The organism is Ruegeria sp. S263 (assembly GCF_056780525.1).
This window is the reverse complement of record NZ_CM165558.1, coordinates 1,987,027-2,099,606: the sequence shown is the minus strand read 5'-3', so window position 1 is coordinate 2,099,606 and position 112,580 is coordinate 1,987,027. Positions and strand designations below refer to the sequence as shown.

Below are 112,580 nucleotides of genomic sequence, written 5' to 3'. Positions count from 1 at the left end.
CTGCAATCGCGTCGCGGCTCGGGTACCATTGCTTCGTTGCTGATGTCGGATCACGAAGAAATGCAACCGGTGATGACGACCGAAGGCAAACCCCTGAAAGAGTATGTTGAGGCGTTCGAACGCATGTTGATCGACAATACGATGCGCCGCCACAAGGGCTCCATCGCGTCGGTGATGGAGGAACTGTGCCTTCCACGCCGCACGCTGAATGAGAAAATGGCCAAGTACGGGCTTCAGCGTTCCGACTATCTGTAAAGGCGAGGAGGGGGCCAGCCCCCTCTTGAGCCTTTGGCTCAATTCACCCCCGAAGTATTTTTGAACAGAAGAAGGTGCAGATGCCTGCTTGGAGGCGCTGTCATGCAGTTTGCCCATTGTCTTTTCCACAGGACTGCTTTTATTGTAACCGAACGGGCCGGGCCTTTTTGCGCCCTCAAGTCCCGAATCTTTGAGTTTCGCTGCAATGCCGCAGGTGGTGACAATCTCCCACACAGGCTGCGCAGACCGATTGTGCCCCGTATCGGGGCAAGTGAACGCCTGAACCCGTCGATACGGGTGATAGGAATAAATGGGCAGGCAGCGTAGGACCGCGCCTGTCGGAGAAGAACCGCGATGACGCGCGCGCAACGATTGACCATACGGGCAGGGGGCCACAGCGCCGGACCCTGCTGCGCGCCGTCCGAAATCGCCCTGACAAGACACCACCCCAAAAGCGCCTGTCCACCCGGACGGGCCAGGACAACGCGTTTGGCGCGGTGCACCAAGGACACATGGCTAAGAAAATGCTTATCGATGCCACCCACGCGGAGGAAACCCGCGTTGTGGTGGTCGACGGAAACAAGGTCGAGGAGTTCGATTTTGAATCCGAGAACAAACGCCAGCTTGCTGGCAACATTTATCTTGCAAAAGTAACGCGGGTCGAACCATCCCTGCAGGCTGCGTTCGTTGACTACGGTGGCAATCGCCACGGGTTTCTTGCGTTTTCAGAGATCCATCCGGATTATTACCAGATTCCTGTCGCTGACCGTGAAGCGTTGATGGAAGAAGAACGGGCTTATGCGGAAGCGTTGAAAGCACGTGATGAGGCGGAGGAATCCAAGCCGAAAAAACGCCGCTCGCGCTCTCGGACCAAAGCTGCTGACGTAAAAACCGAGGACGCGGTCGAAACGCTTGATGTTTCGAACGAGCCTACTGGTATGGAGACAATTGACCTCGGCGATGGGGAAGAAAATCCCGATCTAGAGGTGCCGGAGGGGACGTCCCCAGCTGATCGCGTTGCCGAAACACCTGTTGAGGAGCCTGTTGACGACGCACCGGAGGCATCCGAAGACGCGGCGGGCGAAGGCGTTGAAAGCGCGGCTGATGAGGCACCAGAAACCCAAGAAGCGGATGCAGCTGTCGAAACGCCGGCTGCTGAAGGCACCGCCGAGGACAGTTCGGACGGTGACTCCGGTGGGGAAGATGCGGGCGACGCTGCCCCCACCGCCGAAGCTGCTGAGCAGACGTCAGACGAAGGCGAAACCAAGGAAGATAGTGACGAGGCAGAGGCCCGTGCGGATGCGGCCGCCAAAGACGATTCAATCGAATCCGTTGCGGATGAGGATGACAGTGAGGACATTCGGCCTCCGCGTAAACCACGGCCGCGTCGTTACAAAATCCAAGAGGTTATCAAGGTTCGACAGGTCCTTTTGGTGCAGGTTGTCAAGGAAGAGCGTGGAAACAAGGGCGCTGCTCTGACGACGTACCTGTCTTTGGCCGGTCGTTATTGCGTTCTGATGCCCAACACAGCGCGCGGCGGCGGGATCAGCCGAAAAATCACGAATGCGCCTGACCGAAAGAAGCTGAAGGAAATCGCAGCCGAGATTGATGTGCCAACTGGCGCAGGACTGATTATTCGAACGGCTGGAGCCAAACGCACCAAGTCTGAAATCAAGCGCGACTATGAATATCTTCAGCGGATGTGGGAACAGATCCGCGAGCTGACATTGAAGTCTATCGCGCCGGCGAAAATTTATGAAGAAGGCGATCTGATCAAGCGGTCGATCCGCGATCTTTATAACCGCGACATCGACGAAGTTCTGGTTGAAGGTGAAACCGGTTACCGGATCGCCAAGGACTTCATGAAAATGATCATGCCGTCGCACGCGAAAAACGTGAAACGGTACGAGGACGCGCTGCCTCTGTTCGCGCGCTATCAGGTTGAAAGCTATTTGGCGGGGATGTTCAACCCGACCGTTCAGTTGAAGTCCGGTGGCTATATCGTGATCGGCGTGACCGAGGCACTGGTTGCGATTGACGTGAACTCGGGCCGGGCGACCAAGGAAGGCTCGATAGAGGACACCGCACTTAAGACCAACCTTGAAGCGGCCGAAGAAGTGGCCCGGCAATTGCGCCTGCGTGACCTGGCCGGTCTGATCGTCATCGACTTTATCGACATGGACGAGCGCAAGAACAACACGGCCGTTGAAAAGCGCCTGAAAGACAAGCTGAAAACCGACCGAGCGCGCATTCAGGTTGGCCGGATTTCCGGCTTTGGCTTGCTTGAGATGAGCCGTCAGCGTTTACGCCCCGGAATGCTGGAGGCAACGACGCAGCCTTGCCCGTCCTGCCATGGCACCGGCCTGATCCGCTCGGACGACAATATGGCGCTCACCATTTTACGCCAAATCGAAGAAGAGGGCACACGCCGCCGGTCGCGTGAGGTTCTTGTTCGCTGCCCGGTGAGTATCGCCAACTTCTTGATGAACCAAAAGCGCGAGCACATTGCCCAAATCGAAGCCCGGTATGGTCTGTCCGTCCGGATCGAAGGGGACGTGCATCTGGTCAGCCCTGATTTCTCGTTGGAGAAGTTCAAGACAGCGAGCCGTATTGTACCCGAGGCGAGTACCCCGGTTGTTTCCGTCGATGCCTCATTGATGGACCTTGTGGATGCTTCTGACGAAGAGCAGGTTGAGGACGAAGATTCTCAGGCGGAAGATGAGACAAAGCCCAAGCGCAAGCGTCGTCGTCGCCGTCGCAAGAAGAGCAGAAATTCGGGTGACGCGCCTGAGGTAAATGGAGAAGAGGGCGAAGAAGCACCGGCTGAACCTTCGGATGAGGCGGAAGCAGAAGCTGTTGCAGATGACGCGGCCGAAGAAGAAAAACCGGCTAAACCAAAACGCAGCCGTTCACCCCGCCGCAAGAAAAAAGATCCCGAAACGGCTGAAGCTTCTGAGGAAAGTCAGGCGTCGGACAGCAGCAATGAAAAGCCTGAAGAAACGGTGGACACCGAAATGACCGAACCTTTGGTCGCTGAGAGTGAACCCGTGACCGAGGCCGAAACCGCTGTTGAACCGGAACCAGAATCAGAATCGGTTTCCGAAGAGATTGCCGAGCCAGTAGCGGAAGCACCGGAAGAGCCTGCTCAGGACCCAGAACCGGAAGAACCCGCCGCAGAGCCGGTGTTGGAAGTGGTTGCAGAAGAGCCTGAGGCACCAAGCGATCCTGCCAAACCCAAGCGACGGGGTTGGTGGTCTTTGGGACAATAACAAGATCAGGCGGGTTTCAAGACCCGCCTTTTTTCTTTGAAAGCTGTGGTTTTTTGTCAGCCCGTCTTTTGAATGACGTAGATCTGGTGCCCGTCTGAATCCTCTTGCGAGATAAGCACGTGTCCACTTTCGGCGCAGAAATGTGGAACGTCAACAACAGCAGCGGGGTCGTCGGCCAGAATGCGCAACAAGGACCCTTTCGGCATAGATTTCAACCGTTTGCGCGCTTTGAGCACGGGCAGGGGGCACAACAGCCCCAATGCGTCGAGTGTTTCCGGCGTGTCAGACATGAATATCAAATATTTCCAGTTTTATCGGGTGTCCAGCATGCAACCACGAGGATGTGACCGAATTGCCCCGTGACGTCGGCGGAGTCATAACTTATGTGCTGAGTCATGTTCGGAATTGACATCATAGACGCGGGCCTTTTGCCTGCCATGTTCATCGCGATGCTGGGCGGCCTGATTAGCTTTTTGTCACCCTGCGTTTTACCAATTGTACCACCATATTTGGCGTATATGAGCGGCGTGTCCATCAACGACATGCAGGATCAGGCGCAGGCACGTCGAAAGGCGACCCTGACGGCCTTGTTCTTTGTTCTGGGTCTTTCAACGGTATTCCTGCTGTTGGGTTTTACAGCGTCTGCCTTTGGCGCGTTTGTACTGCAGAATCAGGTTCTTTTCGCCAAACTGTCTGGCGCGGTTGTGATTGTCTTTGGTTTGCATTTCCTGAACGTGTTTCGAATTCCGTTTCTTGACCGAGAGGCCCGTATCGAAACCGGTGATTCAGGTGGCTCGGTCTTTGGTGCTTACATTCTGGGTCTTGCGTTTGCCTTTGGATGGACGCCCTGCATTGGTCCCCAATTGGGCGCGATTCTGTCTCTTGCTGCATCCGAAGCGTCCGTGGCGCGTGGAACGCTGCTATTGGGGGTCTATGCGGCGGGGCTGGGAATACCCTTCCTTCTGGCGGCTATGTTCCTAAACCGCTCGATGACTGTGATGAACAAGATCAAACCGCACATGGCGACGATTGAAAAAGTCATGGGTGGCTTGCTGTTGTTTGTCGGCATCATGCTGATCACCGGCTTGTTTACCGAATTCAGTTGGTGGTTGCTGGAAACCTTCCCGGCACTGGCGAATTTCGGTTAATGACCTGATCTGTCTTACCTTGTCGGTAATGCTGCGGTAACTTGCGTGGCAGAAGGTAAGATCATGAGCAGTCAGGCCAAACAATCACGGGTTCGCAAACGCCGGGTGTTCTACATTCCCGGATACGACCCGATCCATCCACGCAGGTATCGTGAGCTGTACCGCAAGGAAAGCACTGTTCAGGCCAAACTCTCGGGTTTCGAGATATCCGTATCCGCCAAGTCGGGCGAAGGGCCATATGGCTGGCATGTGCGCTCGGAACAGGATGGTGCACAAGTCCAAAGCGATGTCGAGGTTCTGGTCTGGTCCGACATCGTTCGGGAAAGCATGTCCAATTCGATCCTCGCGACCTACTTGCAACTGGCACAAACAGCGTGGGTTTACATCTCTACCGGAACGCTTTGGCGGCTGATGCGTTTGCGAAAAGGCCCCGTGATTGCCGCGCTGTATCCCGTAGCGATGCTGCTGTTTCAACTGTTTCTGGCGTTCGGTGCAGCATGGGCTCTGACGGCTATTCTCATGCCAGTTGCATCTTGGTTCGCGATCCTGCCGGCGGCTCTGACCGGCTACGGTCTGTTGAGGTGGTTTCGAAAGGCAGACAACAAGTTGTTTGCCTACTACTTGATGCACGACTACGCCTATTCGGCATCTGAAAAAGGAGTGACGCCGGATGCCCTCGAAACTCGTCTGTCAGAATTTAGTGCGCTGATAGCGGAAGCCCTGAAAACAGATGCCGACGAAATTCTGGTCGTAGGACACAGTTCAGGGGCACATCTCGGAGTTAGTGTGCTGGCGCAGGTCTTACGGTCAACAGATCGTCCGGCAAAAGGGCCAGAGCTTTCGTTTCTTACGTTGGGACAGGTCGTTCCCATGGTGTCGTTTTTACCGGGCGCGCATAATTTGCGTAGTGACCTTCGCTATCTGTCTCAGCGGGACGATCTGACATGGCTGGACGTTTCAGCGCCCGGAGATGGGTGTTCATTTGCACTTTGCGATCCGGTTGCGGTTTCGGGTGTTGGAACGGACAGGTCGAAATGGCCACTTGTTCTGTCGGCGGCCTTCACGCAAACGCTGTCCGCCGAGCGTTGGAAAGAGCTCCGCTGGCGTTTCTTTCGCTTGCACTTTCAGTACCTTTGCGCGTTCGACCGGGTGGGGACATATGACTATTTTCGGATTACCGCCGGTCCAATGACATTGGCGCAAAGATATGAAGGGCGTGCGCCTTCAAAGTCCCGGATAGACGCACCAGTGTCAAAATTCAGGTCGGTGCAAGCATGACCCCGCCAAAGCCAGCCTCGCGCCCCGACAAGGTCTCGCTTTGGCGCTACTTCAAACTCTTTCGAAAAGATATCCTGTCAGCACAACCGCATCGTCTGTACCGGGCGTGGATGGCAGAGTTTCGAACCCCGTTCTTCAGGTCATACCTGATCAACCAACCTGAACTTGTTGATAAAGTTTTGAAAAAGCAACCTGATCAGTTTCCGAAATCGGAACGGATCAGCGAAGGGCTTCGCCCATTGTTAGGAAATTCGGTGTTCCTGACCAATGGCAAAACTTGGAAACGCCAGAGGCGCATTATCGACCCGGCATTTGACGGAGGCCGGTTGAAAGACACGTATCCAGCAATGCTGGACGCGGCGAATGCTGCGGTCGAGCGGTTGCGGCCTCTTGCGGGCACTGAATTGGAATGTGAACAGTTCACCAGCTACGCGGCGGCGGATGTCATCTTTAGGACGCTGTTCTCAGTCCCGATTGACCACAAGATCGCAGCCGAAGTGTTTGATAAATTTCACAGGTATCAGCGCGCGCAACCTCTGCTGAACCTTGCAGCCCTTTTTCCACTGCCAAAGTGGGCCCCGCGATTTCATTCGTCCGAAACCAAACGAAATGCCAAGGAGATCAGGTTTCTGATCAAACAGCTTACGGCTGACCGCGCGAAACAAATCGCCGCTGGTTGCGCCCCGAACGACCTGGCCACCAAGATCATGACCACGCCCGACCCGGCAACGGGGCAATGCTTTGGGCAAGATGAAATGGTGGATCAGGTCGCCATCTTTTTCCTCGCCGGTCATGAAACCAGTGCTTCTGCATTGGCCTGGACCCTCTATCTGATGGCGTTGTACCCAGATTGGCAGGACAATGTCGCCAACGAAGCGCAAAGCCTTTTCGACCAAGGTTTCACGACCATTCCCCGGTTGAAACTCAGTCGGGACGTGTTTCGCGAAGCATTGCGATTGTATCCGCCGGTTCCGATGATGGTCCGCGAGAATACCTGCCCGGTAACGTTTCGGGACCGGGTGGTTTCAGAAGGATCGCAAATAGTTATCAGTCCTTGGCATCTTCACCGGCACGAGCGATTGTGGGAAAACCCGGACGCATTTGATCCGGCCCGATGGGAAACCGAAAACGGACGCTCATGTCAAAGGGATGCCTTTATTCCCTTCTCGGCGGGCGCGCGCGTCTGCCCGGGTGCCGGATTTGCGATGATCGAGGGGCCTTTGTTGTTGTCGATGCTTCTGAAATCCTTCCGCTTTGAGCTGATTGAGGGGCGCGAACCCGTACCCGTTGCCCATCTTACGGTCAGATCGAAAGATGGGATTTGGTTGCGCGTGCGTGAGCGCTAAACGCCTATCAACATCCGACGCCTTGCTGTATGCGGTTGAAAACAGCGGAATCATTTCGAACGGGAAAGTCTTATGTCCAAATCAGAACAGCGCGAACAAATGTCTAACGGAGCGGGCTTTATTGCCGCTTTGGATCAAAGTGGCGGTTCAACCCCCAAGGCACTGGCGCTTTATGGGGTCGAGGCATCGGACTATTCTTCGGATGAAGAGATGTTTGGTGAAATCCAGAAGATGCGCGCTCGGATTATTCTGGGTAATGATTTCACCAAGGATAAGGTGATTGGCGCAATCCTGTTTGAACGCACTCTGTCCGAACAGATCGACGGGCGCCCCGTCGCCGACTACCTATGGTCGGTCAAGGGAATCGTTCCTTTTCTTAAGATCGACAAAGGGTTAGAGGACGAAGCGAACGGCGTTCAGATGATGAAGCCTATCCCGGGGCTGGCCGAAACGCTGGCCAAAGCAGAGGGTGTGTTTGGCACCAAAGAACGCTCGGTCATTCACGAAGCAAACGCCGAAGGCATTGCGGCCGTTGTCGCCCAACAGTTCGACGTCGCCCGTGAGGTTGTCGCCGGCGGTATGGTTCCGATTGTTGAGCCAGAAGTAAATATTAACTCTGCGACCAAAGCTGAAGCCGAGGACATCCTGAAAGCCGAAATCCTGAAGAATCTGGATCAGTTGCAGGATGGGCAGGATGTGATGCTTAAACTGACTATCCCCAGCCAAGCCAACTTGTACGATGAAGTGGCCGATCATCCACGCGTCGTCCGTGTAGTGGCCTTGTCAGGTGGGTACTCAACCGAGCAAGCCTGTGATCTGCTGGATCAAAATGAAAAGATGATCGCGTCTTTCTCACGCGCCTTGACCGAAGGCCTTTCAAAGCAACAGTCCGATGCAGAGTTCAACACCGCTTTGGGTGGGAACATCGACAAGATTTTCAAAGCCTCCGTCTAAAATCGGTTAGCTTACTGGTTTCGTGAAATCGCGGCGCAACTGCGCCGCTTTTTCGCGCATGATGCAACCAACAGCATGGTCGTTCACCAGACCCATCGCCTGCATAAAGGCGAATACCGTTGTTGGCCCTACAAATTTCCACCCCCGTTTCTTAAGGTCTTTCGACATCGCAATAGATTCTGGCGATGTTGAAGCTGTTTGCGGGTTTTCTGGCGTATCAGCCTCAAACCTCCAGACGTAGGCGGCAAGGGATCCTTCGGCTGCAACCAGTTCCTGGGCACGCCGGGGATTGTTGATAACAGCTTCGATCTTTCCACGATGGCGAACGATCCCTTCGTCCTGAAGCAGACGGTTAACATCAGCCTCATCAAACTCAGCCACCTGTGTGAAATCAAAGTGTTTAAACGCTTTTCTAAAGTTCTCGCGTTTAGACAAGATCGTGCGCCAACTTAGGCCAGACTGAAAACTCTCGAGGCACAGTTTTTCGAATAGCCGCTGGTCGTCCGCAACCGGATAACCCCATTCCTGATCGTGGTAGTCAAAAAACTCAGGCGCGGAGTTACACCATGCACAGCGTGGTTTGCCATCTGGCCCGGCTACGGTCTTGCTCATTAAATGTACCCCCTTTGTTCCCATATGACACTAAATAGTAATGTTCGAAAAACTCAACCGCTTTCCGTCAGGCCCGGTACCAATTCAGAATGAAAACGCGGATGGCCGATGCAAGCCCCACATCTGGGTCCCGCTGCACATCAATTTCCGCAGCTAACGCATTGATTGGAGTATTCTTTGACTTGGCGATATCCCGAAACGCCAGCCAAAACTCATCCTCCAACGACACGGATGTCCTGTGCCCTTTGAGCGTCAAAGATCGTTTGACAGGGCGGCCGCTCATTTATCCAACTCGTGCTTGTCGAGGTCTGAGCGTTGCTTTTCCTGTTGTTTTTGCAGGACTTCTTTTTCAGCCTTGCTGCGCCCGAATGCGACAGAGTTCTGATCCGCGCGGGCTTTTTTCTCAGCCCGCGCTTTTTCTTTTCGATACCGGTTGAGGTTAACCGGCTTTCCCATCAGCTTTTGGGTCCGATCATGTGTTCCGGACGGACCACTGCGTCAAAGGTTTCTTCGTCAACAAACCCAAGGGCGATCGCCTCTTCCTTGAGGGTTGTCCCATTCTTGTGGGCCGTTTTTGCGACGGTCGTAGCATTATCATACCCGATCGTGGGGGCCAGAGCGGTCACCAGCATCAGAGATTCTTTCATCAACTTTTCGATCCGAGGCTCGTTAGCCTGAATGCCCATCAACATGCGCTCGGTAAAGCTGTCGGCAGCGTCGCCCAACAACTGAATGGACTGCAGCAGGTTGTAGGACATCATTGGGTTATAGACGTTCAGTTCAAAATGTCCCTGGCTGCCCGCGAATTTGATTGCGGCGTCATTGCCCATAACATGCGCGGCGACTTGGGTAATCGCCTCGGCCTGCGTTGGATTTACCTTGCCCGGCATGATAGACGATCCGGGCTCATTTTCAGGCAAGATCAGTTCACCTAGACCCGAGCGCGGACCAGAGCCCAACAGGCGGATGTCATTCGCAATTTTGTAGCAGCTTCCTGCAATGGTCGCCAAAGCACCAGACAGGAAGACCATCGCATCGTGCGACGCCAAAGCCTCGAACTTGTTTGGGGCGGTGACGAAGGGCAGATCAGTAATCTCGGCCATATTGGCAGCGACGGCTTCGCTCCAGCCGTCATGCGTGTTCAGGCCGGTTCCGACGGCCGTACCGCCTTGTGCCAATTCATAAATTCCGGGCATCGCGGCCTTTACCCGTTCGATACCCTGACGAATTTGATGCGCATATCCACTGAATTCCTGACCCAGTGTCAGAGGCGTGGCATCCTGTGTATGCGTGCGCCCGATCTTGATGATCTCGCTGAATTCCTCGGATTTCTTCTCGAGCCCCGACGCCAGTTTTTCCAGTCCAGGCAGCAGAACATCGCGCACGCTCATGGCGGTGGCGATGTGCATCGCGGTTGGGAAGGTGTCGTTAGACGATTGCCCCATATTGCAGTGATCATTGGGATGAACCGGATCCTTCGAGCCGATCACGCCGCCCAAAATCTCGATCGCGCGGTTCGCAATCACCTCGTTCGAGTTCATGTTGGACTGCGTACCCGATCCGGTTTGCCAAACGACAAGCGGGAAGTTGTCGTCAAACTTGCCCTCGATCACCTCGCCAGCGGCCTGAATAACTGCGTCCGCGATCTTGGCGTCAAGCTTGCCGATCGCCTTGTTCTCCATCGCACAGGCTTTTTTGATCACACCAAGCGCGCGAACGATGGCGACGGGCTGCTTTTCCCATCCAATCGGGAAGTTCATGATTGAACGCTGAGTTTGCGCGCCCCAATATTTGTCAGAAGGAACTTCCAGCGGGCCAAAGCTATCGGATTCGGTGCGGGTCTGAGACATCGGTCACTCCGTCGTGTATACAGTCGTATGCCGTTTACCTGCAGCAGAGCCACCATGCAATCGGCCAGTTTCGCGCACCTTAAACTTAGGGAATGGAAAGGTATAGATAAGCGCGTGCCTGATTTTTCTTGAACCAATGACAATTCGCGCCATTGTCTGTGCCACCGGGTAGGCTAAGATAAACAGATCATAAATTTGGAGGCTAAGGTGGCCCAACTAACACGGCTTCACCCCCTGAAATTCTTCGCCTTTTTCACGGGCATCACTCTTTTCGTTTTCTTATTCAGCCTTCAGGCCCGCGCCGCAGACATTGAAGATTTTGTTGGCGATTACGTCGGTTCGGCGAATGTTGTGGATCAGGACGGCAGCGAAACACCGCGTGATATGAGCGTGTCAATCCAAGCCACCAAGGACGGCTTCAATGTCAGTTGGAAAACCACGACGTACAAAGCGGATGGCCGTGTGAAAGAGCAATCTTTTTCGATTGATTTCAAAGAATCCGAACGGTCGGACGTTTATTCTGCCGCAATGAGACGGAATGTCTTCGGTCACGAAGTCCCATTGGACCCGATGCAGGGCGAGCCCTTTGTTTGGGGCCGGATCGAAGGGGACACTATGACTGTGTTTTCGTTGTTTATTGACGAAAACGGCGGATACGAACTTCAGCAATTTGACCGGACGCTTGCCGACGGCGGATTAAACCTTTCATTTTCAAGGTTCCGAAATGGGATCAAATCCCGGTCGGTGGAGACCTTTCTAAAACGTCAGTAGAACAAGCCCGGGAATAATTACTTCCGAAAGCTGTCTAGTGACACTACATCCGCATCATGTTGATCCTGAGGTTCTTCTACCTCGATCGTTTCCTCGGCGACGTGCGGCATTTCTTCGTCATCTTCCGGGCTTTCAAAGCGAAGGCCGAATTCGACTGACGGGTCCACAAATGTCTTAATCGACGCGTAGGGAATATAAAGGGGTTCTGGCGCATCCCCGAAGTTCAGCGTAATTGCGAATCCGTTGTCACCCACCTCGAGGTTTTCGAACCAATGCTGCATGACGATAGTCATTTCATCGGGGTAACGCTCGCGCAGCCAATCCGCCAGCTCGACGCCGTCGTGGCCTGTGTCAAAAGTGATAAAGAAATGATGCGCACCGGGTAGGCCGCGCTCGGAAACTTCTGTCAAAACAGTCTTGATAAGGCCGCGCATGGCGGTGTGCATCAAGTTGCCATAATCAATGTCCTGCGACATGTGCCATCCTCAAAAGTAATTACCCCAAGCATAAGGGATTCCAACGGAAACGAAAGGCCGCGTATTCACAGGTTGTTCAAAGAAAATGAAATCCGATACCAGCCGCAGCCATGACCGCCAGCGTCAGCCCCATGCCAAATTTTAGTTTGAATATCAACACCCCAGCCAACATTGTCAGCACTACCGCCGACGGATTTAGACTGGCTGGATCAGGCCACGGAACCGAGGCAATGCCCAGCTGTTTCTGCGAAATATCGCCAAACAGAACATTAAGGCCAAACCAAACGGACAGATTGAGAATCACACCCACTACGGCCGCCGTTATCCCATGCAACGCAGCGGACAGTCGTGGGCGCGCGGCCAAGTGTTCCAGATACGGCGCGGCAAGAAATATCCAGAGGAAACACGGTGCGAACGTCGCCCAAAGCGCGACTGCACCTGCTGCGATCGCCAAAGACACACCGCCTTCGATCTGGCCCGTCAGCATGGCGACAAACTGTGTTACCAGAATTAGAGGTCCCGGAGTTGTCTCGGCAAGCCCAAGGGCGTCAATCATCTGGTCTGTGTTGATCCACTGATACTTGTCCACAACTGTCTGTGTCATATACGCAAGGACTGCGTAAGCGCCACCAAAGGTGACAACTGCAAGGCGGGCAAAGAACCAACCCAGATCACTCAGCAGTTTTTGTCCTGCTAGTCCCAACAGAAACAAAGGGGTCAGCCATAGACTCAACCAAATTACGCAGGTTCGAACCGGATGCGTCGCCGATACGGGCGGTGAGGAGCTCACCTGAGCACCTGTATTTTTGTACCGTGCGTATCCCCAAACGGCGGCCGCCAGGATGATCAGAGGAAAGGGCAGGTTCAACGCAAAAATTGCCAAAAACCCCAACCCGGCGATAATGCGATGTTCGGTGTCCGACAAAGCCTTGCGTGACAGTTTATGCAAAGCCTGCAGCACGATCACAATCACAGTCGCCTTAATGCCAAGAAAGCCGGCCTGAACCAAAGGCAGAGTGCCAAACGCAGCGTAGAGCCCAACCAGAACCGATATGACAAGGGCCCCGGGCAGAACGAAAAGACCACCTGCGATCAGACCGCCTGATACCCCACGAAGACGCCATCCAGCGAATGTGGCCAACTGCATAGCTTCTGGCCCGGGCAGCAACATGCACAGGGACAACGCCCTAAGATACGTCTGCTCATCCAGCCACGGACGCTTTTCCACCAATTCCTGATGCATCAACGAAATCTGCGCGGCGGGCCCGCCGAAAGACAACAGCCCAATCCGTCCGAAAACCCTGATCAAGTCGGCAATAGTCGGCGTCATGATTTCTTGTCCGTTGGCCAGTCGTGACGTTCTTCGAAACCGTCGCGTGCCCAGCGATACAGCGCATCATATAGCTGCAGTCCGGCCACAAGATTCTGGTGATCATCGCGGTATTGCCGGGACAGGCCTACAGAGATCGCCAGCAATCCCGCGGCTTCGGGGGATAGGTCATGACTGTTTGTATCCGCCGCGCGAATAACGGTTGCCATCCGATCCAATGCTGGGGTGCGCAGGGCAAATTCATCCAGCATCGTATCAAAGGTGCACTGGTCGTTACGGTGGCTCCAGAACACGTTTTCGACGTCAAAGGGGGTGGCTTCGAAAGCGTCTGCAACACTCTGAAACTCATTCGGGGCTACGAACAGAAACCGCGCTTTGGGGTCCACAAACCGTCGGATCAACCAGGGGCAGGCTATACGGTCAATCTTTGGCCGATGGCGCGTGACCCAAAGAGTATTCTCACCCCCCAATCCAGAGAGAGTTGATGCGGGGATCCGTGGCGCATCTGGTGTTTTCCGCCACGCATGCATCCCGCCGTCCAGATACTCGGCATCTACCCCCTCACTTCGCAACCAGGAAACAACTCCTTGGCTTAGTTTCTTGCCCTTTTGGCAGATGATCACAGCAGGGCGGTCGCCAACGGTCTCTTTCAAGCTGTCAAAATCAAGGGCGGAACGGCGGAACGATCCCGGTATCAGGAAAGGGTCCTTTTGAAAGTCTTCATCGACGCAAATGTCGACCAACACCGGGGCTTGAGGTGTTCCGATCAATCGTAACAGCTGCTTGGGGGTCATCGAATTGGGCGCGGGCATAGCATGTTTCCTGTGTTAGTCGGATACATGCGAAACTTGGGCAGGCGCCTCACGGGGCGTTCGCAATCTTACCCCATGCCCCTTGCTACAGTGCTTGGGACAGGGGGGTCAAGATTTCTTGCCGGGACTCTCAGGCCCAATCCAGCCTTTGACCTGTCATGCAGACGGGCAGGGTGTCTTGTGGAAATTGGCCGAGCTGCTCGAACAGTGAAATAAAGTCAAACTGGTTGTACGCCTCAACGACGCGCCCGTTTTTGATACGCCCGATCATGCTTCCGGTTGCCTGCAGCGGGGCACCGTTGTCGGCCCGGGTTGTGCTGACATGCAGAATCGCCGAAACCCAATCCCCATCCTCGATAATCTTGGGAATGTTGACCTGTATGTCGCCCAGAATATGCCGAAATGCCATGACCAAATCGCGAAATTCGTCCGCGCCGACCTGCATTTCCGGGATCAGCCCCTCAGCCATGGCTTCCGGGGCAAAGTATTGGTCGATTGCGTCGGTATTGCCGTTTTCCCAAACCTCAGAATACCACTCTCTGAGCACTTCTGCATGCGACATCTCAGTTCTCCTGTCTTTATGAACAGAGCATCACCGCAATCAGTGAATAAACTCTGAACATAAGAACAGAAGACTTCCGGAGCGACTTTGGGAAAATGCAGGTTTCTGTTGCCAGGTACCTGCGAACCCCGCCTTACGCGGCTAGGCGCAAGGGCTTAAGTTTCGGTCTTGTTACTGCTTACGCAGCAACTGCAACCGGAGCACGATTGTCGTTTGCAATTGTACTATTTTCGCCGGTAACGGTGGCAGACAGCCGAGACAAAGCTAACCCCTTTAGACGTTCGTCGATCCTATTTCGGCCCCATGATCCCCAAACGAGAGATATTGGTGGAGCCGCCGGGTACCGCCCCCGGGTCCGATCCGCTTATTACGAGCGCGTTTATGTCCATAGTCCCGAAGGACTCTCTCTATATAAGTGAGCATACGCCCGGATGCAAACGCGGAAACATCTGCAGTCTTTCTTATAAATTTTAGATAATTAGGTGGTCTTGTTGAAGTTCGCGAGGATCAGCCACAACGCCAGGACCAATTCGATTCCACCGAAGGTCAGTGCCTTGACCAGTGGTGGATTGTCCAGCACGACCGATACGAACCGCCCCAGTGCGGCACCCGCATAGACGACACCCAGCATCACATAGCCCATTGGATTATTCAGCAGCAAAACCACTGCACCGGTCACGACAAACAGCCCTCCGACCGACGCGCGCATTTCGCTCAACCCCATATTGCTGTCGGTTGGAGCCAAGTCCAGCGAGGCTGCGGTGAAGGCCGGGGCAAGGAATCCAAACAAGCCGAAACCGATGGTCAGGATCGCGGCAATTACATTAAGTCCTGTGGTCATCATGCCCTCATTAAACAGTTTTTTTGCGCCGATCAGCGACATCCTGCGCCAGCTTTCGGGTATAGTTTTCCAGCTTTACGAGTGTTTCATCAACAATGTCGGGTTCTCTTTCTTGCAGAGCATCCACGATCCGGCTGTGCAGCGAGATGATCTCTTCGCGTGATCTTTCCGTAAAGGTAATCATGTTCATCAAGGGCTGCATCGCCTCAACCGCGCCCGCCAATTGGTAGGACAGAACCGGATTTCCTGCACCGTCGACCAACGCGCGATGAAAGGCCACGTCTGAGGCACAAAATGCCTCATCCGTAAGGCCGGGTTGTTCTTGTCTGAAAATTTCAGCCCGCATCGTTGCCAATTGATCCGCTGTTCGACGCTGTGCCGACAAAGGCGCACAGGCGCGTTCCAGCGCATAGCGGGCTTCACACGCGGTATCGAAGTCCACGGCGTTCATAGACAGCAAAAGGGTCGATGTCGTGATTTGCTGCGAATACGCGTCTTCAAAGCTTAGACGATTGACAAAGGCCCCACCGGTCGCGCCCCGCTGCGTACGGATCAGAGACTGTGCAGCAAGCCGTTTCAGGGCTTCGCGGACGGTCGGGCGCGAAACCTGAAATTGATCGGCAAGTTCCGCTTCGGACGGCAACCGCTCATCAACGATCAACTGCCCTGAGATGATCGCGTCGCGGATAGCCTGAGCGATCTGCGCGGAGAGATCTACAGGTTTTTGAGGGTCGATTTTCACAATCTTAGACATTTTTCTAATTATTATTTGTCTGACATTTAAAAGTCTGACATTTGAAAAGCAAGGATTGAGTCGGGAGGCACAAGTGAGTCGCGCAGTTCTACGTAACGGCTTTTGGCTGGGCTTCTATGCTTTGATCCTTTGGGCGTGGTGGATGATGTTTGCCATGAGCCGTGACATGGACCTTGACTGGATTGGCCGCCCGGGCCCGATGGGTCAGGCGATGGCAGCCATGGACCCGCGCATGGATATGTACATGCCCATGGCCGAGTTCGGCCCTTTGTTCTGGATGTGGGCGATTATGATGGCGGCCATGATGCTGCCCACGCTGGTTCCAACCTTGCGCAGTTATGATGACCTGATCCGCAGTGCTGATGGTACGCGTGCTGGATGGCTTGGCGTTCTTAGCGGCTATTTTCTGGTTTGGGTCGGCTTTGCCGCGCTCATCACCGGCGTGCAGCTTGTTCTTCTGTATGGCGGCGTGGTGGATATGCTGGGCGTTTCCAAGTCCAACATACTTGCTGCCGGGCTACTTATCGCCGTTGGAGCGTTCCAATTCACCCGCGCAAAAGAAGTCTGCCATGGTGTGTGCCACGCCCCGATGACCTATTTTCTGGGCCATTGGAAAACAGGGTTTTCCGGCGGGCTGCGCATGGGGCTAGGCCTGGGCGCGTTTTGCGTGGGATGTTGTTGGGGCTTCATGGCGCTTGGGTTTGTCGGCGGCGTGATGAGCCTGTTGTGGATGGGTCTGGCGACCCTGTTCATGGTTTTCGAAAAACTACCTCAGATCGGGCACGCCGTGACGCGGCCGCTGGGGTTTGCTCTGATAGCGGGCGGACTTGTTCTGCTCGTTTACCCTTTTGCTTACGGAGGATAAGTATATGGCTAAAAACAGAAAACAAGACGCTGACCGTTTACCGATCAGCCAGCGCATCGACAGCCGTATGCCCAATCCAAAGCGGCGCGAAATGAGCCCGACAGATTGGGCGATCAAGGGTGAGCTGATACTTAACTGTTCCTGCGATGTGTTCTGCCCATGCGTCGTATCCCTGGGGGCGCACCCTCCGACGGAAGGGCATTGCCATGCATGGATGGGCGTGATCATCGACGAAGGTCACTATGAAGGCGAAGACCTCTCGGGGCTGAATGTCGGGCTGTTGGTCGATATTCCGGGTCGAATGGGCGAGGGCCAATGGAAAGTCGCCGCCTACGTGGACGAACGTTCCAGCGGAAAAGCTTATAACGGCTTGCTGCAAATCTTCAGCGGTCAGGCGGGCGGTACAACCGGTCTGTTCACCATGTTGGTAAGCGAAATAATTGGCGCCGAACGCGCCCCGGTGCAGATTGAGCGTGACGGGAACAAACGCCGCATCTCGATTGGCCGCAAAATTCAGGGCGAGATCGAAATGATGGCAGGCAAAGATGCCGACCATCCGGTCATGGTATCCAACTCCAAATACTGGATGGGGCCAGATATCATTGTCGCCCGTGGAACAAAGTCCAAGGTGCGCGATTATGGCAGGGTCTGGGACTTTGGTGGAAAGTCTGCGGAAATCTGCCCGATCGACTGGCACGGCCCCAAGTAGCGAGGATTTGCAATGGCACAGATTTCGCTTTCCCGTCGTTTGCGCCGTACCCCTTTTTCCGAAGGCGTTGAGGCTGCGGGTGTCAAGGCATACACGGTTTACAACCGCATGCTTTTGCCAACGGTTTTCGAATCCGTCGAAGACGATTACCGACATCTGAAAACCCATGTTCAGGTATGGGATGTCTCATGCGAGCGGCAGGTGGAATTGCGCGGGCCAGAAGCGACGCGCTTGATGCAGATGCTGACTCCGCGTGATCTGCGGGGCATGCTTCCGGGGCAGTGTTTCTATGTTCCCATCGTAGATGAAACCGGCGGGATGTTGAATGATCCCGTCGCAGTGAAACTGTCTGAAGACCGTTGGTGGATCTCGATTGCAGACAGCGATTTGCTGCTGTGGGTCAAGGGCATTGCGAACGGATACCGTCTAGACGTGCTCGTTGATGAGCCAGACGTGTCACCGCTTGCAGTGCAAGGCCCCAAGGCGGACGAATTGATGTCACGGGTCTTTGGTGATCGCGTTCGGGACGTCCGCTTTTTCAAGTTCGACATGTTCGACTTTCAAGGGCGCGATCTGGCCGTGGCCCGGTCAGGGTATTCCAAACAGGGCGGGTTCGAGATTTATGTCGAAGGGTCCGACATCGGGATGCCGCTGTGGAACGCCTTGTTCGAGGCAGGAAAGGACCTGAACGTTCGTGCGGGATGTCCGAACCTAATTGAACGCATCGAAGGCGGTTTACTGTCATACGGCAATGATATGACCGACGACAACACGCCGCATGAATGTGGCTTGGGCAAGTTCTGCAACACGCATACGGCCATCGGTTGCATCGGGCGGGACGCTTTGTTGCGCGTGGCCAAGGAGGGCCCGGTTCAGCAAATTCGGCCCCTGGCAATCGACGGAGACCCGGTACCTGCCTGTCATGGCACGTGGCCGATTTTGGCCGGCGGTAAACGGGTAGGGCAGGTGACCTCGGCCGCATGGTCCCCTGACTTCAAGACAAACGTGTCGATTGGGATGCTCCGGCTGAGCCATTGGGACGCGGGAACTGAAGTCATGGTTGAAACACCGCAAGGAACACGCCGCGCCGTCGTTCAGGAAAAATTCTGGATTTGATCACGTCGCCAGACGTGCAGCACACAAGAAATGAAAGGAAATCATATGTTTAACGCGCTGGTTATGGATAAGGATGAAGAAAGCGGGCTTGCAAGCGCCTCGATAAAGCCGCTTTCGACTGATGACCTGCCTCACGGTGAAGTCACCGTGGCTGTCGAATATTCTACCGTGAACTACAAGGACGGCCTGTGCTTGTCTGCAAAGGGCGGCGGACTGGTCAGAAACTATCCTCACGTGCCCGGCGTCGATTACAGCGGTACAGTCGAATCTTCGACCGACGATCGCTACAAACCCGGTGACAAAGTGGTTTCAACCGGCTGGCGCGTCGGCGAAGCTCATTGGGGTGGATATGCGCAAAGAGCCAGCGCTTTGGCCGATTGGCTGGTGCCTTTGCCCGACGGACTGAACACACGGCAGGCGATGGCAGTTGGTACTGCGGGATTCACGGCCATGCTGGCCGTAATGGCGCTGGAAGACCACGGTCTGACACCTGGTAACGGACCTGTTTTGGTAACTGGCGCCGCTGGTGGTGTCGGATCTGTAGCGACCGCAATTCTTGCCAATCTCGGCTATGAGGTCGCAGCCGTCACCGGCCGCCCAGAAGCGGGCGAATACCTCAAATCACTGGGTGCGACCACCATCGTTCCGCGTGAGGACCTGAACGAGACTGTCAAACGCCCGTTGGAGAGCGAAACGTGGGCGGGATGCGTCGACGCGGTAGGCGGCGAGATGCTGGCGCGCGTTCTGGGTCAGATGAAGTATGGGGCATCCGTTGCAGCGGTTGGTCTGGCCGGAGGGGCAGGGCTTCCGGCCTCGGTCATTCCGTTCTTGTTGCGTGGCGTGAATCTTTTGGGCATCGACAGCGTGATGCAGCCTTATGAAAACCGCGTGCGTGCGTGGCAAAGGGTGGCAACCGACCTGCCGATGGACAAGCTTGATGCGATGATTCAACCCGCCACGCTGAATGATCTGCCACAATTGGGGGGCGATATCCTTAAAGGGCAGGTTAAAGGGCGTGTTGTTGTAGACGTAAACGCCTGATCCCGAAGTCTTCCTGGGGACCGACCGGTCAGTGGACCGGTCGGTCTTTTTGCCTTCTGAAGAACTCGAAAATACCGGAAACAACTCTGGTCATTGACGCATTTCCCCATCATCATTGCTATACATCCCAACCGTGATGTCTTATGAGCCTAGCAAATAGCACCTGAAGACGGGGAGTGAGCAGCATGTCTGACGATTTCGAACTGGACACTGACGATCTAAAGCGCCGCATGGATGGCGCCATGTCCAACCTCAGAACCGAGTTTGCGTCACTGCGGACTGGTCGCGCGTCAGCGTCGATGCTGGAACCAGTAATGGTTGACGCGTATGGCTCCATGACCCCAATCAATCAGGTTGGCACGGTAAACGTTCCCGAACCCCGTATGGTTACGGTCAACGTGTGGGACAAAGGTCTTGTCGGCAAAGTCGAAAAGGCCATTCGTGAAAGCGGGTTGGGAATTAACCCTCAACTGAACGGCACGATCATTATGCTGCCGATCCCCGAATTGAACGAAGAACGCCGCCGCGAGCTTGGCAAGGTCGCGGGACAGTATGCAGAACATGCACGGGTCTCGATCCGCAATGTACGCCGTGACGGTATGGACCAGATCAAGAAAGCCAAGGCTGACGGAATGTCCGAAGACGACCAGAAGTTCTGGGAAAGCGAAGTTCAGGACCTGACCGACGAGATGATCAAGTCCGTCGACGCCGCGCTTGAAACGAAACAGTCTGAAATCATGCAGGTTTGACGCCACTATGCCCGACACCGCACATACTGCACCAGTGGATGGTCCTCGTCACGTTGCCATAATCATGGATGGCAACGGTCGCTGGGCTCAGGCACGGGGCAGGCCGCGCCTGTTCGGGCATCAGGCAGGCGCGCGCCGCGTGCGTGACGTGGTCGAGGCGTGCCCGGGCCTGGGAGTAAAATATCTGACCGTCTTTGCGTTCTCGACCGAAAACTGGAAACGCACACAGGCAGAAGTTGCCGGTCTGATGAGTTTGTTCCGGCGCTATATCATCAAGGAAACACGAAACCTGACCAACAATGGGGTGCGGGTTCGGTTCATCGGTGATCGCGTTCGTCTGGATCGAAAGCTTATCGACCTGATGGATACTCTGGAAGACGCTACCAAGAACAATGATCTGGTACACTTGACCATTGCCATCAACTATGGCGGTCGGGATGAGGTCGCACGGGCCACCAAACGTCTGGCAAAGGATGTCGCGGAAGGGCGTCTGAAACCAGAAGATGTGGATGAGGAAACCCTGCCCAAGTATCTGGACACACATGTTCTTCCGGATCCTGACCTTGTTATACGCACAAGCGGTGAAGCAAGGATTTCCAATTTCCTTCTGTGGCAATCCGCCTACTCGGAATATGAGTTTATCGACACGCTGTGGCCTGATTTCACCGCAGAGGAACTCGAACGTTTGTGCCGCAATTTCGGGACGCGAGAGCGTCGGTTCGGAGCAATTTCAGCATGAGCGAAGGCCGATGGTCTGACCTGACGGCGCGCGTCCTGTCGGCGGCAGTTCTTGTCGCGATTGGCTCGATCGAGGTTTGGCTGGGCGGTCTTTGGTTTGAAGCCTTCATCGCAATTGCTTGTGGCCTGATGACATGGGAACTGGTCCGGATGATCGACCCGGATCGAACTGCGGTGGCTGTGCAATTGTCTATCCTGACGGGTGTGGCCGTTGTTCTAAGCTACCACGTGCCGCCGCTTTGTAAGTTGCCGTTCCTGCTGGCACCAGCCCTTGTCGGGGCGGGGCAGATCAGTCGCGCCAAGGGGACATATGCACTGTTTGCCGTGTGGATTGCCGCTGCGGGCCTTGGGTTCATCTCAATCCGCGAAAATATGGGCTTTGGCTGGATGGTCTGGTTGATTGCCGTCGTGGTCGCCACAGATGTTGCGGGTTATTTCGTCGGCAAGGCATTTGGCGGCCCGAAATTCTGGCCGAAAGTCAGCCCTAAGAAAACGTGGTCGGGCACCGCCGGCGGGTGGGTCGCCGCTGCGGTGGTCGGGACTATTTTTGCCGTCTATGCCGGATTTGGCGTCTTGTTCGTTCTGGTTTCGGTACTGGCTTCGATGGCAAGTCAGGCCGGAGACATCATAGAAAGCGCCACCAAACGTAAGTTCGGAGTAAAGGACAGCTCGAACCTTATCCCTGGCCATGGTGGCTTTCTGGATCGCTTCGATGGGATGATGGGGGCCGCGTTGTTCGTGTTGATTGCCGGTCTGATTTACACTCCGGGTGCAATGTAATGCGCAAAGTTTCAATTTTTGGCGCGACGGGTTCCATCGGTCAAAACACGATAGACTTGATTGGCAGGGACCCGTCTGCATATGACGTCGTTGCACTTACTGGGGGCGCCAAGATTGAACAGCTTGCCAAGGACGCGCGTCGTTTGAACGCCGACTTGGCTGTGACAGCCCACGAGGACAGGCTGGGCGATCTTCGCGACGCATTGGCGGGCAGCGGTATTGAAGCGGCCGCCGGACAGCAAGCCCTGACCGAAGCAGCCGCGCGTCCGGCAGACTGGGTTATGTCGGCCATTGTCGGCTCGGCAGGCCTTCCGCCTGGCCTTGAGGCGCTGAAGCAAGGCGCAACCCTTGCACTGGCCAACAAGGAAACGCTGGTCTGCGCAGGCGCTCTAGTGCTTGAGACAGCGCGCAAGCATGACGCAAAGCTTCTGCCTGTCGACAGCGAACACTCTGCCGTGTTTCAAGCACTGGTTGGCGAGGATATGCAGGCCGTCGAACGTATCATCATAACGGCAAGCGGCGGAGCATTTCGCGACTGGCCCCTTAGCGATTTGGCAAGCGCCACGGTCGAACAGGCGTCAAGCCACCCAAATTGGAATATGGGCCAGAGGATTACTATCGACAGCGCGTCGATGTTCAACAAAGCCCTGGAATTGATTGAGACAAAAGAGTTCTTCGGCGTCGCACCAAGTCAGATCGAAGTATTGGTTCATCCCGAATCCATCGTTCATTCCTTGGTGGGATTTACTGATGGCGCGGTCATGGCCCATATGGGTGCGCCCGACATGCGTCACGCCATAGGATACGCCCTGAATTGGCCGGACCGACGCGACCTGCCGGTTGACCGGTTGAACCTTGCAAAATTGGGTCAACTTCGGTTCCACGACCCGGACGAGGCACGATACCCGGCCCTAAGGCTGGCGCGTCATGTGATGGAGCGGGGCGGGTTGTCAGGCGCAATCTTCAACGCGGCCAAGGAACGGGCGCTGGATCATTTTATCGACCGCAAGATCGGCTTTTTGGAAATGGCTGACATCGTCGAAACCGCTCTGGACAGAGCAGAGGCCGAAAGCAGCCTTATTGATGCCCCTTTGACACTTGATAACGTGCTGCAAACGGACCATCTGGCACGTAAGTGGGTAGATGAAACCGTAGCCCAACGCGCAGGATAGAATTTTGGACGTACTTTCACTGATCCCCCAATTCGGTAATCTGGTTTACACCATTGTTGCGTTTGTCATTGCGTTGTCGGTGATCGTGGCGGTGCATGAATACGGCCACTATATCGTGGGTCGGTGGTCTGGGATCCACGCCGAGGTATTCTCGATCGGGTTTGGCCCAGTCCTTTGGAGCCGAGTCGACAAGCGTGGAACACGGTGGCAGATCGCGGCGCTACCCTTTGGCGGATATGTGAAATTTCTGGGCGACGCCAATGCGGCATCGGGCAAGGACGAAGCCGCCATGTCCGAGATCACGCAGCAAAGCCCGGAAGAGTTGCGCAGAACGATGCATGGCGCGCCGCTTTGGGCACGTGCGGCTACGGTCGCTGCCGGGCCGGTTTTCAATTTCGCCATGTCCATCTTGGTTTTTGGGATGATCTTCCTGTCTCAGGGCGTAACGAAAGAGCCGTTGACGGTTGGCGCACTCGCCCCCTTGCCGGGTACGGTTCAGGAGCTTCGTGACGGGGATGAGATCATCGCCATCGCAGGCGTTCCACTACCCGAATTTGGAGAAGAGGGGGTGTGGTCCGAATTCTTGGAAGCGCTACCAGTTGAACCTGTGCTGGACTACACGGTCGTCAGAGATGGTCAGACATTGGACGTTTCCGCCCCCTGGCTGATGCCTCCGTTAATCCAGCAGGTGGCCCCGCGCAGCGCCGCAATGGATATCGACCTGAAGCAGGGTGACGTCATCACTGCGGTTGACGGTGAGCCGATCTTTGCGTTCGAACAGTTGAAGGACCATGTGGAAGCGTCTGACGGCAAGGTTCTTTTGCTGGATGTATGGCGCGACGGAGCGGAGCTGGAGTTTGCGCTGGCACCACGCCGCACCGATGAACCTCAGCCGGACGGCGGTTTTGTCACCCATTGGCGGATCGGGATTGTCGGCGGCATGATGCTGGAACCAGCTACGGAACCGGCGGGTATCGGCGATTCCCTTTCCGGTGGCGTAAGGCAGACAATTCGGATCGTTGAAGGATCCCTTTCGGGGATTTGGCATATGGTTACAGGTGCTATCAGTACATGTAACATGTCAGGGCCTATCGGTATCGCCGAAACCTCAGGGGCGATGGCAAGCCAAGGCGCGCAGAACTTCATCTTTTTCATAGCGGTACTGTCGACGGCGGTTGGTCTTTTGAACCTGTTTCCCATCCCGGCTTTGGATGGCGGGCATCTGGTTTTCTACGCTTACGAGGCGGTTGCAGGTAAACCACCCAGCGATGGTGTACTGCGCGTGCTGATGGGTGTCGGTGTATCGTTGATCTTGGGCTTGATGCTTTTCTCGGTATCCAACGATTTGTTCTGCTGATTGTGGCGCGTTCGGCGCGGAAAGGCCGCAATTCCGCCCCAATTTATGAGTAATCTCTATGGCAATCGGATGATTGTTTCAGAGGATGCCATGACACGGGCCCTGCAAAAGTCGTATAAAAGCTTCAGCTTCCTATTCCTGTTGAACTGGGACTCGATCCTGTTCTTCGGCGCGACCGCTTTGGCGATGTTTGGATGCGCTTATCTGATCACGATGTGATTCTCGCATTCCACTGAAAAACAACAGTTGGCGACCTTCTGGGTCGCTTTACTTTTTGGGCTTTTGACAAGATTTCTGAATACCGCTACTCAAACCTAAAGTCCTGAAAATTTGGGTAGAGAAAAATATGACTGATAGGCGAGGCGCAGGCACATCCTGCGGGGGGCAGAAGCTAACAAACAATATTTTGTGGCGAACGCTATCCGTTTTTTCCCTTATTGTTTTAGTGAGTTTAGTGTCGGCGCCGCAGGTCGCACAGGCGCAGAGTTACACCATCAATTCCTTCGACGTTGACGGGAACCGTAGGATCGAAACATCCACGATTATTGCCCGTACTGGCATCCAGCCCGGTCAGACCGTGACCGCCGGAGAATTGAACGACGCGTTTCAGCGTTTGCTTGACAGTGGTGTTTTTGAGACAGTCGAACTGACCCCGCGCGGCAATACTCTGCTGATCGAGGTTCAGGAATACCCGACGATCAACCAGATCAGCATCGAAGGAAACCGCCGCGTAAAAGATGACGTTCTGATCGAAGCAATCTCGTCTCAGCCACGCCGCGTGTTCACGCCACAGGTCGCCGAAGCCGACGCAGATCTGATCGCAGAGATTTACTCGGCGCAGGGCAGGGTGTCGGCCACCGTTATTCCGCGCATCATACGCCGCAGCGACAACCGCGTTGATCTTGTCTTTGAAATTGCTGAAGGCACGACAATCGAGGTTGAGCGCGTCAGCTTTGTCGGCAACCGCGCGTTTTCCGACCGCCGCTTGCGTCGGGTGCTTGAGACCAAGCAAGCCAATTTCCTGCGGACTTTCCTGCGGGGCGACACGTTTATCGCGGACCGGATCGAATTCGACAAACAGGTCATCCGCGATTTCTATCTGTCTCGCGGCTATGTCGACTTTCGCGTCAACAGCGCGAATGTGGAATTCACCCGCGAACGTGATGCGTTCTTCCTAGTGATGAATATCACCGAAGGGCAAAAGTTCTCGTTCGGTAAGATCTCGACTGTCAGCGAAATTCCCGGCGTCGATGCGGCTCCGTATCAGCAGGCGTTAAAAATCAAGCCCGGTGTGACTTATTCACCGTCGTTGGTTGAGAACTCGATCGCTCGTCAGGAGCGTTTGGGTATCAAGCAGGGCGTTGATTTCCTGCGCGTCGAACCGCGTGTCACTCGTAACCCACGCGACCTGACGTTGGATGTTCAGTTCGTCCTGACCAAAGGACCGCGTATCTTTGTTGAACGCATCGACATTGAAGGCAACACCACAACGCTGGACCGTGTCATTCGCCGTCAGTTCGACACCGTTGAAGGCGATCCTTTCAATCCGCGCGAAATCCGGCAGGCAGCCGAACGTATCCGTGCACTGGGCTTCTTTGCGGTGGCAGACGTTGAACCGCGCGAAGGCTCGACGGCCAGCCAGGTCATCGTCGACGTGGACGTGGAAGAGCAGCCGACCGGCTCGCTGAGCCTTGGTGGTAGCTACTCGGTTTCCGACGGTTTCGGGATTGCAATCGGCCTGAATGAATTGAACTTCCTTGGCCGAGGTCAGAATCTGGGTGTGACCCTGTCGACCGCGCAGGATGCCGAGCAATATACGCTGAACTTCACCGAACCCTACCTGTTGGGACGTAGGTTGCGTTTTGATCTTGGTCTGGGCCTTGCGTCCACGAACTCGAGCTTTGCAAGCTACGACACAGAACGGGTTTTCTTCAACCCACAGCTTAGCTACTCGATTGGTGAACTTTCCGCCTTGCGCGTGCGCTATGGCTGGGACCGCAGCGAGATGACGCAACAGGATGACGAAGTAAACGGCGCTGTGATTTCGTCAGAGATTGATCAGGGTAAGCGTACAACCAGTTCCTTGGGCGTTTCCTATGTGTACGACAGCCGGATTGGCGGTCTGAACCCGAATGCTGGTGTGTTGTTCGAAGTTGGTCTTGATGCCGCCGGACTGGGCGGAGACAACGAGTACTACAAATCAACCGCCAGAGCGATCGCTCAAACCCGTGTGCTCAGCGAAGAAGTCGTCTTGCGTGCCACGCTTGAAGCGGGTGCACTGCATTGGAGAGGCGACGACTTTAGCCGGACGATCGACCGGTTTGTGCTTGGTCCGAACACGTTCCGCGGCTTTGAACCCGCGGGTCTTGGTCCGCGCGATCTGTCCAACGGTCAGGACGACGCGATTGGCGGCAACTACTACTGGGTTGCCAGATTTGAATTGGACTTCCCGCTGGGCCTGCCCGAGGAACTGGGACTACGCGGTGGCGTGTTCTATGACGTGGGTAACCTGTATAACATCGACGATGTGAATACGGCCGGTGCTGATATCGTTGGTGCAAATGGCTCAATTCGCCACGTCATAGGGGTGTCGGTGCTTTGGGAAACACCGTTTGGACCTTTGCGGTTCAACTTCTCGAAGGCACTAAAGAAAGAAGACTTCGACCAGGAGCAGAATTTCGACCTGACCATTCAGGCGCAATTCTGACCAGAGGATGATGAACACATTATCTCTTAAACTGCAGGGCCCCTTTCGGGCCCTGTGTGTTTTTTTGCTCATTTTCCTTGCCGGTCCTGCTCAGGCTCAGCAACTGGGGGTTCCGCAAACGGCGGTTCTGACGATTTCCAGTGAGCGTCTGTTCGCAGATTCCGAATTTGGCCAACGTGTCCTGCGTGAGATCGAGGCTGAGGGCACATTGCTGGCCGAAGAGAATGAACGGATCGTTGCTGAGCTTAGTCGTGAAGAAAAAGACTTAACAGAGCAACGGGCCGAGCTTCCGCCGGAAGAGTTTCGACCGCTGGCTGAAGCATTCGATGAAAAGGTGCAATCCCATCGGGACGGGCAGCGGGCAAAGCTGGACGCACTTGCTCGGCGAAGTGAAGAAGCCCAGCAGATGTTTTTTGAGTTGATTCAGCCCGTGCTGATAGACCTGCTTCGTGAATCCGGAGCAACTGTCATTATAGAACGTTCAAGTGTCTTTTTAAGCTCGGACCGCACAGATGTGACCGAATCCGCGATTGCCCGGATTAACGTGGTAATCGGGGACGGAAGCACAATAGAAAACCAGGCGAACGAATAGGTTTGCTTGCCCTTGGGTCGCGGTGTTGCTAACCACGCCGGAAAGAGAAATCCAGAACGGGACACCTTCATCATGAGTACGGAAACCAAGAGCGCAGACATTCAGCTGATCCAGCGGATATTGCCGCACCGCTATCCGTTTCTGCTGGTGGACAAGGTCATCAACATCTCGGGCTATCAGTCTGCGGTTGGCATCAAGAACGTCACCATGAATGAACCGCATTTTCAGGGGCATTTTCCAGGTACTCCGATCATGCCGGGCGTCACCATCGTCGAGGCGATGGCGCAGACCGCCGGTGTGATGTTGGGCGTGGGCATGGATGTGATTGACAGCGAACTTCTGATCTATTTCATGAATATCGACAAATGCAAATTCCGCCGCAAAGTCGTACCGGGCGACGTGCTTGAGATGCATGTGGAAACTGTGCGTGGTAAAAAAGGCGGTAAGATTTTCAAGTTCAGCGGCCGCGCGACTGTTGAAGGCGAGGTAGCCGCCGAAGCTGAATTCTCGGCCTATGTTGATTGGGGCATGGAAAAAACGACATGAGCGGCATTCACCCCAGCGCAATCATCGAAGACGGTGCGCAGATCGGTGAAGACTGCATCATCGGGCCGTTCTGCTATGTCGGGCCTCAGGTCAAACTGAGCGACCGGGTCGAGCTGAAATCGCATGTGGTCGTGACCGGCGATACCTCGGTCGGGGATGACACGGTCATCTTCAATTTCTCGGTGATCGGTGAGATTCCGCAGGACCTGAAATTCGGCGGCGAAAATACCCGACTTGAGATCGGTAAGCGCAATCGAATCCGCGAGCATGTGACAGTAAATACGGGCACGGATGGCGGTGGCGGCGTGACCCGGATCGGGGATGATTGTCTGTTGATGGCAGGCGTTCACGTGGCGCACGACGTTCAGATCGGCAACCGGGTGATCATGGTGAACCACGCCGGTGCGGCTGGGCACTGCATCATTGAAGATGACGTGATCGTAGGTGGTATTTCTGGTTTGCATCAGTGGGTCCGGGTCGGACGCGGCGCGATCATCGGTGCGCTGACGATGGTGCCGAACGACGTCATTCCCTATGGGCTGGTTCAGGCACCGCGCGGCGAGTTGGACGGGCTGAACCTGGTTGGTCTGAAACGCAAAGGTGTTTCTCGCGAGGATATCTCGGCCCTGCGCGCGGCCTTCCGTGAGCTATCGACGGGCGATGGCACATTTATGGAACGTGCGCAGCGTGTCGGCGCAGAAAACGAAAGCGAATACGTGCAACGGATCGTCGATTTTGTCACCGGACAGACAGACCGTTCTTTCCTGACCCCGAGGAAGTAACCCATGCTGGCGCTGATTGCGGGAACGGGCGCATTGCCGGATGAGGTGGTTGGCCACCTCGAAACCAAACCGATCATTTGCGCAATGGAAGGGTTCACTCCGGATAAGCTCACCGCCGATATCGTCTTTCCGCTGGAGCATCTGGGCAGTTTCATTGCCGATCTGAAAGGGCGTGGTGTCACCGAAATCTGTATGGCGGGCGCTGTAAAGCGGCCTCAGATAAACGCCTCGCGCATTGATGCCGCCACGATGCCTCTTGTGCCCGTGATTCAGCAGGCGCTGATGTCCGGGGATGATAGTGCGCTGCGCGCTGTGATCGGCATTCTTGAAGAATCCGGTCTGACGGTACGCGCAGCACATGAAATCGCACCGGCCTTGTTGCCGCAACTTGGTTGTTTGACTAACACGCAGCCGTCGGATGGCGATCTGGCCGATGTAGACAGGGCGGCTGGTATTCTGCGCGCAATGGGAACGGCCGACATCGGTCAGGCCTGTGCGGTCTCAAAAGGGCAAGCGCTTGCTATTGAAAGCATCTTTGGAACTGACTGGATGCTGCAATCGCTGACCCAACGCCCCGATGCGGGCGGAGGAGTTTTGTTCAAAGCCCCTAAACCAGATCAGGACCGTCGTGCCGATCTTCCAACAATCGGCCCCGGCACAGTCTCGGGCGCCGTGGCTGCGGGTCTGACCGGAATCGTTATCGAAAAGGGCGGTGTCATTGTGTTGGATCAGGCGCGTGTCATTGAAGAATGCGACCGCCTCGGCCTGTTCCTATATGTCCGCGAGCGGGCCAACTGATGCGAGTTTTTCTGGTTGCCGGCGAACCTTCGGGCGACCGTCTTGGCGGATCGTTGATGGAAGGGTTGCGCAGCCTTGTTCCGGATGTTGAGTTCGACGGTGTTGGCGGCCCCTTGATGCAGGCGCAGGGTCTAAACAGCCGCTTTCCAATGTCGGAACTCTCGGTAATGGGTTTGGTCGAGGTTCTGCCAAAGTTCTTTCACCTCAAACGTCGCATTGCCGAAACTGCTCAGGCGGTTTTGGATATAAAGCCGGATGTTCTGATTACAATCGACAGCCCGGATTTTTCCTTGCGTGTCGCCAAGATTGTCAAAGCTCAAAGCAATATCAGAACCGTACACTATGTCGCCCCAACCGTATGGGCGTGGCGACCGGGGCGTGCGGATAAAATGGCCAAAGTCATTGATCACGTTCTGGCGCTGCTGCCCTTTGAACCCGCCTACATGGAACGGGCGGGGATGGAGTGTGATTTTGTCGGCCACCCTGTCGCCACTGAGCCAGTCGCCTCGGATCAGGAAATCACCAATTTTCGTACGGCCCATGAATTGGGTGATGCTCCGCTTTTGCTTGCTCTACCGGGTTCGCGCCGGGGTGAGGTTGATCGTTTGGCTCCAGTATTTGGACAGGCGCTTACGCTTTTTCTTCGTGATCACCCGGACATGCGGGTGGTTGTTCCGACGGTTTCGCATATGGTCGATGCGGTCCGTGAACATCTCAAAGACTGGCCGGGCAATCCGGTGGTTGTGGATCCGCGCGACCTGCCCACAGATCAAGCCGTAGCCGAGAAACGGGCCGCGTTTGCATCGGCGGATTTGGCGCTTGCAGCCTCGGGCACTGTTTCACTGGAATTGGCCGCACAAAACACACCGATGGTCATCGCCTACAAGCTCAGCTGGCTGACCCAGAAAATTGCAGAGCGCTTGGTAAAGCTGAAAACGGTCACCCTCGTAAATCTGGTCTCTGATACCCATGCGGTCCCGGAACGTCTGCTGGATGACTGCACTCCGGAACTCATATTTGAGGCTTTGGCCGAAGTTTATTCCAACCCCAAGGCGCAGCAGACAGCGATGGACGTGACAATGAATCGTTTGGGACGCGGCGGCGAGGCTCCGGGCCTTCGTGCGGCACGAGCGGTGTTGGACAGGCTGCCCGCGCGCCATGGTTGAACATATTCTATTTGCCATTTCTGCCGGGATTGTGACGATTTCGACCAACTTGGACAACCTTGTCATGTTGTTTGGTCTGGTAATGGTGATGAAGACGGCACGCGCCGTTATCGGTTTTGCGGTTGCGCAAGTTCTGATCCTGTCCTTGTCGCTCGCTATTGCCAGCGGGTTGGATCAAACGAGCTTTCTGCACTGGGTCGGGTATCTTGGGATTGTTCCTCTTGCGCTTGGCCTGCGCGGTATTTGGCACCAGATGTCCGGGAAAGATGATCACAAGATACCTGAGCGTGGCGCGGTCACATCGGTCGTTGTCCTGTTTCTGAGCCTGTCAATCGACACACTTGCGGCGATGACGCCTTTGTTGGCGGATTCAACACCTGCGTTCCGGGCAACCGCACTGATCGGTGCGGCCTTCGCGCTTACCGGGTTGATTGCCTTGGCGAGCTGGGGTGCCCCTCGTGCGCAAAACCTTGGTCCACGCATCGCACGACTGGACAGAATAGCCCCTTACATCATGGTTTCCGTCGGTCTTTATATCCTGATCAACAGCCCAACCGACACCATGTGATTTTAGCGGATCAGTAGCCGCGCCAAATCCAGCCGCCGCCAAAGATTCGGCTGCCTTCAGACGCGTAGAAGACACAGGCCTGACCCGGAGAAATGCCCTCCTCGGGCGTCAGCAGCTCGACTTCGGCGGTGGTGTCTGACAGGGGGCGAACGATCGCCTCGCGCGGTGGGCGAGTGGACCGGACCTTGACCTTCAGATGCCATTCCTCGCGCGACGTGAACGGCTCATCCCCAAGCCAGTTGATTTCGCGCACGGGTACTGTACGGGTTGCCAGCATTTCCTTGGGGCCGACAACCACCTGCTTCTTGTCCACGTCCAGCTTGACGACATAAAGCGGTTCGCTCAGGCCGCCAATGCCAAGCCCGCGCCGTTGGCCAATCGTATAGTGGATTACGCCGTTATGCTGTGCCAGCACACGACCGTCGGCATGGACGATCTCGCCGGGTTCAGCCGCACCGGGGCGCAGTTTTTCGATCACGCTGGCATAGTTGCCATCGGGCACGAAACAGATGTCCTGACTATCGGGTTTGTCGGCCACGGCCAGCCCGTATTGCGCCGCCATCTCGCGCGTCGCGTCTTTCGAGGGCAGGTGGCCCAGCGGAAACCGGAGGAAATCCAACTGTTCAGACGTCGTCGAGAACAGGAAATAGGACTGATCGCGGTTCGCATCCTCGGCGCTGTGCAATTCCGGGCCGTTCGGGCCCATCTTGCGCTGAATATAGTGACCGGTGGCCATGCAGTCAGCCTCAAGGTCCTTGGCGGTTTCCAGCAGGTCCTTGAACTTTACCCGCTCATTGCAGCGGATGCAGGGCACCGGGGTGGCGCCCGCCAGATAGCTGTCGGCAAACTCGTCGATCACCGCGTCCTTAAAGATGTTCTCATAGTCCAGAACGTAGTGCGGAAAGCCGCGTTCTTCCGCTACGCGCCGCGCATCGTGAATGTCGATCCCTGCACAGCACGCGCCTTTCTTAGCCAGCGCCGCACCATGGTCATACAACTGCAGCGTCACACCCACGACGTCATAGCCCTGATCGGCCAGATGTGCCGCCACAACAGAACTGTCCACACCGCCGGACATGGCCACAACCACCCGCGTTTCCGACGGGGGTTTAGCAATGCCAAGCGAGTTCAACGGTGTCTCGGTATCGAGGGCCATGACGATTCCAGTGCGGATTAAGAAAGACCGGCAGAATATAGGAAAATTCTACACACTCTCAAGGGGTGGTTTCACCCAGCGTTAAGTACGCTGGCTTCAGCGTTGTCGCAGCAGAAAAGGTTATGAAGATGTATTTGCACAAAGTTGAAGGACCACGATCCGTAACCCTACCGGATGGAACGGTTTTGTCGCGCGCAGACCTTCCTCCTGCGGACACGACACGATGGGTGGCGTCGCGAAAAATCGTTGTTGTTCGCGGCGTACTTTACGGCCTGATCACGCTGTCTGACGCAAAGTCACGGTATGGGTTGAGCGATGAGGAGTTCAATTCCTGGGTCTCGGCCGTTGCGGAGCATGGAAAAGACGCCCTGAAAGTGACGGCTTTAAAAAAATGTCGACAACCTAAAGATGAAAGTGAATAAGTGATTCAACGGTAACGTCAGGTTAACCATTTTTGAGCAGGCTTAACCTAATTGGTACGTTGAACCGAATTGGAGCAGTAAATGCGTATACTTCTTGTCGAGGATGATCCCACTACGTCGAAAAGCATCGAATTGATGTTGACCCACGCCAACCTCAATGTCTATGCGACCGACCTCGGCGAGGAGGGTATCGATCTAGCAAAACTTTATGATTACGACCTGATCCTTCTGGACCTGAACCTGCCTGATATGAATGGGCACGAAGTATTACGTCAATTGCGCATTGCGCGGGTTGAATCCCCGATCCTGATCCTGTCTGGCGCTGACGACACCGAAAGCAAAATCAAAGGTTTCGGTTTTGGTGCTGACGACTACATGACCAAACCTTTCCACCGTGAAGAACTGGTTGCACGTATTCACGCAATCATTCGCCGATCAAAGGGCCATTCCCAATCCGTGATCCACACGGGCCGCGACGCGGTGAACCTGGATGCCAAAACGGTTGAAGTCGAAGGCAAAGCCGTGCACCAGACCGGCAAGGAACACCAGATGCTAGAACTGTTGAGTTTGCGCAAAGGCACGACGTTGACCAAGGAGATGTTCCTGAATCACCTCTATGGCGGCATGGACGAACCCGAACTCAAGATCATCGACGTCTTTATCTGCAAGCTCCGCAAGAAACTCAGCAACGCGACGGGCGGCGAAAACTATATCGAGACAGTCTGGGGCAGGGGATACGTCCTGCGAGACCCACAAAGTAACAGAATGGTCGACAGGCGGGTGGCGGTCGGTGCGTAACCCGGATTTTGAAATCTGGCCGTTGGTTCAGAGCGGTACCTTCAGTCTGTGAACGGCACGTCTGGACGTGAGAATAACCTCGCCCTATCACTGAGTTCCAAGATTACGTGACAGGGCGAGGGCATGAGCGATTCAACACCAGTATCCGAGCTGACAGAAGCACAGGCCCGATCCGAGCTTGTACGGCTGGCCCCGCTGATTTTACAGGCCAACACACTGTACCACTCGGAAGACGCACCCGAGATTTCGGACGCCGTGTACGACAGCCTCAAACAGCGAAACGCTGAGATTGAACGCCGCTTTCCGCACCTGAAAAGAACGGACAGCCCATCCGACCAGGTAGGTGCCCGACCTTCTGACGGGTTTTCTAAGGTCTCCCACGCCGTCCGAATGATGTCTCTTGGAAATGCGTTCAGCGAAGAAGATGTCGTCGATTTTGACCGCTCAGTTCGCAAGTATTTGGGTTTGTCGGATACGCAGCCGCTGTCCTTTACGGCGGAGCCAAAAATAGATGGTTTGTCTCTATCGCTCAGATACGAAAAGGGAATTTTGGTTCAGGCAGCGACCCGAGGGGATGGAGAGGTCGGCGAAAACGTGACAGCAAATGCGCGTACGATTTCCGATATTCCCCAGATCGTATCAGATGCTCCCGATATTCTTGAGGTCCGGGGCGAAGTTTACATGTCTCACAAGGATTTTGAGGACCTGAATGCACGTCAGGAGGCTTTGGGTGACAAACTTTTTGCCAACCCACGCAACGCGGCTGCCGGATCTCTCAGGCAACTGGATTCGGCAATCACGCGATCGCGACCGCTCAGGTTTTTTGCCTATGCATGGGGCGAATTGTCCGAACCTTTGGCCGACACGCAAATGGGCGCAATTGAGCGATTGGCCGGTTTTGGGTTTTCGACCAATCCACTGACCGCCGTTTGTGACACCAAGGACCAAATCCTGAACCACTACCGAAGTATCGAAGCGCAGCGCGCAACGCTTGGGTATGATATTGATGGCGTCGTTTACAAAGTAAATGACCTGTCTTTGCAATCTCGGCTTGGATTCAGGTCCACGACACCCAGATGGGCAATTGCTCATAAGTTCCCAGCAGAACTCGCATGGACCCGGCTTGAGGCGATCGACATTCAGGTTGGCCGAACAGGGGCGCTTAGCCCGGTCGCGCGCCTGCATCCGGTGACAGTCGGCGGTGTTGTCGTATCTAATGCGACGCTCCACAACGAGGACTACATCGTCGGGCGCGACGCCAAAGGTGGGATTATTCGGGAGGGTAAGGATTTTCGCATCGGCGACTGGGTTCAGGTTTACCGAGCAGGTGATGTCATTCCCAAACTTGCGGATGTCGACATTTCGAAACGCCCGGCTGACGCAAAACCTTATGTGTTCCCAACGACTTGCCCAGAATGCCAAAGCGACGCGGTTCGCGAGGAAGGCGACGCCGTAAGGCGCTGTACAGGAGGCATAATCTGCCCAGCCCAAGCCGTTGAGAAGCTGAAGCACTTTGTCTCGCGTAAGGCATTCGACATCGAAGGTCTGGGTGCCAAACAAATTGAGATGTTCTATGACGACTCTGATCTTCCGGTCAGAACCCCAGTTGATATCTTCACCCTGCAATCCCGCGACGCCGCAAACCTGAACAAGCTGGCGAACCGCAAGGGCTGGGGCGCGCAAAGCGCTGGTAACCTGTGGGCTGCGATTGATGAAAAGCGGGACATACCGTTCGGACGTCTTTTGTTTGCGCTGGGAATCCGCCACATGGGCGAAGCCGCGTCAAACCTGATCGCCAACCATTATGGGTCCTGGGAAGAGTTCGAAGAAGCCATCACCGCCGCCGCGGATTTTGTCGGTCCTGAGTGGGAAGATTTGCTGGCCATTGACGGGATCGGAGAGATCATGGCCCGCGCATTAGTTTCAGCATTTGCCCAAAATGCCGAGCGGTCCAGCATCGACGCTCTGGTGGCTCAGTTGGACGTACAGAAAGCGACTAGACCCGACACCTCTGGTAGTCCTGTGGCTGGTAAAACAGTTGTCTTCACCGGCACACTGGAAAAAATGACCCGCGCCGAAGCCAAGGCACGGGCCGAATCCCTGGGTGCGAAAGTATCCGGCTCGGTCAGTAAGAAAACCGATTTGCTCGTGGCTGGACCGGGCGCTGGATCAAAGGCAAAAAAGGCGGCGGAATTGGGTATCCAAACGCTGGACGAAGACGGCTGGCTGACCTTGATCGGCGCGTCATGAGCGGAAGGCCCGAAGTCCTGTTCCCACTGTTTGCCGGGCTAGAAACACTGGAAGGAGTGGGTCCCAAGACCGCGCAAACCATGGTGCAGGCCGGGGTTGAAACACCCCGAGATGTGCTTTTCGGTTTGCCTTATGCAGTGATAGATCGACGTAAAAGGGATACGATCCAGGGCGCTGATCTCCCGACAACCTTGACGGTTGAGGTGACGGTGGGACCGCATAGACCGCCGCGCAATAAGGGTGGTGCCTATCGTGTTTACGTCGAGGATTCGCAGGCAGAGTTCCAATTGGTTTTCTTCCATGCACGCGGAGATTACTTGAAAAAGGTTCTGCCCGAAGGATCGCGACGGGTGATATCGGGCAAACTAGAGCTGTTCGACGGCATGGCCCAGATGGTTCACCCCGATCATATGCTTCCGTTGGAAAACGCCTGCGACATACCGGAGTTTGAACCGGTCTATCACCTGACTCAGGGGATAACGCAAAAGACGGCTTACAAAGCAGCTCGTAGCGCATTGTCCCATGCGCCTGAACTGGCTGAATGGATTGATCCGGCGCAAGTCACCAAACAAGAGTGGCCTGACTGGGCAACTGCAGTCAAAGCAGCCCACAACCCACAAGGCGCGGATGATATCGCAAGCCATGCCCCTGCAAGACAACGCTTGGCTTATGATGAGTTGTTCGCTCATCAGATGACCCTCGCTTTGGCCCGGCAAAGGGAGCGAAAGGCGAGGGGCGTTGTCAGTGTTGGAACAGGCGCGCTTCAATCCAAGGTTCTGGCGAGCCTTCCGTACAAGCCAACCGGCGCGCAGATGCGGGCAATTGATCAGATCGCGGCGGATTTGGCCTCGGACGCGCGGATGAATCGTCTGTTGCAGGGGGATGTCGGTGCCGGCAAGACGCTGGTGGCATTCATGGCGCTGCTGGTCGCGGTCGAGGCCGGAGGGCAGGGCGTGATGATGGCTCCGACCGAGATACTTGCCCGTCAACATCTTGAAGGGCTGCGCCCCCTTGCCGAAGAGGCCGGAATTGTTCTGGAGATACTGACAGGACGCGATAAAGGGGGCGAACGGCGCAACAAATTGGATGCATTAAAAAAGGGTGACATTCAAATTCTGGTCGGAACCCATGCGGTCTTCCAAAATGACGTGGAATTTCGCGACTTGCGACTGGCGATCGTGGATGAGCAGCACCGATTTGGTGTTCGGCAAAGGATGGAACTGTCCGAAAAAGGGCGTGGTGCCGATGTATTGGTGATGACGGCAACGCCAATCCCGCGCAGTCTGGCTTTGGCCCAATATGGCGACATGGACGTGTCTGTTCTGGATGAAAAGCCTCCGGGCCGCAAACCCATCAAGACGGCTGTTGTCAGCACAGACCGTATGGAAGAAGTGATCACTCACTTGCGGCGGGCCATGGACGAGGGGCGGCAATGTTATTGGGTGTGCCCGCTGGTTGACGAGTCCGAAGTATCGGACCTCACAGCCGCTGAAGAGCGCTTCAAGCGGTTGCGAGCAATTCTCGGGGATAACGTGGTGGGTTTGGTGCATGGCCAAATGCCACCGGCAGACAAAGACGCCGCCATGAAAGCGTTTCAGGAAGGTCAGACCAAGGTTCTGGTCGCGACCACTGTTATCGAAGTCGGCGTAAACGTTCCCAACGCCACCATCATGGTCATTGAGCGCGCCGAGATCTTCGGTTTGGCGCAATTACACCAACTGCGAGGCCGTGTCGGTCGTGGAGTAGCGGATTCGACCTGCTTGTTGATGTACCAACCCCCGCTGAGTGAGGGCGGGCGCAAACGTCTGGAAGTATTGCGTGAAACCGAGGATGGATTTCGGATATCCGAAACAGATCTGCAGATGCGCGGCGCCGGAGACCTTATTGGGACGGCCCAATCCGGGTTGCCCAAATTTCGGATCGCTGATCTTGAGCGGCAAGCCGGTCTGATGGCCATCGCGCAAACGGATGCCAGAGCTTTCCTAGCGAAAGACCCAAAACTAAGCTCGGACAGGGGGCAAGCGGTGCGTGTTCTTCTGTGGCTGATGAAGCAGGATCAGGCGATCCGTTTGATTTCAGTTGGTTAGAGAAAAATTTGCCGTTAGTTCACAAATGTTCTCAAAAAGTTCTTTACCGACTCAATGAAATGTGAGAACAAAAGGTCAACAAAGGATTAAAGCTCTGACCGGAGGTGACCCATGTTGACCCAGATAAAGACCGCCATCACCCGCTCGCAATCTACGCTTTTGCAGGATGCAGCCGGTGCCGTTTCTTTGGTGGTTATTCTGATGGTTGCCCTCCACCTGCCCGGAGCGTTCTAACCTTTTCTGCCTGCGATCTCGTGCCGACCAAACCCGCGCTGTCATCCCCATATCAGTCAAGGGTGACCTGCCTGTCCCAATTCCCTTGAAGGGGCCTTGCCTCGGCCCCGTGCGGACCTCCGGACCCACACGAGAAACGCACATCCTGCCGCCGCCCTTTCCGCCCGGAAGGTGCGGCGGTTTTTTTACAATTGCCCGGTTTTCATAATTTCCAGCATCGCCGACAGAACAGAGTTCACGGCGACAGAGGCCAATATCATCCCCATGACACGGCTTATGATCGCGGCACCGGAATGGCCAATCAGCCGAATGATAGGCTCGGCCAGCAGCATAAGCACAAATGCAATGGCCACGACCGAAATCATGACAAGTGCCGTAATTCCCTGGTCAGCAACGCTGTATCTGTTGTTGTCCGTCAGAATTACGATGGCCAACATAGCACCGGGCGAGGCCAAAGATGGAACCGCCAGCGGAAAAATGGCCGGGTTGTGCTGGTGCATCTGGTCTTTGATATCTTCCTCGGCGGCGCGTTGTTCAGTGTCCTGCTTGCTTTCGCCAAAAATCATGGTCAGCGCGAACAGGAACAGAATAATGCCGCCTGCAACCTGAAATGAGTTCAGCCCGATATCCAGCGCCTCGATCAGCAATTGCCCGAAGACTAGAAAGAACAGAAGAATTCCAGCGCTGATAATTGATGCAACCAACGCCATCTTGCGCCTTGCTGCAGCCTCCAGCCCGGCGGTAACGGCAATGAAAACGGGGATCGTGCCGATGGGATCAATCACAACCCAAAGCGTGACGAAATGTTCCAGCAAGTTGTTCAAGTCACAAACTCCCCCTGATTTCGCAGGAGGTTAGACTGAATTGCCAGAAAAAACTATGGTTACGCGCAGTTTGCTTGTTCAGCCTGCTCCATCGCTTCGGCCGTTGCGTCCAAAGCAAGTAGAATCGAAGCATGGCGGTTCTTATATTCGCGGGCAGGCATCAAAACCTCCAACCCGTCAAACGGGGCGTCAGGGGCAGGGCCATCCTTTTTGAGCATATCGGCCAGTTGATCGCGCGCCGTTTCTATCTGCGCTCTGGTTGCCCCGATAACAGCGCCCCCAACAACGGCGGCCGATGCCTGACCCAAGGCACAGGCTTTCACATCCTGCCCAAATTCCGCAACATGCCCATCCTGAACCTTCACATCAACGGTCACGGTCGATCCGCAAAGAGGCGAGCGTTTCTTCACCGTCGCGTCCGGATTCTCAAGCCGGTCCAAATGGGGAATATCCGAAGCCAGCGCCAGAATTCGGCCAGAGTATAACTTAATCAGGTCATTATCGCCGGACATGGCTTTTCCTCGTTGATTGTTCCTCATACATAGTGAGCATCCACCCGGATGCAAAAGGTTTTTATGATGCAAGCAAGCGCCACATTCGACCCGACCACTTTGAAATATAACGATGCGGGTCTTATCCCTGCCATTGCTCAGGACGAAACTTCGGGCGAAGTTCTGATGATGGCGTGGATGAATGCGGAAGCCATTAAAAAAACGCTGGAAACGGGCCGCATCACCTATTGGTCGCGTTCACGTCAGTCCTTTTGGATCAAAGGAGAAAGCTCTGGCCACACGCAGGAGTTGGTGGATTTCCGTGTGGATTGTGACCGCGATTGCTTGCTTGTTCTCGTTCATCAGACCGGCCCGGCCTGCCACACAAATCGGCGGAGCTGTTTTTATACTGCCGTTCGGGAAGGTGACGAGATCGAACTAATGTCACCTATGACATAAACCCACCATCGCCCTTATATCCGCCGGGCTTTGGCCCTCGGCGCGGTACTTTGCGATCGCGCGCGCATCGTCACGTTTTGCTAGTCGTTTGCCGGTGTCATCACGGATCAATTTGTGATGATGGTAAACCGGAGAGGTCAAGCCAAGCAGAGACTGCAACAGAATGTGGATCCGTGTTGCCTCAAACAGATCCTGCCCGCGTACCACGTGGCTAACGCCCTGTTCCGCGTCATCCAATACAACGGACAGGTGGTATGAAGTGCCCATATCCCGCCGGGACAAAACGACGTCACCGATCGTTTCGATCATTTCTTGCCCGCTGAAAGTAATCCACCCGGTTTCACCTTCAGGCCCCACTCCATCTTCTTGAAACCCTGCCGATTTTCCAAACAAATCAACTGTGCGATCCACCGCCGCAACCATGTCCAATCTCAGCGGTACTGTTCGTGGCATCGGTCCGGTTCTATCCGATTTTTTCCGGCATGTACCCGGGTAGATTATGCCATCAGGCCCAAGCAAAGGGGCACCTTCCTGCGGTGCCCCAACGGCTGCAGCAATATCGCGGCGATTGCACGTACAAGGATAAAGCAAACCATTGTTCCAGAGCGTTTCAAGGGCGTGCTCATACACATCCAGCCGCAAAGATTGTCTCATAACCGGCGTGGGCCAAGTAATTCCAAGCCAGTGTAAATCGTCGAAAATCCGGGTTTCCCATTGCGGACGCGAACGTGCGCGGTCGATGTCTTCTATCCTGAGAAGAAATGAACCCTCATGCGACGTGGCCATATCGCAGGCCAAAAGCGCCGAATACGCATGTCCAAGATGCAGGGGGCCCGTCGGAGAGGGCGCAAACCTAGTTACGAATGTCACGACTTTTCAACAATATAGACATCTGATTTGAGGTCCATCCCCGGCAGATGAGGGCCATGCTCACGAAACAGCAGGCGCGTCGCCCCCATGTCCAGCCAATCGTTCAGCCGACAGGTATAAGTGTGATCTGCAAGTGTGTGATCATTGAATGAAAATGCCAGAAGACCCCCATTGGGCAAAGCATTCATCAACAGATCAAATGTCTCGGGCGGGGCGGCGCCGACGCTGATGACACCAATGGCGGCAATCGCCTTGTACGCACCTTGCTGCAAAGGGTTTGGGTCGGACAGATCGAACGTCGACAACCGTCTGTAAACCCCCTTGGCCTCGGCGCCTTCTAACATCTTTGGTGAAGGGTCTACGCCGTCGATGACCCTGAATCCAACCGCGTGCAGCGCCTCGCCGGACAAACCAGTGCCACAGCCATAGTCCAGAACAGGCGTCTGAGCTTCGGGCATATGCGACCAAAGCGCCTCGGCAACGCGACCGGGAGTGACATAGCCATGGGCAGCCACTTCGGAATCGTATGACGACGCCCATTTCTGATAGTGCGCGCGCGTGGCTTCGGGTGTGTCCAGCCCATACGCGTCTTTTAGGTAATCGTCGTTCATGCCCGTATGTTAGGCCGCTGACACGGGCTGCGTCCAGTCAGCAATGTGACAGCCACTTGGACCACTCGGCCTTGGCACGGTCTGTGTAGGCCTTGTAACGGTCTTTCCGCCCTCGGCGGCCCCCTTTGAGGCCATCAACAGGACGAAACAGGCCGAAATTTACGTTCATGGGCTGAAACGTCTTTGCTTCGGCCCCGCCTGTAATGTGGTGAATCAAGGCACCCGTGGCGCTGTCCTGCGGGACCGTCGGCATATCCTGCCCAAGGATTTCCGCGGCGGCCAGACGCCCCGCCAGCAATCCCATGGCCGCGCTTTCCACATAACCCTCAACACCAGTGATTTGCCCGGCAAATCGAATGTTGGGCTTGGACTTCAACCGCATTTGCGAATCCAAAAGCGTGGGCGAATTGATGAAAGTGTTCCGGTGGATACCGCCCAGACGCGCGAAGCTTGCATTTTCCAGACCAGGGATCATCCGGAACACCTCAGTCTGAGCGCCGTATTTCATCTTGGTCTGAAAGCCCACGATGTTGAACAGCGTGCCAAGCGCGTTGTCGCGCCTAAGCTGAACAACCGCATGGGGTTTCACATCAGGCTGATGCGGGTTGGTAAGGCCGACTGGTTTCATAGGGCCATGTCGGAGAGTCTCGCGCCCGCGTTCAGACATAACCTCAATCGGCAGGCAGCCGTCGAAATAGCCAGCAGTTTCGCCTTCGTGAAACTCGGTCTTTTCGGCGGCCAACAGCGCATCAATGAACGCCTCATACTGTTCCCGATCCATTGGACAATTCAAATAGGCGGTCCGCTCTTCCTCGGTCTCGCCTTTGTCGTATCGCGATTGCATCCACGCTTTGCTCATGTCGATGCTGTCTGCATAGACGATTGGTGCAATCGCGTCGAAAAACGCCAACGAGTCCGCTCCGGTTTCCGCGCGGATCGAATCTCCGAGCGCTGTCGAAGTCAAAGGCCCCGTCGCAAAGATCCATTTGCCATCATCGGGCAGGGCGGTCACTTCCTCTTCCGAGATCTGCACACGGTCATGCGACTTGAGCTTTGCGGTCACGGCCTCGGCAAACGGGTCGCGATCCACGGCAAGCGCACCACCGGCTGGCAAGCGGTGTGCATCAGCCGTGGTCATGATCAAACCGTTTGCCGCGCGCATTTCCCAATGCAGCAGCCCAACCGCATTCTGCTCGTCATCGTCCGATCGGAACGAGTTCGAGCACACCATCTCGGCCAGGTTACCGGTTTGATGCGCAAAGGTGCCAACTTTGGGCCGCATTTCGTGGATGACCACGTCAACGCCCATTTCCGCTGCTTGCCAAGCTGCTTCGGACCCGGCCATGCCGCCGCCCACGATATGCAATGTCTGTGTCATGTGCTGCCACATAGGGCAGAGCGCACGCCAACGCAAACGACTGTTGATCAGGGGAAAGAAAAAGGGGAGGTTTTTTGGGATCGCCGCTGCGGGAATGTCAACGCCAGTGAGAGAAACCAGCTCGGAGGGACCTTCCGCCCACGGCGACCCAAAAGTTTAAGCAAGGCCTTAGCCTTGTCTCAGCATTGCCACAGTGTCGCCCTTTTGAAAAGTCCAAAAATACGAACAGTGGCGAAAAAGGTTTAATATCGTCGCCTTATTGATCCCAATTTGGCGGCCTTTTTTCGATAAATGCAGATATTCCTTCTTCGGTATCCCGATGCAGCATATTTTGTGCCATTACCTCACCCGTATACGCGTAGGCTTGTTCAATGGGCATTTCCAGTTGCTGATAGAAGGCCTGTTTCCCGATTTTCACCGCTGATCCAAGCTTGGTCGCCAGTTGATCTGCCAGCGCCTGTGTCTCGTGTTCCAGCAGCATTTCTGGTGCCACGCGATTGACCAGACCCAGTTCAGACGCCCGTTCCGCCGAGATGAAGTCGCCTGTTGTCAGCATTTCGAAAGCACGCTTTCGCGGGATATTGCGGCTGAGGGCCACCATCGGCGTTGAACAAAACAAGCCGATATTCACACCGTTGACACCAAACCGCGTCCCTTCGGCAGCAACCGCCAGATCGCAACTGGCAACCAATTGGCAGCCCGCTGCAGTCGCAATCCCATGTACCTGTGCAATAACAGGCTGAGGAAGAGATTGGATCGACAGCATCATTCGGGTGCACTGGGCGAACAAGTCCTGAAAATACGCCTTTCCTCTATCTTCAGCCTGACGACCAGCGGTCATCTGCTTTAGATCGTGGCCAGCGCAAAACCCTTTCCCGGCCCCCGAAAGGATAACGACGCGAATAGAACTGTCCTCTCGAAGCGCATCAAGTTCCGCTTGCAGAGCAGCAAGCATTTCCTCGCTGAGGGCATTCAGGCGATCCGGCGCGTTCATCTTCAGCCTGGCAACGGCACCTGTGTCGCTACGTTCCAGAATTCCCATCTTGCCCTCCGATCTGATGTGAGGCCAACTCTAGGTCGGCAATTCGAGGAGGGGAAGTATGTCGTTGGTTTTGAACCGCGAAGAGCTGTCGGATTACATGGCGCAGGTGTTTCCGCAGGTACAGGATGACTTTGTCGTTGAAGACGTGACAAAAGATACGATCGTCATGCGACTCGTCGTCGAGGACAGGCACCTGAGGCCGGGCGGAACCGTATCGGGGCCCTCGATGTTCGGCTTGGCGGATGTCTGCGTTTACGCGCTCATCCTTGCGCGAAAGGGGCGATTGTCCCTTGCGGTTACAACAGGATGCTCGATGGATTTCATGCGCAAACCAGATGGAGACAAGGACATGATTGCCCGTTGCAGGTTGCTAAAGCTTGGAAGGACTTTGGCGGTCGGGGATGTGCTTATGTATTCGGTAGGTTCGGACAAGCCGGTTGCCCGGGCCACAATGACGTATTCACTTCCGCCGGAAGGGTCTTCTGCCGAATCCTTTGGATAAAAAATGGCCGGGCGAGCCCGGCCAAGGAAGAGGTCCCTTATGGGACTGGGGAAAACCTATCCGTGCCAGAACGGACGATTGATCTCGCGGTCTGCCTGATGGCGGGTCAGCCCGACATCACGCAGCATCCGATCATCCAGTTTTGACAAATTGACCCTGCTGCGGCGCTGACGTTCCCACTTGGTGACAGTCGCCGCAAACCGCACGGCCAGCGCAGCGATCAAAGGCAGCCGAGGGCTGTCGTTCAGCAGCAAAAGGGCGGGGGTGTGCATTGCGCGTGTCATAGTGGGTATCCTTTCAATTGTATTGACACAAACGTAATATGTTCGGTATGTGTGATTGATACATTTCCAATTGTGTCGAAATCAAAGGAAGAATTGTAATGGATACAATTTGGCCGGAGTCACTGCCAAAATCCAAAGGCCCCAAGTATACATTGGTGGCCGACACAATTCGAAAAGCCATTGATAACAAGTTACTGGACGTCGGAGCCAAGCTTCCACCGGTCCGTGAATTGGCGTATCGGTTACAAATCACGCCCGGGACCGTTGCACGAGCCTACACGATCCTGACTGATGAGGGGTTGTTACAAGCCGAAGTCGGGCGTGGTACATTCGTGGCCCCTCCGAAATCACCGATTCTGGACGATGTCTGGGCGCGGCAGTTGCATCTGCGGGACGACAAATACAATGCCAATGTCAGTTTGTTCAGCCCGCGATTGGCAGATGTGGGGCAGGTGACCCTTATCCGGGAATGCCTTAACAAGGTTTCGCAGGCAGATCCGGGGCTGTTCCTGAACTATCCGACCCGCGACGCCTATCAATCCGTACGACAAACTGTGGTCGAATGGTTGTCGGACCTGCCGTTGGGGGCGCTGTCACATGACGACATTGTACTGACACATGGCGGCCAGAACGGACTTTGCCTTGTGTTTCAAACCATCTTGCGTGGACCTAAACCTGTCGTTCTGGTCGAAGACCTTTCCTATGCAGGGTTTCGCCGCGCCGGAGAGTTGATGCGCGCCGAAGTTGTCGGCGTGAAAATGGACAAGTGGGGGATTGATCCACAAGCCATGGAACAAGTTTTGCGCCAAACCGCCGCGCAGGCCGTCTGTGTTTCGCCCGAGGTGCAGAATCCAACTGGCGCCCACGCTCCGCTGGAGCGGCGCAAGGAAATCGTGGAAATTGCCCGCCGCTTTGATTTGCAAATCATAGAAGACGACTGCTATCGCATGGGCGATGCCCGCGAACCCAGCTACCGCGCACTGGCACCGGAACGCGGGTGGCATGTGTCGTCAATCTCAAAAACGCTGACACCGGCATTGCGGGTTGGCTTTGCGATCGCGCCGCGGGAACGAAGTGTCGATCTGCGTCGATCTGCGGAATACGGGTATTTTGGCCTTGCACAGCCTCTGGCGGAATTGACTCGGTTACTGTTGTCAGACCCGAGAACCCGACGGATCGCAAAGGATGTGCGCCTGAAAATGGGCGAATATGTGCGTGTGACTGTCAACGCTCTTGGCGGTTTCGACCTGAGCTGGGCGCCGGATGTGCCATTTGTCTGGCTGAATTTGCCCTCAGGCTGGCGCGCGGCCGCATTCAGCCGCGCTGCCGAACGGGAAGGCATACAACTGAGGTCGGCCGACGAGTTCGCATTGCGTGACGGTCGCGCCCCAAACGCGGTGCGCATTGCAATGAACGGCCATGTGTCTCTGGAACGGTTTGAAGAGGCAATGCAGCGGCTGAGATCCCTGTTGGACAATCCACCCGAGCAAATCAGCGTCTAATCATGGGGTAAAATAATACCTATTTTTCAAATCTTTGTTATTAAACAATTTTATTAGACTTAACGTTGTTGACGTGCACCACGCACCCCTCTAAATACGCTCCATCGAATTCGGGCCGCTCTGTCTTGGGGCGGTCTTTCACATCAAACAGGACTATCCTGCCATGAAAACCTTTTCTGCAACACCTGCAGACATCGACAAGAAATGGATCCTGATCGACGCCGAAGGCGTTGTTCTGGGTCGTCTTGCCTCGATCGTCGCCATGCGCCTGCGTGGCAAGCACAAAGCGTCGTTCACACCCAACATGGACATGGGCGACAATGTCATCGTGATCAACGCTGACAAAATCCAGATGACCGGCAAGAAGCGCGAAGAGAACTTCTACTGGCACACGGGTCACCCGGGCGGCATTAAATCCCGCACCAAGCAGCAGATCCTCGAGGGTGCACACCCCGAGCGCGTCGTGACCCAAGCGGTCAAGCGCATGCTGCCGGGCAACCGTCTGGCGCGTCAGCAGATGACCAACCTGCGCGTTTATGCCGGTGCCGAGCACCCTCATGAGGCGCAAGCGCCCGAAGTTCTGGACGTTAAGTCCATGAACAAGAAAAACACCCGGAGCTAATGACCGATGGCTGATCAGATCAATACTCTCGAAGAGCTGAGCGCCGTCGCAGGCGTTGAAACCGTGGCCGAAGAAGTCATCGCACGTGAGCCCGTGCGTGACGAGCTGGGCCGCTCCTACGCCACCGGCAAGCGTAAAGACGCTGTTGCCCGCGTTTGGATCAAGCCGGGTTCCGGCAAGGTCACCGTCAACGGCAAAGACCAGGACAAGTACTTCGCTCGTCCCGTTCTGCAGCTGATCCTGCGCCAGCCTTTCCAGGTTGCCGGTGTAGAAGGTGAGTTCGACGTTGTTGCAACCGTCAAAGGCGGTGGCCTGACCGGTCAAGCCGGCGCGGTCAAGCACGGCATCTCGAAAGCGCTGCAACTCTATGATCCGTCGCTGCGTGGCGCACTGAAAGCCGCTGGCTTCCTGACCCGCGACAGCCGCGTTGTGGAACGTAAGAAATACGGTAAGCGCAAAGCGCGTCGTTCGTTCCAGTTCTCGAAGCGTTAATCGCTGCGGATATCGAATTGGAAAGGGCTCGCGTCTGCGAGCCCTTTTTCTTTGGAACGGTTATTCTTCGTAGACTTTTTTCCAGACGCCGTTGTCAACAACACTGACATAGACGGTATCCGCACCCTGGTGATCGTCGGGACCGTAGGTGATCTCATTCCCAACCAACTCATCTGTGTAGTTCAACGACTCCATCGCGGCGATAAAGCTGTCATGCGTCAGATCGGGCCCTGCGGCTTCCAGCGCTTTGACCATCATTTCAGCCGCTGCGTAGCCAAGCATCGAAAATCCTACAGGGTCTTCACCGGTTGCGGCTTTGTATTCCTCGATAAAGGCGGCCGGGGCAGGTTCCTCCGCACGCGCCCACAGGTCCTGCCACGAGGCGGCGGCATAAAACCCGTCGGTCACTCCGCCAGGTACCTGAGCGACCACGGTCAGGAAACTGGCCGACGTTCCGAGGAATTTCATATCCTCCAAACCCATCTTCTTGGCTGTTCCGACGACCGTGATCACCTGACGGACCCCCAAGGCCATCGTTACAATGTCGCAGCCTTCTTCCTTGAGCTTGCTCAGCGATCCCACAAAATCGGTTTCATCAGGCTTGTGCGTTGTTTCAGCGGCGAATTCAATTCCGGCTTCTTCGGCACCGGCCTTGCTGCCTTCTAGAATTTCTTCGCCGAAATCCGTGGGCAGGTACATCGTGCACACCTTTTGCGACCCGAACTGGTCGGCGATGTATTTCACACCCACACGGCTTTGGTCAAAGTAAGTCGAGAAGGACGTGAATTTGTTCTTCATCGGCTCTTGCAACATCTGACGCGCGGCGGTCAAAGGGGCAACGTTCGGAATACCTTTTGGATCCAACAGCTTGAACCCTGCAAGGTTCATAGGTGTGCCCAATGATTGCATCATCGCAAAAACCTTGTCTCGGTTCAGCAACTTGTTATAGCCCTGCATCGCGCGCGGCATCTGATAACCGTTGTCTTCAACGACAAACCGGATCGTGCGCCCGTGCACGCCACCTTCGGCATTCACGCGATCAAACACCACGTTGGCCCCCTTGGTGGACGGCACACCAACCGCAGCGAAAATACCGCTCAGATCATTGACCGATCCGATGACGATCTCATCATCTGTCACGCCCTGAGTTTGCGCGCTGGCGAATGTCGCCGAAGCGGTCAGCGCAGTGGCTGCAGCCATCCCTTTGATCAGAGTCCTCATGTTTTTCCTCCCTTTGGGTAATCCCTTGTCTATTTGTACATGTCTTCAATAAGGTGCCCGTGTTTCTTTTCGACAAAGCTGCGCTTAAGTTTCATGGTCGCAGTAAGTTCATCGTCATCTGCTGTCAGCAAAACGTCGATTAGACGAAAATCCTTGATCTGTTCTACGCGCGCGAACTCTTTGTTGACCTCTGCAACTTCTGACGCGATCTGATCCTTCACATCGGCTGCTGCACACAAAGATGCAAAGTTAGAGAACGGAATTTTTCGATCCTGCGCGAACTTCTCGACGTTTTCCTGATCTATCATAATCAGCGCCGTCAGGAACTTTCGCTTGTCACCGATCACCACTGCGTCCGAGATATAGTGGCTGAATTTCAGTCGGCTTTCGATCTCGGCCGGGGTGATGTTCTTGCCACCTGCGGTAATGATGATGTCCTTTAACCGGCCTGTGATGGAAACATAGCCTTCCTTGTCAATCTGCCCCATGTCACCGGTTTTCAGCCAGCCATCGGCCGTGAATGTCTCGGCGGTTTTTGCGTTATTACGCCAATATCCCTGAAAGACGTTCAGCCCCTTGATTTGAATCTCACCTTCATCTGAGATGCGAACATCATTGCCGGGAACCGGTTTGCCAATCGTGCCGATCTTATTGTCCTCGATGGTATTCAGCGTCGCCAAGCCAGAGGTCTCCGTCATACCGAATCCTTCGACCAACGGCACACCAATGGCCCAATACCACTTGAGCAGATCGGTCGAGATCGGAGCGGCCCCACTACCGCCCCGCCGCATTTTGTCCATGCCGAGCATTCGGCGAAGGTTGCGCAGCACAAGGCGGTCCCACAGCCAGAATTTTGCAGCCACACCCGCAGGCACGGGTTGGCCAGACAGAATGTACTCTGCCCGGGCAAGCCCCGCCTTTAACGCCATCCCAAAAGCGGCACGACCAGCAGGGGTTGCATCCTGCGTCATGATCTGGACCTGAGAATATATTTTCTCCCAAACGCGCGGAACCGCGGTGAAGGTTGAAGGAGAAACCTCTTGCAGGTTCGAAAAGACAGTCTCGGGGCTTTCTGCGAAATTAACCACGCACTTAGCAGCCAATGGGAAATACACGGACACATCCCGTTCCAGGATGTGGCACAGCGGCAAGAAACACAGTTGCTCATCCGTTTCATGGGTCGGCAGAGAATTGGCGCCACACTCGATTGCCGCCAGAACATTTTCATGACTCAGCATTGCCCCCTTGGGAGCGCCCGTCGTACCCGATGTATAAACCAGCAGGGCCGTGTCCTGCGGTGATGCCAAGGCGATTTCGGCCTCGAACCGATCGGGTTCTTCGGCCTCGGCCTGACGCCCGATGTTGTATAGGGCGTCGATCATCATACAACGGTCGTGGTCCAGATCGTGCAGGCCCTCATCCTCAAGGATGATGACGTTCAACAGGCCGGGAACTTCGGTTTCGATTTCAAGGAATTTGTCCAGTTGCTCTTCATTCTCGACCACCAGAAACCGGCTATCGCTGTCATTCACCAAGTATTTCAATTGATTGGCGGAATCAGTCGTGTAGACCCCCGAAGCGATCCCGCCCACGCATTGAATTCCCATATCGAACCAGGCCCATTCCTTGCGGTCCTCGGACAGGATCGAGACAACCTCACCCCTTTGCAAACCCAGCTTTCGCAGGGCCAACCCGATCCACTTTGCGTGTTGCCAGTAATCTGCCCAGGAATAGGCTTTCCAGATGCCGAAGTCCTTTTCCCGATGCGCCGTGCGCGTACCCAGATCGGCACAGCGTTTTTGGAATAGCTGGCTGATGGTCTGGCATTCGTCCACCAGCACGGGGCGTTGGCCGGGGGTGGCGTTGAATTGCACGCCGTTGATCTTGGTCTGAGGGGGCAGGGTGCTGATATTCATTCCACTCACCTCCAGGTCTTTCTGCGTTTCCAGCGGCGGTTTTCCCGCGCGCCTTCTTCCTGAACGCCCAAATAAAAATTTTGGATGTCTTCGGATTTCATCAAGACATCTGCGTCGCCATCCATCACGATGCGCCCGACCTCCATCACGTACCCATGATGCGCTAGCTCCAGCGCAGCGTTGGCGTTCTGCTCGACCAGCATCATGGTCCTGTTCTGCTCGTCATTAAGGCGTTTTAGGATGCCGAAAATCTCCTGCACCAGTAGGGGCGACAGCCCTAGTGAGGGCTCGTCCAACAGCATGATCTTCGGGTTCGCCATCAGCCCACGCCCGATTGCCAGCATCTGTTGCTGTCCGCCCGACAGGGTTCCGGCCTCTTGATTGCGGCGCTCTTTGAGGATCGGGAAGTACGAAAACACCAGCTCGCGGTCATGGTCGATCTGTCCCTTATCCGTCGCCGTATAGGCCCCGAGGCTGAGGTTTTCATCGACCGTCAGAAGCGGAAACACTTCGCGTCCTTCGGGGACATGGACGATGCCTTTTTGCACGACCTTATGCGGCTCTGATCCTTGGATTTCGTCGCCGTCAAAGGTGATCTTGCCCTTTTCTGGGTCCATAACGCCTGACACGGTTTTCATCAGCGTCGTCTTGCCTGCACCGTTCGCGCCCAGGATCGACACGATCTGCCCGGGATGTACGTCCAGCGACACGCCGCGAATGGCCATGATCGGGCCATAGAAGCTTTCGATATTGCGAATGGTCAGGATCGGCGCGCTCATGAGGCTTTCCCCAGATAGGCTTCGACCACCGCCGGATGGGACTGCACTTGCGCCGGTGTCCCCAGCGCCAGCATCGCGCCATCGGCCATTGCCAACACCCGGTCAGACACGCCCGAGACCAGCCCCATGTCATGTTCCACCATCAGTACCGTGATCCCCATCTGCCGCCGGATATCGTCGATCCACCAGCGCATATCCGTTGTTTCCTCGACCGACAGGCCCGAGGCCGGTTCGTCCAGCAACAGCAGCTTGGGATCGGTGGCCAATGCGCGGGCGACCTCGACCACTTTGCGCACTCCGTAGGGCAGGCCCGAGATCATCTTGTCGCGGTACGCCTGAAGATCGAGGAAGTCGATGATCTCCTCGACCTTTTCGCGGTTTTCCAGTTCTTGCCGACGAGCCGAAGGCAGGAACAGCACCTCGGACAGCAGGTTGGTTTTGCGGTGCCGATGCCGCCCGACCAGCAGGTTCTGCAACACAGTCGCATGTTCGAACAATTCGATATTCTGAAACGTCCGCGCCACGCCATACGCCGCCACGCCCGAGGGCTTGACCTGCAGCAGATCATGCCCGTCAAAACGGATCGACCCGGCAAACGGATCGTAGAACCGCGAAAACAGGTTGAACACGGTCGACTTGCCCGCGCCGTTGGGGCCAACGATGGCAAAGACTTCGCCTTCCTCAACCGCAAAGGACAGGTCATTCACCGCCGTCAGGCCACCGAATTTCAGGGTCACGTTCTGGAACTCAAGCAAGCTCATCTCAGGCGCTCCGTCTTGAGGTAAGATTTCTGACGTTTGAACATGTCTTTGCGGTAGAAGGGGAACAGTTCGAACCATGTGCGGATTTTCAGCCATCGGCCATACATGCCCATCGGTTCGAACAGGATGAAAGCGATCAGAATCATGCCGAAGATGCCGAACTCCAGCCCTGGAATAGCAACGGTATTGCCGCCGAACAGAGCGCCCACATATTCCTTTGAGATCGACAGGAATTGCGGAAGGAACCCGATAACAACAGCACCCAGAAATGCGCCGTGGATCGACCCCAGCCCACCAATCACGATCATCATCAGCAGTTGAATCGAGATCACAACGCTGAAGGTTTCATTGTTGAACGCGCCCGAGAACATCCCCATCAGCGCACCCGCCCATCCAGTGACGGCGCAGGATAGCGCGAATGAGATCATCTTGGTCCGCGCGATATCAACACCCATCGCCTGCGCTGAAACTTCAGAGTCGCGAACGGCGATAAAGCTGCGCCCCAAAGGTGCACGCAGCAGATTGATATAGCCCAGCGTGACCAGAACCGTAACGCCCAAGACCAGCCAGAAGAATTGAACAGGGGTACCCCAACGGTCGATCGTCAGGCCAAAGATATTTACGCCTCCGATGAATTTTCCGCCGACACCGCCCGTAAGAGGCTCGGCCAGTACGATCACGTCATCCATCAGAATCGAAAGTGCCATGGTGAAGATCGCGAGGTAAATACCGTGCAACCGCAGGGCAGGGATGGCGACCGTCACGCCGGCGATGCCTGTTAGGATACCGGCTAACGGGAAAGCGATCAGGAAGGGTACCCCGGCCTCGAGCAGGATGACATTGGCATAGCAGCCAAAAGCTAGAAACGCCGCGTGGCCCAGACTGACTTGCCCGGTGTGGCCCGTCAGCACCATCAGGCCCAGACCGGCGATGGCCCAGATCAGGACGTTCGTCAGCTCACCCAGATAGAAGTCGTCCAGCCACCAGGGGGCCGCCGCCACCACTGCCAGCAGAGCAAGGTAAAGCCCAAGCTGATAGCCGTCTTTCCAAGGCCGGATGTCCTGCATGTAGTTGGTTTTGAAAACAATCCGCATATGCCTAGACCTTTTTGACCCGAACCTGACTGAACAGCCCGTTGGGGCGGAAGATCAGCACCGCCAGCAACAGCGCATAAGGTGCAATCTGGCTGTATCCTGCAGCGATGTAGCGGCTGGCAAAGGGCTCGATGACGCCGACGATCAACCCTCCGGCCAGCGCACCGGGCAGGCTGCCGAACCCGCCGATCACAGCCGCGGCAAACGCCTTGATCCCCAGCAGGCCCGTAGTTGGATCGACCGAACCTTTGGCGGCAAACAGGATACCCGCGATACCAGCGACCACGCCAGCTAGCCCCCAGATAAACCCCTGAACACGTTTGACGGGGATACCCATGTAATAGGCCGCCAACTGGTTTTGCGATGCCCCCTGCATGGCCAATCCCAGCTTCGTGCGGCTAAAGAAGATGTATAGCCCCCAAGTCAGCAAGACTGTGACGACGATAACCGCAACATCCTCCATCCCCAGCACGAGGCCGCCAAAACGGACCTCTTTCCCGGCCAAAGGGTTCTGCAGCGTTTGCGGCTCGTGCCCCCAGATCAAACCCGCGGCAAACCGGATCACGAAGCCCAATGCGATAGTCAGAATCACAACCGCCGTCTGGCTTTCACCGAACAGTCTTCGGATGATCAACCGGTCCAGCAAATACCCCAGCGCACCCATGATCCCCAACGAGATCGGCAACGCCATCCAGAAAGGAAGCCCCATATATTCGGTATTTGTAAGCCCGATGGTGACGAAAGCCCCCAGCATCATGAAATCGCCTTGCGCGAAATTCACAGCTTCGGTCGCCTTATAAATCAAAACAAAGCCAAGAGCGATCAGGCCATAGACACAGCCGTTCGCCAGCCCGCTGATCAACAGCTGAGCGTTATCCAAGTTCACCTCCCATTACCGGTTCAACCGGTATTTTTGGCGCTCCGAACATCCTCCTTTGTCCAGAGCTTTGTTCTACTATGGCGCGATTATCACCTTGCCGTCACCCTTTTTCAGCGCATCCGCCAGACCCGTCACCACGTTCCTAAGAGGAAGCCGTTGCGATACATCCGTTTTCCAGCGACCGTCAGCGAAACGCGCCTGCACTTCACCAACAACGCGCATCTGATCCTCAGGCGGAGTCGAGGTCATCCATTTCGTCAACCAGAACCCTTCAATCTGCTTTCCCATAAAAATTAACTGGCCGGTCTGCGTCAGCGCGGGGGTTTCCGTGCTGAGCTTGCCATAACAAACCCAACGTGCACCGTTAGGCATGGCGCAAAAAATCTGCTCAGATATCTGGTCAGCAACTGCGTCCAGAAAAACCCGTGGCTTCAACTCAGAACTCAGCTTGGAAAATTTCTCCAGCATCATTGAATCCGAGGTAACCAGCACGTCGTGCGCCCCCAAGGATTTCAACGCTTCAACTGCATCTGCGCGACGAACGATCGCGATGGGCTTTAGCCCCAGGTCGCGCCCCAAGCTGCACATCAGCTTGCCTAACTGGCTGGTCGCCGCAGACACGATGAAGGCCTCGCCCGAGTTCTTTGCGATATCGACCATGGCAATGGCGGTCAGCGGGTTTACGATCTGTGCCGATCCATCCTCGTCACTGACATCTGGTCGAAGCGGAATACACATCAGCGCCTGTGTCACGACATATTCGGCCCAAGCCCCAGCGCCCGCCGCAATAAAAGCCACGCGTTTCCCTTGTAACGCCTCGGCGCCTGTGCCCGTTGCCACGACATCCCCACAGCCTTCGAACCCCGCTGCGGTCCCTTTGACACGTGGCTGGCCGTATTCACCTTTGATGAAATGGATATCCGACGGATTTACAGAAGAAGCCCGCAGCTTGATTAAAACCTGTCCGGGACCGGGTACCGGTACCGGTAGATCAGCTTCCGCAAGCCAATCGGCGGCATCATCAATGAATGGTCCTGAGGCTGTGTCCGAATAGCCGTCATGCGTCTGAATAACTGCAAACATTTTAGAGGGCAGGGCGGCCATCGCAAATCCTCTTCTTTGGGTGTTATCTCCACGCCGTGCCAAAAATTTTGACAAGACTTCGCGAAAACACTTCCAGGTACGTGTCAGGTTTTCAGTCAGCCAAACAAAGGTTTCGCGCTACGTCAACTTTGTCGGAGACTTACCTAACGGAACTCCGCCACGCGGCCAACGCATCGGGCCGCCACCAATTTGGCGGCCCGCTTTTTTTATTGTCCCTGAAGCAAGGCCTGCAATTCCTGCAGTTTTGCTGCGAACAATTCAGGAGAGGCTTTGATTTCGTCCAGAATGGATATGGCCTTCGTTTTCATATCCTGCGCCAATGCGCTGTTCTGGACCGACGCGACCATCGCATCATAATCGAAATTTTGCACCGTCAGCGTGCCTTCTTCGATCCAGGAATTCAGTAGATCCTGACCTTGCTCTGCCAAAGCAGCCACTTCTTCGCCAGCTTGATTTGCAAGGTCCGCCGCTGCCTGACCTGCTTGATCTGTTGCGTCAGAGGCCTGTTCTGTAACCGACTCCACGGCGTCACTGACGGCATCACCTGCATCCTGAGCCGCTGATTGCAACCGTTCCGCTGGGGTCGGCTCGGGTTGATTCAAATAGTAGTAGATACCAGCACCAATAGCGGCGACCACTACACCTAACACGATAGTACGCGACATCGAAATCTCCTCAGAATATGTGTAACCGGGATGGCTTAAAGATAGGGATTATCCAAGGGGAAATCCTCGGCCACGTCATCAATAAGCGAGTTTAAGCCGGGCAACGCCGATCCCATGCGAAACACCGGCAACATCGCGCCACAAAGGCAAAAAAGCGCACAATACATTTGGGGATAGTGGCGGAGAGACAGGGATTCGAACCCTGGGTGGGCTTGCACCCACAACGGTTTTCGAGACCGCCCCGTTCGACCACTCCGGCACCTCTCCGCGGGGGTCTGTGAGGGGGGGATTTAGTGAGGAACGCGCAGGGGTGCAAGCAGAAAATTCCTGAAATTCAATCTGACGGGATTTTCCATTGCCTGTTGGCGTAAAACGCCTAGGCTCTGATACCATGATACACTCTGCACGCTCTGCCTTTCAGTCGATTTCAGCCCTTGTTGCCACGCTTGCCACACTGTCCCTTCCGGCTGGTGCGGCGGATAGGGACCGGATCGAAGCCTTTCTAACCACCACCGGTTTCGACGTCGCATTGGAAAGCATCGCGCTGGCGTCGGCGTCGGCACCGCAAATGCTGGGAATTGACCCCGAGGGATTCGGCTCGGACTGGACACGCCTGACCGAAGAGGTCTTTGACACCGAAGACATGCACGAAACGGCCGTGTCGATATTGGAACAAACACTCAGCGACGATGCGCTGAACCACGCGGTCGAGTTCTATGCCTCGGATCTTGGGCAGCGTCTGGTCGAGGCCGAGAACGATTCTCATATGATCGAGGATGACGACACCAAACAGCTTGAGGGTCAGGAAATCGTTTCCAGTTTGGTCCAGGAGGGATCCAAGAGGGTGGAAAGCCTCAAACGCATGAACACGGCCATTGACGCCAGTGGTACGGCTTTGCGCGCCCTTCAGGAAATCCAGGTCCGATTCCTGTTGGCCGCCAGCGCGTCCGGCGTCATTGACCTTCAGCTTAGCGCCGACGAACTGCGCCAGATGATGCAGCAAAACGAAATCGGTATGCGACAGGCTTTGCAGCTTTCCGCACTGGCAGGCGCGGCGTACACCTATCAAGGCTTTTCCGACGACGAGGTGATCGCCTATGCCGAAGCGTTGGAAGACCCCCTAATGCAGGAAGTATATGAATTGTTAAACGCGATTCAGTACGAAATCATGGCGATGAAGTTCGAGGTGCTGGCAGTACGAATGGCGGATCTACATCCCGCACAGGATATCTGATGCGCTTCTTGACCACTTTGTTCGTCGCTGTGCTGTGGATCACTCCGCTGAGTGCCGCAGAAAAAGTGGACCGCCTTATGGAGGCGCTGCGCCTGTCCGAGGTTGTCGACATCCTGACAAGCGAAGGTAAAGCGCAAGCGCACACGATGAACGAAACCTTTCTGGGAAACTCAGGCGGTGAGTACTTTCACACCCAGATAGAAGACATCTATAATCCGGACTGGATACATGATCAGATTTCCATGGCCTTCCTCGAAACCCTGACAGACAGCCAGTTGGACCGCGCAATCGTGTTTTTTGAAAGCGACTTGGGTCAAACGATTGTTTCGCTTGAAAACTCGGCTCGATTGGCAATTCAGGACGAAACCATCAAGGAAATGGCGCAGGACAGCTATTTCGCAATCGACCGATCCTCGCAATCTTATCGGCTGATTGACGAATATATCGAGGTCAACGACCTGATCGAAAAGAATGTCCAGAGTTCCCTAAACGCCGACTACAACTTTTTCCGTGCACTCACAGAAGATGCTGGCGGTGACGGGACTGACTTGATTGAGCAATTGCTTCTCGACAAAGACAACATTGAACGGGAAACCGTTACGTGGTTGTATTCCTTCCTGCTTTTGGCCTATCAGCCACTGACCGAGGCACAGATGCGTGAAAACATTGCATTCTCGCGAACGGACACGGGCCGTGCCATGAATGATGCGTTTTTTCTTGGCTTCAATCGTATGTACGACGACGTGTATTACCGCCTCGGTCTAGCAGTTTCGCATGTCCTGAGCGGATCGGACCTGTAAACCGTATTTGATGTTGACTTTCCTCTTCAATCTATGGATAAGCGCGCATCCCGGCCGGATTTTCCGCGCCGGGTCTCGTTATTATTGACCTAAGGGGTTACCCCGAAAGGTCGTCACACAGCCCGAAAAGGGCGCGCTGTTCGAGGTGGCTGAGGCCATTAATGCCCGCAAGGGGACCACAGAACGCGGTTAGACAAAGGAAAGACGCAATGTTTGCGGTCCTCAAGACTGGCGGCAAGCAGTACAAGGTTCAGGCGGGCGATATCCTCCGCGTTGAAAAGCTGGCTGCCGACGCAGGTGAAAAAGTTCAATTCAACGATGTTCTGATGCTGGGCGGTGACGCTCCGGTCGTTGGCGCACCTTTCGTTGAAGGCGCAGGCGTACAGGCCGAAGTGATCGAACAGATCAAAGGTGACAAGGTCATCAAGTTCGTCAAGCGCCGTCGTAAGCACAGCTCGAAGCGTACCGTTGGCCACCGTCAGAAACTGACTCTGGTCAAGATCACTGACATCCTGTCGTCGGGCGCTGACAAGTCGGGCATCAAAGCCGCAACCGGTTCCGCGCCTGCTGGCGAAGCTGCTCCGGCGGCGAAAAAGCCCGCTGCGAAGAAAGCTGAAGCCAAAGCAGAAGCACCCGCTGCTGCTGCCGCTGACGATCTGACCAAGCTGAACGGTGTCGGCCCCGCCGCCGCCAAAAAGCTGAACGACGCTGGTATCGAGAGCTTTGCCGCTCTGGCCGCCTTGTCGGACGAGCAGATTGCTGCTATCGACACCGTCAAAGTGAAACCCGAATGGGTTGAACAGGCCAAAGAACTGGCCAAAGGCTAAGGAGAGAGAGAATGGCACATAAAAAAGCTGGCGGTTCCTCCCGTAACGGTCGCGACTCAGCGGGTCGTCGCCTTGGCGTAAAACTCTATGGTGGCCAAGCGGCCATCGCAGGCAACATCATCGTACGTCAGCGCGGCACCAAGTTCTGGCCGGGCGAAGGCGTAGGCATGGGCAAGGATCACACAATCTTTGCAACTGTTGATGGCGCCGTGAAGTTCCATAAGGGACTCAAGAACCGCACCTTTATTTCGGTCCTGCCAGTGGCGGAGGCCGCAGAGTAAGCCGAAACCCATAAGGTTTAGAAATAAATGGGGGACCGGCAGAAAATGCCGGTCCCCTTTCTCGTTTTTAACACAGTTTTGATCTATGAGCCCGATGACACACGCAGCAAGCACCATACCGCCCCTGTTTCAGGGACGGATTGCCCATGCGGTTGAAGATCGTCTGGGCCGCAAATATCTGATGTGGGCGTTAATTGGTTTCACTGTTGCGTCCGCAATTTACGTGTTGTTCGGAGGAGGAACGCACTCATGAAGCTTGAGACAATAATAAACCAGCCGGTGATAGAAACCGAGCGGTTCGACCTGCGCCCGTTGCGCCGGTCGGATATGGGTCTCATTGAACACTATGCAGGTGATGAACGCGTGGCGCGGATGACGACAGCAATCCCACATCCGCTGCCGCCTGGATCGACCGAAGCCTTTGTGACCCGTGCCATGTCTGATGACCGGGACGAGGATGTTTGGGCCATGGACGCGACCAAGGATGGCGGCCCCGAGCTTATCGGCCTGATTTCGTTGACGCGACTGGATCGCAACCAATCCGAAGTTGGCTATTGGGTCGCGCCCGTCTACTGGAACACGGGCGTCGCTTCGCTGGCTGTAGAAGCGTTGGTAAACTCCAACCCGTTGGAGAACGCCAACATGTTCGCCAGTGTATTTCAGGACAACCCTGCCTCGGCGCGGGTTCTGACCCATTGTGGGTTTGAATATCTGGGCGATGCGGAAAGCTATTCGGTGGCGCGCGATGCAAATGTGCCCACCTGGACATATACAAAGAAACTCTGACTTGTGGCCGATGGGGCCTTTGCAGTAGGGGACAGACATGAAATTTCTCGATCTTGCAAAGGTCTACATCCGGTCCGGGGCCGGTGGGGGCGGCTGCGTCAGTTTCCGGCGCGAAAAATACATTGAATATGGCGGCCCTGATGGCGGCGATGGCGGCAAAGGCGGTTCCGTTTGGGTTGAGGTTGTAGACAGCCTGAACACACTGATCGACTTCCGCTATCAGCAGCATTTCTTTGCCAAGAACGGCCAACCCGGCCGCGGCCAGCAGCGTACCGGCAAGGACGGCGATGATATCGTCCTCCGCGTGCCTGTTGGGACCGAAATTCTGGACGAAGACGAAGAGACCGTGATCTGCGACCTGACCGAGGTCGGGCAGCGCGTGCTGCTGGCCAAGGGTGGCAATGGCGGTTTCGGCAACCTGCATTTCAAGTCGGCCACCAACCAGGCGCCGCGCCGGGCCAATCCGGGGCAGGCAGGGATCGACCGCACCATCTGGTTGCGGCTCAAGCTGATCGCCGATGTCGGTCTGTTGGGGATGCCCAATGCGGGCAAATCGACCTTTCTGGCGGCGACCTCGAACGCACGGCCCAAAATCGCGGATTATCCTTTTACTACTTTGCACCCCAATCTGGGCGTTGTAGCCGTGGATAACGTGGAATTTGTTGTCGCCGACATCCCCGGCCTGATCGAAGGCGCGCATGAGGGGCGCGGCATTGGCGACCGCTTTCTGGGCCATGTCGAACGCTGCGCCGTGTTGCTGCATCTGGTCGATGGCACCTCGGAATCCGTGGCCGAAGATTACCGCACCATCATTCACGAGCTTGAGGCCTATGGCGGAGAACTGGCCGAGAAACCTCGGATCACGGTGCTGAACAAGGTCGACGCACTAGATGACGAAGAACAAGAACTAGCCAAGGCTGAACTGGAAGAAGCGGTGGGCCGCCCCGTCATGGCCATGTCCGGTGTTGCGCATCTGGGCGTGACCGAGGTGCTGCGTGCGTTACGTGCCGAAATTGATGACAACCGCGTGCGCCACAAACCCGCCGAGGAGGCCGCACCTTGGCAACCCTGACGTCGGCGAAACGACTGGTTGTAAAGATCGGGTCCGCCTTGCTGGTGGACCGAAATTCAGGGTTGTTGCGTTCAGATTGGCTGCATTCACTGGCACAGGACGTAGCGTGGCTCAAGGGGCAGGGGACTGACGTCATTTTGGTGTCGTCCGGGTCGATCGCCTTAGGGCGGGGTGTCTTAGGGCTGCCTATGGATGCCCTGCCTCTGGAACAATCACAAGCCGCGGCCGCCGTTGGTCAAATCCGGCTGGCCCGCGCCTATGAAGAGGCGCTGACCCCGCACAATATTACGACAGCACAGGTTCTGGTGACCTTGGAGGATAGCGCCGACCGCCGCCGCTACCTGAACTCACGCGCGACGCTTGAGACATTGCTAAGCCTTGGCGTGGTGCCGATTGTCAACGAGAATGACACGGTCGCAACGGATGAGATCCGGTACGGCGACAATGATCGTCTGGCTGCCCAGATCGCCGTTACAGTCGGTGCAGATCAGTTGATCCTGCTGTCGGACGTGGATGGATTCTATACCGGCAACCCTGTTCAGGATGCCTCGGCCACACGCTATGACGTGATCGAGGAAATCACGCCAGAGATTGAAGAAATGGCGGGTGACGCCGGTTCGGGCCTGTCCAAGGGTGGGATGAAAACCAAATTGCTGGCGGCTAAGATGGCGACGGCGGCAGGTTGCGATATGGCAATCACCGAAGGTTCACCACTGAACCCACTGAAAACACTCGAAAATGGTGCCAATTGCACATGGTTCACCGCAACGGTCGATCCGCACGCGGCGCGCAAACGCTGGATTTCGGCCATGAAACCGCGTGGTGAAATCGTGGTTGATGCGGGCGCGGCGAGGGCCCTTGGCAATGGCAAAAGCCTGCTGCCAGCGGGTATCGTCGAAGTGACCGGAGATTTCGGGCGCGGCGATCCTGTGGCAATCATCGACCCACAGGCGCGGCGGTTGGCCCAAGGACTCAGCCGCTATACCGCGCAAGAGGCGGACGCAATCAAGGGCCGCAAGTCGTCAGAGATCGAAGCCACGCTGGGCTATCCCGGCCGCGCTGTTCTCATCCACCGGGACGACCTGGCGCTATGAAAAACACACGAGAAAGGCACCTGAGATGAAGGATTTTGACAGCATTCCCGCCCTGATGGCTGATCTCGGTGCACGGGCGAAGGCCGCTTCGTCCGAACTGGCCTTTGCCAGTGCCGAGCGTAAGCACGCCGCCCTGATCGCGGCGGCCGATGCAGTATGGGCACGTCGCGCAGAGATCGTCGAAGCCAACAAGAAAGACCTCGAGTTCGGGCGCGAAAAGGGCCTGAGCCCGGCCATGATGGATCGTCTGATGCTGGACGAAGCCCGTGTGCAAGGTATGGTCGATGGGCTGCTAACCGTGGCTGATCAAGCTGACCCAGTCGGTGAGGTTCTTTCCGAATGGGACATGGCGTCCGGCCTCAACATTCAGCGCGTGCGTACACCGCTCGGCGTCATTGGCGTCATCTATGAAAGTCGCCCGAACGTGACGGCGGATGCCGGTGCCTTGTGCCTGAAATCAGGGAATGCCGTGATCCTGCGCGGCGGGTCCGAGAGCTTTCACTCTTCGAGCGCGATCCATGCCTGCCTGGTCGAAGGATTGAAGGCCGCGAACCTGCCCGAAGACGCTATTCAGTTAGTCCCCACACGGGATAGGGCGGCCGTTCAGGAATTGTTGCGAATGACCGACTATGTCGACGTCATTGTCCCGCGCGGCGGCAAAGGTCTGGTTGGGTTGGTGCAACGCGAAGCCCGCGTACCGGTCTTTGCGCATCTCGAAGGGATCGTGCACATCTATATCGACAAAGCTGCGGACCCGGCCAAAACGCTCGACGTGGTGCTGAACGCCAAGACCCGCCGGACGGGGATATGCGGTGCTGCCGAATGCCTGCTGATCCATCAGGATGTGGCCGAGACGCTGGGCCACGATGTCATCGCCGCCTTGCTGGCCACCGGGGTCGAGGTTCATGCCGAGGGCGCCTTGGCCGTCGAAGGCACGCAAGCCGCCAGCGATGAAGACTGGGGAAAGGAATTCCTCGATAGTATCATCGCCGCCAAGCCCGTCGCGGATATCGACGCGGCCATCGCGCATATCCGTCAGTACGGCTCGAACCATACCGACTGCATCATGACCGAAGATACGCAGGCCGCTGCCCGGTTCTTTGAACGCCTCGACAGCGCGATCCTGATGCACAACGCCTCGACCCAATTTGCTGATGGCGGTGAGTTTGGGATGGGCGCCGAGATCGGGATCGCCACCGGTAAAATGCACGCACGTGGGCCGGTGGGGGCGGCTCAGTTGACCAGTTTCAAATATCTGGTGCGCGGCAACGGCACCGTCCGCAGTTAGTACCGGATCACAATTCGGGTTGCAGTGGTCTCTACAGCAACCCGTCGCCCCATTGCAGCGGCCGCATCCGGAAGAAGGGCGAACTGAACCTGCGCCGGGGTCACTTTGTCTACAAAACGGCCCGTCGGGAGGTTTTTCCAAAGGCCACCATCAAGGTTGAGCCTGTCGGCAACGCCTGTGATGACCCAGTTTAGCCCGTCATTTTGCACGTTGACCTCTCCGCCCAGTGGCATCGCGCTTTCGCAGCACATCATCGCCAGAAACGCCAGTTTGACCTGATTGCGCGGAACGGCTTCGGTCAGATGCCAGCTCACGCGCACCCGACCTGCCTTTTCCACATCGTTCAAAAGCTCGGCGACTTCAGCCCGGCCAAGGGGCTGATCACTTGTGGACCCGAAGGCCACGCGAAAGAACCTTATCCGCGCCCCAGCGCTGCCCACGCTGCCCGCGATCAGTTCCATCTCTGGACCTTGCGTGCCGCCAACCATCTCCAGCAGTTCCAGCCCGTTGGTGATCGCGCCAATTGGGCTGATCAGGTCGTGGCAGATCCGCGAGCCGATCAGTTCGGCCAGGTTGACGTCTGTAGCGCTCATGCGTACCTCCTGCTGTATCTGCCACCGGACCCGGAGCCCAGTCATGTCAGACCTCAATGCCATTCTTGCACCGGGCATGTATGTCCGCCACCCCGATTTCCCCGATTGGGGCATTGGACAGGTGCAGTCCAACATCGGTGGCAAAATCACCGTTAACTTCCGCGAGCAGGGGAAAGTGGTGATTGACGGATCGCGCATCGCCCTGATGCCTGTCTTTGATCCGTGAAACTGGTTTAGGAAAGGTTAACGTCCGGTCGGTCTTACCCTATGTTGCCATCCCCCCGAAACCTGCGGTATCAGCGCTGAAACAACACGGAACATCAGATGCCGGACGCGGGCCCATCCTTCACCGTCAAACTTGCCGAGACAGAGGCCGAACTGCGCGCTGCGCAGCGCCTTCGATATGACGTGTTCGTGCGGGAGCTGGGCGGCGGCGGAGAGATGGTCGACCACGAGGCTGGGCTTGAGCGGGATCGCTTCGATCCCTATTTCGATCACATGCTAGCCATCGACGACCAGACCGGCGAAACTGTGGGTGTTTACAGGCTGTTGCCGGGCGAACGTGCCGCAGAGTTGGGTCAATTCTATTCCGAAGACGAATACGATCTGACCGTCCTGAGAGACAGCGGCCGTAGGCTGTTGGAACTGGGCCGTTCCTGCTTGCACCCCAACTATCGGGGCAGTACGGCGATGTACCATCTGTGGAATGGTCTGGCGAGGTATGTGTCAGAACGACAGATCGAAGTTCTGTTCGGCGTTGCCAGCTTTCACGGCACCGATGTGCAGGCTTTGGCGCAGCCTCTGTCCATGCTGCATCACAACCATCTTGCCCCACCGGACTTAAGGGTCCGGGCGCAACCTGACGTGTTTCAGTCTATGAATATCGTCGACGCGGACGCGTTGGATCGTCGCGCGGCCATGGTGCGAGTGCCCGCCCTAATCAAAGCCTATTTGCGACTGGGCGGGTTCGTGGGCGAGGGGGCGTTTATCGACCACACCTTTAACACAACGGATGTGTGCCTGATCCTCGACACGGCGCGCATGAATGAACGCCAACGGCGAATTTATAGCGGAGCATGAAGCGTTGAGTGAATCGTCCTGGCACAGCGAAGATGCCCCTGACCCCATCGAACTTGGCGTTTCGGGCTGGGCGCTTGCCATCCTACGGGGTGTACCGTTGGTTGTGTTGCTGCTTGGCGGCCTTGCCATCCTTCTCGTCCTGCGTCTGATCGAAATCCCCTTTTTCGGGCTACGTCGCCCAGTGACTCCGTTCATTACGCAATTCGTCTGTCGAAATGCCCTGCGTATTCTCGGCATCGGGTTCAAAGGGTCCGGTGAATTGATGACGCAGCGCGGAGCGGTTGTCGCAAACCACTCATCCTGGCTGGACATTTTTTCGCTGAACGCGCGCAAAAGAGTATACTTTGTGTCGAAGGCAGAGGTCGCCAAATGGCCCGGCATCGGTTGGCTGGCCCGCGCAACTGGCACGGTTTTCATCGAAAGAAACCGCAAAAAGGCGCGCGAACAGACGCTTCTTTTTCAAGAGCGTTTGACCGCCGGTCACAAATTGCTGTTCTTCCCCGAGGGCACATCGACGGACGGGTTGCGCGTTTTGCCATTTAAAACAACGCTCTTTGCGGCGTTCTTCACAGATGAACTACGTGATTTCATGTACGTACAGCCGGTTTCGGTGATCTATCACGCGCCCCAAGGGGAGCCAGACAGGTTTTACGGATGGTGGGGGGACATGGATTTCGGACCGCATCTGCTGAAAACACTCGGGGCGCGGCGTCAGGGCTCTATCGAATTGATTTACCACACACCCGCTAAGGTCAGCGACTTCGCCAACCGCAAAGAACTGGCGGCGCATTGCGAAGCGGCGGTTCGTCACGCACACAGTCTGGCGCAGCTTGAAAAATAAGGGCAAAAGCCTCTTGCGTTGCTATTAAAGCTGCCGTATACGCGCGCCATTCAAACCCGCAGGCGGGGTTTGGGCTTTTTGAGGGAGACATCCTCATCAGGACCGCCGGTTGGAGCATCCGCTTCTTTCACCCCCGCCAAGGCGTAAACCGGAAAAGGAAAATAGCATGGCTCTTCCCGAGTTCACCATGCGTCAGCTGTTGGAAGCTGGCGTTCACTTTGGTCACCAGACACAGCGTTGGAATCCCCGCATGGGCCCGTTCATCTACGGCTCGCGCAATGGCATCCACATCATGGACCTGACCCAGACCGTTCCGATGCTGGATCAGGCGCTGCAGGCCGTTCGTGACACCGTTGCAAAAGGTGGCCGCGTTCTGTTCGTTGGTACCAAGCGTCAGGCCGCTGGCCCGATCGCTGAAGCGGCTGAAAAGTCGGCTCAGTACTACATGAACCACCGCTGGTTGGGTGGCACGCTGACCAACTGGAAAACCGTTTCCCAGTCGATCAATCGTCTGAACCAGATCGACGAAGCGATGGAATCCGGTGCCGAAGGCCTGACCAAGAAAGAGCGTCTGGGCATGGAGCGTGACCAAGCTAAGCTGCAGGCTTCGCTGGGCGGTATCCGCGAAATGGGCGGGGTTCCTGACCTGCTGTTCGTCATCGACGTCAAAAAAGAAGCACTGGCCATCGCCGAAGCCAACAAGCTGGGTATCCCGGTTGTGGCTGTTGTCGACACCAACTGCTCGCCCGACGGCGTGGACTACATCATCCCCGGAAACGACGACGCAGCCCGCGCAATCGGCCTGTACTGTGACCTGGCCGCACGTGCAGCTCTGGACGGTATGACCGCTCAGATGGGTGCCGCAGGCGTTGACCTGGGCGCGTTCGAAGAAGCTCCGGTTGAAGAAGCCGTTGCGGAAGAAGCGCCCGCAGAAGCCGACGCAGAAACCCCTGCCGAAGCGTAAGCTGCCCGTCACGTAAATGACATATGGGGCAGGGTATGACCTGCCCCAATTCCGTTTGAATTGAGGAGAGCCAAAAATGGCAATCACAGCAGCAATGGTAAAAGAACTGCGCGACTCGACCGGCGCAGGCATGATGGACGCGAAAAAAGCACTGACCGAAACCGGCGGCAACATGGATGAGGCCGTTGATTGGCTGCGCACCAAAGGTCTGGCCAAGGCGGCCAAGAAATCGGGCCGTACCGCAGCCGAAGGTCTGGTTGCTGTTCACGTTGACGGCGGCAATGGTGTCGCTGTCGAAGTGAACTCTGAAACCGACTTCGTTGCGAAGAACGCCGAGTTCCAGGAAATGGTTGGCAAGATCGCTTATGCGGCTGAAGGCGTTGCTGATGTTGACGCACTGCTGGCGGCTGACCTGGGTGGCAAGACCGTTGCAGACACACTGACCGACAAGATCGCCACCATCGGCGAAAACATGTCGGTTCGCCGCATGGCCAAGCTGTCGGGCGACACTGTTGTGTCTTATGTCCACAACGCGGCCACCAACGGCATGGGCAAGATCGGCGTTCTGGTCGCTTTGACCGGTGGCGACGAAGCGATCGGCAAGCAGGTTGCGATGCACATCGCGGCTGTGAACCCTGCAGCTCTGTCCGAAGCCGATATGGATCCGGCGGTTGTCGAGAAGGAAAAGCAGGTTCAGATGGACATCGCCCGCGAATCCGGCAAGCCCGAGCAGGTGATCGAGAAGATGATCGAAGGCCGCATGAAGAAGTTCGTGGCGGAATCGACTCTGCTGAACCAGCAATTCGTTGTGAACCCCGACCTGACCGTTGAAGCAGCGGCCAAAGAGGCGGGCGCAACCATCACCGGCTTCATCCGTTTGGAAGTTGGCGAAGGCATCGTTGTCGAAAAAGAAGACTTCGCAGCCGAAGTTGCCAAAGCCGCTCAGGGCTAAATTTGATCTCAGGACCTGCTTTGGGGTTCTGAGATAACTGCAAAGGCCGGTTACGCATTGCGTGGCCGGCCTTTTGCTTGCGCAAATAAAAAAGGACACCGAAGTGTCCTGTACTCATTGGTTAGAATGAGGGGCCCCGCATGATGGGGATGGTCGAGGCCCCCCACAATTTCCGACATAGGTACGTGGACGAATAGACGCCCCTTTGCCAGAGCGATCAAAGAGCTTTGTTATTGCAAAGATCCGACCAAATGTTCCCAGGCTAAAGCCACCACTCACGGAACAATATCACTTTGCAACCAAACGCTCAGATTCGGGAAGTCATGTTTTCCTTACCTAGGGTAAATTGACGCAGAGAAGCGTCAATAACTCAGCGATTTTGCCTACATAATGAACATTTGGTTTTGCAGCGATGCTTTGAGAACAGCTTGAGCCGTCGTCTCCACGGCAAGCGACTCGCGTGCAAGCCTGAGATGCTTTTCGACAGTCGCTGCGGTCAGCCCCATCAGCAGGGCAATGTCCTGCGTCGTTTTACCGTCACCCACCCATTCCAGAGCTTCGCGCTGCCGCTTAGTCAGCGCGCGGTTGGGGGCATTGTAGGGCAGGGTCAAAATCTTGAGATGCGCGACATTGTTCATCAACAAAATGTCTTCGCCATGCTCGGCCCATACCTCATCAACTTCTTCCTGTGTGCGCGAGCCGCAGCCTGAAAGAGAGATTGCACCCTTCGAGCGCATAGATACAGAATTGAAGCTGACCGTATAACCGGCCGCAACACCCTTGGAACGATTGAACTCAATAACCTTGCGCTCAAGCTCTGTAAGCGTGCCGTCCTCCATCATGTCCTGAGTAATTTTCCAACTACCGGCGCCTTCGTTCTGCAGTGCCCATTTCAGCATCGGAGCGTTGAAATACAGACCATCCCGCAGGAACCCGTCCAGATAATCCCTGCCATGGTTGGTCAGGATCACAAAGTCTTCGGGATCACCCAGCGACGTTTCAGTTCTATAGCGCGTGAACCCATAGAGCAGGCGATCGAAACCATACTCGGCCATTTGCCTGCAATGAGCGTCCCAAAGCTCCTCCAGCGTTTTTGTATAGCTGAGAAAATGGAGATACTCTGCTAGCTTCATGTAGAAGCCCTTGCGTTCAAATGGGCAGACAATGCATCCAGTGCCAATATATAGCTCTGCGGTCCAAACCCGCAAATTTGCCCGATTGCCACACGCGCAATGTACGAGTTGTGCCGAAAGCTTTCACGCGCATGGATATTGGACAGGTGTACTTCGACAACAGGCAACTCAACTGATGCGATGGCATCCATCAACGCGATCGACGTATGCGTATACGCTCCAGCGTTCAGAACGATTCCGTGCTGGGTGCCCTTGGCAACGTGAATTGCATCAATAAGCTGACCTTCATGATTGGATTGGAAATGCGATACGTCCAAACCGACAGAATTGCCGTGTTTCACACACAAGCTTTCAATCATTTCAAGCGTGGTGCTACCGTAAACCTTAGGCTGACGCGTGCCCAGAAGATTTAGGTTCGGACCGTTTAAAATCAGAGCTTTGTGCATTATCTCACTGTTCCTGTTTACAAGTTCATAAACGCGAAAAGGTAGGAATGTCCACCGCCTGCAATTTTTCGAACATAAGGGAATGGCCCTTCCCACACAGTTCCATGGAGCGGCTGTTCGCCTTCCCGAGCTGCGCGCTACGACGAAAACCGCTTTACCCAAGATGCGACTGTCCAACGGTGTCAGCGAAACCAAGATCACGCTCCTTCAGGCGCGACGTTGAGTAATGCTTGCATGTCGTCCCCGTTATCCCTGTTATCCAATCAGAAAGAACACTGGCGTCACCGCAAAAAACATCACGATCCCGGCCAAGCGCACCTTCAAATTGCAGTTGCGCGCCGGATCGCGGCAGTCTTTGCACGCCAACCAAAGCTCGGAGGAGAAAGATCATGACCCCAGAAACGTTGTTCTCAATGAACGGCAAAACAGCGCTCGTGACAGGTGGCGCGACTGGAATTGGGCGCATGGCCGCCGAAGCCTTGGTTAGGGCAGGGGCCCGTGTTCTGATCGCCTCGCGAAACCGCGATGCCTGCGAAGCCGTGGCAGAGGAGTTGAATGCCCTGGATGCCCCGGGCAGCGCCGAAGGGTTCGGAGGCGACGTCGGCACCAAAGAGGGTATCGATGACATGGTGTCCAAGGTTGGGAAGCGGACGGAAAGACTCGACATCCTTATGAACAATGCGGGCGTTACTTGGGGCGCGCCGATGGGGCAGTTTCCCTACGAAGCCTGGGACAAAGTGATGTCTGTAAACGTCGCCGGGATTTTTGACCTGACCCAAAAACTGTTGCCAATGCTGATGAAGTCCGGCACGCCCGATGATCCTGCCCGCGTGGTCAACGTCGGATCCGTGATGGGAGAGGTCCCAATGGGGGACGGTGCCTATAGCTACTCGGCATCGAAGGCGGCGGTTCTGCACCTGACAAAGATCATGGCAAAGGAACTGTCACCATACAATGTCACCGTGAACGCGTTGGCCCCGGGGCCGTTTGTTTCCCGAATGACAGCGTTCGCGACTGCAGACGAGGACGTAAGGGCCAAAGTAGGGAAATCCGTTCCGCTTGGCCGGGTCGGCAGCGAAGAAGACATTGCCGGTTGTATGCTGTTTCTCTGCGGGCGCGGCGGCAGCTATGTAACCGGAGCCGTCATTCCGGTTTCAGGTGGCATTAACGTGGTGACCGCTGGAAACATCTTCGCTGAGGCCCTCTAAGACTATGTTGCGGTAGATGCCGAAGTTTCCGAGCCTTTAAACTGACTAACAGTTTGAGCATACGCACTTCGGCCAACGGGCGACAATTAATCACGACGGACCGGACAGCTCTAGTTCAAGGTTGCCAAGGCTGTTCTTTCCAAAGAACATCTCAGACCCAACAAAGAACGTAGGCACACCGAATACGCCCTTTCTTACAGCAGCTTTTGTTTGATCCTTAAGCTGCTGTTTGACCTCGACACTTGTCATCGCCTCGCGAAGCTTGCGAACAGGCAATTCGTTTTCCTGTAGGATATCCATCAAAACGCCAAGCTCATCAACCTTTTGGCCATGCACCCAAATCGCGTCAAATAAGGCATCTACATATTTGTTTTCCCATGATTTTCCCTTGGCATAAACTGCACCCCGCATGGCAAATTTCGTGTTTACGGGAAAGTGCGGGCTCATGTGGAAACTCAAACCGCGACGTCTGGCAAAACGGTGCAGGTCATGCGTGAGGTAAGCACTTTTCTGACGGATGTCGGAAAAGGCCTGAAACGGGCTTTGGTTATTCGTGGCCTTGAAAACTGTTGCCAGCAACACTGGCACCAAGTTGATTTCCACGTCGTGTCTGTCGGCCAATTCCGGCAGTATCTTATGCGCAAGAAACGCATTTGGACTGCAGAAATCATAAATAAAATCTATGGCTTGCGACATGTTCTTCCTCCTGAAGGAATATGGCTACTACGCACTCACCACAAGCAAATGATTCTCCAACTGCTAACAGTTTAACAGACTGATGCCCTTAAAGTGCGACAGCAGGCGAATTCCGCCGATTTCCTGCCGATCTGCTTAGTGATGCCTCATGAAATCGATTCACCCTACGGCATTCAGTCAGGGCAATTATTGAACGAAACGGGCTAGGCTGTTACGCCATGTCTTAAATCCAATTGGAGACCCCGTATGACCGAGGCAGAACGTATTCTCATAGACCTTTTGAACCTCGAAAGATTGGAAGTTGACCTTTATCGGGGCGTAGGGTCAGGCGGCGAAACATCCACACGGATATTCGGCGGGCAGGTGGTTGCCCAGGCGCTTGCCGCCGCGTATCGCACAGTGGACGAACGGCTGTGCCATTCCTTACACGCATATTTTATTCGACCTGGCGATCCATCAATACCTGTTATTTATCAAGTTGATAGAGCCCGAGATGGAGGTTCATTTACAACGCGCCGGGTCGTTGCAATTCAACACGGAAAGCAAATCCTGAACATGTCCGCATCGTTTCATGTGCGCGACGAAGGCTGGGATCATCAGCATGATATGCCGCAACTGGAAAAGCCGGAAAATTATCCAGCACGCACAGAGCTAAAGGAAAAATACCTGAGCGCGCTTCCGGAACGATTGCATGGCGAACTGATGCGTGAACGTCCAATTGAAGTGCGAGAAGTCAACCATGTGCATCCTTTGAAACCAGAGAAAACAGACGATCGCAACCAAATGTGGATGCGCATGAATGCCGCAAAGCAAGCAGATGAAAGAACGCAACAATTACTATTGACCTATGCGTCCGACATGAGCCTGTTGAGTTCTGGGATGCGACCACATGGGCTGAGCTGGTTCACAGGCGAAGTTAATGGCGCAAGCCTTGACCACGCCATGTGGTTTCACGCCCCGGTGCGGTTCGAGAACTGGCACTTATACTCAATGGATTCCCCGTGGACCGGACGAGGCCGGAATTTTAATCGAGGCTCAATCTATTCCGAAGACGGAATCCTGGTGGCATCGGTTGCTCAGGAAGGGTTAATGCGGAAAGTCCAAAGGAGCTCGTAAGATTCTGTTTTAACAACAAATTTCCAAGGCAAATGCTGTTTGTACGGCTGTTTTCTAACGCCGCATATTCACAATTTAACCATAATACAGATTATGCGGAACAATCATTGCAGCCCTACAATGAAAAATCGCAGGACTTCCATCCTGCGATTCAACAGTAAAATCCCCTTAGTAAAACGCCTGCAATCCGGTTTGCGCGCGTCCGAGGATCAAGGCATGCACGTCATGCGTTCCTTCATAGGTGTTTACCGTCTCAAGGTTGACCATGTGGCGGATCACCTGGAATTCCAGAGAAATCCCGTTGCCGCCATGCATGTCGCGGGCCATGCGTGCGATTTCAAGCGCCTTACCACAGTTGTTGCGCTTGACGATCGAAATCATCTCAGGCGCTGCTTCGGCCTGATCCATCAGACGACCGACACGCAGACTGCCCTGCAACCCCAACGCAATCTCGGTCTGCATGTCAGCTAGCTTGCGTTGGAACAACTGTGTTTGGGCCAAAGGTTTGTCGAATTGCTTTCGGTCCAAGCCGTATTGACGTGCGCCATGCCAACAAGCCTCGGCTGCGCCCATGACGCCCCAGCTAATTCCATAGCGTGCGCGATTCAGACAGCCAAACGGGCCTTTCAAACCTTGCACATGCGGTAACAAAGCATCGTCGCCCACTTCGACACCATCCAGAACGATCTCACCAGTGATCGACGCACGCAAGCTCATCTTGTTTTGAATTTTCGGAGCACTCAGCCCCTTGAGGCCTTTTTCCAAAACGAACCCACGAATTTTACCGTCATGCGCATCCGACTTGGCCCAGATCACGAAGACATCCGAAATCGGAGAGTTCGAAATCCACATTTTGCTGCCGGTCAGCCGATAGCCGCCGTCAATCTTTTCGGCACGGGTTTTCATACCGGCCGGGTCTGAACCAGCATCCGGTTCGGTCAGCCCGAAACACCCAATCCATTCACCGCTGGCAAGTTTGGGCAGATATTTTCGGCGTTGTTCTTCGCTGCCATAGGCATAGATCGGGTACATCACCAATGAGCTTTGAACCGACATCATCGAACGATAACCAGAGTCCACGCGCTCTACTTCACGGGCGACCAAACCATAGGAAACGTATCCCCCGCCCAAGCCACCGTATTCTTCAGGGATCGTTGTCCCCAACAGGCCCATTTCACCCATTTCCAGAAAGATCTCGGGGTCGGTTTCTTCGTTCTGAAAGGCGTCGGTGACTCGGGGCTGCAGCTTTTCCTGCGCATAAGCCCGCGCGCTGTCGGAAATCATCCGCTCGTCTTCCGTCAACTGATCAGACAGACGGAATGGATCGTCCCAGGCGAATTGCCCCAAGTCCGGTGCATCTTTGGCGCGCAAGGTGGGCTTCGTATTGGGGGCGTTCATGGTGTGTCTCCGCTCAAATATCTGGGCGCAAACTAACCTGTCAGCCTTTCAAATGACAGTAAGAGATTCGCAACCAACCATGAGTTTTTCTCATGGTCGATTACGCGTGTCCCCTGCCCGGCTTTACCCCAGAGCGTAACCTGCACCGCGTACGGTGCGAACAGGATCTTCGCCACCATGTTGGGTCAATGCTTTGCGCAACCGTCCGATATGCACATCTACCGTCCGTGTATCGACATAGATATCGCGGCCCCACACGCGGTCCAATAGCTGCTCACGGCTCCAAACACGCCCCGGCTTTTCCATGAACGTGCTCAGAAGACGGAATTCTGTCGGGCCAAGCTTCAGAGGTTTACTGTCTCGGCTGACCTTATGTGTTTCGGAATCCAGTATGATATCACCGAACTCCAGCCTAATGCCCACTGTTGCAGGCCGTACGCGCCGCAGTTGAGTTCTGACCCGGGCCATCAGTTCGACAACCGAATATGGCTTGACCACATAGTCATCCGCTCCGGTTTCCAGACCGCGCACCTTGTCGACCTCTTCCGTGCGAGCAGACAGCATAATGATCGGAATGGAACGCGTATCGGGCCTTGATTTTAGCCTGCGGCAAACCTCGATCCCGCTGAGATTTGGCATCATCCAGTCCAGAACGATGATGTCCGGACTGTCCTCATCGACCAAAAGCAGGGCCTCGTCCCCGTTCTCGGCCTTGGCCACCCGAAACCCCTCGGCCTCAAGGTTGTACGCCAGCACCTCACGCTGTGCCAGCTCATCTTCGACCACAAGAACGGTGGGTTGGTCGGCGGACATGTGTCAGATCTCCTGCGGGGTGTGCGACGTGATATCGGCCTTGGGTCGCGCCTCGGCGGGGCGTTCACCCGTGACAAGATAGACAACCTGTTCGGCAATGGCGGTGACGTGGTCGCCCATGCGTTCGATGTTCTTGGCAATGAAATGCAAGTGCATACAGGAAGAAATGTTGCGCGGGTCTTCGGCCATGAAGGTCAGAAACTCGCGGAAGAGGCCGTTATACATTTGGTCCACCTCTTCATCACGGTTGATGACATCGGTGGCCAGTTCTGCGTCACGTTGGATATAGGCGTCCAGCGCGTCACGCAGCATATGTTCAACCTCGCGGGCCATACGGCGAAGAGCCGCAGCGCTGCCGTTGATCTCACCCGCATTGACCAGAACCGTAGTGCGCTTGGCGATGTTCTTGGCATAGTCCCCAATACGTTCCAGGTTGCCTGAAACCTTTAGCACCGACAGCACCAGACGCAGATCACTGGCCGTTGGCGCCCGCAAGGCGATAAGACGCGCAGTTTCTTCGTCGATCAACTCTTCCAGCGCGTCGATGGCCTTGTCGCCTGCGCGGACCTGCTGGGCCAGCTCTTCATCTCGTGATTCCAGCGAGCGAGCGGCGCCCATGATGGCGGCCTCAACCAGACCGCCCATTTTCATGATGTGGGCCTGAATCGCTTCGAGATCGCGGTCGAAAGCGGATGCAATATGTTGTTCAGTCATGATCTGATACCTGTCCTCAACCGATCCGGCCGGTGATGTAGCTTTCGGTGCGGGGATCTTCGGGGTTGGTGAAAATCTGGCCTGTCTCGCCAAATTCAACGAGGTTCCCAAGGTGGAAAAACGCAGTTTTCTGGCTGACCCGTGCGGCCTGCTGCATCGAGTGGGTCACGATCACCACCGAATAGCGCGAACGCAACTCGTCAATCAGTTCCTCGACCTGTGCGGTTGCAATTGGATCAAGGGCCGAGCACGGCTCATCCATCAGAAGGACTTCCGGTGCAGTCGCAATGGCGCGTGCGATGCACAGACGCTGCTGCTGACCACCGGATAGGCCGGTGCCGGGGGCATCCAGACGATCCTTGACCTCATCCCAGATCGCACCACGGCGTAGGGATTTTTCAACGATTTCGTCCAGTTCCGACTTGTTCTTGGCAAGGCCGTGAATGCGTGGGCCATAGGCCACGTTGTCATAGATAGACTTGGGGAACGGGTTCGGCTTCTGGAACACCATACCCACTTTGGCGCGCAGCTGCACCGGATCAACGCGCTTGTCATAGATATCTTCACCATCCAGCAAGATGTCGCCCTCAACCCGGCAGATGTCGATCGTGTCGTTCATCCGATTCAGACAGCGCAGAAAAGTGGACTTGCCGCAACCCGACGGGCCAATGAACGCTGTCACAGTTTTTTCTTCAATCTCAACGTTCACGTCCTTGATGGCGTGAGTGTCGCCGTAATAGACCTGAACCTTGTTCGCGGCGATCTTGATAGCTTTGGAGTCCACGGCTCTCTCCACTCGTGTCATATCGTTCATAATTAGCCCCTTACCAGCGGCGTTCAAAGCGGCGGCGCAGGAGTACCGCGATGGTGTTCATTGTCACGAGGAAGATCAACAGAATGATGATTCCCCCCCAAGCACGTTCGTAAAAAGCAGGGTCAGCGCGTTTGGACCATTCGTAGATTTGTGCAGGCATGGCCGAGTTCGGCGATAGGAACCCCGCCACAATCCCATCCGGCGGGTTCGAGGCGATAAAGCCCACCATCCCGATCAAAAGCAGCGGTGCGGTTTCGCCAAGCGCCTGCGCCAGACCAATGATGGTCCCGGTCAAAATGCCGGGAGCGGCCAGCGGCAGCACATGGTGGAACACAGCCTGCATTTTCGAGGCCCCTACCCCAAGGGCTGCATCGCGTATCGACGGCGGCACCGCCTTCAGCGACGCGCGTGTCGAGATGATGATCGTCGGCAACGTCATCAGCGTCAGCACCAGACCGCCCACCAGCGGCGCCGAGGTCGGTAGGTGCATATAGTTGATGAACACGGCCAGACCCAGAATACCAAACACAATCGACGGGACGGCGGCCAGGTTCGAAATGTTCACCTCAATGATATCTGTCAGCCGGTTCTGTGGCGCAAATTCCTCAAGATAGATCGAGGCCGCAACACCGATCGGCAGCGCCAAAGCCAACACCACGAACATCATGAACAGCGATCCCAGCATAGACACACCGATCCCCGCGGCCTCGGGCCGTTGGTCTGAAGCGTCAGAGCCGAAGATGAAATCGGGGTTGAACGCCTTATACAGCACACCCGCGTCCCGCAGTTGATCTACAAAATCCAACTGTGCAGCCGTTATGCTTTTGTCATTGGCGATGGACTCACGGGTGACGCGGCCTTTCATATACCCATCGACGCGGCTGTTGACCAGAAAGCGGAAGCTGACGGTTTTGCCGATCTCATCTGGGTTGGCGATCACGTAGTTCCGCAACTGAGCCTGCGCCGATTTTGACAGGATCTTACCCATATCTTTGGGTTTCAGATCCGTCTGAATGCCAAGTTTTTGTACTTCGGCCTCAAGCGCCGAGGCAATCAGCGGGGCGTAACCGAAGGTCGAGACCTTTTTGATATCTTCGATGTTGCGGTTGCCCTTCTTGTCCAGCTTGTCGGCCTTTAGTTCGACATTCAGCTCAAGAAAGCTCTGCTGGAAGGCGCCGGTGCCTGCTGTCACGATATTCGTGACCAGAATGATCAGCATCAGCAGGCCGATCCCGATGGCGGCAATTCCGTACAGCTTGAACCGACCCTCGGCGGCATTACGGCGTTTGGTGCGCGCGTCTTTCTCGAACAGTGAGCCACCCCTGGGCTTTGCAGCAGGAGCAGCGCCAGGCGTTTGGGAAATATCGGTCATTCGTACTGCTCCCGGTATTTGCGTACGATATAAAGGGCGAAGATGTTCAGCCCCAGCGTGATGATGAACAGGGTCAGACCCAGCGCAAAAGCCACCAGCGTCTCAGGGCTGGCAAAGTCGGTATCGCCGGTCAACTGACTGACGATCCGGGTTGTGATGGTCGTCATCGCCTCGAACGGGTTGCCCGAGAACTTGGCGATTGCACCGGCGGCCATAACCACGATCATTGTCTCACCAATGGCGCGGCTGGCGGCCAGCAGGATCGCACCCACGATACCCGGCAAAGCGGCGGGCAGAACCACCTGACGCACGGTTTCGGACTTTGTAGCACCCAATCCCAACGACCCATCGCGCATCGACTGCGGAACCGCGTTGATGATGTCATCCGACAGCGAGGACACGAACGGGATCAGCATGATGCCCATTACCAGCCCCGCAGTCAGCACCGCGTTCGAGCTGGCCATCCAGCCAACCCCCAGCGCACCGCCTTCGCCGAACATCGACACCAATGCGGGGCCGACCGTCAAAAGGGCAAACAGACCGTAAACGATGGTCGGGATACCGGCTAGGATTTCAAGCAGCGGTTTCGCCACAGCGCGCGTCGCGCCCGTGGCGTATTCCGACAGGTAGATCGCCGCGAACAGGCCAATCGGTACCGCGACCAGCAACGCAATCAACGAGATATAGAGCGTACCCCACAGCAGCGGAAGGATCGACAGCTCTGACCCGCCACGGAAGTTGGGGGCCCAAGTACTGCCAAAGAAGAAGTCTTTCCACGAATGAAGCTGGAAGAAGTTCAGCGTTTCAAAGAGCATCGACAAAACGATGCCCACGGTTGTCAGGATCGCGATAGAGGCCGCCAGCAGCAGTAGCGCCAGAACCGCCTGCTCGACCACGTTACGGGCGCGGAATTCTTTATGCGTGCGGATATAAGCGAACGCTGCCCCCAAAAGTGCGACAGCCAGAACAATGGCCTGCATGGCAACCGATCCGGTCGACGTCATACTGCGGTATTTTTGCGCCGCAATCAGGATCGGCTGAGAAATCTCCTGTGTCAGTACCTGCCCGGCGTCCTTTAGTGTTGCCGTCAGTTGATCAATATCCGAATTCGCGTCTTGGGCCTGCGCTTCGGTCATTGCGCCTGCGGCGACTGCCCCATCCAACCCAACGGCCACACGACGTACTTCGCTCATTATGAGGCCGCGATCAGAACCTTCTGGGATCGACTGCTCGGGGATAAGGCTGGAAACCGTACTGTTCACGATCATCGGCTGGGCAAGAAGCCATACAATCAAAACGCCAAGTGCCGGAACCAACGCTGACAGGCCGACATTGTACCCATAATAGGACGGCAGCGAATGCAAATCGCGCGCGTCTCCTCCTGCGCTTGCCAAGGCACGGGAGCGACCCGTGAAGAAACCGATCACTGCCAGCGCAAGCAGGATAAGCAGCAGCCAGGATAATGCCATGAGAACTCCGATGGTATCGCAAGTGGAGGAGTCAAAAAGAACCGGGGCGCGAATATTACGCCCCGGTTCCGTTCACAAGATATATTAGGAACCGCCGCCCAGAACGGTTTCGTTCGCAACTGTTTCCTGTACTTTCGCCAGTTCAGGATCCGAGACCAGACCGTATTCTGCCAGCGGGCCGTCGGGGCCTGCGATCTCGTCCGCGACGAAGAACTCAGCATATTCTTTCAGACCGGGGATCACGCCGATATGGGCTTTTTTCACGTAGAAGAACAGCGGACGCGAAACCGGATACTCACCTGATGCGATCGACTCGGTCGAGGGAACAACGCCCGACATGGTCGCAACTTGCAGCTTGTCGGTATTGTTCTCGTAGAAGGCCAGACCAAAGACGCCGATGCCGTCCTTGTTGCTGTCGATACGGGCCAGAGTTTCGGTGTAGTCGCCGTCGATGTCGACCGACACGCCGTCGGTGCGGATCGCGATGCACTGTTTCTCGGCTGCTTTCTTGTCGTCGCCGGCAGCTGCCTTGAACACTTCGAAATCGCCCAGGTGCTCACAGCCAGCCAAGATAACCTTATCTTCGAACACTTCACGGGTGCCGTGCTTGGTGCCCGGAATGAAGGTTGCGATCGGCTGCGCCGGGAAGTCCGGGTTCACGTCGGCCCAGGTCTTGTTGGGGTTGTCGACAACTTCACCGTCCACGACGATTTTGGCTGCCAGCGCTTTGTACCAGTCTTCCGGCGTGAACTCGAACGAGTTGCCGTTGATGTCGGATGCGAAAACGATGCCGTCATAGCCGATCTGAACTTCGATGATGTCCGTTACACCGTTTTCGGCGCAGGCTTTGATTTCTTTCTCGCGGATAGCGCGCGATGCGTTGGCAACGTCGATGGTGTTTTCGCCAACACCTTCGCAGAAGCGCTTGAGGCCAGCCGACGAACCGCCCGATTCAACAACCGGTGTCGGGAAGTCAAAGTTCTCACCGAAGGCTTCAGCAACAATCGAAGCATAAGGCAGGACGGTCGAAGAACCAGCTACCTGAACCTGATCACGAGCAGCGGCAGCAGTGGCCGAGATTGCAGAGATGGCAAGAGCCGAAGCCGACAGTTTTACAAAGGACATTTCAGTCTCCCTGAAAGGATAGAATTTGATCACCCCCATGATGATCCTGCGGCACCCCTAAGAGCCGTGCGTAAGCCTTTTGTGACAGGTTTGTAACGCTTTTATGACACCTTGCTTTGTTTGAAGGTGACGTTACGAAAGAAATATCGGCCAAAAACTGACAAATTGGACGACCATAGACAGAATCTGAACCGAGTTATCGCGGCAAAATAACTGTAAACACAGAACCTTTTCCAAGGTCGCTTTCCACGCGCAGGCGACCACGGTGGCGATTTACAATATGCTTCACAATGGCCAAGCCCAGCCCCGTTCCGCCCAGCTCACGCGATCTATGACTGTCGGCGCGATAGAATCGCTCAGTCAGACGCGGCAAGTGTGTCGCATCGATTCCCGGCCCCTTGTCGATGACCTGTACCCTTACAGCAGGACCACGCATCGCCGTATCCCGGTCCGAGGACGTGATGCGTACCTTGACCACTCCACCGCTGCCGCCGTATTTGATTCCGTTTTCGATCAGGTTGGTGAAAACCTGACGCAGCTGATCGCTGTCACCGGTTAACGTAACAGGCCCCTGATCCGCCGAAAGGGTCAGTTCGACACCGGCGTCCTCGGCCAAAGGACGTACCGAGTTCAAAATCGACTGCATCATTCCCGTCAGTTCCAGTTGCTCTTTCGGGCGGACGCGTTCTTCGCTTTCAACCCGGTTCAATGAAAGCAAATCACCCACCAACCTGTTCATGCGGTTGGCTTCCTCGGTCATGATCTTAAGAAACCGCTCGCGCGCGACGGCATCGTCACGGGCAGGTCCCCGTAGGGTTTCAATGAACCCCATCAAGGCGGTCAGAGGGGTTCGCAGCTCGTGACTGACATTGGCAACGAAGTCACGACGCATCTGACCGGCCTGCTCCAGATGGGTGACATCCTGAAAGATGGCCAACACAGCGCCGCCGGAAACCGCTCCGACGCCGTTCATATACCGGCACTGAACTTCGAAGGTTGTGTCCTGCGCCCCGTCGTTCGCCAGATGACGCGTTTTCGCCGGCCCTTTTGTGCGCAGGCTCTGCTCCATGGCTTCGATGACCTGAGGCTGCCTCAGGATCGTTGCGAAGTGCCGACCCTCGATCCCCGCGCCAAGCAAGGTTTTGGCGTGCGTGTTGGCGGCGATAATGCGTTCCGTTTGATCGACCACCAAAGCCGGCATGGGAACGGCCGCGACAAATTCGGTGAGCTGGTCATTTGACATGGAAAAAACCTCTTGGAGGTAATCAGACCGCCGTCATCGTATCCCGGAACCTGCGCATATTGCTCTGGTAATGCAGGGCGCTTAGGGTCAGACCCTTCGCGGCTGCATCGTCCAATGTGCGCACAACCTTGCCCGGTGATCCCATAACAAGTGAATTATCCGGTATCTCTTTGCCTTCCGTAATCAAAGCCCCTGCCCCGATCAGGCAATTCTTGCCAATCTTTGCCCCATTCAGGACGATCGCCCCCATTCCAATCAGAGAGTTCTCGCCAATCGTACAGCCATGCAGCATAACCTTGTGGCCGATGGTGCAGTTCTTGCCAATAGTCAGGGGAAAACCTGCATCAATATGCATGACGCAGTTTTCTTGAACATTGCTGCCTTCGCCGATGCGGATCTCTTCATGGTCGGCGCGGATGGTGGACCCAAACCAGACCGAGGCGCCCTGCTCCATCACCACTTTACCGATCAGGTTGGCGTCCGGTGCAACCCATGTGTCATCGTGAATTTGCGGCGTATGCTCGCCCAAGGCGTAGATTGTCATGACAGGCCCTCAAATTCATTTTGTAGTGCGCGAACGTGGTTTTGAAGGCTGGGTTGCTGAATACGGCGCATACGTTCGGCGCTGACGATGGTCTTCAGCTTTTCTTCCGTCGAATCCAGATCGTCATTGACCAGAACGTAATCGTAATACCCCCAATGGCTGATTTCGTCCCAGCTCTTGAGCATCCGTTTGGTGATCACGTCGTCACTGTCCTGGCCACGGCTTTCCAACCGACGGCGCAGTTCCGGGATCGAGGGCGGCAGGATAAAGATCGAAAGCGCGTGTTTGCCAAGGTCCGAGTTGCGGATCTGAACTTCACCCTGCCAATCCACATCGAACAAAACGTCCTTTCCGCTGTTGATCGACTCGCGGACAGGCCCGGCTGGTGAGCCGTAGAAGTTCCCGAAAACATGCGCGTGTTCCAGCATCTGCCCTTCGGCGACCTGCTGTTTGAACGCATCCTCCGTCAGAAAGAAATACTCGCGACCGTGTTCTTCGCCCGGACGCGGCGCGCGGGTGGTGGCCGAGACCGAAAACTCCAGATCGGTATCCCACTGCATCAACCGTTTGGCCAATGTGGATTTTCCTGCACCAGAGGGCGAGGACAGAATGATAAGTAGGCCGCGTCGATCCGCCATTTGGCGCTCCTGTCGTTATTCCACGTTCTGAACTTGTTCGCGCATCTGATCTATAACGGCTTTCAACTCAAGCCCTACCGAAGTCAGATCGGCACTTTGCGCCTTTGAACACAGGGTATTGGCCTCCCGGTTGAACTCCTGCATCAGAAAGTCAAGCTTTCGGCCAACTGCAACGTCCTGTTCAAGCAAGTCCCGCGCAGCCAAGACATGCGCTTTCAGGCGATCAATTTCTTCGGTGATATCGGCCTTGACCGCGATCAGTGCAAGTTCCTGCGCAACACGGTCCGGGTCGGCACCCTGCGCGTTATCCATGACGCGCGACAGGTTCTCGCGTAGCGTTTCTGCGACCTTGTCCTTTCGCTGCTCCGCCAGAATTGCAGCCTGTTCTGTCAATTCCGCCACCGTTTCCAGTTGACCGTTCAATATTTGCGAAAGCGACTGACCTTCGGTCTCGCGCATCGCGATAAATTCGGTCAAAAGCCCCGGGAACTCAGCGATTAGATGTCCGACCAATGGCGCAGGATCGTCTACGTCGCTGCCTGCATCCAGCATACCTTTTAACGCGATAAGGTCAGAAGCACGCGACGGGGCAAGCATGATATCCCGCGCTTCTGCCATTTGCTGCGTTTTTGCCAGGGCCTCCAGCGCAGCCCCCATTGCGACTTCGTTCAAAACAAGGTCCGGCGCAGATTCATCACGGTTAAGCCGCAGGGACAGCGTGACGCTTCCCCGGCTCAGGGCCTTGGACAATTGCCCACGTAATGCGACCTCTAACCCCGTCAACCAGTCCGGAGCACGCACGCGCATGTCTAGCCCCTTGCCATTGACGCTGCGCAACTCCCACGTCCAGCTATGCGGCCCAAACGCCCCCTTGCCAGAGGCAAATCCAGTCATGGATCTGATCATGCCCGCCCTTTCGTCGCTGCTCGTCTCAGAATACTTGACCGCACCTAATGCCATCACAGCACGCAGGGCAAGAGTTTGCTGGGTTTCGCCTGAAGACAGCTAAGTTAACCATTCATTAAAGAATTCCTCCAAGAGTGGCACCAACCATGTCAGTTTGGCCCCTGTCAGAACTGGTCATTCGAAAGATGCCCCCGATATCTGGCATTTTAGGAAAATGATGGCCACTTGGCGTTAGGGCTATGAAATGACAACCTTTTTCGGAAACGGGTCCGGGTCTAACTTTGGAAAGATCATCGCGATGGATCGCTTTGACAGTGGCCGCATATTTTCGCCCATTCGCCAGGCTGAGGCTTATTGGAGCGCGCTGCTATCGGGTGGCGAGATTCCAATGCGATCGCAGATTGATCCGCGCGGACTTGAGAACATTTTGGAAAACACCTTTATCCTCGAACGCATAGCACCCGGCCTGGCCAGGTTTCGCCTTGCGGGCAGTCATCTGAACAGGCTTGCCGGGATGGAGGTTCGGGGCATGCCTCTGACCGCCTTTTTCGAACCGTCGGCACGATCTCAGGTTACAGAGATATTGGAGCAGGTTTTTGCAGGACCTGCGATTGCCGAGTTTGAACTTGCAGGCGCTGGGAAACCGGGGCGCGCCCATCTGGATGCGCGCATGATCCTGCTGCCACTGAAAAGCGATTTAGGGGACGTAAGCCGCGTCTTGGGCGTACTTGCCAGCAATGGCGCCATCGGTGCCACGCCCAGACGGTTCGGCGTGCTTGGTCAGAAGGTTCGCACAGTGGCGTCCGTTCAATCACCGCGTACGAAGATCGAACCGACCTCAGCAGGATTTGCCGAGGGACAAAGGGAGTTTGATCACTCAAAATCCCATTTGCGTCTGGTTGTATCGCGAGATGATTAAGTAACAAAAAAGCGGGCCTTTGCCCGCTTTTTCTATGATTTAGCTCGCCGCTCGTTTGCTGCGATCGCGCCTCAGGTTAGTCAGTTCCTCGGCCACAAGAAAGGCCAGTTCAAGGGACTGCGACGCGTTCAAACGAGGGTCGCAGGCGGTGTGGTAGCGGTCTGAAAGATCCTCTTCCGTCACGGCGCGCACGCCGCCCGTGCATTCGGTTACATCCAGACCGGTCATCTCGAAATGTACACCACCGGGGATAGTACCCTCGGCCTGATGTACGCCAAAGAAGTCGCGAACTTCGCGCAGGACTGAATCAAACGGACGCGTTTTATAGCCCGTTGCCGATTTGATGGTATTGCCGTGCATCGGATCGCAGACCCAAGTCACATTAGCACCCTCTTCCTTCACGGCTTTGACCAGACGCGGCAGATGCTCACCGGCTTTGCCCGCTCCGAACCGCGCGATCAGGGTCAGGCGACCCTCTTCGTTTTCGGGGTTTAGCTTTGACATCAGAACCTTCAGGTCTTCCGCCGTCGTGGTCGGACCGCATTTTAGACCAATTGGGTTCAATACACCGCGGCAGAATTCCACATGCGCGCCGTCGGGCTGACGGGTGCGGTCGCCGATCCAGATCATATGGCCAGACCCGGCCAGCCAGTTGCCCGAGGTCGAATCCAGACGCGTCAACGCCTCTTCATACTCCAGCAGCAGACTTTCGTGGCTGGTATAGAACTCGACGGTCGAGAACTCATGCGTGGTGTCGGCGGTGATACCAGCCGCGTGCATAAAGTCGATCGTGTCCTGAATCCGGTCCGCAATCTCAGAGTATTTCTGAACGTCCTGTTCGTCCGTGAAGCCCAAAGTCCACGAATGCACCATGCTCATATCCGCGAAGCCTCCGGTCGAGAAGGCCCGCAAAAGGTTAAGCGTCGCCGCGGCCTGCGTATAGGCCTGCAACATCTTGCCGGGATTCGGAATACGCGCTTCGGGCGTGAACGCCAGTTCGTTGATGATGTCGCCACGATAACTTGGCAGTTCCACACCATCGACAACCTCGGTCGGGGCGCTGCGTGGCTTGGCAAACTGTCCCGCCATCCGGCCAACTTTGACCACGGGAACTTTGGCGCCATACGTCAGCACCATCGCCATTTGCAGCATCACCTTGAAGGTATCACGGATTGCGTCGGCGCTGAATTGTTCAAAGCTTTCAGCACAGTCGCCACCTTGCAGCAGGAACGCCTCTCCACGTCCGGCGGCACCCAAAAGCTGTTTCAGGCGGCGCGCTTCCCCGGCAAAAACCAGCGGGGGATACTGCGAAAGCTGGGCCTCGACCTTAGACAGCGCGTCCGCGTCGGTATAATCTGGCATCTGAACCCGGGGCTTGTTGCGCCAGTTCGATTTTTGCCACTCGGTCATAGCTTTGATCTCCGCTGAAGTATTCAGGTCGTCTCTATACAAAATGCATTGAAGAGTGACCATATACGATTTGCGCCTCTTGACGCGGGAAACAAGCTTTGATCATGGTTGCTGTCAAATCTGTCGCCGACGCAACGTCATTAGGCGCCGAATCAAGGACACCTCGCCATGCAAGAGCAACGCCAAGTTGTCACGGTGGAAGACACTGCGGCCAACCCTAAGAATTTCGTATTTGTCTTGCTGGACAAATTTTCGCTGCTGTCCTTTGCTTCGGCGCTGGACAGCCTGCGTATTGCCAATCGCATGGCCGACAAAGAGCTGTATTCGTGGACTTTTGCAGGCGAAGGCGGTGATACCGTCAAATGCTCGGCCGGGACCGAGTTCAAGCTGGACACCGATCTGAACGAATTGCAGCGCGACGACGTTGTGATCATATGCGGCGGTGTAGACGTTCAGGCGGCGACCACCAAGAAAGTTCTGAATTGGGTTCGGCGCGAGGCACGGCGTGGTCTGAAAATCGGCGGGCTTTGCACAGCGGCCTATACTCTGGCCAAGGCCGGACTTCTGGACGGCAAACGTGCGACGATCCACTGGGAAAACTCGGACAGCTTTATCGAGGAATTCGATGAGGTCGAGCTAACAAAGTCTGTTTTCCAAATTGATGGCAACCGGATGACAACTGCGGGCGGGACCTCATCCATCGACCTGATGCTGAAGATCATCGCTGATGATTACGGCGAAGATCTTGCCAACGCGGTCGCCGACCAGATGATCTATTCCTCGATCCGCACCGATCAGGACACGCAGCGCCTGTCCACCCCTACCCGCATCGGCGTGCGCCATCCCAAGTTGAGCCAGGTCATCCTGATGATGGAAAAAAACATCGAGGAACCGATCTCACCTTCGATCCTTGCCAAGGATGTGGGCATGTCCACGCGCCAGTTGGAACGCCTGTTCCGTCGCTACCTGAGCCGTTCTCCCAAGCGGTACTACATGGAGCTTAGGCTGCACAAAGCACGCAACCTGCTGATGCAGACAGATATGAGTGTCATTAACGTGGCGCTTGCCTGCGGCTTCGCCAGCCCCTCGCATTTCTCGAAATGCTACCGCGCGCACTATAATACGACACCATACCGGGAGCGCGGTGCACAAAGTGGTCGCCTTTCGGTTTAACCTCCGGGCGACATCCGAAAAACCGCGCCTTCTCCTACGGAAATAAACCAGATGGACCCGTCAGGCGCTTCGACAATGTCCCGGACGCGCTCGGTCTCGGCTCCTTTGATTTGCTCGACTTCCTTTAGGGGTGACCCCTCAAGCCGGGCGATGTAGTTGAACTTGAGCGACCCCACGAAGATGTCGCCCTTCCACTCGGGCCAGAGTTTTCCGGAATACACCATCAATCCCGAAGGTGCGATGGATGGGTCCCAGTAGAATTTCGGTTGCTGCATCCCGGACTTCGCGGTGCCTTCGCCGATTGACTTGCCTGAATAATGCTTACCGTAGGAAATAACCGGCCAACCGAAGTTCTGACCTGGCAGAACAAGATTCACCTCATCCCCGCCCCGCGCACCATGTTCCGACGTCCACAGTCGCCCTTGTGCATCAAGACCCGCGCCCTGCGGGTTTCTATGCCCATAAGACCAAATCTCGGGCCTTAAATCGGGTTGACCGACAAACGGGTTGTCAGACGGGACCGAACCATCCCGGTTTATCCGGATTACCGAGCCGATATGGTTCGACCTGTCCTGAGCTTGAGGCCGGTCACCGCGATCACCGATTGTGACAAACAAGGTTCCGTCATCGGCTTCTACGACCCGAGACCCAAAATGCCGACCACCAGATCCCCCCGGCATGGCTTCGAAGATCACCCTTAGATTTGTAAGGCGTTTTCCGTTCTCTGACAGGCGTGCGACCGCCACGGCAGTTCCTGCACCACCCTTCTGACTTTTTGAAAAAGTAAGAAAAATTTCACGACTTTGGGCAAAATCGCGTGCGATGGTCACGTCCAGCAACCCACCCTGCCCTTTGGCCACCACATCCGGTGCACCGCGCACCCGGCGCGCGTCCCCGTCAGTGACATATAATAGCTGTCCGTCACGCTCGGTCACCAGAAACGTGCCGTCTGGCAGTATCCCAACCGCCCACGGAGTATCCAGCCCATCGACAAGTGCGCTCACCTGCACCGGACCGGCTGATGTTCTTAGTTCATCGGCGTCGGCCACCATTGGACCGAACAACAGGAGTGAAACCGCGAACGCTCTGAGCATGGGGATCTCCACTTTAGGGGCACTGCGACAACCGCAACAAAACAAATAGGATTATGGGCCGCAAAAACACGTTTGCGTTAGGACTTTTCTTTTCCGAACAGCTTGCCTAGGGTCATGCCCAGAACGAATACGTTCACAATAGGGAGTAACCATATGAAAAAGCTGCTTACAGCAACTGCAGCAACCGCTCTGCTGTCCGGCACCGCAATGGCCGAAGATGTCACACTGGGCGTTCTGTTCGGCTTTACCGGTCCGATTAAATCGCTGGCGCCTGCCATGGGCTCGGGTGCGGAACTGGCAATGGCCGAAGTCACCGAATCCGGAAAACTGCTGGACGGTTCGTCTGTTTCGGCATCCCGGGCTGACACCGGCTGCATCGACAACGGTTTGGCCACCTCGAACGGCGAGCGCATGATTGCAGACGGTGTCGCTGGCATCATCGGCGGCGACTGCTCGGGCGTGACCGGAGCGATCCTGCAGAACGTCGCGATTCCGAACGGCATGGTCATGATCTCACCGTCGGCAACCTCGCCCGGCCTGTCGACCATGGAAGACAATGGCCTGTTCTTCCGCACCGCCCCGTCGGATGCGCGCGAAGGTCAGGTAATGGCCGACATCCTGAACGATCGCGGAATCAGCTCGATCGCTCTGACCTACACCAACAACGACTATGGTAAAGGTCTGGCGGACGCGATCCAGTCGTCGTTCGAGGCTTCGGGTGGCGAAGTCACTATCGTGGCCGCGCACGAAGACGGCAAGGCCGACTACTCGGCCGAAGTGGGCGCGCTGGCCTCGGCCGGTGGCGACATACTGGTGGTCGCGGGCTATCTGGATCAGGGCGGTCTGGGCATCATCCAGTCGGCGCTGGACAGCGGTGCGTTTGACACATTCGGTCTGCCCGGTGGCATGATCGGTGACTCGTTGCCCAATAACGTCGGCCCCGACCTGAACGGCTCGTTCGGTCAGATCGCCGGTTCGGGCGGTGAAGGTGCTGAAAAGTACTTTGCCATGGCCGAAGCTGCGGGTTTCGACGGCTCTTCGCCCTATTCGCCCGAAAGCTATGACGCCGCAGCGCTGTTCATGCTGGCAATGCAGGCCGCCGGGTCCACCAACCCTGCGGACTATGGCGCCAAGATTATGGACGTCGCCAACGCTCCGGGTGAAAAGATCTATCCCGGTGAACTGGCCAAGGGTCTGGAAATGCTGGCCGCAGGTCAGGACATCGACTATGTCGGCGCGTCGGGCGTTGAACTGATCGGCCCCGGTGAAAGCGCCGGTTCGTATCGTGAGATCGAAGTCACCGACGGCGAAAACAAGACCGTCAACTTCCGTTGATCGGACTTAAATAGTCATAAAAACAAGCAGCCCGGGCCTTGTGTCCGGGCTGTTTCAATGAAAAAAGGCCGCACCCCGGCAAACGGGGATGGGACAACAACGCCGAAAACGGCGGCTAGGGGAAAAGATGATCGTCGTCGAAGACGTGCACAAGCATTTCGGCGGGTTTCATGCGGTGGACGGGGCATCGCTGGAAATCCAAAAGGGCTCGATCACCGGTCTGATTGGGCCGAACGGGGCCGGAAAAACCACTCTGTTCAACGTGATCGCGGGCGTTCTGCCGCCGACCAGCGGCAAGGTTCATATGGACGGTGAGGACATCACCGGCCTGCCCCCGCATGAGCTGTTCCACAAAGGCCTGCTGCGCACGTTCCAGATCGCGCATGAGTTTTCCTCGATGTCGTGCCGTGAAAACCTGATGATGGTGCCCGGCGCGCAATCGGGTGAATCGCTTTGGAACACATGGTTTGGGCGCAAACGCATCGCTGACGAGGAACGCGCGCTGCGCGCCAAGGCCGATGAGGTGCTTGAGTTCCTGACCATCGAACATCTGGCCGATCACAAGGCCGGTCAGGTCTCGGGCGGGCAGAAAAAACTGCTGGAACTGGGTCGCACCATGATGGTCGACGCCAAGATCGTCTTTCTGGACGAGGTTGGTGCAGGCGTGAACCGTACCCTGCTGATGACCATCGCCGACACGATCCTGCGCCTGAACAAGGAACGCGGCTATACCTTCGTGGTTATTGAGCATGACATGGATTTCATCGGCAAAATCTGCGACCCGGTCATCTGTATGGCCGAGGGCAAGGTGCTGGCCGAAGGTACCTTGGATGAGATCAAAGCAAATGAGCACGTGATCGAAGCCTATCTAGGCACCGGCCTGAAGAACAAAGACAAGCTGGAGGCCGGGGCGTGAGCGACAATCCTTATCACGACGACAAGGGCAACAAGGACGCCTCGATTACCAATACGCATGGTGTCGGCACCATGACCCCCGCCCATCGCAAAAGCGGTGAAACGCATAAGGTCGAGGGCGGCCCCTTCCTGATCGGCGACACGATGACGGGCGGTTACGGCAAAGGGCCGGATATCCTGCACGACTGCACCATCGCCGTCGACAAAGGCGAGATTGCGGTGATCGTCGGCCCTAATGGCGCGGGCAAATCGACCGCGATGAAGGCTGTATTCGGCATGCTAGACGTCCGCGCCGGAGCCGTTCGACTGGATGGCGAAGACATCACCAAACTGTCGCCGCAGGACCGTGTGATCAAGGGCATGGGCTTTGTTCCGCAGACGTCGAACATCTTCACCTCAATGACGGTGGAGGAGAACCTCGAGATGGGCGCTTTCATCCGCCGCGACGATATTTCGGGAACGATGGAGCAGGTCTATGACCTTTTCCCCATCTTACGCGATAAACGCAATCAGGCAGCCGGAGAGCTATCGGGCGGCCAACGCCAACAGGTCGCCGTGGGCCGCGCGCTGATGACTCAGCCCAAGGTGCTGATGCTGGACGAACCCACCGCCGGGGTCTCGCCCATCGTGATGGATGAGCTGTTCGACCGGATCATCGAAGTTTCGCGCACCGGGCTGCCGATCCTGATGGTCGAACAGAACGCCCGTCAGGCGCTGGAGATCGCGGACAAGGGATATGTGCTGGTTCAGGGGCGGAACGCCTATACCGGCACGGGCAAGGAACTGCTGGCCGATCCCGAAGTGCGCAAGAGCTTCTTGGGGGGGTGAGGATGCGATTTTCATTCACGCTGCTAATTGCGTGGCTTCTCCAATCTTCCACCCTTTTTGCTGCCTTGGATCAAACAGGATATCGCGCAAACTGCACTATTTATTCCGCGTGTGAGGACGAAGTTTGTGTGGGCGTAACAGTGCCACTTTACTCTCTTACTCTGATCCGTGAAGGAGAAGCATACTTTCTGATAGGCAATGCAAGCGAGCGTCGAAAACTCGGGCTTTTCGAAGACCCGATCAATGCAACAAGTTACCTTAACGAGAACCCAAGACCTGATTTTTCGACCGTCGTGATACCAAACAATGAAATCGCCGATGGATTTGGCCTGAACTTTATCCCACTAGTTCGCAGTAGAGACCTTGTTGTCATGTCTAATCGGATCACGAAATTTACTTGTACCACTATTGGAGATGGGCTGTACTAATGGACTTCCTCAACGCCCTTGTGGCGCTCTCCAACTTCGTTCTTGTTCCCGCAATCGCCTATGGCAGCCAGTTGGCGCTGGGGGCGCTGGGGGTGACACTGATCTATGGCATCCTGCGGTTCTCGAATTTTGCTCATGGCGACACAATGGCCTTTGGCGCGATGATTGCTGTGTTGGTAACTTGGGGTCTGCAAGCGGCAGGCGTCAGTTTCGGACCGCTGCCGACCGCTCTGCTTGCCCTGCCCTTTGCCATACTGGGCTGTATCGTTCTGGTTCTGGTCACCGACCGACTGGTTTACAGGTTCTACCGCGAACAAAAGGCCAAGCCGGTCATTCTGGTAATCGTGTCGATGGGCGTGATGTTCATCATGAACGGGATCGTGCGATTCATCATCGGTCCTGATGATCAACGCTTCTCGGACGGCGCGCGGTTCATCGTCTCGGCTCGTGACTTCAAAGCGATGACCGGGCTACGTGAAGGGCTGGCGATCAAGACCTCTCAGGGCATTACCGTGGTTGTTGCGGTTGTCGCCGTGGTGCTGTTGTTCTGGTTCTTGAACAAGACACGCACCGGCAAGTCGATGCGCGCCTATTCCGATAACGAGGATTTGGCGCTGCTGTCCGGCATCAACCCAGAACGCGTGGTGATGATCACATGGATCATTGTCGCGGCGCTGGCGACTACGGCGGGTGTGCTCTATGGTCTCGACAAAAGCTTCAAACCCTTCGTCTATTTCCAGCTTCTGCTGCCGATCTTCGCCTCGGCCATTGTCGGCGGTCTTGGCAACCCGATTGGTGCCATCGCGGGCGGGTTCATCATCGCGTTTTCCGAAGTCACCATCACCTATGCGTGGAAAAAGGTGCTGACCTATCTAGCACCCGAAGGTCTAGAGCCCTCGGGCCTCGTCCAGTTCCTATCCACCGATTACAAATTCGCCGTCAGTTTCGTGATCCTGCTGATCGTGCTTCTGTTTAAGCCCACGGGCCTGTTCAAGGGGAAAGCGGTATGACCGAGTCCGTCAAAAACACGCTGCTTTTCATTGCGGTCGGCTCTCTGATCCTGCTGACAGGATTCACGCAAAGCTGGAACTCGGCCATTTTGATCCTGAACATGGGGCTGATCTCGGCGATCATGGCGATCGGGGTGAACCTGCAATGGGGCTTTGCGGGCCTGTTCAATGTAGGCGTCATGGGATTTGTCGCGCTGGGCGGATTGGCTGTGGTACTGATCTCAACCCCGCCCACGCCGGGCGCTTGGTCGGCCGGGGGGTACGGTATTCTGCTAGCCCTGCTTTTGGGTGCCGCGACAGTGGTCGCAGCCGTGCTTGTCGCCACGCGAATGCCAAAGGGACGGATGCAAACCCTGTCTATCATCGGTATTCTCATCGCCGGGTTCTTTATCTATCGCGCGGTGTTCGATCCCAGCATCGCCGCGGTCGAGGCGATTGATCCCGCAGTCGCAGGCAATATCGGCGGTTTGAACCTGCCGGTTCTGTTGGCATGGCCTGCGGGCGGCTTGCTGGCAGCGGGCGCGGCCTGGTTGATCGGGAAAACTGCGCTGGGCCTGCGGTCAGACTATCTGGCGATTGCGACGCTGGGTATCGCCGAGATCATCATCGCCGTCATGAAGAACGAAGACTGGCTGGCTCGTGGCGTCAAGAATGTCTACGGCATCCCGCGCCCCGCCCCAGTGGTGGGTTATGAGGTCGAGTTGCAGGCCGATCCCGGCTTTATCGCCCGCGCCGAATGGCTGGGGCTTGATCCCGTCACGGCCTCGACCCTTTCGGTCAAGCTGGGCTATTCGTTGCTGTTCACAATCGTCCTGCTGGCGCTGCTATGGATGGCGCAAATGGCGCTAAAAAGCCCATGGGGTCGGATGATGCGCGCCATTCGCGACAACGAAGTCGCGGCCGAAGCAATGGGCAAGGACGTCACCCGCCGCCACTTGCAAATCTTCGTTTTGGGGTCGGCGATCTGCGGCATTGCTGGCGCGATGATGACCACGCTTGACGGCCAGTTGACGCCCGGCACCTACAATCCGCTGCGGTTTACATTCCTTGTTTGGGTCATGGTAATTGTCGGCGGGTCCGGCAACAATTTCGGCGCAGTTCTGGGGGCTTTCCTGATCTGGTTCCTGTGGGTCCAGGTCGAGCCGATTGGCTTGTGGATGATGAACCTGATTACGGCAGGAATGCCGGACGGCAGCGCGCTTAAGGCACACCTGATTGAAAGTGCCGCTCATATGCGGCTGTTCACTATGGGTCTGATCCTTCTCATCGTGCTCAGGTTCAGCCCACGAGGATTGATACCCGAAAAATAGACTGACCCAAGGTTAAGTTTCAAACCGCGCCAAGTGTTTGGCGCGGTTTGTTGATTTCAGCGTATCGCTTGTTTACACGATAGGTGACCGCAGTGCTTCAGGCCGGTGTTCCTCTCACCCTGGATAACGCGGACGGCCTGATGAGTATGAAAAGAGTTCACATGAAAACCTTGATCACCAAAACAGTTCTTTTTCTACCGCTTGTCGCAGGTTTGTCGGGATGTATTCCGTCACCCGAAGACGTCGAAAGCGCACCGGTGAAAGTTCAAACCCCCAAGGGCGAAGTCACCTGCCAGCTTTATCGCCTGGACCGGGTAATCTGGGATCGCGCCACTGACTTCCCGGCTGACAAGATGTCGGTGCCAGAGGCGGACGCCTACTGTAAGCAGGAAGGCCAGCGCCGCCTGAAGTGATCCGGCTGGCTGCGCGCTGAACCAAATTGGTCCGGCGCGCAGCCCCTAATTGTTTTTAAACAATCCACCAAGGATACCGCGAACAATGCGGCGTCCGGTGGTGCCTTTCAGCTCTTTGATGACCGCCTCGCTCATCGCCGACGTAAACGTATCCCTTTTGCGGGTTACGCGGGACGAGGACCGCCCCACCCTGCTGCCGGAATAGCGTCGCGCTGTCGAAAATTCACGTTCGGCCACGGATTGAGTTTCTTCGTGTTCTTCGGCCTCAGCAGCGGCTGCGGCGGCGGCCGAAGCACGGGATTTCAAAATCTCGAAGGCGGACTCTCGGTCTTGCAGCGCATCATATTTTGCTTTCATCGGGGACGTATCCATCACGGCCTGACGCTCGGCCGCAGTCACCGGGCCAAGCTGCGAGCCCGGCGGTCTGATCAAAGTACGTTCGACAATACCGGGCACGCCCTTTTTCTGAAGCATCGAAGTAACGGCTTCGCCAACCCCGACTTCACGGATTGCGGCCTCGGTATCAAAATCCGGGTTCTCGCGATATGTCTCGGCTGCAAGGCGCAGGTTCTTTCTGTCCCGCGCCGTAAAAGCGCGCAGTGCATGCTGAATACGGTTTCCGAGCTGACCCAGAATATCTTCTGGGATATCTGCGGGGTTCTGAGAAATGAAATAAACACCAACCCCCTTCGAACGGATCAGGCGCGCAACCTGTTCGACCTTGTCCACCAAAACTTTTGGGGCGTCTTCAAAAAGCAGGTGCGCCTCATCAAAGAAAAACACCAGCTTTGGCTTATCCGGATCGCCGACTTCGGGCAGTTCTTCGAACAATTCACTAAGCAGCCACAAAAGGAACGTCGCATAAAGACGCGGCGCACCCATCAGCTTGTCCGAGACAAGGATATTCACGACGCCCTGCCCGTTTTCGTCAACGCGCATCAAATCCGCAAGTTCCAAAGCAGGCTCGCCGAACAGGTTAGTGCCACCTTGGTTTTCAAGAACCAAGAGGCGTCGCTGAATGGCCCCTATCGAAGCCGTCGAGACATTGCCAAAGCGTAAGGACAACTGGGTTCGATTTTCACCGATCCACACCAGCAGCGATTGCAAATCCTTAAGGTCCAGCAGCGGCAACCCTTCTTCGTCCGCCACACGAAAGGCGATGTTCAAAATACCTTCCTGTGCCTCGCTCAGATCCATTAGACGAGACAGAAGAAGCGGTCCCATCTCAGTTACGGTTGTACGGACGGGGTGCCCTTGTTTGCCAAACAGATCCCAAAAGGCGACAGGGCACGCCGCATAAGAATAATCTGTGAAGCCAATTCTTTCGGCGCGTTCGTGAAAAGACTTGTGCAGTTTATGCGCTTCACTACCCGCCTTGGCCAACCCGGACAGATCACCCTTAACATCGGACAAAAACACCGGAACACCTGCCTGCGAAAATCCCTCGGCAAGAATTTGCAATGTCACCGTTTTTCCGGTTCCAGTCGCACCAGCGATCAATCCATGCCGATTGGCATATTTCAACGTCAATGATTGAGGCTGGCCATACTCGTCACCCGCGCCACCCAAAAAAATACCATTTTCCATATGATTATGGTCCCAATATCCACCGATCTGACGGCAGCATACAAATTTAATATTTAACTGCGATAGTCTATTCGTTGTCTCCGCAGTGAGAGGTGCGAGGCAACGATCTTCCTCCCTGTCGACTGGCCGCGCTTTCGGGCGCGGCTTTTTTTTAAGATTGCGGCCTATGTCATTAAATTTTCAGGTTTGCAGTTGACCGATGCGCTCCCCTCTCGTAACGTCTGCGCATAACTAAGTCGGCCAGTCCGACGGGGAGAAAATTCAGTTGAAGGGAGCCGCTCCACCGGCTCCCTTCTTCGTTGGAAAAAGCCCCGAAAATCGCGGCAAACCGGCAAGATTCCGATCACTTCCCTGCATTTTGAAAGCTTAGTGCCTGACACCCTGCCACAAGGATGTTAGACCGGGCAAAAAGCTTAACCAATCTGCCGAGGCGTTCATGTTCAAGAAACTTCTCTCACTAAACATTGTTGGCGCCGTGCTTCTATCAGGCGCGGTTGCTGCTCAGGAAACTCAATCCGGTGAATCCCAACCGGCGCAGGCAGACAGCGGTCTTGATCTGGGTCAGCCCGGGCCGCGCGTCGGCGAACAGTTCATCAAGGAAAAGTCAGGCGACTGGGAGGTTTCCTGCATCAAGGCCGAAGAGGGCAATGACCCCTGCGCCTTGGTCCAGATCCTGAACGGTCAGCAGGGTGAACCTATTGCCGAAGTCACCATTGGTAAATTGCCCGCTGGTGGAGCTGCCGCTGCATGGGCCAGTGTGATCGTTCCCCTTGAAACCCTGCTTCAGGCGCAGCTTGCCCTGTCAATCGACGGAGCACCGCGCAAACTCTACAATTACCACCACTGTGTTCCTGTCGGCTGCGTTGCCCAACTTGGGTTGAGCCAAGGCGATGTCGACGCAATGAAAGCAGGCAGCAAAGCGGTTCTGTCGCTGGTTCCGGCCCGTTTTCCGGATCAGGTTCTGTCAATGGACATGTCGCTTGCGGGATTCACGTCGGGGTTTGACAGCCTGACGGCACAGCAAAACTAAGAACGGCAGACAAAGGCGGCTGAAGAAATAGTCGCCTTTCTTTTCCGCCCGACGTGCTTAGACACGTTTCAGCGCCAAAACCGCATTCAGGCCGCCAAAGGCAAACGCATTGCTCAGCGCCACATCCACTTTGGCATCACGCGCGTCATTTGGCACCACGTCCAAGGCGCACTCGGGATCAGGTTCTTCATAGCCTATGGTTGGCGCGATCAACCCGTCGCGCAAAGCCATTATGCAGGCCAGCAACTCAACAGCTCCGGTTCCTCCAATCAAGTGACCGTGCATCGACTTGGTGGACGAGATCATCAACTCGTCCGCATGCGGCCCAAAGACATCAGCAACGGCAGCACATTCGGTTTTGTCGTTGGCTGCCGTCCCCGTGCCGTGCGCATTGATATAACCAACCTGATCTGCGTTCAGACCCGCATCGGACAACGCACCAGACATGGCCCGCGCCGCGCCCTGCTTGCTGGGCATTACGATATCCGATGCATCGGATGACATAGCGAAGCCGACGACCTCGCACAATATGTCCGCACCACGGGCGCGCGCGTGTTCATATTCCTCGAACACAAAAACTCCAGCGCCTTCACCCTGAACCATTCCATTCCGGTTCGCGCTGAACGGGCGGCAGGCGTCCTTGGACATGACGCGCAGTCCCTCCCACGCTTTGACGCCGCCAAAGCAGAGCATGGATTCCGAACCACCGGTCAGCATCGTTGGCGCAGCGCCGCTGCGCACCATCTGAAATGCTAGCGCCATAGCGTGGTTCGAGGACGCACAGGCCGTCGAAACAGTAAAGCTTGGCCCCTTGAGGTTATGTTCCATCGACACATGGCTGGCAGCAGCATTATTCATCAATTTGGGCACGACGAACGGGTGAACCCGGTTCTTTCCATCCTCATAGACAGAGCGATAATTGTCGTCCCACGTCGAAACGCCCCCTCCGGCCGTGCCCAGCACAACACCGGACCGCGCGGCCAGATCACCGTGAAACTCGATACCGGATTGTTCGATTGCTTCCTTAGCAGCCGTCAGCGTGAACTGCGTGAACCGATCGTACAGGGTCATTTGCTGTCGGTTAAACCGGCCCTCGGCCTCGAACCCCCGGACCTGACCACCGATTTTGATGGCCAACCTCTCAACGTCGCGGAACTCCAGTTCGGAAATCCCACAGCGGCCCTCACGCATTGCTTCAAGTGTGGCGGGAACGGAGTGGCCCAGCGAATTGATCGTCCCGGCCCCGGTAATGACAACGCGTTTCATGATCTTGTGTCAGACCTTTTCCGACACAAGTTTTTCGATGCCGGAAATGATCGCTGCCACGTTCGAGATGTCGAAATCACTTGCCGTGGGTTCGTTGGCATTGAATGGAACGGTGATATCGAACTCTTCCTCGATGGCGAAAATGCTTTCCACCAGACCAAGGCTGTCGATTCCAAGATCCTCGAGCGTACTTTCGGGCGTCACATCCGAAGGTTCCAACACGGCCTGTTCGGCGATGATGGCGATGACGCGTTCGGTGATGCTCATGTCGAACCTCTGATTGTCCCGTTGAGGGTGATTTAATCGTTCGGAGCCTGTTTGAAAACAGCCTTTTTGAGCGCCTCTACGTCACGCGCCATGCGTGGAAGGCGGCGCTGGGCTTTGTACATGTCCGTATGCGTTTCCATCTTTACGCCCGGATACCCCATAATCACACGCCCGGCCGGCACATTGGAAAGGATTTTCGTACCCCCACCTGCGATCACACCGTCGCCGATAAAAATGTTATCGGCCACACCGGTTTGACCGCCAAGAACCACGTTATTGCCGATCTCGACCGAACCTGAGACGCCTGTTTGTCCGCACAGTAGGCAATCTTTACCAACACGCGTGTTGTGGCCGACATGCACTAGATTATCCAATTTTGAGCCATCACCGATATACGTGTTTCGGATTGTGCCGTTATCGACCGTGCAATTTGCGCCGACTTCGACATCGTCCCCGATTTCAACCGCGCCAAGCGAGTGGATACGCAACCAACTTTGCGCCCGCGCATCGCCCTGGTCACCCAACGTTTTACGCACGTTTTCTACGCCTGACACCTCGGGCGTAACAAAGCTAAACCCGTCGCCACCAATCCGGGCACCCGGTTGCGCAATGAAACGATGGCCGATTTGGGCTCGGGCGCCGATGCTGACCATCTCGCGCAGCAACGCGTTCTCACCCAAGACGGCATCCATTCCGATCACACAATGCGCGCCAATCACGGCCCCTTTGCCGATCTTTGCGCGCGCGCCAATCACCGCCAATGGACCAATCGAAACGCCGTCGGCCAAGTCTGCCGTTGGGTCAACCACCGCCGAGGGGTGAATGCCAGGCGCAACACCCTGCCCCGGATCAAGCATCGAAGTGATCCCGGCCATGGCCATTCTGGGACGAGCAACAAAAATAGCAGCCTTCAGGCCCAATGCCCGCCAATCGGCCCCTGCCCACAGAACCGCCGCCTGCGCGTTCCCCGCACCAAGAGCGTCGGCATATTTTGGCGACATGGCCATTGCCAAATCCAAAGGCCCCGCATCACCGGGTTCTGCTGCGCGCTCAATGGCAAGATCACCTTCGCCCTGGTATTCAGCACCCAGGGCTTCGGCGATTTGTAGAATTGTGTACTGCATGTCGGGCTTCCCGGAACTAGGACTTAACCCGGTGATTACCCCTGAACGTCCGGCAGGGCTACCCCTGCTTTCTGGAGCGCCTCCCAGATTTTCCGGTCGCGGTCGTAGACATCACGCCGATACTGCACCTCACCCTTCGGGCCGATATAGGCCGTTCGATAGATCAGATGAACCGGCACGTGTTGCTCCAACGGCACCGTGGTCTCTTTTCCGGTGGCAAGAATGCGATGGAAGAACGCCTTGGGGTCTTCTTCCTGTTTGGCCAGAAGCGCATAGGCAAACTCGAACGGTTGAGCCAGACGAATACACCCGTGCGAGAACGCCCGAACCTCACGCGCGAACAGAGATTTCTGAGGCGTATCATGCAGATAGATATTGTATTGATTTGGGAACATGAACTTTACCAGCCCCAAAGCGTTACTTTGGCTCGGCGGCTGTCGCATGGCAAACGGAAAGTTGCGAGCGTTGAATTGGGTAAAGTCCACGGCCCCCCGGTTCACTTGCCGACCACTGCGGTCGGTGATGTGAATATGCCCAACAGCATTAGGGTTGGACTGCAGCTTTGGCAGGTATTCCTTGGTGATAATCGAACGTGGCACGTACCAACTGGGGTTGATAACCATATGCTCCATTTCGTCCGAAAATTCAGGGCTGCGCCGATCATGAGTGTTCTTACCGATCACCGTCCGGGTTTCGAATGAGACCAAGCCATCATCAACAATCTTGGCAGAAAAATCCGCCTGATTGACAAGGATATGCCGCGCGCCCCGCTCTTTCGGCAACCAGCGTTCACGCTCGAGCGCCACATATACGGACTTCAGGCGGTCAGATGCCGTCCGGTTCAACTCTGAGATTGTTCCTTGACCGGCCACCCCATCCGCAGCAAGGCCATGATCGGATTGAAACCTCTTTACAGCATCCAGCAACGCATCGTCGAATTCAGGGCTTGCCGTGGACTTCAAATACCCCATGGAAATCAGACGATTGCGCAGTTTAATTACATTCGGCCCCGTGTCACCGTATTCCAGCTTATCCGAGGGAACGCCCGCCCCCCAGCCGCCTTGTCGAATAAGGTTTTCAAGCGCGATCTTCTGCTTCATCAGCGCGCGGTACTGTGCGTTTTGCGGGGTAAGCAGATCAAAATACGCGGCATCGTGATCCACCAAGCCCTGCAGATGCTGGGCGGCTGTCCGGCGTTCGACCTTGCGCACCAGCCCGTCGTCAATCTGGGATGGGCGTAAGGCGCCCGAGTACATGTCATTGGCGTAGGCGACGAAAGCACGGCTCAGCGACATTTCGACCGCACCTAGATCGCGCTGGGTTTGCGCGTCCTGCATCTGAGCCAGCAAACCCTGCACGTCGTAAGCGCCCTGTGGCAAACCGTGCATGTCAACGCTGGACAGTGCGCGGATCAAACCTGACCTGCGTGCCTGATGTGCGGCCGAATTGCCAACCCAAACCGGAGAAAACCCGTTAGAGCGGTAAAAATCGGACATTCCAGAGCCTGAGGGCAGAAATTCGGCAACGGACATCTGAAACGCGGTCGCGGGTTTGGAATCGGTGTTCGCCATCGCCGCAGACGCCGCAATGCAGGCTGCGAATATGAAACCAGATGGCGCACGTAAAAATGCTCGCATGGGATGACCCTGATTATTCAATAACTTGGACGCTTTTTAAGTTCACGCCGAACAAATATGATTGCGGGTCAGACCGCTTGTCCATTCACAAATGCATCACTTCAAATCTTCTTTTTGGCCGTGATGCGCGTTTGCATCGTCAAGGGACCAGCATAACCCATCTGCTTAAAGACTATACCGAAATGCATCATCTGCGCAAAAAACTGCCGAAAATTCCCCCTTGAATAGATGAGTATGAAAGACTTCTTGGCGGTCTTTCGCGTCTGTGCCATAAATTCGGCATCTGGGATGGGAAAAAATTAAGAACGCGCGCGTAACATCGTGTGCAGGCAGGAACAGTACGGGACGAAACTATAATGACTACGAGCAGTACTTCGGGCTTGACCCGGCGTGCCCTATTGGGCGCATTCGCAGCTACGGCAGTTGTCGCGGCACCGACTTATTCCAATGCAGCAGGATTTCTCCGCGGCGGTGGCGACATTCGCCGTATTCGCATGTATTCGGGTCGCACCGGTGAACGGATCGACATGATCTACTGGGTCGACGGCAAATACATCAAGGATGCCGTCAAGGAAGTGAACCACTTCATGCGTGATTGGCGCACCGATCAGGTCAAACCTATGGATCTGCGCACCATCGACATCATGGCTGCCTCTCACAATCTCCTGAATGTTGACGAGCCTTATATGCTGCTGTCGGGCTATCGCTCGCCGCAGACAAACGCGATGTTGCGGTCACGGTCGCGTCGCGTTGCCAAGAACTCATTGCACATGAAAGGTCAGGCTGCTGACCTGCGCCTATCGTCCCGTTCAGTCTCGCAAATGGCCAAGGCCGCAATGTCCTGCCGGGCCGGTGGTGTTGGCAAATATTCCCGCTCGAATTTCGTCCACATGGATTGCGGTGAAATCCGAAGCTGGGGCGGCTAATAACAACCCACCCCCCAAAACACAGAGCGCCCACGGGCGCTTTTTGTTTTTCTGGAAGGTCTGACGACGGGCGCAATACCGACAAATGCAGAATTGCGACGTCAGGATAGATAAACTGATCGGATGATCATGGCGCACCTGAGAGGATTCGAACCTCTGGCCTCTGCCTTCGGAGGGCTGTTCTTTTGTGTTTTTTATCAATGCCTTACGTGTATTACCTTGGTTTTTTGACGGAATTTTGACGAGTTTTTGCGGCAATTTCCTCCTTGGGGAACTGAAAACAAATAACTTAACAGATCTGTAGACACCCTAAATTGCTGTAGTTTAAGGATAATGGTGTACGAATTCAGCCCTCAACACGCCGACTGATCAGAAATTTTAGAATAGAGCACTGCCCTATAAGCTGCCTTGAAAAGCAAAACTTGAGTCAAACTTTACGCTCTGTCCAAGTGAACCCCGGGCCATAACTAATTGTAGTTGGACAAATGATTGAATTTGAAAATTTGACTGATTGGCACCCAGCAGATAATGACCACTGCTTTCTATGTGGCGTGAATCTTCACAGCGAGAATAGAACTGCCGAGCATGTCTTCCCCACTTGGCTTCAGTCCCGCTTGAATCTTTGGGACAAGAAACTGACGCTCGTAAACCAAACACTGCTACCCTATCGACAATTGAAAATCCCTGCATGTTGAAGCTGCAACGGCACTCATCTTTCAAGGCTTGAAAGCGATTTTCAGAATATTGCATTGGACCCAAGTCGAGAACTGAATGATATCCCAGAGTGGCTTGTCTATTTGTGGTGTGCGAAGGTCTTTTTCGGCATTCTTTACAAAGAAAAAGAACTACTTCGTAAAAGAAGTGATCCCAGCGCTGGCACGATTTGGCCTCGCTCAATCCTTGACGGATTCGACCTATTGCACTTCTCGCTGCAGAAGGTCCGGCATCGCTTGGAGTTTCTGGGTGAGCAATCTGAAACTCCAGGAACAGTGTACTCGTTTAACACCAAATACAACGAACAGGAGAACTTTGACCTCATAACAAGCGTTAACGGCGCCGGCCTGGCGGTCCGTATTCAAAACAGAGGGTTTGTCGTTGTATTCGACGGGGGAATGCAAGAGATGCACAAAGATACTTCCCCTCAAATTCATTCGGAGCTTGTGCTACACCCCGTTCAATTCATAGATCTAGCCGGTCACATTCTCTATAAAGAGAAGCGCAGATGTGCGTCATTCGGATATCTGCTCTCGCAGTTTGATGGGGACCCACCAATATTTGGAATGACCCAGACTGGAATACGCTCTGAGAACGAAATGGTGTATTTGCCAGACGGTTCACTCAAGGTGTATGAAGACTTCGACCCTGTCATCTTCGGGAAGTACCTCTCCATGTTGTGGCGTCATTGGGGTATACCCGATGGAGCACCTGAAGGGCATTACATCTCGTATATAGGCGAAGGAAAATTTACCAATATCCCATTGGACTAAAAGGGGAGATTCATAAATGCGGGTATGGCGCTCGCGACAGGATTCGAACCTGTGACCTTCGCCTTCGGAGGGCGACACTCTATCCAGCTGAGCTACGCGAGCATGAGGGCGTTAGTACCATGTTGTCGTTCAATGACAAGTCGTTTCTGCGCCTCGACATCACATAGAATTTGAGTGCAGCCCCGCCGCTGCAGTAGGGGATAGGAGATCGTCAAAAGACACACTTATCAATTATGAAGTTTGGAAAGCTCACTGTGCACAACTTTATAATAGGTGTCTGCTCGAACACCCTAGGATGTCCCGCAAACTCAGGTTTTCTGAAAAGCGGTGCGTATCTTTTTGACGAAATTTTGCGGAATGTTCTGCATCGGGTGTCTCTCACGTGCAGTTGTATGCAACTCTGGGTGTCTCCCGTAAGATACAAAAAAGGCAACTTCAGCCGCCTTTTTTTATTTTCTTACAATGTGTTACGGGTTGCGCGCCTAGTAGGACCTGATTTTGTGACCTCAATCTTCGGAGGGCAGCGCTCTATCCAGCTGAGCTACAGGTGCGTTGGTCGTTAGCTAACCTTGATCCGATCCGGGTGCAACTGCAAATCGCCCCATAGCGCCGGCATCTACGCAAACAAATCATGCGCCAGTTCAAGCGCGTCGACCAGCGTATCGACCTCATCCGTCGTGTTGTAAAGACCAAAGCTCGCGCGGCAAGTTGCGGTAACACCAAAGAAATCCATCAGTGGCCCCGCGCAATGATGACCGGCGCGGACCGCGACGCCCTTCTTGTCCAGAATGGTGGACACATCATGCGCATGTCCGGCCCCATCAAGCGTGAAGCTAAAGATCGCGGCCTTGTCCGGACGCATGCCTTGAACCTGAAGCCAATTGAGACCAGCAAGTTTCTCAAACGCATAATCGCGCAGCCCCGCCTCATGCGCGGCAATGTTCTCCATACCTAGATCCATCATGTAATCCAGCGCGACACCTAGCCCGATGGTCTGAACTATGCCGGGGGTACCGGCCTCGAACTTCATGGGAGGGTCGTTATAGATCACCTGATCTTTGCTGACTTCTTTGATCATGTCGCCACCGCCGATAAAGGGGCGCATCTCGGCCATGCGCTCGGATTTGATGTAGATCGCACCCGAACCGGACGGACCATACAGCTTATGCCCCGTGATCGCATAGAAGTCGCAGCCGATTTCCTGCACGTTCACCGGCATGTGTACGGCGCCCTGACTTCCGTCCACCAGCACTGGAACGCCCTTGGCGTGTGCGCCTTCGGTAATTGCCTTTACGTCGACAACTGTGCCAAGAACATTCGAACACTGTGTTACGGCAACCAGCTTGGTCTTGGGGCCGATCGCGTCAATAACCGCTTTCGGGTCCAGCCCGCCGTCCGGATCAATGTCGACCCATTTCAGGACAACGCCCTGCCGCTCGCGCAGGAAGTGCCAGGGAACGATGTTGGCATGGTGCTCCATGACGCTCAGGACGATTTCATCACCGGCCTCGAGACGCGGCATCGCCCAGCCATAGGCTACAAGGTTAATTCCCTCAGTCGTGCCAGAATTCAAAACGACTTCGTTTTCATCTTGGGCGCCAAGGAACCGCGCGATGGTGCCACGAACGGATTCGTATTTCTCGGTCGCGAGGTTCGACAGATAATGCAAACCGCGATGAACATTTGAATATTCTTCGGCATACGCCCGCGTCACCGCATCAATCACGACCTGAGGTTTCTGCGCCGAAGCGCCATTGTCCAGATAGGTTAGCGGCTTTCCATTCACCTCTCGGGACAGGATCGGGAAGTCAGAGCGGATTTTCTGCACATCATACATGGTATTTTCTTTCCTACACCGGACCACTGGGTGTCAGCACAAGGACAAATGGCAATGCAACCAAAGCCGACAACACAATGACCCCAAAGGATTTGAGGAGTGAGCCGAACTTATGCGCTTCGTTCAGGAAATGCAGTGTGACGTAAAGGCTTAGTATCGCCGTCGCCAGCATCAACATGACCATAAAGAAGGGCACGACCAGTGACACCAGCAGAGTCACAGTAAGCGCGACAATTTGAAGAAACTGCAACCAAACGGACAGAATCATGATGTCTTCAAATGAGGCGGTACCACCCATGAACTTTCCAATGAACAGGAAGGCCGCGATACTCAGCAGCATGGCACCCGCCGATCGCACAAGGTTCAAAAGCACCGGTTCAGGTTCCAACACGCCCTGTCCCTGCGGAACTACGATAAGTTGGTCGATTCCAACCTGAACGAGTCCATTCAGAACAACCGCCAGGAAAAAGGCCAACCATAAAACCTCGCGCCCCGGACGCAGTGACAGCAAGCGGCGGGCGGCTTCGGCTGGATTGGTTACGGTGAGAACCGCAAGATGGCTGAGAGAGGCACTATTCATTCTGAGAACCCCTGCGCTTGCCGCAAACCGGACATCCAAAACCACAGAAATACCGCGACCCAGATCAGGCCGACCGCTGAAAGCGTTGGCCCCGGCCCAATAAATCCCGCAACCAGCCCATTTAGCAGAACCAGCGGCGTCGATGACAATAGAGCCCAGAACAGCGCGACCCGCGCGCCATAGGCCGAACCTTTGCCGCCAATCAAACGCGCTGCGCCGTACGATATGAACGCCAGCAAATAAAAGAAGAGAGGCAGGATAATCACCGTACCCAAAAGCGCACCGCCCATGAGCATGTTCAACTCAAGCCCTTCAAGATGCGCGCGTCGGGACAGGCTGGGTAGTTGCGCAATGAAGGCCACGACACAAAACGCCATGACAAAGACCAAAGCGCGATCTTCACGTTGCCCCAATTCGAGAAGCCGGCGCACGACACGGCCCGGCCCTCGATATGTGGCCACAATATCGGACGTAACCGGCATCAGCTATGTCGCGACAACCAGCCTTCCAGCTGGCTCACGATCGCTTCAGCCAAGGCTTCATCCTCGATCTCGTCCACGGCCTCGGCCAGAAACGCCAACGTCAGCATGTTGGTCGCGTCTTTGGTCGGAACTCCGCGCGAGCGCAGGTAGAAAAGAGCCGTTTCGTCGATCGCGCCCGAAGTCGAGCCATGCGAGCATGCAACGTCGTCGGCATAGATCTCAAGCTCGGGTTTGGCGAGAAACTGGCTGTCATCGTCCAACAGCAACGATTGGCTGATCTGATACCCGTCAGTTTTCTGCGCGCCCTCTTTCACAAGGATCTTGCCCTGGAAAACGCCGGTAGCGCCGTTGCGCAAAACCTTCTTGAACACCTGACGGCTTTCGCAGTTCACCGCGTCATGGGTGACAAAAACCGTATCATCGTGGTGAAAATCACCGTCGCCAACACAAGCACCCGCCACATGCGCCACGGCGTCATCGCCGGTCAGTTCGATGACTTGCTCGTTGCGGGTCAGCACTCCGTTCACGGTCAGTGTAAAGGACTTGTAGACCGACTCCTTACCCAAACGGGTGAACATATGGGTGGCGGCCCGACGCTCATGGTCCCGGCCTTGTGCGCGTACATGGTGCAGAACGCCTTCATCGGCGATGTCGATTTCCATGCATTTGTTGAAACGCGACGCGGCTGGCCCATTCTCAAGAATGGTCACTTCTGCTCCGGATTCCACGCGAATGATATGATGCAACATCGCATCCGAGGTTTCCGACGCGTGCCGATAAATAAAGCTGATCGGCTTCGAGGGCTTCCCAGTCACATGAATCGCTATACCGTCTGCGGCAAATGCCGTATTCAACGCAGCAAGCGGACGCTGCACCGGAGTCTGCCCACGTGCTTCCAGAACGCCATACAGTTCTTTTGCCCAGTGGATGTCTTTGCAGCAGATGTCTTCGATCCGATCAATCGTGATGCCTTCCAGCTCAAGATCATCCGACTCTTCGGGACTGAAAACACCGTCCACGAACACGATTTTCAAGCGGTCAAACTCGCTGAACAGCATCGCCTCATCAGGGTGGAACAAGGCAGCAGTGGGCGCCTCGGCCGAGACCAGCGTATCGGGGCGTGTATACTTCCAATACTCATCACGCCGCCCCGGCAGACCCATTTCAAGAACCCGCGCCAGCGCATCTTCGCGCGCGGCGCGCGTGCAACCAGCGTCGGGCATAACCAGATTGGCCAGGCGCGCCTCGGTTGCGGTTTGTTTCACTTCGGGCAGCGCCATCAGTTCACCTCGGCCAGAATGTCAGCGTAACCGTTGTTTTCAACCTCAAGCGCCAGATCAGGACCGCCGGTCTTGACGATCTTACCATCTGCCATGATGTGCACGACATCCGGTTTGATATGATCCAACAGACGCTGATAGTGCGTGATTACCAGGAACCCACGACCTTCGTCGCGCAGCGCGTTCACGCCTTCTGCGACCAGTTTCATCGCGTCGACATCAAGACCCGAATCCGTTTCATCCAGGATGCACATCTTGGGCTCAAGCATCGCCATTTGCAGGATCTCGTTACGCTTTTTCTCACCGCCCGAGAAGCCGACATTGACGGGGCGTTTCAGCATGTCCGCGTCGATCTTCAAGGATTTCGCCTTGGCGCGAACCTCTTTCAGGAAATCAGCGGCCGACAGTTCGTCTTCGCCGCGTGCTTTGCGTTGTGCATTCACAGCGGTGCGCAGGAAGGTCATGTTGCCAACGCCCGGAATTTCGACCGGGTATTGGAAGGCCAAGAAAACACCGGCGGCGGCGCGTTCCTCGGGCTCCATCTCCAGCAGGTCCTCACCATCCAACGTGGCTGACCCATTGGTGACTTCGTATCCGTCCCTACCCGACAGCACATAGCTGAGTGTCGATTTACCTGAGCCATTCGGCCCCATGATCGCATGCACTTTTCCCGCCTCGACGGTAAGGTCGACACCTTTGAGGATTTGCTTTTCCTCTTCCTCGAGTTTCACGTGCAGGTTTTTGATTTCCAGCATTTTTTGACCCTTTAGCATATCGCAAGGGACCACCCGGCCCCGATAAATTCAGATTTCAAGAGAGAGTTCAGGGTTACCCGACAGAACCTTCAAGGCTGATCGCAACCAATTGCTGCGCTTCCATGGCAAACTCCATCGGCAGCGCCTGCAGGACGTCCTTGCAGAACCCATTGACAACCAGCGCCACGGCCTCTTCCTCGTCCATGCCGCGTTGACGGCAATAGAAAAGCTGATCGTCATCCACCTTGGATGTCGTTGCCTCATGCTCAACCCGGCTCGAGTTGTTCTTAACCTCGATATACGGCACCGTATGCGCCCCGCATTTGTCGCCAATCAGCAGGCTGTCACACTGGGTATAGTTCCGGCTGTTCTTGGCCTTGGGATGCATCGAGACCAGCCCACGGTAGGTGTTTTGCGCCTTACCCGCACTGATGCCTTTGGACACGATCCGCGACTTGGTGTTCTTGCCAAGGTGAACCATCTTGGTGCCGGTATCGGCCTGCTGGTAGTTGTTCGTGATCGCGATCGAATAGAACTCACCCTGGCTTTCCTCACCACGCAGGATGCAGGACGGGTATTTCCACGTCACAGCCGAACCGGTTTCAACCTGCGTCCACATCACCTTGGAGCGATCCCCCCGGCAATCGGCGCGTTTGGTCACGAAGTTATAGATACCGCCCTTGCCGTTCTCATCCCCGGGGAACCAGTTCTGAACGGTCGAGTATTTCACCTCGGCGTCTTCCTCGATGATGATCTCAACCACAGCGGCGTGCAGTTGCGCGGTATCGCGCTGCGGCGCGGTGCAGCCTTCCAAATAGGACACATACGATCCCTTGTCGGCGATGATCAGCGTCCGCTCAAACTGACCGGTGTTTTCCGCGTTAATGCGGAAATAGGTGCTCAGCTCCATCGGGCAGCGCACACCCGGCGGGATGTAGACGAACGAGCCATCCGAGAACACGGCCGAATTCAGCGTGGCGTAGAAGTTGTCCGAGACCGGAACCACTGACCCAAGGTATTTCTTGACCAGTTCGGGGTGCTCGCGGATCGCCTCGGAAATCGAACAAAAGATCACACCGGCTTTCTTCAATTCGGCCTGAAATGTTGTTCCGACGGACACCGAATCAAACACCGCGTCCACGGCAACCTTGCGACCTTCGGCGGGCGCATCCTCGGCCCCCTCGACGCCAGCCAGAATCATCTGTTCTTTCAGCGGAATACCCAGCTTTTCATAAGTGGCCAACAGCTTGGGATCGACCTCGTCCAGCGACTTGGGCTTTTCTTCCATCGACTTGGGCCGGGCATAGTAATACTGGTCCTGAAAGTCGATCTTGGGATAGTTGACCATCGCCCAGTTCGGCTCTTCGATCTGTGTCCAGCGCTCGAACGCAGCCAGACGCCACTCGGTCATCCACTCGGGCTCTTCGTTCTTTTCCGAGATCAGACGGACGATATCGGGGTTCACGCCCTTGGGCGCATACTCCATCTCGATATCAGTGTCCCAACCGTATTTATAGGTTCCGACCTCGCGTACCGCGTCCACGGTTTCCTGATCGACACCCTCTTTTACCTGGGTATGGTCCAAAGCGGCCATAAGTCACCCTCCGTCAGATCACGCGGCCCGCGCGCGATGTTTCTTTTCTTTTGCCAGCCACGTTTCCGCGAAACGCAGCACATCTTCTTCCGTTGTCTGATGTCCAAGCGACACGCGCACTGCGCTGGATGCCACCTCCTCATCAAAACCCATTGCGGTCAAAACCGCGCTTGCCCGGACCTTGCCGCTGGAGCAGGCCGAGCCAGCACTGACCGCAAACCCTGATAAATCCATCTGCATGACCTGCGTCTCGCCTTTCCAGCCGGGAGTGGCAAAACACAGCGTGTTCGGCAGGCGATCCTGACCATTCCCGATAAAAATAGTAGTTTTAGAACCAGCCTCAAGAGCCATTTCTAGAATATTTCTAAATTCTTCAACCTGCGCCCAAACCCCATTGGCCAGATCGCGCGCAGCCGCCTCAGCCGCCGCTCCGAAACCCGCGATTCCAATGACATTTTCGGTGCCGGACCGACGCCCCATTTCCTGTCCGCCGCCCTTTATTCGGGCGGCCAGATCAGTTCCACGCTTCATTACGACTGCGCCAACCCCTTTTGGCCCACCCAGTTTGTGCGCCGAGATCAACGCCATTTGTACGTCCAGCCAGCTGAACGCCACGGGCAATTTTCCAAACGCCTGCGTCGCATCCGTTACTGCCAGACCCGCAGGCAAAGACTGGATGATCCCCGTCTCGGAATTAGCAAGCTGCAAGGTGGCGTTTTGCGGCTCTGGTACATTGACCAGTCCGTTTTCGGAAACTGTAAGGTCTTCCTGTATCCAGGCCCTGACCGCATCATGCTCAATCCCGGCTCCATGCAAGCCGCGGCCCTCCAACGCCAGCGCCGCACCTTCGGTCGACCCAGAGGTAAAAACGATATCGGCACCATCCGCCCCAAACGCCGCAGCAACCTGGGCGCGCGCCCGCTCAATCAGCGCCTTGGCCGCACGCCCTTCCGCATGGACCGACGACGGATTGCCACACAAATCCATTGCCGCCAGCATAGCATCCCGTGCTTCGGGCCGCAGAGGAGCTGTCGCGTTATGATCCAGATTAACGCGATTCATGGATGCACCTTTAACGGCTCATCATGTCGTATGATTGCCCTGAATGCGCAATTTATCATTTCAGTCGTCCACGACCGAAAATAGATTTGGAACTGCCGGGCAAGGCGCCAGATCATTTTTGATGACGTCAGAAAGACGGGTCTGATGCAAAAAGACATAGACATGTGCGCTCAGACCTTCCCACAACCTGTTGGTCAAGGATTGCGCGCGACTGCCAGAGGATCCGCCTGACGCTCCTGCGCCCTTTTGCAGCGCATCCACAGTCTCATCAACCGCAGCCAAAACTTCGACAACACGGATTTCCGAAGCGGGTCGCGCCAGCCGATAGCCACCACCCGGCCCTCTGACTGACGACACCAGATTGGCGCGACGCAGTTTGACGAACAATTGTTCGAGATAAGCTAAGGAAATGTCCTGTCTTTCCGAGATTTCGCCCAACGTCACCAGCCCGTCGGGCGGTTGAAGTGCGATATCAGCCAAAGCGACCATCGCATAACGACCTTTGGTCGACAGCTTCATTTTCTTTCCCTCTTGGCTGACATCGCGCGAAAACATTGACGCCGCCGCTGCCAGTGCGTATCTCCGACTGACAGCGCCAAAGCGCGCAGCATTACAATTAGAACCGTTCTAAGGTGCCTGACGATAACAGTCAAGTATAGACAGGCACCCAGAAGAAAAAGACAGGACCGACGCACACATGCCCGAGGTGATTTTTCCCGGACCAGAAGGCCGCCTGGAAGGCCGTTACCACCCGCAAAAGGAAAAAGACGCACCGATCGCCATCGTGCTGCACCCGCATCCTCAATTCGGCGGGACCATGAACAACAAGGTGGTCTATAATCTTCACTATGCGTTCTACAACATGGGCTTCACCGTTCTGCGGTTCAATTTCCGTGGAGTGGGCCGCAGCCAGGGCGAGTATGATCAAGGTGTCGGTGAACTGAGCGATGCCGCCTCGGCGCTGGATTACCTGCAGTCGATGAATAACAACTCGAA

Annotated in this window: 118 protein-coding genes, 2 tRNA genes and 1 other RNA gene (2 of these 121 only partly in view); 61 read left to right on the top strand and 60 right to left on the bottom strand. The window is 55.7% G+C overall.

Annotated elements, in window-relative coordinates:
• Together ACT2B1_RS10500 and ACT2B1_RS10495 are read left to right on the top strand one after the other, a co-directional pair.
• On the top strand, positions 1–255 hold the 3' end of the coding sequence (locus tag ACT2B1_RS10500) for a sigma-54-dependent transcriptional regulator (protein ID WP_171125158.1). The gene continues 1,080 nt to the left of window position 1, outside the view; the window shows 255 of its 1,335 coding nt (coding positions 1,081–1,335); the start codon falls outside the window, past its left edge; the stop codon is at positions 253–255.
• A 512-nt stretch (positions 256–767) separates the two neighbouring features.
• Positions 768–3,524 (top strand): Rne/Rng family ribonuclease, encoded by a 2,757-nt coding sequence (locus tag ACT2B1_RS10495; protein WP_481667709.1) that lies wholly within the window; start codon positions 768–770, stop codon positions 3,522–3,524.
• Positions 3,525–3,580: 56 nt separating this feature from the next.
• Here the strand turns inward: ACT2B1_RS10495 and ACT2B1_RS10490 are convergent, their stop codons facing one another.
• Positions 3,581–3,814: a sulfurtransferase TusA family protein gene (locus tag ACT2B1_RS10490; RefSeq protein ID WP_171121364.1), complete on the bottom strand. Its 234-nt coding sequence runs from the start codon at positions 3,812–3,814 to the stop codon at positions 3,581–3,583.
• 105 nt (positions 3,815–3,919) lie between these two features.
• Here ACT2B1_RS10490 and ACT2B1_RS10485 point away from each other — a divergent pair, with 105 nt between their 5' ends.
• The 4 genes from ACT2B1_RS10485 (at position 3,920) to ACT2B1_RS10470 (ending at position 8,250) form a co-directional block, all read left to right on the top strand.
• Complete coding sequence (locus ACT2B1_RS10485; protein ID WP_171121365.1) at positions 3,920–4,672, top strand: cytochrome c biogenesis CcdA family protein; 753 nt, start codon at positions 3,920–3,922, stop codon at positions 4,670–4,672.
• A gap of 63 nt (positions 4,673–4,735) precedes the next feature.
• Positions 4,736–5,950, top strand: a complete 1,215-nt coding sequence (locus tag ACT2B1_RS10480; protein ID WP_481667708.1) for a hypothetical protein — start codon at positions 4,736–4,738, stop codon at positions 5,948–5,950.
• The gene (locus ACT2B1_RS10475) at positions 5,947–7,296 is read left to right on the top strand and encodes a cytochrome P450 (RefSeq protein WP_481667707.1); all 1,350 of its coding nucleotides are present in this window, start codon (positions 5,947–5,949) and stop codon (positions 7,294–7,296) included. Before ACT2B1_RS10480 ends, ACT2B1_RS10475 begins: the two co-directional genes overlap by 4 nt.
• 72 nt (positions 7,297–7,368) lie before the next feature.
• Positions 7,369–8,250, top strand: coding sequence for a fructose bisphosphate aldolase (locus ACT2B1_RS10470; RefSeq protein WP_481667706.1), 882 nt, complete (start codon positions 7,369–7,371; stop codon positions 8,248–8,250).
• 6 nt (positions 8,251–8,256) lie between these two features.
• Here the strand turns inward: ACT2B1_RS10470 and ACT2B1_RS10465 are convergent, their stop codons facing one another.
• The 4 genes from ACT2B1_RS10465 to fumC form a co-directional block, all read right to left on the bottom strand.
• Positions 8,257–8,862, bottom strand: a complete 606-nt coding sequence (locus ACT2B1_RS10465) for a DNA-3-methyladenine glycosylase I (RefSeq protein WP_481667705.1) — start codon at positions 8,860–8,862, stop codon at positions 8,257–8,259.
• Positions 8,863–8,929: 67 nt separating this feature from the next.
• Positions 8,930–9,145, bottom strand: a complete 216-nt coding sequence (locus tag ACT2B1_RS10460) for a ribbon-helix-helix domain-containing protein (protein WP_171121370.1) — start codon at positions 9,143–9,145, stop codon at positions 8,930–8,932.
• The gene (locus ACT2B1_RS10455; protein ID WP_171211531.1) at positions 9,142–9,318 is read right to left on the bottom strand and encodes a DUF4169 family protein; all 177 of its coding nucleotides are present in this window, start codon (positions 9,316–9,318) and stop codon (positions 9,142–9,144) included. The genes ACT2B1_RS10460 and ACT2B1_RS10455 overlap by 4 nt, the downstream gene beginning before the upstream one ends.
• Positions 9,318–10,712 (bottom strand): class II fumarate hydratase, encoded by a 1,395-nt coding sequence (fumC, locus tag ACT2B1_RS10450; protein WP_171121372.1) that lies wholly within the window; start codon positions 10,710–10,712, stop codon positions 9,318–9,320. The genes ACT2B1_RS10455 and fumC overlap by 1 nt, the downstream gene beginning before the upstream one ends.
• A gap of 234 nt (positions 10,713–10,946) precedes the next feature.
• Here fumC and ACT2B1_RS10445 point away from each other — a divergent pair, with 234 nt between their 5' ends.
• Entirely contained in the window at positions 10,947–11,483 is a 537-nt protein-coding gene (locus ACT2B1_RS10445) for a hypothetical protein (protein ID WP_254447346.1), read from the top strand.
• Positions 11,484–11,500: 17 nt separating this feature from the next.
• Here the strand turns inward: ACT2B1_RS10445 and ACT2B1_RS10440 are convergent, their stop codons facing one another.
• The 7 genes from ACT2B1_RS10440 to ACT2B1_RS10410 all read right to left on the bottom strand — a co-directional run bounded on the left by ACT2B1_RS10440 (position 11,501) and on the right by ACT2B1_RS10410 (position 16,246).
• Positions 11,501–11,959 carry an SspB family protein gene (locus ACT2B1_RS10440; protein WP_171121373.1) on the bottom strand — a complete coding sequence of 153 codons (459 nt, stop codon included), beginning with the start codon at positions 11,957–11,959 and terminating at the stop codon, positions 11,501–11,503.
• A 76-nt stretch (positions 11,960–12,035) separates the two neighbouring features.
• Positions 12,036–13,289 (bottom strand): chromate efflux transporter, encoded by a 1,254-nt coding sequence (gene chrA, locus ACT2B1_RS10435; protein ID WP_171240847.1) that lies wholly within the window; start codon positions 13,287–13,289, stop codon positions 12,036–12,038.
• A complete protein-coding gene (locus ACT2B1_RS10430; protein WP_171240846.1) occupies positions 13,286–14,101 on the bottom strand; it encodes a chromate resistance protein ChrB domain-containing protein in 816 nt (271 codons plus the stop codon). Before ACT2B1_RS10430 ends, chrA begins: the two co-directional genes overlap by 4 nt.
• A gap of 130 nt (positions 14,102–14,231) precedes the next feature.
• Positions 14,232–14,663, bottom strand: coding sequence for an ester cyclase (locus ACT2B1_RS10425; protein WP_171121376.1), 432 nt, complete (start codon positions 14,661–14,663; stop codon positions 14,232–14,234).
• A gap of 94 nt (positions 14,664–14,757) precedes the next feature.
• Positions 14,758–15,104: a transfer-messenger RNA gene (gene ssrA, locus ACT2B1_RS10420) on the bottom strand.
• A gap of 37 nt (positions 15,105–15,141) precedes the next feature.
• Positions 15,142–15,504 carry a DUF4345 family protein gene (locus ACT2B1_RS10415; RefSeq protein WP_171121377.1) on the bottom strand — a complete coding sequence of 121 codons (363 nt, stop codon included), beginning with the start codon at positions 15,502–15,504 and terminating at the stop codon, positions 15,142–15,144.
• Between the two features lie 10 nt (positions 15,505–15,514).
• Positions 15,515–16,246 carry a FadR/GntR family transcriptional regulator gene (locus tag ACT2B1_RS10410; protein ID WP_171240909.1) on the bottom strand — a complete coding sequence of 244 codons (732 nt, stop codon included), beginning with the start codon at positions 16,244–16,246 and terminating at the stop codon, positions 15,515–15,517.
• Between the two features lie 85 nt (positions 16,247–16,331).
• Here ACT2B1_RS10410 and ACT2B1_RS10405 point away from each other — a divergent pair, with 85 nt between their 5' ends.
• The 17 genes from ACT2B1_RS10405 (at position 16,332) to ACT2B1_RS10325 (ending at position 31,944) form a co-directional block, all read left to right on the top strand.
• Positions 16,332–17,123, top strand: a complete 792-nt coding sequence (locus ACT2B1_RS10405; RefSeq protein WP_371808246.1) for a DUF2182 domain-containing protein — start codon at positions 16,332–16,334, stop codon at positions 17,121–17,123.
• A gap of 4 nt (positions 17,124–17,127) precedes the next feature.
• Positions 17,128–17,832: a DUF1326 domain-containing protein gene (locus ACT2B1_RS10400; protein ID WP_171121379.1), complete on the top strand. Its 705-nt coding sequence runs from the start codon at positions 17,128–17,130 to the stop codon at positions 17,830–17,832.
• A 12-nt stretch (positions 17,833–17,844) separates the two neighbouring features.
• Positions 17,845–18,948 (top strand): dimethylsulfoniopropionate demethylase, encoded by a 1,104-nt coding sequence (locus ACT2B1_RS10395; protein ID WP_171240844.1) that lies wholly within the window; start codon positions 17,845–17,847, stop codon positions 18,946–18,948.
• 45 nt (positions 18,949–18,993) lie between these two features.
• A complete protein-coding gene (acuI, locus tag ACT2B1_RS10390; RefSeq protein ID WP_481667704.1) occupies positions 18,994–19,989 on the top strand; it encodes an acryloyl-CoA reductase in 996 nt (331 codons plus the stop codon).
• Between the two features lie 185 nt (positions 19,990–20,174).
• On the top strand, positions 20,175–20,738 hold the full coding sequence (frr, locus tag ACT2B1_RS10385) for a ribosome recycling factor (protein ID WP_180887223.1): 564 nt from the start codon (positions 20,175–20,177) through the stop codon (positions 20,736–20,738).
• A gap of 7 nt (positions 20,739–20,745) precedes the next feature.
• On the top strand, positions 20,746–21,477 hold the full coding sequence (locus ACT2B1_RS10380) for an isoprenyl transferase (protein ID WP_171121383.1): 732 nt from the start codon (positions 20,746–20,748) through the stop codon (positions 21,475–21,477).
• Positions 21,474–22,256 carry a phosphatidate cytidylyltransferase gene (locus tag ACT2B1_RS10375; RefSeq protein ID WP_481667703.1) on the top strand — a complete coding sequence of 261 codons (783 nt, stop codon included), beginning with the start codon at positions 21,474–21,476 and terminating at the stop codon, positions 22,254–22,256. The genes ACT2B1_RS10380 and ACT2B1_RS10375 overlap by 4 nt, the downstream gene beginning before the upstream one ends.
• Positions 22,256–23,428 carry a 1-deoxy-D-xylulose-5-phosphate reductoisomerase gene (dxr, locus tag ACT2B1_RS10370; protein WP_481667702.1) on the top strand — a complete coding sequence of 391 codons (1,173 nt, stop codon included), beginning with the start codon at positions 22,256–22,258 and terminating at the stop codon, positions 23,426–23,428. The genes ACT2B1_RS10375 and dxr overlap by 1 nt, the downstream gene beginning before the upstream one ends.
• Positions 23,429–23,432: 4 nt before the next feature.
• Complete coding sequence (rseP, locus tag ACT2B1_RS10365; protein ID WP_171121386.1) at positions 23,433–24,785, top strand: RIP metalloprotease RseP; 1,353 nt, start codon at positions 23,433–23,435, stop codon at positions 24,783–24,785.
• A gap of 90 nt (positions 24,786–24,875) precedes the next feature.
• A complete protein-coding gene (locus ACT2B1_RS10360; protein ID WP_255431721.1) occupies positions 24,876–25,004 on the top strand; it encodes a hypothetical protein in 129 nt (42 codons plus the stop codon).
• Positions 25,005–25,131: 127 nt separating this feature from the next.
• The gene (bamA, locus tag ACT2B1_RS10355; RefSeq protein ID WP_481667701.1) at positions 25,132–27,492 is read left to right on the top strand and encodes an outer membrane protein assembly factor BamA; all 2,361 of its coding nucleotides are present in this window, start codon (positions 25,132–25,134) and stop codon (positions 27,490–27,492) included.
• Positions 27,493–27,556: 64 nt separating this feature from the next.
• The gene (locus ACT2B1_RS10350) at positions 27,557–28,084 is read left to right on the top strand and encodes an OmpH family outer membrane protein (protein WP_481667700.1); all 528 of its coding nucleotides are present in this window, start codon (positions 27,557–27,559) and stop codon (positions 28,082–28,084) included.
• Between the two features lie 72 nt (positions 28,085–28,156).
• Positions 28,157–28,630, top strand: a complete 474-nt coding sequence (fabZ, locus tag ACT2B1_RS10345; RefSeq protein WP_481667699.1) for a 3-hydroxyacyl-ACP dehydratase FabZ — start codon at positions 28,157–28,159, stop codon at positions 28,628–28,630.
• Positions 28,627–29,412, top strand: a complete 786-nt coding sequence (gene lpxA / locus ACT2B1_RS10340; protein ID WP_171240839.1) for an acyl-ACP--UDP-N-acetylglucosamine O-acyltransferase — start codon at positions 28,627–28,629, stop codon at positions 29,410–29,412. Before fabZ ends, lpxA begins: the two co-directional genes overlap by 4 nt.
• A 3-nt stretch (positions 29,413–29,415) precedes the next feature.
• Positions 29,416–30,210, top strand: a complete 795-nt coding sequence (locus ACT2B1_RS10335) for an LpxI family protein (RefSeq protein ID WP_171240838.1) — start codon at positions 29,416–29,418, stop codon at positions 30,208–30,210.
• Positions 30,210–31,376 (top strand): lipid-A-disaccharide synthase, encoded by a 1,167-nt coding sequence (gene lpxB, locus ACT2B1_RS10330; protein ID WP_481667698.1) that lies wholly within the window; start codon positions 30,210–30,212, stop codon positions 31,374–31,376. Before ACT2B1_RS10335 ends, lpxB begins: the two co-directional genes overlap by 1 nt.
• On the top strand, positions 31,369–31,944 hold the full coding sequence (locus ACT2B1_RS10325) for a hypothetical protein (protein ID WP_481667697.1): 576 nt from the start codon (positions 31,369–31,371) through the stop codon (positions 31,942–31,944). Before lpxB ends, ACT2B1_RS10325 begins: the two co-directional genes overlap by 8 nt.
• A 10-nt stretch (positions 31,945–31,954) precedes the next feature.
• On the opposite strand, the gene mnmA is transcribed toward ACT2B1_RS10325, so the two are convergent.
• Entirely contained in the window at positions 31,955–33,100 is a 1,146-nt protein-coding gene (gene mnmA / locus ACT2B1_RS10320) for a tRNA 2-thiouridine(34) synthase MnmA (protein WP_171240835.1), read from the bottom strand.
• Positions 33,101–33,228: 128 nt separating this feature from the next.
• Here mnmA and sciP point away from each other — a divergent pair, with 128 nt between their 5' ends.
• From sciP to ACT2B1_RS10295, 5 genes are all read left to right on the top strand, one after another.
• Positions 33,229–33,522 carry a CtrA inhibitor SciP gene (gene sciP / locus ACT2B1_RS10315; protein ID WP_481667696.1) on the top strand — a complete coding sequence of 98 codons (294 nt, stop codon included), beginning with the start codon at positions 33,229–33,231 and terminating at the stop codon, positions 33,520–33,522.
• A gap of 81 nt (positions 33,523–33,603) precedes the next feature.
• Positions 33,604–34,320: a response regulator transcription factor CtrA gene (gene ctrA, locus ACT2B1_RS10310; protein WP_481667695.1), complete on the top strand. Its 717-nt coding sequence runs from the start codon at positions 33,604–33,606 to the stop codon at positions 34,318–34,320.
• A gap of 123 nt (positions 34,321–34,443) precedes the next feature.
• Entirely contained in the window at positions 34,444–36,570 is a 2,127-nt protein-coding gene (gene ligA / locus ACT2B1_RS10305; protein ID WP_481667694.1) for an NAD-dependent DNA ligase LigA, read from the top strand.
• The gene (recG, locus tag ACT2B1_RS10300; RefSeq protein ID WP_481667693.1) at positions 36,567–38,657 is read left to right on the top strand and encodes an ATP-dependent DNA helicase RecG; all 2,091 of its coding nucleotides are present in this window, start codon (positions 36,567–36,569) and stop codon (positions 38,655–38,657) included. The genes ligA and recG overlap by 4 nt, the downstream gene beginning before the upstream one ends.
• 111 nt (positions 38,658–38,768) lie before the next feature.
• Positions 38,769–38,891: a hypothetical protein gene (locus tag ACT2B1_RS10295; RefSeq protein WP_256367685.1), complete on the top strand. Its 123-nt coding sequence runs from the start codon at positions 38,769–38,771 to the stop codon at positions 38,889–38,891.
• Positions 38,892–39,076: 185 nt separating this feature from the next.
• Here the strand turns inward: ACT2B1_RS10295 and ACT2B1_RS10290 are convergent, their stop codons facing one another.
• A complete protein-coding gene (locus ACT2B1_RS10290) occupies positions 39,077–39,715 on the bottom strand; it encodes a MarC family protein (protein WP_171121398.1) in 639 nt (212 codons plus the stop codon).
• A 59-nt stretch (positions 39,716–39,774) separates the two neighbouring features.
• Entirely contained in the window at positions 39,775–40,227 is a 453-nt protein-coding gene (locus tag ACT2B1_RS10285) for an iron-sulfur cluster assembly scaffold protein (protein ID WP_481667692.1), read from the bottom strand.
• Between the two features lie 48 nt (positions 40,228–40,275).
• On the opposite strand from ACT2B1_RS10285, the gene hisI reads away from it, so the two are divergent.
• The gene (gene hisI, locus ACT2B1_RS10280) at positions 40,276–40,665 is read left to right on the top strand and encodes a phosphoribosyl-AMP cyclohydrolase (RefSeq protein ID WP_481667691.1); all 390 of its coding nucleotides are present in this window, start codon (positions 40,276–40,278) and stop codon (positions 40,663–40,665) included.
• Here the strand turns inward: hisI and gluQRS are convergent.
• The 4 genes from gluQRS to ACT2B1_RS10260 all read right to left on the bottom strand — a co-directional run bounded on the left by gluQRS (position 40,651) and on the right by ACT2B1_RS10260 (position 44,566).
• A complete protein-coding gene (gene gluQRS / locus ACT2B1_RS10275; protein WP_171240829.1) occupies positions 40,651–41,535 on the bottom strand; it encodes a tRNA glutamyl-Q(34) synthetase GluQRS in 885 nt (294 codons plus the stop codon). The genes hisI and gluQRS overlap by 15 nt on opposite strands.
• Positions 41,532–42,146, bottom strand: coding sequence for a class I SAM-dependent DNA methyltransferase (locus ACT2B1_RS10270; protein ID WP_481667690.1), 615 nt, complete (start codon positions 42,144–42,146; stop codon positions 41,532–41,534). Before ACT2B1_RS10270 ends, gluQRS begins: the two co-directional genes overlap by 4 nt.
• Positions 42,147–42,183: 37 nt before the next feature.
• A complete protein-coding gene (gene trmFO, locus ACT2B1_RS10265; protein WP_481667689.1) occupies positions 42,184–43,524 on the bottom strand; it encodes a methylenetetrahydrofolate--tRNA-(uracil(54)-C(5))-methyltransferase (FADH(2)-oxidizing) TrmFO in 1,341 nt (446 codons plus the stop codon).
• A 256-nt stretch (positions 43,525–43,780) separates the two neighbouring features.
• A complete protein-coding gene (locus ACT2B1_RS10260) occupies positions 43,781–44,566 on the bottom strand; it encodes an enoyl-CoA hydratase (RefSeq protein ID WP_171240826.1) in 786 nt (261 codons plus the stop codon).
• A gap of 58 nt (positions 44,567–44,624) precedes the next feature.
• Between ACT2B1_RS10260 and ACT2B1_RS10255 the strand changes: the two genes are divergently transcribed.
• A complete protein-coding gene (locus tag ACT2B1_RS10255; RefSeq protein WP_171125096.1) occupies positions 44,625–45,068 on the top strand; it encodes a PaaI family thioesterase in 444 nt (147 codons plus the stop codon).
• A gap of 56 nt (positions 45,069–45,124) precedes the next feature.
• On the opposite strand, the gene ACT2B1_RS10250 is transcribed toward ACT2B1_RS10255, so the two are convergent.
• On the bottom strand, positions 45,125–45,352 hold the full coding sequence (locus ACT2B1_RS10250; protein WP_171121406.1) for a DUF1127 domain-containing protein: 228 nt from the start codon (positions 45,350–45,352) through the stop codon (positions 45,125–45,127).
• Positions 45,353–45,450: 98 nt separating this feature from the next.
• Here ACT2B1_RS10250 and ACT2B1_RS10245 point away from each other — a divergent pair, with 98 nt between their 5' ends.
• The 3 genes from ACT2B1_RS10245 to rpsI all read left to right on the top strand — a co-directional run bounded on the left by ACT2B1_RS10245 (position 45,451) and on the right by rpsI (position 47,968).
• Positions 45,451–46,854, top strand: a complete 1,404-nt coding sequence (locus tag ACT2B1_RS10245) for an aminotransferase-like domain-containing protein (RefSeq protein WP_171240825.1) — start codon at positions 45,451–45,453, stop codon at positions 46,852–46,854.
• Between the two features lie 163 nt (positions 46,855–47,017).
• Entirely contained in the window at positions 47,018–47,476 is a 459-nt protein-coding gene (gene rplM / locus ACT2B1_RS10240) for a 50S ribosomal protein L13 (protein WP_039536983.1), read from the top strand.
• Between the two features lie 6 nt (positions 47,477–47,482).
• A complete protein-coding gene (gene rpsI, locus ACT2B1_RS10235; protein WP_170388395.1) occupies positions 47,483–47,968 on the top strand; it encodes a 30S ribosomal protein S9 in 486 nt (161 codons plus the stop codon).
• A gap of 60 nt (positions 47,969–48,028) precedes the next feature.
• On the opposite strand, the gene ACT2B1_RS10230 is transcribed toward rpsI, so the two are convergent.
• From ACT2B1_RS10230 to ACT2B1_RS10190, 9 genes are all read right to left on the bottom strand, one after another.
• Complete coding sequence (locus ACT2B1_RS10230) at positions 48,029–49,189, bottom strand: ABC transporter substrate-binding protein (RefSeq protein ID WP_481667688.1); 1,161 nt, start codon at positions 49,187–49,189, stop codon at positions 48,029–48,031.
• Positions 49,190–49,218: 29 nt separating this feature from the next.
• Entirely contained in the window at positions 49,219–51,105 is a 1,887-nt protein-coding gene (locus ACT2B1_RS10225; protein WP_481667687.1) for an AMP-dependent synthetase/ligase, read from the bottom strand.
• 5 nt (positions 51,106–51,110) lie between these two features.
• Positions 51,111–51,884 (bottom strand): ABC transporter ATP-binding protein, encoded by a 774-nt coding sequence (locus ACT2B1_RS10220; protein ID WP_481667686.1) that lies wholly within the window; start codon positions 51,882–51,884, stop codon positions 51,111–51,113.
• Complete coding sequence (locus tag ACT2B1_RS10215; protein ID WP_481667685.1) at positions 51,881–52,645, bottom strand: ABC transporter ATP-binding protein; 765 nt, start codon at positions 52,643–52,645, stop codon at positions 51,881–51,883. Before ACT2B1_RS10215 ends, ACT2B1_RS10220 begins: the two co-directional genes overlap by 4 nt.
• Complete coding sequence (locus ACT2B1_RS10210) at positions 52,642–53,739, bottom strand: branched-chain amino acid ABC transporter permease (protein ID WP_481667684.1); 1,098 nt, start codon at positions 53,737–53,739, stop codon at positions 52,642–52,644. The genes ACT2B1_RS10215 and ACT2B1_RS10210 overlap by 4 nt, the downstream gene beginning before the upstream one ends.
• A gap of 4 nt (positions 53,740–53,743) precedes the next feature.
• Positions 53,744–54,619: a branched-chain amino acid ABC transporter permease gene (locus ACT2B1_RS10205; protein WP_171121413.1), complete on the bottom strand. Its 876-nt coding sequence runs from the start codon at positions 54,617–54,619 to the stop codon at positions 53,744–53,746.
• Between the two features lie 75 nt (positions 54,620–54,694).
• A complete protein-coding gene (locus tag ACT2B1_RS10200; RefSeq protein ID WP_171240821.1) occupies positions 54,695–55,723 on the bottom strand; it encodes an alcohol dehydrogenase catalytic domain-containing protein in 1,029 nt (342 codons plus the stop codon).
• Positions 55,724–55,929: 206 nt separating this feature from the next.
• On the bottom strand, positions 55,930–56,388 hold the full coding sequence (locus ACT2B1_RS10195; RefSeq protein WP_481667683.1) for a hypothetical protein: 459 nt from the start codon (positions 56,386–56,388) through the stop codon (positions 55,930–55,932).
• A 177-nt stretch (positions 56,389–56,565) separates the two neighbouring features.
• Positions 56,566–56,655: transfer RNA gene (locus tag ACT2B1_RS10190), tRNA-Ser, on the bottom strand.
• A 124-nt stretch (positions 56,656–56,779) separates the two neighbouring features.
• Between ACT2B1_RS10190 and ACT2B1_RS10185 the strand changes: the two genes are divergently transcribed.
• From ACT2B1_RS10185 to ACT2B1_RS10150, 8 genes are all read left to right on the top strand, one after another.
• Positions 56,780–57,622 carry a DUF2059 domain-containing protein gene (locus ACT2B1_RS10185; RefSeq protein ID WP_481667682.1) on the top strand — a complete coding sequence of 281 codons (843 nt, stop codon included), beginning with the start codon at positions 56,780–56,782 and terminating at the stop codon, positions 57,620–57,622.
• The gene (locus ACT2B1_RS10180) at positions 57,622–58,422 is read left to right on the top strand and encodes a DUF2059 domain-containing protein (protein WP_171121417.1); all 801 of its coding nucleotides are present in this window, start codon (positions 57,622–57,624) and stop codon (positions 58,420–58,422) included. The genes ACT2B1_RS10185 and ACT2B1_RS10180 overlap by 1 nt, the downstream gene beginning before the upstream one ends.
• A 209-nt stretch (positions 58,423–58,631) precedes the next feature.
• Positions 58,632–59,249: a 50S ribosomal protein L21 gene (locus ACT2B1_RS10175; RefSeq protein WP_171240819.1), complete on the top strand. Its 618-nt coding sequence runs from the start codon at positions 58,632–58,634 to the stop codon at positions 59,247–59,249.
• Between the two features lie 11 nt (positions 59,250–59,260).
• The gene (gene rpmA, locus ACT2B1_RS10170) at positions 59,261–59,530 is read left to right on the top strand and encodes a 50S ribosomal protein L27 (RefSeq protein ID WP_010440093.1); all 270 of its coding nucleotides are present in this window, start codon (positions 59,261–59,263) and stop codon (positions 59,528–59,530) included.
• Positions 59,531–59,779: 249 nt separating this feature from the next.
• Positions 59,780–60,316, top strand: coding sequence for a GNAT family N-acetyltransferase (locus ACT2B1_RS10165; protein WP_171211500.1), 537 nt, complete (start codon positions 59,780–59,782; stop codon positions 60,314–60,316).
• Positions 60,317–60,353: 37 nt separating this feature from the next.
• The gene (gene obgE / locus ACT2B1_RS10160; RefSeq protein ID WP_171240818.1) at positions 60,354–61,388 is read left to right on the top strand and encodes a GTPase ObgE; all 1,035 of its coding nucleotides are present in this window, start codon (positions 60,354–60,356) and stop codon (positions 61,386–61,388) included.
• The gene (gene proB, locus ACT2B1_RS10155; protein WP_171121422.1) at positions 61,376–62,482 is read left to right on the top strand and encodes a glutamate 5-kinase; all 1,107 of its coding nucleotides are present in this window, start codon (positions 61,376–61,378) and stop codon (positions 62,480–62,482) included. The genes obgE and proB overlap by 13 nt, the downstream gene beginning before the upstream one ends.
• A 25-nt stretch (positions 62,483–62,507) precedes the next feature.
• A complete protein-coding gene (locus ACT2B1_RS10150) occupies positions 62,508–63,770 on the top strand; it encodes a glutamate-5-semialdehyde dehydrogenase (RefSeq protein WP_171240816.1) in 1,263 nt (420 codons plus the stop codon).
• Here ACT2B1_RS10150 and ACT2B1_RS10145 read toward each other — a convergent pair.
• Complete coding sequence (locus ACT2B1_RS10145) at positions 63,767–64,363, bottom strand: histidine phosphotransferase family protein (RefSeq protein WP_481667681.1); 597 nt, start codon at positions 64,361–64,363, stop codon at positions 63,767–63,769. The genes ACT2B1_RS10150 and ACT2B1_RS10145 overlap by 4 nt on opposite strands.
• A gap of 43 nt (positions 64,364–64,406) precedes the next feature.
• On the opposite strand from ACT2B1_RS10145, the gene ACT2B1_RS10140 reads away from it, so the two are divergent.
• The 5 genes from ACT2B1_RS10140 (at position 64,407) to tsf (ending at position 68,200) form a co-directional block, all read left to right on the top strand.
• Positions 64,407–64,589, top strand: coding sequence for a DUF3553 domain-containing protein (locus ACT2B1_RS10140; RefSeq protein WP_170388360.1), 183 nt, complete (start codon positions 64,407–64,409; stop codon positions 64,587–64,589).
• Positions 64,590–64,687: 98 nt separating this feature from the next.
• Complete coding sequence (gene olsB, locus ACT2B1_RS10135; protein WP_171121425.1) at positions 64,688–65,443, top strand: L-ornithine N(alpha)-acyltransferase; 756 nt, start codon at positions 64,688–64,690, stop codon at positions 65,441–65,443.
• Positions 65,409–66,284: a lyso-ornithine lipid O-acyltransferase gene (olsA, locus tag ACT2B1_RS10130; RefSeq protein WP_171240814.1), complete on the top strand. Its 876-nt coding sequence runs from the start codon at positions 65,409–65,411 to the stop codon at positions 66,282–66,284. The genes olsB and olsA overlap by 35 nt, the downstream gene beginning before the upstream one ends.
• 166 nt (positions 66,285–66,450) lie before the next feature.
• Positions 66,451–67,248 (top strand): 30S ribosomal protein S2, encoded by a 798-nt coding sequence (gene rpsB / locus ACT2B1_RS10125; RefSeq protein WP_171121427.1) that lies wholly within the window; start codon positions 66,451–66,453, stop codon positions 67,246–67,248.
• Between the two features lie 76 nt (positions 67,249–67,324).
• Positions 67,325–68,200, top strand: a complete 876-nt coding sequence (gene tsf, locus ACT2B1_RS10120) for a translation elongation factor Ts (protein WP_171121428.1) — start codon at positions 67,325–67,327, stop codon at positions 68,198–68,200.
• 383 nt (positions 68,201–68,583) lie between these two features.
• Here the strand turns inward: tsf and ACT2B1_RS10115 are convergent, their stop codons facing one another.
• Positions 68,584–69,333 carry a helix-turn-helix transcriptional regulator gene (locus ACT2B1_RS10115; protein ID WP_171240812.1) on the bottom strand — a complete coding sequence of 250 codons (750 nt, stop codon included), beginning with the start codon at positions 69,331–69,333 and terminating at the stop codon, positions 68,584–68,586.
• Positions 69,330–69,779, bottom strand: coding sequence for a type II 3-dehydroquinate dehydratase (gene aroQ / locus ACT2B1_RS10110; RefSeq protein ID WP_171121430.1), 450 nt, complete (start codon positions 69,777–69,779; stop codon positions 69,330–69,332). The genes ACT2B1_RS10115 and aroQ overlap by 4 nt, the downstream gene beginning before the upstream one ends.
• Positions 69,780–70,168: 389 nt before the next feature.
• Here aroQ and ACT2B1_RS10105 point away from each other — a divergent pair, with 389 nt between their 5' ends.
• Positions 70,169–70,987: an SDR family oxidoreductase gene (locus tag ACT2B1_RS10105; protein ID WP_171240810.1), complete on the top strand. Its 819-nt coding sequence runs from the start codon at positions 70,169–70,171 to the stop codon at positions 70,985–70,987.
• Between the two features lie 90 nt (positions 70,988–71,077).
• Here the strand turns inward: ACT2B1_RS10105 and ACT2B1_RS10100 are convergent, their stop codons facing one another.
• Positions 71,078–71,683, bottom strand: a complete 606-nt coding sequence (locus ACT2B1_RS10100) for a 2-hydroxychromene-2-carboxylate isomerase (protein WP_171240809.1) — start codon at positions 71,681–71,683, stop codon at positions 71,078–71,080.
• Between the two features lie 246 nt (positions 71,684–71,929).
• Between ACT2B1_RS10100 and ACT2B1_RS10095 the strand changes: the two genes are divergently transcribed.
• A complete protein-coding gene (locus ACT2B1_RS10095) occupies positions 71,930–72,799 on the top strand; it encodes an acyl-CoA thioesterase (RefSeq protein ID WP_171240808.1) in 870 nt (289 codons plus the stop codon).
• A 168-nt stretch (positions 72,800–72,967) separates the two neighbouring features.
• On the opposite strand, the gene ACT2B1_RS10090 is transcribed toward ACT2B1_RS10095, so the two are convergent.
• From ACT2B1_RS10090 to ACT2B1_RS10040, 11 genes are all read right to left on the bottom strand, one after another.
• Positions 72,968–74,197: an acyl-CoA dehydrogenase gene (locus tag ACT2B1_RS10090; RefSeq protein WP_481667680.1), complete on the bottom strand. Its 1,230-nt coding sequence runs from the start codon at positions 74,195–74,197 to the stop codon at positions 72,968–72,970.
• Between the two features lie 123 nt (positions 74,198–74,320).
• Positions 74,321–75,010: a phosphate regulon transcriptional regulator PhoB gene (gene phoB / locus ACT2B1_RS10085; RefSeq protein ID WP_171121435.1), complete on the bottom strand. Its 690-nt coding sequence runs from the start codon at positions 75,008–75,010 to the stop codon at positions 74,321–74,323.
• A 3-nt stretch (positions 75,011–75,013) separates the two neighbouring features.
• A complete protein-coding gene (phoU, locus tag ACT2B1_RS10080) occupies positions 75,014–75,724 on the bottom strand; it encodes a phosphate signaling complex protein PhoU (RefSeq protein WP_171121436.1) in 711 nt (236 codons plus the stop codon).
• 16 nt (positions 75,725–75,740) lie between these two features.
• A complete protein-coding gene (gene pstB, locus ACT2B1_RS10075) occupies positions 75,741–76,538 on the bottom strand; it encodes a phosphate ABC transporter ATP-binding protein PstB (RefSeq protein ID WP_171240806.1) in 798 nt (265 codons plus the stop codon).
• A gap of 10 nt (positions 76,539–76,548) precedes the next feature.
• The gene (gene pstA / locus ACT2B1_RS10070; protein WP_481667679.1) at positions 76,549–77,910 is read right to left on the bottom strand and encodes a phosphate ABC transporter permease PstA; all 1,362 of its coding nucleotides are present in this window, start codon (positions 77,908–77,910) and stop codon (positions 76,549–76,551) included.
• Complete coding sequence (pstC, locus tag ACT2B1_RS10065) at positions 77,907–79,379, bottom strand: phosphate ABC transporter permease subunit PstC (protein WP_481667678.1); 1,473 nt, start codon at positions 79,377–79,379, stop codon at positions 77,907–77,909. Before pstC ends, pstA begins: the two co-directional genes overlap by 4 nt.
• A gap of 84 nt (positions 79,380–79,463) precedes the next feature.
• Positions 79,464–80,504, bottom strand: coding sequence for a substrate-binding domain-containing protein (locus ACT2B1_RS10060; RefSeq protein WP_171121440.1), 1,041 nt, complete (start codon positions 80,502–80,504; stop codon positions 79,464–79,466).
• Positions 80,505–80,700: 196 nt separating this feature from the next.
• On the bottom strand, positions 80,701–81,747 hold the full coding sequence (locus tag ACT2B1_RS10055) for an ATP-binding protein (RefSeq protein ID WP_171121441.1): 1,047 nt from the start codon (positions 81,745–81,747) through the stop codon (positions 80,701–80,703).
• Between the two features lie 22 nt (positions 81,748–81,769).
• Positions 81,770–82,291, bottom strand: coding sequence for a gamma carbonic anhydrase family protein (locus tag ACT2B1_RS10050; RefSeq protein WP_171121442.1), 522 nt, complete (start codon positions 82,289–82,291; stop codon positions 81,770–81,772).
• Entirely contained in the window at positions 82,288–82,929 is a 642-nt protein-coding gene (gmk, locus tag ACT2B1_RS10045; RefSeq protein WP_481667677.1) for a guanylate kinase, read from the bottom strand. Before gmk ends, ACT2B1_RS10050 begins: the two co-directional genes overlap by 4 nt.
• 15 nt (positions 82,930–82,944) lie before the next feature.
• Positions 82,945–83,823, bottom strand: a complete 879-nt coding sequence (locus ACT2B1_RS10040; RefSeq protein WP_481667676.1) for a YicC/YloC family endoribonuclease — start codon at positions 83,821–83,823, stop codon at positions 82,945–82,947.
• A gap of 256 nt (positions 83,824–84,079) precedes the next feature.
• Between ACT2B1_RS10040 and ACT2B1_RS10035 the strand changes: the two genes are divergently transcribed.
• Positions 84,080–84,754, top strand: a complete 675-nt coding sequence (locus ACT2B1_RS10035) for a PAS domain-containing protein (RefSeq protein WP_481667675.1) — start codon at positions 84,080–84,082, stop codon at positions 84,752–84,754.
• A 39-nt stretch (positions 84,755–84,793) separates the two neighbouring features.
• Here the strand turns inward: ACT2B1_RS10035 and ACT2B1_RS10030 are convergent, their stop codons facing one another.
• A complete protein-coding gene (locus ACT2B1_RS10030; RefSeq protein ID WP_171121446.1) occupies positions 84,794–86,164 on the bottom strand; it encodes a class II 3-deoxy-7-phosphoheptulonate synthase in 1,371 nt (456 codons plus the stop codon).
• Positions 86,165–86,332: 168 nt separating this feature from the next.
• Here ACT2B1_RS10030 and ACT2B1_RS10025 point away from each other — a divergent pair, with 168 nt between their 5' ends.
• Positions 86,333–87,337: a GlxA family transcriptional regulator gene (locus ACT2B1_RS10025; RefSeq protein ID WP_171121447.1), complete on the top strand. Its 1,005-nt coding sequence runs from the start codon at positions 86,333–86,335 to the stop codon at positions 87,335–87,337.
• Here ACT2B1_RS10025 and ACT2B1_RS10020 read toward each other — a convergent pair.
• Entirely contained in the window at positions 87,334–88,431 is a 1,098-nt protein-coding gene (locus ACT2B1_RS10020; RefSeq protein WP_481667674.1) for a PQQ-dependent sugar dehydrogenase, read from the bottom strand. The genes ACT2B1_RS10025 and ACT2B1_RS10020 overlap by 4 nt on opposite strands.
• A gap of 153 nt (positions 88,432–88,584) precedes the next feature.
• On the opposite strand from ACT2B1_RS10020, the gene ACT2B1_RS10015 reads away from it, so the two are divergent.
• From ACT2B1_RS10015 to ACT2B1_RS09990, 6 genes are all read left to right on the top strand, one after another.
• Complete coding sequence (locus ACT2B1_RS10015; RefSeq protein ID WP_481667673.1) at positions 88,585–89,766, top strand: ABC transporter substrate-binding protein; 1,182 nt, start codon at positions 88,585–88,587, stop codon at positions 89,764–89,766.
• A gap of 127 nt (positions 89,767–89,893) precedes the next feature.
• Positions 89,894–90,682: an ABC transporter ATP-binding protein gene (locus tag ACT2B1_RS10010; RefSeq protein WP_171121450.1), complete on the top strand. Its 789-nt coding sequence runs from the start codon at positions 89,894–89,896 to the stop codon at positions 90,680–90,682.
• Entirely contained in the window at positions 90,679–91,509 is an 831-nt protein-coding gene (locus ACT2B1_RS10005) for an ABC transporter ATP-binding protein (protein WP_170769848.1), read from the top strand. Before ACT2B1_RS10010 ends, ACT2B1_RS10005 begins: the two co-directional genes overlap by 4 nt.
• A 427-nt stretch (positions 91,510–91,936) precedes the next feature.
• Entirely contained in the window at positions 91,937–92,947 is a 1,011-nt protein-coding gene (locus ACT2B1_RS10000; RefSeq protein ID WP_171211476.1) for a branched-chain amino acid ABC transporter permease, read from the top strand.
• Positions 92,944–94,257, top strand: a complete 1,314-nt coding sequence (locus tag ACT2B1_RS09995) for a branched-chain amino acid ABC transporter permease (protein ID WP_171121453.1) — start codon at positions 92,944–92,946, stop codon at positions 94,255–94,257. The genes ACT2B1_RS10000 and ACT2B1_RS09995 overlap by 4 nt, the downstream gene beginning before the upstream one ends.
• A gap of 140 nt (positions 94,258–94,397) precedes the next feature.
• The gene (locus ACT2B1_RS09990) at positions 94,398–94,670 is read left to right on the top strand and encodes a hypothetical protein (RefSeq protein ID WP_254428763.1); all 273 of its coding nucleotides are present in this window, start codon (positions 94,398–94,400) and stop codon (positions 94,668–94,670) included.
• 45 nt (positions 94,671–94,715) lie between these two features.
• Here ACT2B1_RS09990 and ACT2B1_RS09985 read toward each other — a convergent pair whose 3' ends face one another.
• Positions 94,716–96,257: a helicase HerA-like domain-containing protein gene (locus ACT2B1_RS09985; protein ID WP_171240799.1), complete on the bottom strand. Its 1,542-nt coding sequence runs from the start codon at positions 96,255–96,257 to the stop codon at positions 94,716–94,718.
• Positions 96,258–96,693: 436 nt separating this feature from the next.
• Here ACT2B1_RS09985 and ACT2B1_RS09980 point away from each other — a divergent pair, with 436 nt between their 5' ends.
• Positions 96,694–97,287 (top strand): invasion associated locus B family protein, encoded by a 594-nt coding sequence (locus ACT2B1_RS09980; RefSeq protein ID WP_171240798.1) that lies wholly within the window; start codon positions 96,694–96,696, stop codon positions 97,285–97,287.
• Positions 97,288–97,344: 57 nt separating this feature from the next.
• Here the strand turns inward: ACT2B1_RS09980 and ACT2B1_RS09975 are convergent, their stop codons facing one another.
• From ACT2B1_RS09975 to ACT2B1_RS09960, 4 genes are read right to left on the bottom strand one after another with little or no spacing between them, the layout of a single operon-like run.
• Entirely contained in the window at positions 97,345–98,553 is a 1,209-nt protein-coding gene (locus tag ACT2B1_RS09975) for a beta-ketoacyl-[acyl-carrier-protein] synthase family protein (RefSeq protein WP_171240797.1), read from the bottom strand.
• Positions 98,554–98,562: 9 nt separating this feature from the next.
• Positions 98,563–98,820 carry an acyl carrier protein gene (locus ACT2B1_RS09970; RefSeq protein ID WP_171121457.1) on the bottom strand — a complete coding sequence of 86 codons (258 nt, stop codon included), beginning with the start codon at positions 98,818–98,820 and terminating at the stop codon, positions 98,563–98,565.
• Between the two features lie 32 nt (positions 98,821–98,852).
• Entirely contained in the window at positions 98,853–99,944 is a 1,092-nt protein-coding gene (lpxD, locus tag ACT2B1_RS09965) for a UDP-3-O-(3-hydroxymyristoyl)glucosamine N-acyltransferase (RefSeq protein WP_481667672.1), read from the bottom strand.
• 35 nt (positions 99,945–99,979) lie between these two features.
• Positions 99,980–101,581: a L,D-transpeptidase family protein gene (locus ACT2B1_RS09960; protein ID WP_171121459.1), complete on the bottom strand. Its 1,602-nt coding sequence runs from the start codon at positions 101,579–101,581 to the stop codon at positions 99,980–99,982.
• 356 nt (positions 101,582–101,937) lie between these two features.
• On the opposite strand from ACT2B1_RS09960, the gene mepK reads away from it, so the two are divergent.
• Together mepK and ACT2B1_RS09950 are read left to right on the top strand one after the other, a co-directional pair.
• Positions 101,938–102,507 (top strand): peptidoglycan L,D-endopeptidase MepK, encoded by a 570-nt coding sequence (gene mepK / locus ACT2B1_RS09955; RefSeq protein WP_171121460.1) that lies wholly within the window; start codon positions 101,938–101,940, stop codon positions 102,505–102,507.
• A 749-nt stretch (positions 102,508–103,256) separates the two neighbouring features.
• Positions 103,257–103,994: a hypothetical protein gene (locus ACT2B1_RS09950; RefSeq protein WP_481667671.1), complete on the top strand. Its 738-nt coding sequence runs from the start codon at positions 103,257–103,259 to the stop codon at positions 103,992–103,994.
• Positions 103,995–104,019: 25 nt separating this feature from the next.
• On the opposite strand, the gene ACT2B1_RS09945 is transcribed toward ACT2B1_RS09950, so the two are convergent.
• The 9 genes from ACT2B1_RS09945 to iscR all read right to left on the bottom strand — a co-directional run bounded on the left by ACT2B1_RS09945 (position 104,020) and on the right by iscR (position 112,103).
• Positions 104,020–104,096: transfer RNA gene (locus ACT2B1_RS09945), tRNA-Arg, on the bottom strand.
• A 514-nt stretch (positions 104,097–104,610) separates the two neighbouring features.
• Positions 104,611–105,831 carry a cysteine desulfurase gene (locus tag ACT2B1_RS09940; protein WP_481667670.1) on the bottom strand — a complete coding sequence of 407 codons (1,221 nt, stop codon included), beginning with the start codon at positions 105,829–105,831 and terminating at the stop codon, positions 104,611–104,613.
• Between the two features lie 13 nt (positions 105,832–105,844).
• Positions 105,845–106,411, bottom strand: a complete 567-nt coding sequence (locus ACT2B1_RS09935) for a Yip1 family protein (RefSeq protein WP_171125001.1) — start codon at positions 106,409–106,411, stop codon at positions 105,845–105,847.
• On the bottom strand, positions 106,408–106,893 hold the full coding sequence (locus tag ACT2B1_RS09930) for a YIP1 family protein (RefSeq protein ID WP_171124999.1): 486 nt from the start codon (positions 106,891–106,893) through the stop codon (positions 106,408–106,410). The genes ACT2B1_RS09935 and ACT2B1_RS09930 overlap by 4 nt, the downstream gene beginning before the upstream one ends.
• A complete protein-coding gene (locus ACT2B1_RS09925) occupies positions 106,893–108,173 on the bottom strand; it encodes a SufB/SufD family protein (protein ID WP_171240795.1) in 1,281 nt (426 codons plus the stop codon). The genes ACT2B1_RS09930 and ACT2B1_RS09925 overlap by 1 nt, the downstream gene beginning before the upstream one ends.
• Positions 108,173–108,928, bottom strand: a complete 756-nt coding sequence (sufC, locus tag ACT2B1_RS09920) for a Fe-S cluster assembly ATPase SufC (protein ID WP_171121467.1) — start codon at positions 108,926–108,928, stop codon at positions 108,173–108,175. The genes ACT2B1_RS09925 and sufC overlap by 1 nt, the downstream gene beginning before the upstream one ends.
• Positions 108,929–109,001: 73 nt before the next feature.
• On the bottom strand, positions 109,002–110,522 hold the full coding sequence (sufB, locus tag ACT2B1_RS09915; RefSeq protein WP_171121468.1) for a Fe-S cluster assembly protein SufB: 1,521 nt from the start codon (positions 110,520–110,522) through the stop codon (positions 109,002–109,004).
• Positions 110,523–110,540: 18 nt separating this feature from the next.
• Positions 110,541–111,584 (bottom strand): cysteine desulfurase family protein, encoded by a 1,044-nt coding sequence (locus ACT2B1_RS09910; RefSeq protein ID WP_481667669.1) that lies wholly within the window; start codon positions 111,582–111,584, stop codon positions 110,541–110,543.
• Positions 111,585–111,644: 60 nt separating this feature from the next.
• Entirely contained in the window at positions 111,645–112,103 is a 459-nt protein-coding gene (gene iscR / locus ACT2B1_RS09905) for a Fe-S cluster assembly transcriptional regulator IscR (RefSeq protein ID WP_171121470.1), read from the bottom strand.
• Between the two features lie 178 nt (positions 112,104–112,281).
• Between iscR and ACT2B1_RS09900 the strand changes: the two genes are divergently transcribed.
• A protein-coding gene (locus tag ACT2B1_RS09900; RefSeq protein WP_170450609.1) for an alpha/beta hydrolase crosses the window boundary here: on the top strand, positions 112,282–112,580 show its start. 355 nt of this gene lie beyond the right edge of the window; the window shows 299 of its 654 coding nt (coding positions 1–299); its start codon is at positions 112,282–112,284; its stop codon lies off the right edge, out of view.

Bases quoted from the DNA above. Each gene is read 5' to 3' on its own strand.
- ACT2B1_RS10185 (WP_481667682.1), top strand. From the start codon at position 56,780: ATGATACACTCTGCACGCTCTGCCTTTCAGTCGATTTCAGCCCTTGTT.
- olsA (WP_171240814.1), top strand. From the start codon at position 65,409: ATGAACGCCAACGGCGAATTTATAGCGGAGCATGAAGCGTTGAGTGAA.
- ACT2B1_RS10100 (WP_171240809.1), bottom strand. From the start codon at position 71,683: ATGTCGCAAGCCATAGATTTTATTTATGATTTCTGCAGTCCAAATGCG.
- ACT2B1_RS10055 (WP_171121441.1), bottom strand. From the start codon at position 81,747: ATGTCAAATGACCAGCTCACCGAATTTGTCGCGGCCGTTCCCATGCCG.
- ACT2B1_RS10035 (WP_481667675.1), top strand. From the start codon at position 84,080: ATGACAACCTTTTTCGGAAACGGGTCCGGGTCTAACTTTGGAAAGATC.
- sciP (WP_481667696.1), top strand. From the start codon at position 33,229: ATGTATTTGCACAAAGTTGAAGGACCACGATCCGTAACCCTACCGGAT.
- ACT2B1_RS10480 (WP_481667708.1), top strand. From the start codon at position 4,736: ATGAGCAGTCAGGCCAAACAATCACGGGTTCGCAAACGCCGGGTGTTC.
- trmFO (WP_481667689.1), bottom strand. From the start codon at position 43,524: ATGACACAGACATTGCATATCGTGGGCGGCGGCATGGCCGGGTCCGAA.
- ACT2B1_RS09925 (WP_171240795.1), bottom strand. From the start codon at position 108,173: ATGGCGCTGCCCGAAGTGAAACAAACCGCAACCGAGGCGCGCCTGGCC.
- pstA (WP_481667679.1), bottom strand. From the start codon at position 77,910: ATGACCGATATTTCCCAAACGCCTGGCGCTGCTCCTGCTGCAAAGCCC.
- ACT2B1_RS10255 (WP_171125096.1), top strand. From the start codon at position 44,625: ATGTCGTTGGTTTTGAACCGCGAAGAGCTGTCGGATTACATGGCGCAG.
- ACT2B1_RS10465 (WP_481667705.1), bottom strand. From the start codon at position 8,862: ATGAGCAAGACCGTAGCCGGGCCAGATGGCAAACCACGCTGTGCATGG.
- rpsI (WP_170388395.1), top strand. From the start codon at position 47,483: ATGGCTGATCAGATCAATACTCTCGAAGAGCTGAGCGCCGTCGCAGGC.
- ACT2B1_RS10210 (WP_481667684.1), bottom strand. From the start codon at position 53,739: ATGCGGATTGTTTTCAAAACCAACTACATGCAGGACATCCGGCCTTGG.
- ACT2B1_RS10455 (WP_171211531.1), bottom strand. From the start codon at position 9,318: ATGGGAAAGCCGGTTAACCTCAACCGGTATCGAAAAGAAAAAGCGCGG.
- ACT2B1_RS10430 (WP_171240846.1), bottom strand. From the start codon at position 14,101: ATGCCCGCGCCCAATTCGATGACCCCCAAGCAGCTGTTACGATTGATC.
- ACT2B1_RS10470 (WP_481667706.1), top strand. From the start codon at position 7,369: ATGTCCAAATCAGAACAGCGCGAACAAATGTCTAACGGAGCGGGCTTT.
- ACT2B1_RS10195 (WP_481667683.1), bottom strand. From the start codon at position 56,388: ATGTCGCGTACTATCGTGTTAGGTGTAGTGGTCGCCGCTATTGGTGCT.
- mepK (WP_171121460.1), top strand. From the start codon at position 101,938: ATGACTACGAGCAGTACTTCGGGCTTGACCCGGCGTGCCCTATTGGGC.
- ACT2B1_RS10165 (WP_171211500.1), top strand. From the start codon at position 59,780: ATGAAGCTTGAGACAATAATAAACCAGCCGGTGATAGAAACCGAGCGG.
- bamA (WP_481667701.1), top strand. From the start codon at position 25,132: ATGACTGATAGGCGAGGCGCAGGCACATCCTGCGGGGGGCAGAAGCTA.
- ACT2B1_RS10285 (WP_481667692.1), bottom strand. From the start codon at position 40,227: ATGTCCGGCGATAATGACCTGATTAAGTTATACTCTGGCCGAATTCTG.
- recG (WP_481667693.1), top strand. From the start codon at position 36,567: ATGAGCGGAAGGCCCGAAGTCCTGTTCCCACTGTTTGCCGGGCTAGAA.
- lpxA (WP_171240839.1), top strand. From the start codon at position 28,627: ATGAGCGGCATTCACCCCAGCGCAATCATCGAAGACGGTGCGCAGATC.
- ACT2B1_RS09935 (WP_171125001.1), bottom strand. From the start codon at position 106,411: ATGAATAGTGCCTCTCTCAGCCATCTTGCGGTTCTCACCGTAACCAAT.
- ACT2B1_RS10475 (WP_481667707.1), top strand. From the start codon at position 5,947: ATGACCCCGCCAAAGCCAGCCTCGCGCCCCGACAAGGTCTCGCTTTGG.
- ACT2B1_RS09995 (WP_171121453.1), top strand. From the start codon at position 92,944: ATGACCGAGTCCGTCAAAAACACGCTGCTTTTCATTGCGGTCGGCTCT.
- ACT2B1_RS10150 (WP_171240816.1), top strand. From the start codon at position 62,508: ATGAAGGATTTTGACAGCATTCCCGCCCTGATGGCTGATCTCGGTGCA.
- ACT2B1_RS09940 (WP_481667670.1), bottom strand. From the start codon at position 105,831: ATGTATGATGTGCAGAAAATCCGCTCTGACTTCCCGATCCTGTCCCGA.
- ACT2B1_RS10230 (WP_481667688.1), bottom strand. From the start codon at position 49,189: ATGAGGACTCTGATCAAAGGGATGGCTGCAGCCACTGCGCTGACCGCT.
- ACT2B1_RS10460 (WP_171121370.1), bottom strand. From the start codon at position 9,145: ATGAGCGGCCGCCCTGTCAAACGATCTTTGACGCTCAAAGGGCACAGG.
- ACT2B1_RS09970 (WP_171121457.1), bottom strand. From the start codon at position 98,820: ATGAGCATCACCGAACGCGTCATCGCCATCATCGCCGAACAGGCCGTG.
- sufB (WP_171121468.1), bottom strand. From the start codon at position 110,522: ATGGCCGCTTTGGACCATACCCAGGTAAAAGAGGGTGTCGATCAGGAA.
- iscR (WP_171121470.1), bottom strand. From the start codon at position 112,103: ATGAAGCTGTCGACCAAAGGTCGTTATGCGATGGTCGCTTTGGCTGAT.
- ACT2B1_RS10325 (WP_481667697.1), top strand. From the start codon at position 31,369: ATGGTTGAACATATTCTATTTGCCATTTCTGCCGGGATTGTGACGATT.
- ACT2B1_RS10375 (WP_481667703.1), top strand. From the start codon at position 21,474: ATGAGCGAAGGCCGATGGTCTGACCTGACGGCGCGCGTCCTGTCGGCG.
- ctrA (WP_481667695.1), top strand. From the start codon at position 33,604: ATGCGTATACTTCTTGTCGAGGATGATCCCACTACGTCGAAAAGCATC.
- ACT2B1_RS10245 (WP_171240825.1), top strand. From the start codon at position 45,451: ATGGATACAATTTGGCCGGAGTCACTGCCAAAATCCAAAGGCCCCAAG.
- ACT2B1_RS09985 (WP_171240799.1), bottom strand. From the start codon at position 96,257: ATGGAAAATGGTATTTTTTTGGGTGGCGCGGGTGACGAGTATGGCCAG.
- lpxB (WP_481667698.1), top strand. From the start codon at position 30,210: ATGCGAGTTTTTCTGGTTGCCGGCGAACCTTCGGGCGACCGTCTTGGC.
- ACT2B1_RS10015 (WP_481667673.1), top strand. From the start codon at position 88,585: ATGAAAAAGCTGCTTACAGCAACTGCAGCAACCGCTCTGCTGTCCGGC.
- ACT2B1_RS10020 (WP_481667674.1), bottom strand. From the start codon at position 88,431: ATGCTCAGAGCGTTCGCGGTTTCACTCCTGTTGTTCGGTCCAATGGTG.
- ligA (WP_481667694.1), top strand. From the start codon at position 34,444: ATGAGCGATTCAACACCAGTATCCGAGCTGACAGAAGCACAGGCCCGA.
- ACT2B1_RS10485 (WP_171121365.1), top strand. From the start codon at position 3,920: ATGTTCGGAATTGACATCATAGACGCGGGCCTTTTGCCTGCCATGTTC.
- ACT2B1_RS10200 (WP_171240821.1), bottom strand. From the start codon at position 55,723: ATGGCCGCCCTGCCCTCTAAAATGTTTGCAGTTATTCAGACGCATGAC.
- ACT2B1_RS10175 (WP_171240819.1), top strand. From the start codon at position 58,632: ATGTTTGCGGTCCTCAAGACTGGCGGCAAGCAGTACAAGGTTCAGGCG.
- ACT2B1_RS09980 (WP_171240798.1), top strand. From the start codon at position 96,694: ATGTTCAAGAAACTTCTCTCACTAAACATTGTTGGCGCCGTGCTTCTA.
- ACT2B1_RS10440 (WP_171121373.1), bottom strand. From the start codon at position 11,959: ATGTCGCAGGACATTGATTATGGCAACTTGATGCACACCGCCATGCGC.
- aroQ (WP_171121430.1), bottom strand. From the start codon at position 69,779: ATGCACAAAGCTCTGATTTTAAACGGTCCGAACCTAAATCTTCTGGGC.
- rplM (WP_039536983.1), top strand. From the start codon at position 47,018: ATGAAAACCTTTTCTGCAACACCTGCAGACATCGACAAGAAATGGATC.
- ACT2B1_RS10000 (WP_171211476.1), top strand. From the start codon at position 91,937: ATGGACTTCCTCAACGCCCTTGTGGCGCTCTCCAACTTCGTTCTTGTT.
- tsf (WP_171121428.1), top strand. From the start codon at position 67,325: ATGGCAATCACAGCAGCAATGGTAAAAGAACTGCGCGACTCGACCGGC.
- pstB (WP_171240806.1), bottom strand. From the start codon at position 76,538: ATGAACGATATGACACGAGTGGAGAGAGCCGTGGACTCCAAAGCTATC.
- chrA (WP_171240847.1), bottom strand. From the start codon at position 13,289: ATGACGCCGACTATTGCCGACTTGATCAGGGTTTTCGGACGGATTGGG.
- ACT2B1_RS10060 (WP_171121440.1), bottom strand. From the start codon at position 80,504: ATGTCCTTTGTAAAACTGTCGGCTTCGGCTCTTGCCATCTCTGCAATC.
- ACT2B1_RS09930 (WP_171124999.1), bottom strand. From the start codon at position 106,893: ATGCCGGTTACGTCCGATATTGTGGCCACATATCGAGGGCCGGGCCGT.
- ACT2B1_RS09990 (WP_254428763.1), top strand. From the start codon at position 94,398: ATGAGTATGAAAAGAGTTCACATGAAAACCTTGATCACCAAAACAGTT.
- pstC (WP_481667678.1), bottom strand. From the start codon at position 79,379: ATGGCATTATCCTGGCTGCTGCTTATCCTGCTTGCGCTGGCAGTGATC.
- phoU (WP_171121436.1), bottom strand. From the start codon at position 75,724: ATGACTGAACAACATATTGCATCCGCTTTCGACCGCGATCTCGAAGCG.
- olsB (WP_171121425.1), top strand. From the start codon at position 64,688: ATGCCGGACGCGGGCCCATCCTTCACCGTCAAACTTGCCGAGACAGAG.
- ACT2B1_RS10220 (WP_481667686.1), bottom strand. From the start codon at position 51,884: ATGAGCGCGCCGATCCTGACCATTCGCAATATCGAAAGCTTCTATGGC.
- ACT2B1_RS10025 (WP_171121447.1), top strand. From the start codon at position 86,333: ATGCAAGAGCAACGCCAAGTTGTCACGGTGGAAGACACTGCGGCCAAC.
- ACT2B1_RS10490 (WP_171121364.1), bottom strand. From the start codon at position 3,814: ATGTCTGACACGCCGGAAACACTCGACGCATTGGGGCTGTTGTGCCCC.
- ACT2B1_RS10030 (WP_171121446.1), bottom strand. From the start codon at position 86,164: ATGACCGAGTGGCAAAAATCGAACTGGCGCAACAAGCCCCGGGTTCAG.
- ACT2B1_RS09975 (WP_171240797.1), bottom strand. From the start codon at position 98,553: ATGAAACGCGTTGTCATTACCGGGGCCGGGACGATCAATTCGCTGGGC.
- ACT2B1_RS10295 (WP_256367685.1), top strand. From the start codon at position 38,769: ATGTTGACCCAGATAAAGACCGCCATCACCCGCTCGCAATCTACGCTT.
- ACT2B1_RS10115 (WP_171240812.1), bottom strand. From the start codon at position 69,333: ATGAAGCTAGCAGAGTATCTCCATTTTCTCAGCTATACAAAAACGCTG.
- mnmA (WP_171240835.1), bottom strand. From the start codon at position 33,100: ATGGCCCTCGATACCGAGACACCGTTGAACTCGCTTGGCATTGCTAAA.
- lpxD (WP_481667672.1), bottom strand. From the start codon at position 99,944: ATGCAGTACACAATTCTACAAATCGCCGAAGCCCTGGGTGCTGAATAC.
- sufC (WP_171121467.1), bottom strand. From the start codon at position 108,928: ATGCTGGAAATCAAAAACCTGCACGTGAAACTCGAGGAAGAGGAAAAG.
- ACT2B1_RS10495 (WP_481667709.1), top strand. From the start codon at position 768: ATGGCTAAGAAAATGCTTATCGATGCCACCCACGCGGAGGAAACCCGC.
- ACT2B1_RS10040 (WP_481667676.1), bottom strand. From the start codon at position 83,823: ATGACTGGATTTGCCTCTGGCAAGGGGGCGTTTGGGCCGCATAGCTGG.
- ACT2B1_RS10250 (WP_171121406.1), bottom strand. From the start codon at position 45,352: ATGACACGCGCAATGCACACCCCCGCCCTTTTGCTGCTGAACGACAGC.
- ACT2B1_RS10180 (WP_171121417.1), top strand. From the start codon at position 57,622: ATGCGCTTCTTGACCACTTTGTTCGTCGCTGTGCTGTGGATCACTCCG.
- ACT2B1_RS10095 (WP_171240808.1), top strand. From the start codon at position 71,930: ATGACCGAGGCAGAACGTATTCTCATAGACCTTTTGAACCTCGAAAGA.
- ACT2B1_RS10090 (WP_481667680.1), bottom strand. From the start codon at position 74,197: ATGAACGCCCCCAATACGAAGCCCACCTTGCGCGCCAAAGATGCACCG.
- phoB (WP_171121435.1), bottom strand. From the start codon at position 75,010: ATGTCCGCCGACCAACCCACCGTTCTTGTGGTCGAAGATGAGCTGGCA.
- ACT2B1_RS10145 (WP_481667681.1), bottom strand. From the start codon at position 64,363: ATGAGCGCTACAGACGTCAACCTGGCCGAACTGATCGGCTCGCGGATC.
- ACT2B1_RS10425 (WP_171121376.1), bottom strand. From the start codon at position 14,663: ATGTCGCATGCAGAAGTGCTCAGAGAGTGGTATTCTGAGGTTTGGGAA.
- ACT2B1_RS10260 (WP_171240826.1), bottom strand. From the start codon at position 44,566: ATGGGAATTCTGGAACGTAGCGACACAGGTGCCGTTGCCAGGCTGAAG.
- fabZ (WP_481667699.1), top strand. From the start codon at position 28,157: ATGAGTACGGAAACCAAGAGCGCAGACATTCAGCTGATCCAGCGGATA.
- hisI (WP_481667691.1), top strand. From the start codon at position 40,276: ATGCAAAAGGTTTTTATGATGCAAGCAAGCGCCACATTCGACCCGACC.
- ACT2B1_RS10360 (WP_255431721.1), top strand. From the start codon at position 24,876: ATGACACGGGCCCTGCAAAAGTCGTATAAAAGCTTCAGCTTCCTATTC.
- ACT2B1_RS10050 (WP_171121442.1), bottom strand. From the start codon at position 82,291: ATGACAATCTACGCCTTGGGCGAGCATACGCCGCAAATTCACGATGAC.
- ACT2B1_RS09960 (WP_171121459.1), bottom strand. From the start codon at position 101,581: ATGCGAGCATTTTTACGTGCGCCATCTGGTTTCATATTCGCAGCCTGC.
- ACT2B1_RS10225 (WP_481667687.1), bottom strand. From the start codon at position 51,105: ATGAATATCAGCACCCTGCCCCCTCAGACCAAGATCAACGGCGTGCAA.
- ACT2B1_RS10335 (WP_171240838.1), top strand. From the start codon at position 29,416: ATGCTGGCGCTGATTGCGGGAACGGGCGCATTGCCGGATGAGGTGGTT.
- frr (WP_180887223.1), top strand. From the start codon at position 20,175: ATGTCTGACGATTTCGAACTGGACACTGACGATCTAAAGCGCCGCATG.
- acuI (WP_481667704.1), top strand. From the start codon at position 18,994: ATGTTTAACGCGCTGGTTATGGATAAGGATGAAGAAAGCGGGCTTGCA.
- obgE (WP_171240818.1), top strand. From the start codon at position 60,354: ATGAAATTTCTCGATCTTGCAAAGGTCTACATCCGGTCCGGGGCCGGT.
- ACT2B1_RS09910 (WP_481667669.1), bottom strand. From the start codon at position 111,584: ATGAATCGCGTTAATCTGGATCATAACGCGACAGCTCCTCTGCGGCCC.
- ACT2B1_RS10400 (WP_171121379.1), top strand. From the start codon at position 17,128: ATGGCTAAAAACAGAAAACAAGACGCTGACCGTTTACCGATCAGCCAG.
- ACT2B1_RS10270 (WP_481667690.1), bottom strand. From the start codon at position 42,146: ATGAACGACGATTACCTAAAAGACGCGTATGGGCTGGACACACCCGAA.
- ACT2B1_RS10415 (WP_171121377.1), bottom strand. From the start codon at position 15,504: ATGACCACAGGACTTAATGTAATTGCCGCGATCCTGACCATCGGTTTC.
- ACT2B1_RS10105 (WP_171240810.1), top strand. From the start codon at position 70,169: ATGACCCCAGAAACGTTGTTCTCAATGAACGGCAAAACAGCGCTCGTG.
- fumC (WP_171121372.1), bottom strand. From the start codon at position 10,712: ATGTCTCAGACCCGCACCGAATCCGATAGCTTTGGCCCGCTGGAAGTT.
- ACT2B1_RS10215 (WP_481667685.1), bottom strand. From the start codon at position 52,645: ATGAGCTTGCTTGAGTTCCAGAACGTGACCCTGAAATTCGGTGGCCTG.
- gmk (WP_481667677.1), bottom strand. From the start codon at position 82,929: ATGGCGGATCGACGCGGCCTACTTATCATTCTGTCCTCGCCCTCTGGT.
- ACT2B1_RS10380 (WP_171121383.1), top strand. From the start codon at position 20,746: ATGCCCGACACCGCACATACTGCACCAGTGGATGGTCCTCGTCACGTT.
- dxr (WP_481667702.1), top strand. From the start codon at position 22,256: ATGCGCAAAGTTTCAATTTTTGGCGCGACGGGTTCCATCGGTCAAAAC.
- rpmA (WP_010440093.1), top strand. From the start codon at position 59,261: ATGGCACATAAAAAAGCTGGCGGTTCCTCCCGTAACGGTCGCGACTCA.
- ACT2B1_RS10395 (WP_171240844.1), top strand. From the start codon at position 17,845: ATGGCACAGATTTCGCTTTCCCGTCGTTTGCGCCGTACCCCTTTTTCC.
- rpsB (WP_171121427.1), top strand. From the start codon at position 66,451: ATGGCTCTTCCCGAGTTCACCATGCGTCAGCTGTTGGAAGCTGGCGTT.
- ACT2B1_RS10140 (WP_170388360.1), top strand. From the start codon at position 64,407: ATGTCAGACCTCAATGCCATTCTTGCACCGGGCATGTATGTCCGCCAC.
- ACT2B1_RS10010 (WP_171121450.1), top strand. From the start codon at position 89,894: ATGATCGTCGTCGAAGACGTGCACAAGCATTTCGGCGGGTTTCATGCG.